We start from the raw sequence: 115,343 nt of genomic DNA on the forward strand, positions 1-115,343 counted from the left end.
TGCACATTTAGTTAACAACCTGCATTACCGAGCGGAATGCGATGAATTTATCTCCCCATTTATCGAAAGATTTTTGACGCATTATAGAAGCATGATTTTCGATATAGTTATTGTACAACGATTTGCTTTCTGCATGATATTGTATGGCATAAGTTGGCCCTTCAGAAGTATCTACTTCAAGTAGCTGTAAAATAACAGCATGTGTAAAACAACCCGTAGCAATAACTTGGGGAATATGCTCTTCTTTGATCCACTTAAGCCATGACTGATGAATAGATTCGTGTACTTTGATGGTAACGTTGTAAATGATCATTGTAATAAGGAATAAGAAATGTAAAATAAGAAATAAGAAAGTGTACTGTGCTTATTTCTTTAGTTCCAGAAAAATCGGACAATGATCGCTGTGCTTTACATCAGGAAAAATATCGGCATCTTTCAATTGCTTTTTTAACGGTTCGGTTACTGTAATATAATCGATACGCCAGCCTTTGTTATTCAATCTTACCGAAGGAAAACGCTGACTCCACCAGCTATAGCGATGAGGCTCTGGATGAAACTCCCTGAAAGTATCTATCCAGCCGCTTGATAAAAATTTAGTCAGCCAGTTTCTTTCCTCCGGCAAAAAACCCGAAGAATTTTTATTTCCCTTAGGATCATGTATGTCTATTTCATTGTGAGCAATATTATAATCACCCACCAGTATCATTTTAGGAAATTTCTTTTTTTGTTTATTCAGATAAGCATGAAACTCATCTAACCACACGTACTTAAAGGCTTGTCTTTCGTCACCGCTTGTACCTGATGGAAAGTAGGCATTGATCAATCTTATGTCTCCAAAATCTGCTTGTATCACTCTTCCCTCGCTATCACTCGATTCTATACCACAACCGTATTCAATATTATCGGGTTTGATCTTAGAAAAAATAGCCACGCCGCTATAGCCTTTTTTTTGTGCACTAAACCAGTGATGATGAAATCCTAGTTCATCTAACTGTTTAAAATCCACATCATCTCTAGTTGCTTTAGTTTCCTGCAAACAAATAATATCTGCCGGATTTGTTTTCAGCCAATCTATAAAACCTTTCTTAAAAGCAGCTCTTATGCCGTTTACATTATAGGAGATGATACGCATAAAATAAATTTAGTTTTTTACTTTACTTCCAACAGGGAAATTTACGCCTAAGCTAAGGATCATTTCGTAAGTTCCAAAAGCATGTTTGGCTGTTCCTTCAAATATTTTCAAATCAGCATAACGGGCATAATCCGCTTTGTTCGAAAATTCCAGATATACATAATCAAAGAATGTAGTTCTTAGGGCTGCTTCTACGCCTGTATTCCAGCCGCCGATTTGAAAATGCGGCGTGTTGGTATTTCCAAAAAATGAATTTTCTACATGAGGTATTACCGGACCTATTCCCACTTTACCTAATGCATCTACTTTAAATGTTCCGGCATTGTTTTTATACAAATGCCAGCGTTTTACAATATTGAATAAAAGAAAATTAGCCCCGTTATTCAGATAATAATAATAACCGTTTGCTTTATTAAAATCTATCAGACTATCAACCGGAGCATTATTCAATGTTCCTTTTATTCTTACTCGTTGATCAGCAAAAATGAATTTAGTATGATCAAAGTTTATTTCAACTGCCAGGTCTTTTTTTTTGTTGAGGAAAAGTCCTAAACGATAGTTGTATTGAGGTATGGTAAGCTCTTTTTTAAAGATCCCGCCATCTTCATTCCACCCAGGATGATCTTTGCCGATAACATCAACAAAAGTGTATTTATTTCCTAATGAAGGTTGATCAATCTTTACTTTGCTTTTTGTATACCACTCTTTATTATAACCCCAGGAAAAATAAAACTCTTTTTTTCGTTCTTTCTTTTTCTTTTGTGCATAAAGAGAGCAAGTAAAAAATGAAAAACTAAAAATGAAAAGAGATTTAAAAAGAGTTGCTTGTATGTTCATTGAAAAAATATTATTCGTCTAACGGAAAGAAATTAATTCTACATCAAAAATAAGTGTGCTGTTTGGTCCGATGACTGAGCTCACTTGCCTTTCTCCATAACCCAAGTGTGGCGGAATAAAGAACCGCCATTTACTTCCTTGCGGCATAAGTTGCAGCCCTTCAACCCAACCTTTGATTACCGCATTCAAAGGGAAACTTGCTGGGGTGCCTCTTTGCACAGAGCTATCGAAAATAGTTCCGTTAATAACCGTACCATGATAATGGCAGGTAACTGTATGATGTAAAGATGGCTTTTCGCCGTCTCCCATTTTTAAAATTTCATATTGCAAACCACTTGGTAAACTTACTACATTTTCTTTTTTTGCATTTTCTGCAAGGAATTGTTCTCCTGCTAATAAATTAGCTGCTGCTTTTTCATCTCTCATTGCTTTTAGTTTTTCTGCTGCTGACATTTGTTGTAAGTTTAAGAGGTTAAAGGCGTTTAAAAGGTTTAACGTTTAATGGTTTACAACTTTTTCAACCTCTTAAACTTATTTGACCTCTTAAACTACTCCAAAATCGGCCTCAACCATCTTGTTGCGTCTTCAATGCTCATACCTTTTCTTTTGGCATAATCATTCAACTGATCTTCACTTATTTTACCGACACCAAAATATTTACTTTCCGGATTAGCAAAATACCATCCAGATACAGATGATGCAGGATACATTGCCAAAGATTCTGTCAATTCAATACCCGTGGCTTCTTTACCACCTAACAAACTGAATAATTTATATTTTTCGGTATGGTCAGGACAAGCAGGATAGCCAGGTGCCGGACGAATGCCTAAATATTCTTCTCTGATCAATTGTTCATTGGTAAGATGCTCATCTGTAGCATAACCCCAATACTCTTGCCTTGTTTTTTTATGCAATACTTCAGCAAATGCCTCTGCCAACCTATCGGCCAACGCTTGCAAAATAATTTTATTATAATCATCATGAGCCGCTTCAAATCTTTTGATATGCGGTTCAATGCCTTCTATTGTTACTGCAAAAGCTCCGATATGATCTTGATAGTTCATCTCTGCAGGAGCAATAAAATCTGCCAATGATAAATTAGGTTGTCCGTCTGCCTTTTTAATTTGCTGACGAAGGAATTCCAGTTTTACCACTTCTTTATCAGCCAAAACATCTACAGAATCAGGAGCTACCTTATTAGCGGGCCAGAAACCAATTGCTCCTCTTGCATTCAACCATTTCTCAGCTATGATCTGTGTCAATAATTTTTGAGCGTCATTGTATAAATTAGTAGCAGCTTCACCAATCACTTTGTCCGTTAGTATTGCAGGAAACTTGCCATGCATTTCCCATGCAATGAAGAACGGTTGCCAATCAATATATTCAGCTATTTCGGCAAGGTCATAGTTGTTAAATGTTTTTGTTCCGGTAAATGTTGGAGCAACCGGCTTGAAATTATTCCAGTTAATTGCTGCCGGATTTTTTTGTGCTTCGGCAAAGGTCAAAAATGCTTTGGTCGATTTTTTATTACCAAAATCAACTGCCAATTTTTCGTATTCATTTTTAATACTATTTAAAAAATCAGGCTTTTGTTCTTTACTTAACAAACTACCGGCCACGGTTACACTACGACTGGCGTCTAATACATGCACTACCCCTTCATCGTATTGCGGAGCAATTTTAACAGCGGTATGCATACGGCTTGTTGTAGCTCCTCCAATCAACAAAGGTAATTTCATCCCTCTACGTTTCATTTCATGTGCCACATGCACCATTTCATCCAATGAAGGTGTGATCAATCCGCTTAAGCCAATAATATCAACATTTTCTTTGATCGCCGTTTCTAAAATTTTGTCGGTTGGCACCATTACACCAAGGTCAATGATATCATATCCATTACAACCTAATACCACACCCACAATATTTTTGCCGATATCATGTACATCACCTTTCACGGTGGCCAATAATATTTTGGCAGCACCTGCAGCTTCTTCATTTGTTGTACCTGCAGCCAAATGCGCTTGTTTTCTATCTTCTTTTTCCTGTTCGATATAAGGCGTAAGCACAGCAACTGCTTTTTTCATTACCCTTGCACTTTTCACCACCTGCGGCAAGAACATTTTTCCTGCACCAAACAGATCTCCTACCACATTCATCCCATCCATCAACGGACCTTCAATTACATCCAACGGTTTAGGATATTTTTGTCTTGCTTCTTCTGTGTCTGCATCAATATATTCTGTGATTCCGTTTACCAACGAATGCGATAAACGTTTTTCTACAGTTTCTAAACGCCAGCTTTCGTCTTTTACTGTTTCTTTTCCTTTTGCTTTTACCGTATCGGCGAAAGCAATTAATTTTTCTGTTGCTTCGTTGTTATCATTGTTTCTATTCAATAAAACATCTTCACAAAGATTCCTTAATGTAGGTTCGATCTCATCGTAGACCACCAGCTGGCCTGCATTAACAATACCCATGTCCATACCGGCTTTGATAGCATGATATAAGAACACACTGTGTATTGCTTCTCTTACATGATCATTTCCTCTGAAAGAAAAAGACACATTACTTACGCCCCCACTTACTTTAGTAAGCGGCATTAATCTTTTTATTTCCCTGGTGGCTTCTATAAAATCTACTGCATAATTATTATGCTCTTCGATACCTGTTGCTACTGCAAAAATATTCGGGTCAAAAATGATGTCTTCAGGATCGTACCCCACTTGTTCAGTTAGTATCTTGTATGCTCGGTGACAAATTTCAATTTTGCGATCTTTTGTATCTGCCTGCCCTACTTCATCAAAAGCCATTACAATTACCGATGCTCCGTAACTTTTACAAATGAATGCCTGCTCAATGAATTTTTCTTCGCCTTCTTTCATGGAGATAGAATTCACGATACATTTTCCCTGTACGCACTTCAACCCGGCTTCTATGATCTGAAATTTAGAAGAGTCGATCATGATCGGCACTTTAGCAATATCAGGTTCGGCCTGTACTAAGTTTAGAAAGGTGGTCATTGCTTCTACGCCTTCCAACATAGCGTCATCCATATTGATATCGATGACCTGTGCGCCACTTTCTACTTGTTGTCTTGCAACAGACAAAGCTTCTTCATACTGACCATCTCTGATCAGGCGTGCAAATTTTTTACTTCCTGTAACATTGGTACGTTCACCAACGTTCACAAAATTTGTTTCCGGACGAACGACCAATGGCTCTAATCCGCTCAGGCGTAAAAAAGGTTTTATATGTGTTTGTTCACTCATGTTCTATTTATTATTTAACCACAAAGGAAACTAAGGTTACACAAGGTTCACAAAGTGCCGTTTATGATTCGTTTTACTCCATCTTTGAATAATACAGAATTAAAATTTATTAAAAGACCAAGCTTACAGCCCGATAATTTCAAATAAGTAAGCAACTGTGCGATATGAATATCGTTTAATGTTTCTACAGATTTTATTTCTACTATTAATTTGTTTTCTAATATCAAATCTATTCTATAACCAATATCTAATTTTACTTCTTCGTAAACCAATGGCAACCCTTTTTGTTTCTCAGTATAAACACCAGTTTTCTTGAGTTCGTGAAACAAACATTCTTCGTAAGCACTTTCCAATAGTCCCGGTCCTAAATTTCTATGAACTTTTAACCCACATTCAAATACAATCTTTGACAATTCATTCTCTGTCATAAATCCTTGTGTTCTTCGTGCTAAACTTTGTGTTCTTTGTGGTTAAAGTGCTTCCTCCAACACAGGCCTTTGCCTTGGTTGAAACTTCGCTACTTCGTCTGCAATATGTTTGATATGATCCGGTGTTGTACCGCAACAACCGCCTACAATATTTAACCAGCCATTGGCAGCCCACTCTTCAATAATATGTGCTGTTTGATGCGGTTGTTCATCGTATTCACCAAATGCATTTGGTAAGCCTGCATTTGGATAAGCTGATGTATAACAACTTGCTATTTGTGATAGCTCTTCAATATGCGGACGCATTTCACTTGCACCCAATGCACAGTTCAAGCCAACACTTAATGGATTGGCATGTGACACAGAAATGTAGAATGCTTCTAATGTTTGTCCGCTTAATGTACGACCGCTAGCATCAGTGATGGTGCCACTGATCATGATCGGTAGTTCAGGCATATTATTTTTTCTGAAGAAATTCTTTGCCGCATAAATAGCCGCCTTTGCATTGAGTGTATCAAAAATAGTTTCGATCAGTAATACATCTACGCCACCTTCTACTAATCCTTTTATTTGTTCAGTATACGCTTCTGCTACTTCATCAAATGTTACCGCTCTGAAACCGGGATTGTTTACATCAGGTGATAAACTTAATGTTTTGTTTAGAGGACCGATGGCACCTGCAACAAATCTTGGTTTGGCAGGATTCTTTGCAGTGTATTCATCGGCAGCTATTCTTGCACATTTTGCAGAAGCTACATTCATTTCATAGGCTACATTTTGCATATCATAATCTGCCTGAGCAATAACTGTGCTGCTGAAAGTATTTGTCTCAATAATATCTGCACCGGCTTCTAAATATTCTTTGTGTATGCCTATGATGATTTCGGGTTGAGTGATACTCAACAGATCATTGTTGCCTTTTACATCAGTATGCCAGTCTTTGAATTTTTCGCCGCGATAATCTGCTTCGGTTAGTTTATGACGCTGTATCATAGTACCCATTGCGCCATCAATGATCAAAATTCTTTTTTGTAACTCGTCTTTAATGTTTGCCATTTTACCCTCCTTTATTTTACCATTAATGCAGTAAACATTAACTGGTATTTGTTGAATAGAATTAATGCGGTACAAGAGTGCGACGCCAATGAAGTATCATAGCAGCACAACTGCTTGGTTCAAAAAAATAAAAACTTATAAACGATGGAGACTTGCTAAAGATAGAAGTGTTGTCGTTTATTAGTTCTGATACAGGCTGAACAATAAACAAATCCGCCCTGAATGCGGCTGCAAAGTTACTAATAAGTAGATTGTTTACAAAAATATACTACCAGTGGTTTTTGGCCTTTTTGACGTTGAAAACTCGGGAAATATTGAAGCCAAAGAGAATATCGCCATTGTCCCACTTACCTGTAGTTTCGCCAATGAAGGCTTTTTCTGTCATGCCTCTGGAGTTGGTAAAATGTAGCTGAAACACATGACCACCGGTTTCTATGTCTACCCCCAAAGAAAGAACGTTAGTAGATAACGACGCTTGTGTTTCGGGCAGTTGATAATAATATTCGGCATTTATGCTTACTCTACGGGATATCTTGTGGCGGCCACCGATGCCCATTGCAAAGTTGTTTCTTTTAGTATATGGCAAAGAAACGTTGGGTACTTTATCTCTATAAATATGTGTTGGCATTAATTGCAATGAAAACGCTTCTGAAAACTTTCGGCCGATAATTAGCTGATTGGTAACACTCAGCCTGTCGGAAAAACTTGGCTTAGGGGTTGTTGGAGGATCTGTTTTAAGTGTATTGATTGCAAAAACGGGGACATAGGATAATGTGATGGGCATATTTATTTTGCCTGTTGACTGTCGCAGTAATTTTATTTTAAAGAAAACATCATACACTTTTTGAAAAGTACTTCGGCCAAAACCTGCCATAATATTTTTTGTGATGCCATAATCGAATCCCCAACGCATAGACGCTTCATCTAAACCGAACATGTTGTAAATACCACTGTTGAGCTGACCAAAACGATGATTGATCCTTAGATCCAGCACACCCGGTGCTGTATTTTCGGTTGATTGTCCTGTTACTAAACGTGTTGTTTTAAAGGTTCCGGTGGTATAAATGATCTCGTCTTTTTTTGTTTCGTTCTCAAGTTGACTCATTACATCAGTTGTATCCTGAGCAAAAGTTTTTGCTGTTGTAATAAATACAACAAGCAACAGCAGCGTTAGTTTTTTTGGCATGGCTTTACATTTTATTCGGATAGCTGCATGAAACAGTTATCTCTATTTTTTCGGCTATGTTTGATGTCATCAATTTTGGAATTTTTATCTTATGGTCTTTTAAAGCTACCGTAAATTTTGAAGTGGCGGATATTTTCCCTCCTTTTATGGTGATGGTTCCCTCTGTAGAAAAATTTTTCTTTGTAACACCATGCATGGTAAGGTCTCCGCTAACTGTAGCTTTATAGGTGCCATCTTTGGCAAAATCTATTTGAGACAGATTAGTGATCGTTCCTTTGAATGTAGCTTTCGGATACTTGCTACTTTCCATGTAATCTTCATTGAAATGCTCTTCCATGGTAGCTTTTGGAAAATGAAACCCGTTGACAAGTACAGAAAACTGCAGATCGCCGGTTTGCGTATCAATAACGCTCAATACCTGATTATTATCTGCTTTAATATCTTCTAGTTTAGCTTTAGACAAAAAGGATATTGAACCGTTTTTGGTAAAATATTTTTGCGAATAAACGTTTACGTTAGTTATTGCAAATACGAGAAAAGAAAGAATAATTTTTTTCATCTTTTTATTTTGCGATATAACATCTAACCAGCAATACATCTCCGGGTATACCCATTTCTGCATCTCCATTATACCCATCACATATCCCTTTTATAGCAACAGTTGTGCCTGTTTTTATATTGACTTCTTTCTGTTCAAATGTACAGTTGATAGAAACCCCGGGGGTGCTTGTTTTGATAAGAATTACCGTTTGAAATTGCTCATTGGCAAATGTATTAGCAACCTCACCTCTTACTTCTACTACTTTTGAGATATATTTTATTCTCGCCTGAGCAGAATCTTTTATAAATTCATTGAGCAGATCATCGGGAGAAACTTTTATTGTATTGGCATCTTCTACATTCTTGTGTGGTTTGTTCCACATTACAATGCCTATCAATGCAACAACTGCTACTAACAGAAAAGCCAGTAATAATATTTTGTTGGTATTACTCATACTATAAAGTTAATCAGCTTTGGGTAGTAATGTAGTTTTCTATAGCAATTCTATTGCTGATACTTTTGGCCAAAGTCATCTCATCAGCATACTCTAACTCGCCACCAAAGGCTATTCCACGAGCTATAGTGGTTATTTTGACGGGTATGTTTTTTAACTTCTTGTTAATATAATAAATGGTGGTATCTCCTTGAATATTGGGATTTAAAGCAAAAATGATCTCTTCTATCTTTTCCTTTTCTATTCGATGAATTAAAGAGTCGATATTTAATTGCTCTGGCCCGATGCCATCCAATGGAGAAATGATACCGCCTAATACATGATAGATGCCATTAAACTGCTGAGTGCTTTCTATGGCTATCACATCTCTGATATTTTCTACCACACAAAGTAATGTTTGTTTTCTGGAATGATTGCTACAGATATTGCACAAAATAGTATCGGAAATATTATGGCAGCGGGTGCAGAATTTTATTTCTTGTCTTAATAATTTTATTGAATCGCTGAACTGCGATACATCATGAGCATCTTGTTTAATTAAATGCAACACTAAACGCAAAGCTGTTTTTTTGCCAATACCCGGAAGCTTTGCAAATTCATTGACCGCATTTTCTAAAAGTGTTGACGAAAAGACCATAGGCGAAGTTAATTGATAATTACAATTGTATATCCCGTTCGTTATCCCAATTGGCTCGAATGGATAATTTTTTATCGAGCGTTATTACTTTTTCGGGCTGTAGTTTTTTTGAATAATTGCCCGGGGTCCATTTCCCATCATTATTGGCATCGTACAATATTCTTAATTCATATTCTCCCGGCGGGAAAAATTTGTCGCTCCATTGAGTATTTTCAATTGCGATACTTTTTCTTACTTCGTTACCAACACAGAATTGCAATACTGCATGATCGTTTTTAACAATATTGGTGAAACGAAGCGTTAATGTACCGTAATCAATTTCATCATATGTTTTAAAACGAAGGGTGTCTGATTTTGATAGCTGATTACCAGCTGAATCGGTTACTGCATCTTTTGCTACAATCAATCTGTAATCTGCCGACGGAATCCATTTTGTTTTAATAGAAAGGTTTTTCTGAATACTGTCGGGGAGGATCTTATAATTCAATTGCTTATAATTAGTATCGGTCAAAATTATTTTCTGAAAATCGATCGTTTTCAAGGGTTTTGAAAATTCGAGGTTAAGATCCGTCAGGAGATCCTGTCTGTTTGCAGATAAAGCGGTTGTATATTTTAGCTTTTTATCTGTTGTTGTAGTTGCCGGTTTAGTTGTTTTCTGATCTGATTCTTCAGCATAAGCATACAGTGTAGGCGTATTTTTTTCTGAAGGAATATTTACAGATTCATTTAAAAATGCAAATTGTTCAATTGAAGAATTATATGTTTTACCACCATCTCCATCTTTCAATGCATATACTTTGTATACTCCGGCAGCTAGGTTTTTGAAAACAAATTCGCCTTCGCTGTTCAACCTTGTAATGTAATCCGGCTTTGTTTTTTGTACGGCTGAATCATCGAGCGATTTGTAAAGCGTTACTAAAATGGTGCTATCAACTTTTCCTGTTTCTGCAACAATTACTTTTCCTGAAAGTTGCAAGGAGTCAATTGTATTTCCTGTAGAAAACACATAAGTAAAATCCTTTAGCGGATTACCTTCATTGATATCTTTAATGGTATTGCCAAAATTAATGGCGTAGGTGGTATTGGGTTGTAACGTATCTTTTATTTTGATCGTTACGGTTTTTAATTTTGAATCAATATCTGGATTTAGTTTTGGATAAGGCGATATCAAAACATTACTCAACACATCTTTCACTTCTACATATTCGTTAAAAGTGAGAACGATCTTATTGCTACTCACATTTACACTATTCTGTTCAGGATATGCTCTTACCAATACGGGAGGAATCGTGTCTTTGGCTCCGCCTGTGGGGGCTCCCGTTTGAGCACAGCCCGTTTCCAGAACAATGATTGCAAAAAGGCAAAAAATGAAAAATGAAAAATGAAAAATAGATTTAATAAAACTCATTCCGCTGTGCTTAATATGCAAACTTAAGATGTTATTCGATGATTTCCTCTTCTTCCAGATCGTGTAATGCTATGGCTAGCTTGTTATCTTTTACAAAATTACACCAATGGCACTCTTCTTTACCGCAACCAGTATAAAAATCACGGTTTTGTATTTTAGCCCAAACATCCGTTAATTGTTGCTTTACTGTTTCAATATCCTGAGGATTAATGACGATCTTTTCTTTGCGATATTCTTTCTTTTTATCCGGCTCTACAAAATCAAATTCCGTACTGATGACTTTCCAGTCTTTTTGACCGTAATTATCAATTAATATTTTATAGAAAACTGCTTGTCTCCAATAATCACCTCCGTTTGGATCTTTTTCGTTGGGTGCTTTTAATTTAGCCAATGCTTTATCAATGTCACCGCTTTTATAATCTACCACATTTACATTTTTACCATCAAACTCAAGCTTATCTAACTTACCTTTCAATGGTACTCCATTTACAACAACACCTCTTATGTTTCTTTCTACAGCAACAACCTTATTCCAAGTATTAACATATTTATTGTAGTAATTTCTTAATACTTCGTCGCCGTATTCCATTCTTCTGTCGAATGCTTCTTTGGTAAAATTTTCTCTGTGACGATTCATATACCAATTAAAATCAGCGATCATTGCTTCAACGGGAGCAAACCTATCTTCTTTGCCATCTTGCATTTTTTTAAACAACTGCTCTACTCCGTAATGTATGGCACTACCAAAAACCAATGATTCACTTTTACCTGCCGGAATACGTATCAGATTTTTATAGTAGAACCCAAGTGGACAATCAAGATAACTATTCAACGCTGTTACGTTCATCACAAATTTGCTTAGAAGATTAGTGATAAAATCTTCTTCAGCCTGTTCTATCTCCGGAGCCTGTGCAGTAAAATTCAATAATTCGAATTCAACAATTTGTTCATTTGGCAAAACTATTTTTTCAATCGGTATTGCATGTTGCTCTAAAATTTCTGCTATGAACATAGATGGCTCCAATTCTTTGCCGTCATTTTTATATTTAGCATAAGAGATAGACAAATTGGTTTCCGCTCTTGTCAATGCCACATAAAATAATCTACGCAATTCTTCTTCATCGCTTGAATTGGGTTGAGAAGAGAACATTGTATCTGGAAATTTGTAGCCGCCACCCGGCTTACGCTTCTTCTCCCAACTGGCGGCATTACATCCGGCAAAGAAAACATGATCGAACTCTAAGCCTTTAGAACCGTGTGCTGTCAGGAGGTTAACACCTTTATCATTACCAGCCACTTGAACTAATGGTAACGCTATACCTTCCTTTCTCATCAGGTCCATGATAGCAATTAATCCTGAAAGATCTAATGAAGGATTTCTTGACGTCTCTTCTTTAATAAAATTAAATAGCGCTGTAAGTAATTGCATCAATTCAATCTTTTCATTGCTTTTCATTATGTATGACAGTACGCCGGCATATTGAATGATATTTTCGAATAGTTGCTGCAATGTTACATTCGACACATCTGCAATTAATTTTTCTAATAGTGCACTAACATTTTTTAGCCGTTGGTTTAAACCTGCATCAAACAGATCTTTAGGGGCATTATTTGATTTATCAAATAATAATTTCCTTATTGATGTTAACTCTCCATTATATTTTTTCTGATTCACTTCTACCGTAAGTTTTGCAATGTCTATCGGTGGAATGCTGTAAAAATCATAATGCAATATCTCGAACAACATTTCATCTCCGCCATAAGGGATATCATGCTCTGCATTCAAATAAGAAAGCAGACTGATGATCTTTTTTATAAAAGGGTGATCTAAAATATTAATACTTCGCTTGCTATAAACAGGAATCCCTTTTAACCTGAAATACTTTGCCAGCTCTTCGCCATATTTATTTTCTTTATAGATAACAGCAATCTGTCCGGGAGGAATTTCCTGTTTCAATAAACCTTCTACATTAAATGTGATTGCGGCCATCTCATCTCTTACAGAATTGTATTCGCAAATAAGCGGCAAATGTTTTAACTCATTTATTTTTGTATTAGCTGCAACTAGATCTTTGGTGAGTCCATCTATTTTTCTGATCAACCTTTCTTCATTTCGGTTGATGACAGATTTAGAAACATCTAAAATAGGTTGCGTACTTCTGTAATTATTTGTGAGTACAACCGTTATCAGGTCTTTAGTATATGCATTGGCAAACTCAAGCATATTTTCCACGTTAGCCCCCTGAAAACGATAGATGCTCTGATCGTCATCTCCTACCACAAATACATTAGGCTTATCCCAATAATTAATCAACAATTGCACCAATTTATTCTGTGTGCCGCTTGTATCCTGGTATTCATCTACCAATATGTATTGAAATTTTTCCTGGTAATTAGCCAACACAATTTTATTTTCTTCAAACACACGTATTACCCAATTGATCATATCATCAAAATCATATCGATTGCGTTTACGCATCAACGATTGATAATTTTCAAACTCGTTCACCGCAGCTCTCAACTTTTCCATTTTTTCTTTTTCCTCTTCTATTTTGTCTGTCCGCACATCTCCCTTCTTAAATTCCTTTACAGCTCGTTTAGCAACATATTCATCTCTGTTGGGTAAGTCAGCTATATACTCATCTATTTTTTGATTGATATACTCAGGTGTCCACCCTTCTCTTTTCATGGAAGAAAATAAACTCTTCAAATTATTTACTTCAAAATAAACATCGCCTCTGTATCTTTTTAATAAATGGTTTTTCGGAAAATTATCGATGAGTGTTTTAAATAATTCAATACTTTCTAATTCTGATATTGCATCTAATGTGTTTTTTTCAAAAAGTGATAAATTATCCTGTATCACATCATTACAAAAAGCATGAAAAGTATAAATGTTTACTTTGTATGCATCGGCTCCAATGAATTGTACTAAACGTTTACGCATTGCAATTGTACCTGCGTCTGTATAAGTAAGGCAAAGAATATTTTCCGGTAATGCATCCGTATCTAATAAAATTTTGCCGATACGTGCCGCTAAAATTTGTGTTTTACCTGTACCCGGGCCGGCAATTACCATTACAGGGCCTTCGATGGTATCAACGGCTTTGCGTTGCTGAGGATTAAGCTTTTCATACTCCTGAGTAAATTTATTTTGCAAAATATCTTTGTAGCTGTGCATACATCAAAGTTAATTGTTCAATATTCATAGTAAATGAATAAGTTAAATTATTTTACAACAAATGACACTGTATTTTGTTAAGTGTTCATAAAACTTATGAGCAAAGTATATTCCATCAAAACAATTCAAAAAATCCCCATCTCTTTAGATGCAGCCTGGGACTTTTTCAGCAGCCCTGATAATTTGCAAAAAATTACACCTAATGATCTTGGGTTTAAAATAATTTCCAAACATCATGGAAATAAAATGTATGCCGGGCAGATCATTGAATATAAAGTGAGTCCTATTTTAAGTATCCCGATTTATTGGATGACAGAGATAACGCATGTGGAGGATAAAAAATATTTCATTGATGAGCAAAGATTTGGCCCATACAGTTTATGGCACCATCAACATCATTTTAAAGAAATAGCAGGAGGGGTTGAGATGACAGATATTGTACACTACAAACTACCATTATGGTTTTTGGGAGATGTTGCAAATGCGATACTGGTAAAAAATCAACTCAAAAAAATATTTGACCACCGCTTTAAAAAGGTAGAAGAATTGTTTGGAACAATGTAGTTATCCCGGCATTCTGCTGATATATTTTTCCATCTGTTTTATCTGATCAGCAATTTGCGGTGTAGTTGGTTTTAGTGCTTTAGCCTTTCTGTAATAATCTTTTCCGGCTCTGAATTCTCTTTTGTTGATCATAATAGAAGATAACTGTAAATAAGCTGCCGCTTCATTTTCTTTATCAGGCAAGCCGCTTCTTATAGCACCACGGATATAACTTTCTGCCTGTTTCATATCTCCCTTCTGAATAGCCAGCATTCCAAGTTGTAATTTATTGGCACCCTCTGCTTGTTTCATTTGAGCACCTAATAAACTACTATTCCCCATCAACTCCTGACTTTTTTTAAGATTGGTTTCGGCCCCTTCGAAATTTTGAGCAGCCATATCCAGATTTCCTTTGATAGTATAATACACCGAACGAATTGGTTTGATCAATAGACCCGGAAACCAAATAGAATCCAATACTTTTTTTGATCCTTCAAGATCGCCTTCTTCCATATAGGATTGTATCAAACGCATCGGGCCAAAAATAAAATGACCAACTATTAATATTACTGCAAGAAGATATAATACAAATGACGGCCAAAAAGTTGACTGCACATTAACAAAAATAGCTAATGCCAACAGTACAATTCCTATCCACAAACGATACTTAATAAGGATGTTCAACCACTTCATACTCTTTATTTTTTGGAGTGCAAAGATAGGTACTTCAATTTACGATTTCAGCATTACGATTTACCATTTTTATAGATTGTAAACCTGTCAGAATTGGAAACTAAATCCCAGATAGCTATTTTTGCACCTTGAATTAGAAATCAGGTTGGAACAATATTTTACACATGCTTGTTTTTCATTCCTTATTTCCATCAGGCCCTGTAGTTCAATGGATAGAATAGAAGTTTCCTAAACTTTAGATCCAAGTTCGATTCTTGGCGGGGCTACCATCTTCTAAAACCCTTATCCAAAAGGGTTTTCTTATTAAAAACTCAAAGAAAGCCTTCTTTATATATATTATTGTTGCATTCTTTAATGAATGTTTGTACTTTGATTGGCCTATCTCCAATGCTTCTGATATAAACTATCCTGCCTTACATTTTTATCATTTACCATTAAACTATTTATTATGAAAAAAACATTCATTACGGCAGTGCTATTTTTTATGACTACTGCTACTTTTTCACAGTCCATTAAAAAGAACGGTACTGTCTTTATTAAACACCCGTACATAAAAACTGTAGAAAAAGCCATGCAGGCTTATTTGAAAAAAGATGACGCCGCAAACTTGAAAATTTATGCGGATACCGCCAAATACTGGTATTCTGCAATGAATAACGAAAAACCAATGGGAATAAAAGAAGCCATAAAAATGTGGGATACCGATTTTGACTATTACGATAGCATTAAACTTAAACCTGTTGGTTATCCCGACTATTTGGAATACGTACAGGGCAATGTTAAAATAGTACAATCATGGTGGGAATGGTCGGGAATATCTAAGAAAACTGGAGAAACATTAATTATAAATTTTGTGCAGTTTGACTGGTTTAATAAGGCCGGAAAGATCACTTTTGAAGCTATTTATGGCGATTTTTCAAAAATGGTTAAAGAATAAATCAAATATAAATAAATAGGCAATGATATACAATTTTACACCAAATAATTTGGTTATTTAAAATATTGAGCATATCTTTACACTACAAAAGCAAAAGATATGTTACCTGAATTTAAAAGCATCTTCGATTTACTTAAAGCATTTCCAACTGAACAATCATGTATTGACCACTTGGAAAGATTAAGTTGGAATGGTAATCCAGTAAGCCCGTTTGATGCTGTTTCAAAGGTATATAAATGTGCTGGAAATAAATACAAATGTAAAAACACAGGGAAGTATTTTAATGTACGTACAGGTACAATCTTCGATAACACTAAGATACCACTACAAAAATGGTTCTTAGCTTTATACGTTTTCAGTTCCCACAAAAAAGGAATTTCATCCCACCAATTAGCAAAAGATATTTCAGTAACTCAAAAGAGTGCATGGTTTTTATTGCACCGTTTATGCTATGCCTTTGACCATCCTAATTTCAAAAATACATTAGGCAATATTGATGTAGTAGAAATTGACGAAACTTTTATGGGTGGGGAAAGCAAAAATAAACACAGCAGTAAGAAAGTTAAAAATGAACGTGGTGGCACAATGCACACACAGCAACCAGTTTTAGGAATGAGAGAAAGAAACGGATTTGTAATTGCACAAGTAGTTCCAAATCGTAATAAAGAAACGTTGCTACCTATTATCTTTGATAACGTTGAACAAGATAGTAAAGTGTGTACTGATGAATATACAGCCTACAATGATTTAAAACATATCTACACTCATAACAAAGTTAATCATGGAGCAAAAGAGTATGTGAACGCTATGGCACACACTAACGGGATCGAAAATTTTTGGTCACATTTAAAGAGAGGGTTGGACGGTATTTATCATTGGTGCAGTAAAGAGCATTTACAATCTTACGTTGATGAATTTACTTTAAGATTTAATACAAGAGATTACAACACACAAGGAAGATTTGATTTAATTTTATCAGCAATTTCAAATAAACGCTTAACCTATCAAGAGTTAATAAAATGAGCAAAATAAAAGTTACGGACATAGATATTACTATCATAAAAGAAGGTGGGCACGATTATATCTCTTTGACCGATATGATGAAAGCTAAGGATGGAGATTTCTTTATTACTGACTGGTTAAGAAATAGAAATACACTTGATTTTTTAGCAGTTTGGGAACAAATGCATAATTCTGATTTTAATTACGGCGAATTCGCCATAATTAGAGAACAATCTGGAGTTAACTTCTTCAAAATCAGTGTAAAAGAGTGGAATGAAAGGACTAATGCGAAGGGTGTAATAGCTAAAACTGGAAGATATGGGGGTACATATGCACATCAAGATATAGCTTTTGAATTTGGCACATGGATTAGCCCAATATTTAAACTATATCTTATAAAAGAATTTCAAAGATTAAAGGAGCAAGAGGCGAAATTGATAAATAACGAATGGGATTATAGAAGGTTCTTGAGTAAAGTAAATTACAGAATTCATACGGATGCAATAAAGGACAATATTATACCTCAATATACAAGTATAAACAAGGAAGAAGAAGGGTATATATACGCAAATGAAGCGGAAATGTTAAATGTTGCAGTATTTGGCATTACTTCTAAAAAATGGAAACAAGAAAACCCAGATAAAGTATTGAAAGGACTGAATATAAGGGATATTGCAAATATCCCTCAATTAACTGTATTAGCTAATATAGAGAGTTACAACGCAATATTATTAAAAGAAGGATTACCTAGTAAGGAAAGATTAAATAAATTAAAAAATGAGGCATTATCACAATTAAAATCACTATCAGAATATAATTATCCCTATTCAATTGAAAGTCCGCAAATGATAAAATTTGAACAAACAAATAGTTTTGATAGTAAATTAAGGGGACTTTTAGCCGTACCTCCTCCCAAAAAAGATAAAAACTAAAATGGAAGATGTTCCTTAATTGGCTCTTTAGGTGTAAATTTTAAAGCCTTAGTACCTTCTACATCTATTTCAGTAACTGTAAATGTGATATTCCCTTCTTCATAGATAAACTTGAGGGATTCAAAGAAGCCTTTTGCATTTACTGAATGATATTTACCGGCTTTTTGTATTTTGTAGCCATTTGGATCATTTGAAGGAGAAAGTATTCCATATATTGCTGCTCCCTTTCTTTCATCAGGATTAATAGCTAAAACCATACTTTTTTCAACGCTTATTTTGAACTCGTTTGCGGTTTCAATAGTAAAGCCAATTTTACCAGTTCTATGAACTGATGCTTTATATATTGGCTCTTGTTTGGCTGGGGCTATAATTTGCAATTTCATGGGACAAAAGTAATGATATTTTAAATTAGTTTAAATCTCATTATCCACATTTCTATGAAACTTTAATAATTTTGTTTAAAACATTATTTATTTGTCTTTTGCGTGTGTCATTTTTATCCCTATATTTACAAAGCAATAGCCGTTCTTTTCAGAACGGCTATGTATAACTTCAATTTGGCGGGGCTGGTGCAATCTTAGGGAGTTAGACGTCAATAAATCTCCCGAAATCTTTGAAAGTGCCAGTCCTTAGCCTTCTTGATTAGATGGTCAGGTGTCAGATACCTGACCATATTTATTTGTAGTACAATATACAAATTTAAAGCACATTTTTATTTTAATTCAAATTTTTATTTTGAATTGAAATATTATTTTTCAATACTTTGGCAGTCATTTTATTACTTTAATGTGATGGTGTAAACACATATATCATTGCCAATAAATAATAATTTGTTGGTCCGGAATAAATACCCGGACCCTTTTTTTATCAACATATAAACAGATTGACCCGAAATATGATCAAAAGTGTTGATATATATGGGTTTCCCTCAATAAAAAACGTATAAATACGTTATCTTTATTGTTAGAGATAAGTGTTACATATCCCCTAAGACTGATATTTTGGTATTTAGGCTCCATTTTTCCTGAAAAAAAATCATTTTTTAGCCATTTTTAATGCAATTAAAATAATGAGAAGAATTATTCTGACTTCGTTTATTTTTTTAGTGACCGCTTGTGGTTATACCGTAAAGGCACAGGTGATTGAGCAAAAAAACAACCTTGTAAAAAAGGAAGAACAAAAAGAAGCTAAAGCCGGCACTTACCAGTTTATTTACTATCCATCAAAGCTGAAATATTTTTTCACAAATGAAACTTTAAAGGAAATAGAAAGAAAAAGAGAAGAAAAGAAGGACGTTTACATATGGCTCACGCCAACCGTGCAGGTAAAAATATTATCAAAAGAATATATCGAATCTCCCGAATTTATACCTCTTCCTGAAAAGAAGTATGTTGATGAATGAGCGATATAGAAAATCGATAATAACTTTTAAAAGTTGAAATGAATAAACTTTACTTACTCATACTTGGCTTACTATTCAGTTTGGCATTGTTTGCCCAACCGGCAAATGACGAATGTAGTTTTGCTACTACAATTACTCCAAACGGAAGTTGTAATGCAGGTACAACTGTAGGTGCTAATGATAGCTGGTCGGGAACAGTAGGCTGTCAAAGTGGTAATAACCATAGAGATGTATGGTATACATTCGTCTCCACGGGAACTACACTTACTGCAAATATTACAGCCGGCACATTAACAGGAAATATTGAGTTTATTCTTGTTTCAGGCGATTGCGTTTCAGGATTTACGTTAGCCGGTTCTGTTTGTGGAGCCTCCCCAATGTCCACCACAATTTATGGGTTAGATCCCGGAGTTACCTATTACTATACTATTTCTTCCTCTACAAACTCACAAGGAACATTTACAAGTTGTATCACTACAACAACACCTCCTCCTTCCCCGGGACAAGATTGTTCCAATGCGGCAATTTTATGTAATGCCGATCCGTTTTCCCAAGCAGCATCCAATGCCGGATTTGGTGCACAGGAAGTTACAACAGCTAATTCATGTTGGGGAATTGGTGGAGAACGTCAATCAAAGTGGTTTAAGTTTACTGCAGGATGCTCAGGCACCCTTGAGTTCAATATTACCCCTATAAATTCTTCAGATGATTACGACTGGTCGCTTTGGAATATTACAGGTAATCCAACAGGTTGTACAACAAAAGGAACTTCTATTGCTTGTAACTGGAGCGGTTGTTCAGGTTCAACCGGTATAAGTTCTTGCCCCAGCAGTGAACCCGGTCGGCAAAACTGTGGCTCAGCTACCGGTGGAGACCCTTGTGGATCGGGAAGTAAACCAAGGGCATGGGGTAACTGGTCATCACCGGGAGGCGGAGCATCTAGCTGCCAAAGCAATACAGTAAACATTGTTGCCGGTAACACCTATGCATTGCTGGTAGATAATTTTGTTGCTTCAAACAGTGGATTTAGTTTAACATTTGGCGGGGCTTGTGGCGGAGGTACTGCAACCATTGGACCCAATGCAGATTTTACTTATGCTGCTGCAACATGTGGCTCATATAATTTTACCAAAACCTGTCAAACATCTAACTCAACATTTCTTTGGCAATTTGGAGACGGCACTACTTCTACATCACAAAACCCATCGCATACATATACCGCATCGGCTGTTTATACAATAACCTTACAGGTTACTGATGCGTTGGGTTGTATTGCTACTTTTTCTGAAACAGTAAATATTACCGCTACTGCAGAGCCACTTGTTACATCACCCGTTAATTACTGTCAAAACGATGTTGCATCAACCCTTACTGCTACAGGCTCCAATTTACTATGGTATACAGCGCCAACAGGGGGAACAGGCAGTTCTACAGCGCCGACTCCATCTACAGCAACTGCAGGTACAATAAGTTATTATGTTACACAAACTATATTGGGATGTGAAAGTCCAAGAGCCAAGATCGATATTGTTGTTGCCGCTGCTTCTACTAGTAATACATCATTAAGCATATGTCCTTCGGCATTACCTTATACATGGAATAGCTTAACATTCAATGCAGCAGGTTCGCAAACAGCTCATTTTACCAATAGTGTCGGATGCGACTCTGCCGCTACTCTAACACTAACGGTAAAGGCTAACACAACAAGCAATACCTCTTTAAGTGTTTGTTCTTCGGCTTTGCCTTATACGTGGAACGGATTAACATTCAATGCAGCAGGTTCACAAACAGCTCATCTTACTAATGCTGCAGGATGTGACTCGGCGGCAACATTAACACTTTCAGTAGGCTCCGCTACTACCAGCAGTACCTCATTAAGCATATGTCCTTCGGCACTACCATATTCTTGGAACGGACTAACATTCAATGCAGCTGGTTCGCAAACGGCTCATATTACCAATAGTAGTGGGTGTGATTCGGCAGCTACGTTAACACTAACGATTAAGGCTAACACCACAAGTAGCAATACACTGAGTATATGCCCGGCTTCATTACCATATTCATGGAATGGATTAACATTTAATGCAGCAGGAACTCAAACGGCACATCTTACTAATGCTGCAGGATGCGACTCAGCTGCCACGTTAACACTTACGGTTAAAGCCAACTCAACAAGCAGTACTTCACTAAGTATATGCCCTTCGGCATTACCGTATATATGGAATGGATTAACGTTTAGTGCAGCTGGTTCACAAACGGCTCATTTTACTAATAGTGTCGGATGCGACTCCGCCGCAACATTAACACTAACAGTCAAGGCTAATACAACAAGCAGTTTTTCATTAAGTATTTGTCCATCTGCATTACCGTATTCATGGAATGGATTAACGTTTAATGCAGCCGGTACACAAACAGCACATCTTACAAATGCTGCAGGGTGCGATTCTGCAGCAACATTAACACTGACTGTAAAAGCAAATACAACAAGTAATTCTTCATTAAGTATTTGTCCATCCGCATTACCATATGTCTGGAACGGATTAACGTTTAATGCAGCCGGAACACAAACAGCACATCTCACAAATGCAGCAGGATGCGATTCGGCGGCTACGTTAACACTTACTATAAAAGCTAATACAACAAGCAGTACATCATTAAGTATATGCCCTTCGGCGTTACCGTATTCATGGAATGGATTAACGTTTAATGTTGCCGGCACTCAAACAGCACATCTTCCTAATAGTGCAGGATGTGATTCGGCGGCTACTTTAACACTGACTGTTAAAGCGAATTCAACAAGCAGTTCTTCATTAAGTATATGTCCTTCGGCGTTACCGTATTCATGGAATGGATTGACATTTAATGCAGCCGGTACACAAACAGCACATCTTACTAATTCGGCAGGTTGTGATTCAGCTGCAACATTAACACTTACTGTAAAGGCAAATACAACGAGCAGTACTGCACTAAGTATTTGCCCGGCTGCATTACCATATACCTGGAACGGATTAACGTTTAATGCTGCAGGTTCGCAGACTGCACATCTTACAAATGCAGCCGGATGCGACTCTGCCGCAACGCTAACATTAACGGTTAAGGCAAATACGACAAGCAATACTTCATTAAGTATTTGCCCGGCTGCATTACCATATATATGGAATGGATTGACATTTAACGGTGCAGGATCGCAAACTGCTCATTTCACCAACAGTGTAGGATGTGATTCGGCGGCTACGTTAACATTAACAGTAAAAGCAAATACAACAAGCAGTACAGCATTAAGCATCTGCCCTTCGGCTTTGCCTTATACCTGGAATGGATTAACATTCAACGCAGCAGGTTCGCAAACAGCGCATCTTACAAATGCTGCAGGGTGCGATTCGGCAGCCACACTAACGTTAACGGTTAAATCTAATACAACAAGCAACACTTCATTAAGCATCTGCCCATCGGCATTACCGTATACATGGAATGGATTGACATTTAACGCTGCAGGATCTCAAACAGCTCATCTTACAAATGCTGCCGGGTGCGACTCTGCTGCCACACTAACGTTAACGGTTAAATCAAATACAACAAGTAACACTTCATTAAGCATTTGCCCATCGGCATTACCGTATACATGGAATGGATTGACATTTAACGCTGCAGGATCTCAAACAGCTCATCTTACAAATGCTGCAGGGTGCGACTCTGCTGCCACACTAACGTTAACGGTTAAATCGAATTCAACAAGTAGTACTACATTAAGCATTTGTCCATCTGCTCTTCCTTATACATGGAATGGATTAACTTTTAATGCAGCAGGTACACAAACAGCGCACTTTACCAATAGCGTTGGATGCGACTCCGCTGCTACATTAACACTAACGATTAAAGCGAATTCAACAAGCAACTCATCATTAAGCATTTGCCCATCTGCACTTCCATATATCTGGAATGGATTGACTTTTAATACAGCAGGCTCACAAACAGCTCACTTTACCAATAGTGTTGGATGCGACTCCGCTGCAACATTAACACTAACAATTAAGGCCAACACAACAAGCAATACTTCGTTAAGTGTTTGCCCTTCTTCAATACCATACGTTTGGAACGGATTAACGTTTAATGCAGCAGGTACTCAAACAGCACATCTGACAAATAGTGCAGGTTGCGATTCGGCAGCAACGTTAACATTGTCAGTAGGTTCCAATATCACGAATAATATTTCATTAAGTGTTTGCCCAAGTGATATGCCTTACACATGGAATGGATTGACATTTAGTGTTGCCGGGGCTCAAACAGCGCATTTTACAAATAGTGGGGGGTGCGACTCAGCAGTAACATTAACTTTAACTGTAAAGGCAAATACCACCAGTAATACTTTGTTAAGCATTTGTCCTTCTGCGTTACCTTTTTCATGGAATGGATTGACATTTAATGCAGCAGGTACTCAAACGGCGCATCTTACAAACAGTGCAGGATGTGACTCTGCCGCTACTTTAACATTAACTATAAAAGCAACTACTTCAAGCAATAGCACATTGAGTGTTTGTCCAGCCGATTTACCATACAGTTGGAATGGATTAACATTTAATACTGCAGGAACTCAAACGGCACATCTTACTAATGCGGCAGGGTGTGATTCGGCAGCAACATTATCACTTACTGTAAAAGCGAATACAACGAGTAATAGCACATTGAGCATTTGTCCTATTGATCTGCCATATACATGGAATGGATTAACTTTTAATACAGCAGGTTCGCAAACAGCACATCTTCCTAATAGTGCAGGATGTGATTCGGCGGCTACGTTAACACTAACTGTAAAAGCAAATACTTCAAGCAATGCTTCATTAAGTGTTTGTCCGAGTGATTTGCCATACACTTGGAATGGATTAACGTTTAATACTGCAGGAACTCAAACGGCACATCTTACAAATGCAGCAGGATGTGATTCGGCGGCTACTTTAACGCTTACTGTAAAAGCTAATACCACAAGCAATACAACGCTGAGTCTTTGTCCGGCCGATCTACCTTATTCATGGAATGGGCTAACATTTAATGCAGCAGGTACACAAACAGCACATCTCACAAATGCAGCAGGATGTGATTCGGCGGCTACGTTAACACTTACTGTAAAAGCAAATACTACAAGCAGTACTTCGTTAAGCGTATGCCCGGTTGATCTACCGTATACATGGAATGGACTAACATTTAATGCAGCAGGTACACAAACAGCACATCTCACAAATGCAGCAGGATGTGATTCGGCGGCTACGTTAACACTTACTGTAAAAGCAAATACTACAAGCAATGCTTCATTAAGTATTTGTCCAAATGATTTACCATACACATGGAACGGATTAATTTTCAATAACGCTGGTACACAAACGGCGCATTTCACAAATGCAGCAGGATGTGATTCGGCGGCTACGTTAACACTTACTGTAAAAGCAAATACTACAAGCAGTACTTCGTTAAGCGTATGCCCGGTTGATCTACCGTATACATGGAATGGACTAATATTTAATGCCGCAGGTACACAAACAGCACATCTCACAAATGCAGCAGGATGCGATTCGGCGGCTACTTTAACACTTACTGTAAAAGCAAATACTATAAGCAATGCTTCATTAAGTATTTGTCCAAGTGATTTACCATACACATGGAATGGATTGACATTTAATGCAGCAGGTTCACAAACAGCGCACTTCACAAATGCAGCAGGGTGTGACTCTGCCGCAACATTAACACTGACTGTAAAAACCAACACCACTAGCAGTTCGTCATTAAGCGTATGCCCATCTGCATTGCCTTATACCTGGAATGGATTAACTTTTAATACTGCAGGGACTCAAACAGCACATCTTACTAATACTGCAGGTTGCGATTCGGCGGCAACATTAACGCTAACAGTTAAAACAGATTTTACAAGCAATACAACTTTAAGTATTTGTCCGAGTGACTTGCCATATACCTGGAATGGATTAACGTTTAATAGTGCAGGAACGCAAACTGCTCATCTTACCAATAGTGTTGGGTGCGACTCGGCGGCGACGCTAATACTAACGGTTAAGGCTAATACAACAAGTAATAACACACTAAGTATTTGTCCGGCTGATCTACCTTATTCATGGAATGGATTAACATTTAATGCAGCAGGTACACAAACAGCACATCTCACAAATGCAGCAGGATGCGATTCGGCTGCAACACTAACGCTTACCGTAAAAGTTAATACAACAAGCAATACAACACTAAGTATTTGTCCAAGTGATTTACCATACACATGGAACGGATTAATTTTCAATAACGCCGGTACACAAACAGCGCATCTACCTAATAGTGCAGGTTGTGATTCGGCTGCAACGCTAACGCTTACTGTAAAAGCTAATACTACAAGCAATGCAACGCTAAGTATTTGTCCAAGTGATTTACCATATACATGGAATGGATTAACATTTAATGCAGCAGGTACACAAACAGCACATCTCACAAATGCAGCAGGATGCGATTCGGCGGCTACGTTAACACTTACTATAAAAGCTAATACTACAAGCAATGCTTCATTAAGTATTTGTCCTAGTGATTTACCATACACATGGAACGGATTAATTTTCAATAACGCCGGTACACAAACAGCGCATCTACCTAATAGTTCAGGTTGTGATTCGGCAGCTACACTTACTGTAATTGTAAAAGCTAACACAACAAGTAATAACAGTATTAGCATTTGCCCATCGGCATTACCATATACATGGAATGGATTGACATTTAATGCAGCTGGCACACAAACTGCTCTGCTCACAAATGCAGCAGGATGCGATTCGGCAGCTACATTAACAGTAATTATAAAAGCTAACACAATAAGTAATAATAATATTAGCATTTGTCCATCGGCATTACCATATACATGGAATGGATTGATATTTAATGCAGCCGGTACGCAAACAGCACACCTCACCAATAGTGCAGGGTGCGACTCTGCTGCAACACTAACGCTTACTGTAAAAGCTAATACTACAAGCAATGCAACACTAAGTATTTGTACAAGTGATTTACCATATACATGGAATGGATTAACTTTTAATACTGCAGGGACTCAAACAGCGCACCTTACAAATGCTGCCGGGTGTGATTCAGCAGCTACTTTGACGCTGATAGTTAAAGCAAATTCTTCAAGCAATAATGTATTAAGCATTTGCCCATCGGCTTTACCATATACATGGAATGGATTAATATTTAATGCTGCCGGTACACAAACAGCGCATCTTACAAATGCTGCCGGATGTGATTCAGCAGCTACTTTGACGCTGATAGTTAAGGCAAATTCTTCAAGCAATAACACATTAAGTATTTGCCCATCGGCATTACCATATATTTGGAATGGATTAACTTTTAATACTGCAGGGACTCAAACAGCGCATTTTACAAATGTAGCAGGATGTGATTCAACAGCCACACTAACACTTACAGTTAAAGCTGCTTCTTCAAGTAACAATACAGTAAGCATTTGCCTTTCTGCATTACCTTATACATGGAATGGATTAACATTCAATGCAGCCGGTACGCAAACAGCACAGCTTATCAATAGTGCAGGGTGTGACTCCGCAGCTACACTAACAGTAACGGTTAAATCAAATTCTTCAAGTAACAATACAGTAAGCATTTGCCCATCAGCATTGCCATATACTTGGAACGGATTAACATTCAATGCAGCTGGAACACAAAGTGTTCATTTTACAAACAGTGTGGGTTGTGATTCAATTGCCTCTCTAACATTAATTGTAAAAGCTAATTCTTCAAGTAATAACACATTAAGTATTTGCCCATCGGCATTGCCATATACATGGAATGGATTAACATTCAATGCAGCTGGCACGCAAACAGCACACCTTACCAACAGTGCAGGGTGTGACTCTGCAGCAACACTAACACTTATTGTAAAACAAAATTCTTCCAGTAATACGACTGTAAACATTTGTCCTTCTGCATTACCATATTCATGGAACGGATTAACATTCAACGCAGCCGGAACACAAACAGTACATTTTATCAATAACGCAGGATGTGACTCCACTGCCACCTTAACGGTAATAGTAAAAGCAAATTCTTCAAGTAACAATACATTGAGCATTTGTCCTTCCGCATTACCTTATACATGGAATGGATTAACATTCAATGCAGCAGGAACTCAAACAGCACAGCTTACCAATAGTGCAGGGTGTGACTCTGCAGCTACATTAACACTAACGGTTAAGAATACTTCATCAAGTACAACGACTGTTAACAGATGTACATCTGCATTACCATTTATCTGGAATGGATCAACATATACTTCTGCAGGTACTTACATTAAACATTTGACCAATGCTGCCGGATGTGATTCTGTAGCTACATTGGTATTAACAGTAACAACACAAAAAGTTCCGGTATTTAATGCAGTAGCACCAATTTGTAAAGATGCTCAATTAAATGCATTACCTGTAATATCTGTCAATGGCATTACAGGAACCTGGAGTCCGTCTATTGATAACACTAAAACAACCACCTATACTTTTACTCCTGCTGCATCCGAATGTGCAACAACTACTTCGTTAACGATCACAGTTATACCAATACCGGAAATAAATCCAGCTACAGTAAGTATTTGTAACGGTGGTACAGCCACTATACAATTGACAAGTAATATTCCTGCAACATTTACCTGGGCTGCTTCAGACAATCCGGCTACAATAGGAGAAACGCTTTCTCAACAGACAACCGGCATCATAACAAATAGCATTACTAATACATCCAATGTTGTACAAACAGTATTATATAATGTTATTGCAAGTAGTTCAGTAACAGATTGTCCTTCAGGAAGCCAAACTGTAACGATCAAGGTAAATCCAAAAGTACCTGCATTTGCCGGTAAAGACACCAATGCTGTAATTGGCAAACCATTACAACTAACAGCAACTGGCGGTGTTAGTTACCAATGGAACCCCGGCGGTTTACTAAACAACTCTTCAATTTCTAATCCGATTGCTACTTTATCAGGAGATACCAGGTTTGTAGTGAAAGTAACCGATAATTTAGGTTGTGTAGCATTTGATACTATTCTCGTTAAAGCTTATCAGGAATCTACATTCTATGTGCCTACAGCATTCTCACCCAATGGCGATGGGTTAAACGATGTATTTAGACCAATACCTGTTGGCATTGTAACTTTCGAATGGTTTAGGGTTTACAACAGATGGGGTGAATTGGTATTTGAGAGCAATGAGTGGATGAAAGGCTGGGATGGCATTTACAAAGGTGAGAAACAACCTGAAGGTACATTTGTATGGCAGGTGAAAGGAAAAAATATAAACGGCAAAGAAATTTATCTTAAAGGGCCGGTCGTTCTTGTAAGATAATTTATGTACGATTTGGGATGTACAATTTACGATGTTATTAAATTCAATACATCTTCTGAACCAGACAATCTTTATTAAATTGTTACTATTAATGCAGGATTGTAAGTTTATTCGGAGAATTAATTTTTAACGAAGCATTTGGATTTACAGTTACACTTCTAACTGAAGTATTAGAACTTAAAATTGGTGTACCGATATTTATTATTACATCTGTATTAGCATCTGGTAAAATACCACATCCCCAATTGGCAGGAGTTTCCCACGCATTGCTAACTGTACCCAGCCAGTAACCCTTGAACTGCAGCATATTTTCATTACTATAAGTAATGTTTGAATTATTTGTGATCTCACATCTATACAAATAACCGTACATAGATGTAGGTGCATTTATAAGCTTAAGCGTATCTGTCGTTGCACCTGCGTAAAGTGAACTATTACTTATATTCGTATATCCGCTACCGGTATTAACTTGCCATTGATAAGTATTTCCGGGGGTATTATTTGTTGCAAATTTTATACTACTGTTTGTACAATTAGCAGTATAGTTTGTTAGATCATACGCAAAGTTGTCATAACGAAATTTTCTTATCTGAAGGCTATCTAAAACTTTTGCTTCGGTACCATCGGCATAGTAATCAACTGTACCATTGTCGCATATTAAATGTATAAATAGAACACTCCCTATTTGTTCAGTAACCATTGCTTCGGGGTGGCCATCTGCATCACCGTTAGAAGATATCTGAGCCAGTTGATCTAATCCGGATAAATTAAGTTTAGTTAACTTAGAATAGCTACTAGTGGTGGTAATTGGATTCATTCCTGGATCTGTCGGCACTTTCCCATCCCATAAATAAACCGCCGGAATTCCACCGCCAGTATATAAACCTGCAACAATCAAATATAAATTAACACCTACTCTTTCAACACTTCTTATCCCTAGTCCCTCTAGATCAAACAAAATCGGCTCCGCTATAGAAGGCACTCCACTCACAGATCCATTTGCATTCATGATTGTTTCAAAATTTGTGACCGGAGCAATTATGGCATATTTTCTATTTGAACTATTAGGTGTTGTTCCTTTTACAGGTACACACGGAGCTCTAAAACCTATATAACCTGTATCTCCACCATGCGTAACCGTTAGTCCTTCTACATTAAACCCATCTAATAGTTTTGGGATTTTGCCGGAGGCAGCAGATGCTGTAAAGTTCCAGGACTTACTATCCCCCCAAGTTATTAATGCAGCCCTGAATTTTGTAGAATACCCTTTTACAGACAATGTGCTATTTGCTCCTGCACCAGTTACTTCTGTAGCAATAACTCTGTTTCTATCAGCTTTCAGATTACCACTTTTGCTGTTACCAAGAGACCCGATCCAGTAAATCCGTTTTCCTGTATTATACTTTACACTTAATGAAGATCCTTCCAAATCACATTCTTCAGATGCTCCAACAGCAGACTGTATATTTATATTATATAAATCTATCCCTGAGTTTTTTCTGTTATACAAGCGAAGTATATTGGTTTCATCATCACAAACAAACATATAGTCATCATCAATAGAAGTTGCACCTGATGCATCAGCCATATTCATCGGCCAAATTGTTTTATCAGGATGTGCAGATGCTGCAGAAACTGCATAGGTTACTTTGTATGTTGAAGAACTTCCATCTGCATTGGATGCGATAATTGATACAGTTGCATAACCAACTGCAATTGGAGTAATTTTTAAAGTATAGATACCTCCCGATTCTACAAAACTGATATTTGCGTTAGGTAAAACTGAAGTTTTATTACTGGTAACAGATATAGAGGTAGGGGTATTGGTAATCGTAAAATAAATGCCATAAAAAACAGCGGGGTCTGTCGGGTCATTCAGCGTACTGCTTACATAAGATGTTTTACCGCTGCCTGAAACTATACTCAGATATGGTTTAGATGTGCCGGGATAAACAGGCTGTGTAACGGAGGCAGATAATACAGGTTTGGCTGAAAATGCAATGGCGGATATCAGCAAAGAAGAGAAAAACAGGAAAAGATTCTTTTTCACTTAATATAAAATTTTGACTAACCTCTTACCAAAGTACCAACCTTCTCTCCGGTTACTACTCTTAATAAATTGCCGGGCTTATTCATATCAAAAACAATGATCGGCAATTCATTTTCCATACATAAAGTAAAAGCCGTCATATCCATTACTTTTAAATTTTTACTGATACAATCAGCAAATGTTATATGGCCAAACTTAGTGGCAGTTGGGTCCTTTTCAGGATCAGCTGTATAAATACCATCTACCCTTGTTCCTTTTAAAATTATATCAGCTTTTATTTCTATCGCTCTTAATGAGCCCGCCGTATCTGTAGTAAAATATGGATTTCCTGTACCGGCACCAAATATTACAACTCTACCTTTTTCTAAATGTCTCATTGCTCTTCTTCGAATATATGGCTCAGCAATTTGTTCCATTTTTATGGCGCTTTGCAAACGGGTATATACACCGGCTTTTTCCAATCCGCTTTGCACTGCCATTCCATTGATCACCGTAGCCAACATCCCCATATAATCGCCTTGTGCCCTTTCAATACCTGTTTCCGCCTCATTCATTCCTCTGTAAATATTACCTCCACCAATTACGATAGCAACCTGTACCCCTAATTCTGTAATGGATTTGATATCCTGTGCATATTGCGCAATCACATCGCTATCCAAACCAAAATTTTTATCTCCCATTAAAGATTCGCCGGAAAGTTTCAGAAGTACACGTTTATATTTAGGAAGCATGCTGGAATTGAGAATTAAGAATTAAGAATTAAGATTTCGCTGCGAAGATATAGATTTTAAACGGGTTAGATAATTTTCAATGTAAAAAAACGGTTAACACAAATTAATGTAAACAGTATTCTGTAAAATGCATTTCTTTTAGTTAAACACCATAATCTTAAATTTTTTTTAGCGAGCAGAAAATTATTATTCAACTCATAAATACCCACTATCGGGTATTTGAATTCGACACATTATCAGCTACTTTTAAATAAAACTATTTTATGAGTAATGTAACTAAATGGATGAGCTGGGAAGGTGGAGTTGATCTGGTAGCTGTTACCAGTCCTGATCTTCAAATGCCAAATGTAATTGTACATCTTGGTCGCATGGTAAACACACCTGTTGGAAATGCCCCAAGCGGAATGATCTTTTGGCAACCCGATACAAATGCAGCGCCATTGGTAATGGGTTTTGTAAGTACCAACCCAAAAGTTGGTGCCTATTTCGGACCTAATATTTTTGCAGATACTCCTTTTGAACAAGCTCCGGTACTGGATGCTCAGATTGAAATAATTACTACTGCTACATCAGCTTATTCAAAATGTGTTGTGGGTGGTTTTACTTTTGAAGTAGAAATGAGCGATCTCTCGGCTCCTTATCTTATTAACAGAACACCCTCTGCAATGCCTCCGTTTCATCAACAAGGCGTGGAAATGAGTTGTGGCAAAACAATTTTAAAAGTAAATGGAGAAGTGATCAATATTATCATTCCACCGGTGGGCATCACAGGCGGACCAGCAAGTGTTGTATCACCAAACGGAGTTTACGCCAGATAATTTTTATATGAAGAAGATATTATTCCTATTGTTAACAGCATTTATTGCAGTGAATATTCAAGCTCAGCTTAATGCTGAACAAAAAAAGATCAAACAGACCTTTTTCGATTTTCTTGCATTCTATAAAAAAAACGAAAAGAAATTCAACTCCTTCCATTTGTATAAAGGACAAGGAAAGGAATATTCACCGCCCTTTAAAATTCAATGGAAAGAGGTTGAAAAATATTTTGCGTACTTGCGTAAAAGTGTACCGTATGTTGGTGAGGCTTATATCAAAGCAGAACGAAAACATTTTAAAGATTCGGAACATTATTTTAAAGAAAATCCGGAAGAAGAAATTGCCGTAGGTTTTGATTACGATCGGTGGGCCGGTGGACAGGAGAGTATTGAATATACGTATAAATGGTACACATCTCCCAAAAACAAATACATTGTAGAGATCAATAGAGACACAGCAGTTTTAAAAATTGGCTCTGAGCTTTGGGAAGGAGCCGAAGAAAAAGACAGAGTTTGGAATTATGTGCCATTTGTAAAAGAAAAAGGCAAATGGAAAATGGCTGATAACATACTAACAATGGATACTGAGGAAGATGCGCCCCCGCTTATAGATGAAACTGTAAAATAAATTTCATGAAATATTTATTCATTTTAAGTTTGATATTAACGGTATCTTGCAATAGATCATTAAGTGAAAAGATAAAGGATGAGCTAAGTAAACATATTGAGCCAAAAGATAGTGTCATTAATAAAATGAAGATCGGAGAAACATTTGTTCTGGAAAGCAGTGAGGTAGAAGGTATAGATAGGGAGCGCTACAAAGAGTTTGATTACTGGAAAGAAATTGATACGAATTATTTCAAGTATGTTGCCAGTAAAGAATTCAGCGACCCCGAAATGGCAGGTGGCAGTTCTACAACTTTAGAAATACAAAAAGCTATTAAAGCCGGATATACAGAAGTAAAATTTTACAAACGAAAATACTATGGCAACAAAGCTATGCCCGATTCAATTAAAAGGGATACTGCAAGCATTTTATACAACACGTATAAATTTGAAATAAAGTAATTTAATATTGTTGGATGAAAAAAACATTTATAACCTGCGTCATTTGCGTGAGCAGTTTTTTTATTTGCAAAGCTCAATCTTCACTAGACTTAACTATAAATGATAAGCTAATTTATCTAGTAAATGTGGGAGGTGATGAATACGATTTTACACTAAAAATAAAATCTCTTGCCCCTGCTTTTACTTTTGCATGGCAAATGACCAATGAAGATTTTAACTATGGCCGTATAGAAGTTACACCAACTGCGATGGATACCTCTAAAAAAATGCATAACTATTTTATTAATGGCTCCAAGACATTGACTGATGCCACTTCAGTTACATTAAGTAAAGCTGCATACAAAGAAATAGTTCAAAATAAAAAAGTGAGTTTGTGGGATGGTGATAAAGAGTTTGTCTTTGAAAATTCTGATGAAACAATTTTTGCTATTGAGATCAATGGAGATTACAAAACAGTAGAAGCTTTTTATCTATCGGATGAAAACAGGAATGACATTGTAGTACTCAAAAACCCAAACTACCCCTTGATTTTACGAATGAATATTGGTTGGAGTATTAATTTAAGCACAATAATTCCTGCAGGTAAAACAACTACCGACCTATCGACGTTTATCAGCAAAGAAATTGCAGTTCCATCGTTTCTCTATGAGAAGCTAAGTAAAAGTTCAGTTGTTGCAACAAAAGATCTAACAGAAATCGGAGTTCCTGAAAAACCCAATACTTACACTGAATATTTTTCTCATATAGAAGGATTAAACGTAAAAACTCACAATGATACTGTCACGGATATTATTTACTATCCTACTCAAATTACACATAACAACCATACATATTATGGTGGAGATATTTCTATTCCACAACTTTCATCCTACATTTTCAACAGGGCAACTGCAAAGAAATTTATCAAAGCAAAATTTGTTAAAACCTCTTCGTATGATACTGATATCTATGAGGCTTCAAACGGCACCATAATGGAATTGCATTATACTGCACCCAAGAAAACAATCGATGGAATTGAGTTCGTATCAACAAATAGTAAAACACCTAAAACTAAACAAGCATTGGCCTTTATAACTTTCCGGAAAAAATAATTACTCTTATTGGAAACGAAAACAAAAAGGCTGTTCAATGAACAGCCTTTTTGCTTATTTGTACTAATTTCTTAGCCTAATGCTACTCTTTTAAAATCAATAACTTTTAAATCGGCATCAATAGATTTTAAATAATCAGATACTGATTTAGCGTTATCTTTTACAAAAGGTTGAGCCAACAAAGTATTTTCTTTGAAGAATTTATTTACTTTACCTAATGCAATTTTCTCAGCCATTTCAGCAGGTTTACCTTCGGCTTTGATTTGTTCGATAGCAATTTCTTTTTCTCTTGCAATTGTTTCTGGAGCAATAGAAGTTTCATCAACAGCTAACGGATTCATTGCTGCAATTTGCATTGCCACATCTTTACCTGCATCAGCTGCTTCTTTGTTGAAGCTAACTAAAACACCCATACGATTTGCACCATGGATATAACTTGCTACGTATTCAGCTTCTACTCTTTCAAAACGAGATACTGCAATTTTTTCTCCTATCGCTGCTAATTTATCGTTGATCAAATCGGCCACTTTTGCACCGTTGATCGATACTTCATTCAGTTCTTCGCCGGTTTTTACATTATTAGCAATTGCAGCATCAGCAATGCTTTGAGCAAATGCTACGAAATCTGCGTTTTTGCTTACAAAGTCAGTTTCGCAACTGATACAAAGAACGATACCAGCTTTATTATCTGCTGTAGTTTTAGCTAAAACCACACCTTCTTTTGCTTCTCTGTCGCTACGTTTAGCTGCTACTTTTTGTCCTTGTTTACGTAACCAGTCAATCGCTGCTTCAAAATCTCCATTGCTTTCTGTTAAAGCTTTTCTACAATCTAACATACCTGCACCGGTAGTTTGACGTAATTTATTTATATCTGCTGCTGTTATTGTTGCACTCATGATAATTAAAAATTAAAAATTAAAAATTAAGCGTCAAAAGTTTTCAGTAACCTCAAACTTCCAACTTCAAACCTCCAACTATTTTGCTGCAGGTTTTCTACCGCCGGCACCCGGACCCGGTACTCTTCTTTTTGGTTGAGAAGCTACACCTCTTCCACCACCACGCCTGTTTCTATCATCACCGGCTGCATCTTGTTTTTGTTCAAAACGAGCTGCTTTTGCTTCTGCAGTTTCTTCTGTATCTACATTGCTGTCTTCTTCATCTTTTTCTGCTTGACGCTCAGATAAACCTTCAGCGATTGCTGCAGTTAAATAGTTAACGATGATCGCAATAGATTTTGTAGCATCATCATTTGCAGGAATTGCAAATTCAACTTTATTAGGATCACAATTCGTATCAACCATACCAAAAGTGGTAATATTCAAACGTTTTGCTTCAGCTAAAGCGATGTGTTCGTGACCGATATCAACTAAGAAAATAGCGGCCGGTACACGACTGATCTGTGCGATACCACCTAATACTTTCTCCATTTTATCTTTATCACGAGTTAATGTTAATCTTTCTTTTTTAGTAAGATTATCAATACTTCCGTCGTTCAACATTTTTTCGATGCTCTGCATTTTTTTAACACTTTTACGAACTGTGTTAAAGTTGGTAAGCATACCGCCTAACCAACGTTCTGTAACGTAAGGCATGTTGATACGTTTAGCACAATCAGAAACGATTTCTTTCGCTTGCTTTTTTGTAGCTACAAACATTATTTTCTTACCGCTTTTAGCGATAGATTTTAATGCCGCTGCAGTTTCCTGCAAACCTTCTACAGTTTTATTAAGATCGATAATGTGAATACCTTTCTTTTCTGCAAAAATGTATGGCAACATTTTCGGGTTCCACTTTTTCTTTAAGTGACCAAAGTGTACGCCTGCTTCTAAAAGCTGTTGTTGTAAGGAAGTGTTATTTTCCATTGTTTATAATTGAAGTAGTTTTTAATTTAGTTTTAAGCTGCAAGCTGCAAGCTACAAGGGTGTAAGTATAATGCTTGTCCCTTGTAGCTTGTAGCTCGAAACTGTATATTAACGTTTGCTGAACTGGAAGCTTCTTCTTGCTTTTTTGCGTCCTGGTTTTTTACGTTCAACGGCACGTGGGTCTCTTTTAAGAAGACCGGCTGCTTTCAATGCCGGACGATAATCTGCGCTTACTTCGATCAAAGCACGAGCAATACCTAATTTTGCAGCTTCAGCCTGACCTTTAACACCACCACCTTGTGCATTCACAACGATGTCGTATTTATCAGCAGCTTCAACAGTTTTAAGCGGCGACTCTAATTGATTTTGAAGATATACTAATGGGAAGTAAGATTTGTAATCTTTTCCGTTAACAGTTATTTTACCGTCACCTTTACTTAAGAAAACCCTTGTTACGGCTTCTTTACGGCGACCAACTGCGTTTTTTTGCTTTTCCATCTATTTATTTAGATTTAGAATTTTTTAAATTAGAATTTGAATTCTTTTGGTTGTTGAGCTGCATGCTCGTGATTAGGGCCTGCATACACAAATAATTTTTTGTACATCTTACGACCTAATCTGTTTTTAGGCAACATCCCCTTAACTGCTCTTTCGATCAATACTTCAGGTCTGCGTTTTAAAACATCTTTAGCAACCGCTTCTTTACGTCCACCAGGGTATCCTGTAAAGTGATCGTAAATTTTTTCTTCCATTTTGTTGCCGGTTAATTTTACTTTTTCGCAATTGATTACAATTACGTAATCTCCACAATCAACGTGAGGAGTGTAATAGGCTTTGTTTTTGCCACGCAATACAGCTGCAATTTTTGAACACATACGTCCAACGGTTTGATTAGTACCATCTATTACATACCAATTGTGTGTAACGGTAGCCTCGTTTGCATGTTTGGTGGTGAAATGTAGTTTACTCATTTTTTGTTTTTTTATCTAGCCTAAGGCCAGATGATTTTATAAAATAAGAGCTTTTGCTATCCCAAAAGACTCTCCCGCCAAAACTCAGGTAAAATCACCTGTTCTTTTTTGGGAGTGCGAAGGTAGTATGATGTATATTAATTTCCTACAAAATAGCAAAGTATTTTTATCGAACCTTTGTAACAAACTGATTTTCAGTAAAAATTTTGACAGGTAATTTTCAGTGTTTGGCGCAAAAAGAAAGCGACCAATAAAAATTGGCCGCTTTCTAAACTAAAAACTATATATAACAACTATTGTTTAACCATAGTATACTGATTGGTTGCAAAATTCACAGTTACTTTATATGTTCCTGCTTCTGATGGTACCGGGAAGGTTGGATCTGCATTTTTTTGATCAAACTCACCTGCTGCTGCATCTCCGCTTAATTTACGGAATTGAGTATCCCAGTTTCCTAATTGTTGAATTAATTTGAATCCGCCGCTTCCTGTGAAAGCTACATTTAGTGTAAATACAAAATCATCTACTTTAGTGAATTTGTATTTAGCATCAAGACTACCGCTATTGTTCCAGCCGTTGATATCTCCAACAAGATATAACTCAGCCGGAGCATCTAATCTAGGTGCTTCTGTTGCTACAGCTTTGAATTTTCCAGTTTGGAAATCTACCGTAACTCTATAAGCTCCTGCCGGAGTCGGAATAGGGAAAGTAGGATCTGAATTTTCTTGTTTGAATTCTCCTGCAAAAGCGGTTCCGCCTGCAATCATTCGATATTGAGTATCCCAGTTACCTAGTTCCTGTATCAATTTATAACCTCCACCGCTAGGGAAATTAAACACCCCGGTATAAGTAGTTTCATCTGTTTTGTAGAAATAATATTTCTTATCCAGTCCTGCGCTATTGTTCCAACCGTTAACATCACCTACTATATACAAATTCGCCGGTACCGGAATTTTTGGAGGAACTCTGTAAGGGGTCATCGTTGCAGTTAACACATTAGAATGAAATTGTTCATTGTTATTTGCGTAAGATGAAGTTAGTCTTACAATCATGTTTTGCGCTACATTGAAAGGAAACCCATAAGCCAATAAAATAGCATTGATCTCTTTACCTGTAAAGTCAGCTTTTAAATTACCATATACTGTTTTTCTGATGGCGTTTTTAAAACTGCCTCCTGCTGTATCAATTTCTACTACATATTTCTGATGTGCAGAATCAGTGGCGTGTTTTGCATCAGTCCAGCTGTACGACACTACTACATTATCTGCATCTGTCGATGCCGGCGCAATAACTGCTGAAGTAGCACTCAGCGTAGGAGCAGTACCGTCGTTACTAAACGGTAGTTTATCATATTTGTCCTTATCGCATGCCGTAAAGAACAGCGCAACTGCTGCAAGCAACGAAAATATTTTAAAAGAATGTTTCATATAAAAAAGTTTATAATTGAATTAAATTAGTGAGCAACATTTACAGTTTGGTTAAAGTATATTTTCCTGTAATGAAATCAACAGATATTTTATACCATCCTGCACCAGGGCTTGGGAACTGCGGATCAGCATCTTTTTTCTCAAAGCTTCCGGATAATGCAGCTGTTCCATCCAATGCATGATATTGTGATCCCCAAACACCTTGCTCTTGGATTAATTTGTAGCCGCCTCCACCAATAAACTCTACAGTTAACTCATAGAGAGTTTCAGATACCTGAGTGAATTTTTGAGTTACATCATAAGGTGCTCCCAAAGGATTGCTCCAGTTTGAAGCAAAGGCATTTCCAGTAACCCATAATGTTCCTGCAGTAGGTAATGGTACTGCTACATCAAGATAAGGAGTAGCAGTAAACGATAGCTTATTAGAGATCATTTCCGGCTTTTTACCTTGTCCTATTCTAGCAATTACTCTTATTTCGATGTTATACGATTTGCCATAAAGTAAGCCTAGAGATTTTGTTAAAGCAAAATTCAATTTACCCTGAGTAACAATTGACCCAAGGTTTTTTGCAACAACATCTACTTCTTTGGCATTGGCAAAATCTGATCCTTCCACATCTACCTCAATGGTATAGTTTACATCTTGTGAACTGATACCGTCTGAAAATTTGTAGTTAGGATTGGTCCATGTAAGATCCAATGCCGGTTTATCTACATTTGCTTTAGCAAGGGCAATATCACTGGTTGTTGTATTGGTTGTTCCGCTCAATACCGGAGCTTCGCCACTCAACAATGTTACCTGATTGGCATCATCCTTTTTGCAGGAGAACAAAAGCACAGAACAGATACCCAGTATAAATATGTTATTAAATAATCGTTTCATATATAAATTTTTATATTGTTATTAATTGTATCCTGCGTTTTGTTTAATGTTTGCATTACCCACAACTTCTTTAGTTGGTATAGGATAAAGGTTTTTATAATCTTCAACGCCTGTACCTGCTTTTACACCACCTTTCCAAGGCCATACATAAGTTGAGCTGGTAAATTTGTCAAATCTGATCAGATCCGTTCTTCTAAACCCTTCCCAGTATAACTCTCTCGATCTTTCCTGAAGAATTGTTTCAAGATTTAGATCTGAATTGTACAACTGGCCGATATTACTTGGACCGTATCCTCCACCAAATGCTCTGTATCTTAACTTATTAAGATATTCCAACGCAGTAGCACTGCTTCCGCCTGTTCCACCACGGATAACAGCTTCTGCATAAATGAGGTATTGTTCTGCTAAACGGAATAACGGAAAATCAACATCAGAAAATTCAAGACTTTGTCCCGGAGAACCATCTCTCTTTACATTGCGGAATTTATTTACAGCAATACCATCAGTGAATTTTGTTTGGTCTTTAATTTCTTCACTTTGGCCATTGGTATAAAACTGACCTCTTTGATCTGAAGAGAACCCTGCTTTAAATAAATCATATAAAGCAGAAGTAGCTCTAATTCCACCCCAACCACCATTTACACCGCTTGCAATAGCAGGCATTGAACCACCAACTGATGCATGCGTTAAAAATGTAGTACCGCCGTAAGACTGTGTATATAATCCGTCGTGATTGATGGTAAGAATAAACTCTGTGTTACCGATATTGTTATCAGATAACATCAGATTGCGATAGTTGTCCATTAAAGCATAACCACCTTCGTCAATTACTTTTTTAGAATAAGTAATTGCGTCAGTATTTCTTTCTGTTCCTGTATAAACTTTTGCGTTTAGATAAATTCTTGCTAACAAAGACCAAACCGCTGCTTTATCTACACGACCATATTGGTTGGTACGTGGAGCTTTTAAATCTGGTTCGATTGCCATTAATTCATCTTCAATATATTCAAAAAGATCTGCTCTTGATATTTGCGGAGGAAGTGTTCCTGCCAATACAGCCTCTGAAGTAGTTTCATCAACAAAGGCAGGGTTTCCGAAAAGATCCATCAATATCCAATATTGAAATGCTCTGATGAAACGGGCTTCTTGTCTATAAGCTTTGATATTTTCCAAATCGGTCGCATTGGTAATTCCATTTGCAGCCAATTTTGCATCCGTTGATTGATTAAGAAAATTGTTCACCAATGTTATTTGGTAAAAACTTCTGTAATAAATAGGCAATAAAAATTGATTATCACCTGACCAGTTCATGTTGTGAAAATCCTGGATACCAGCATCTCCCCATGCAATAACGGCTTCATCTGTACTTAACTCCTGTGCTTTCCATAAGCAACGAGAAAAATCGGAAAACCCTTCGTCCAAACCTTGCACATCGCCATTGCCTGCAGGGCCGCTATTTCCGGTTAATGCAAAAGCTGCATATATTTTTGCGAACGAGCCTCTGTAACCCGCCACTTTTGTAAATACATCGTCAGGTTGCAGATCGTTGGTCGGTTTAATATCCAGCTTTTTTTCGCAGGATGCCATTACACCGGTTAGCAAAACGCTGAATGTAATTAGTTTTAAAATATTATTTTTCATATACTATTTTTTATACTTAGTTATTATTACGTTTATTTTAGAAATCAAGATTTACTCCCACTGTAAAAGTTCTTGGACGTGGATATATATTGTTATCAATACCTCCATTAATTTCCGGATCCAATCCGTCGTATTTAGTGATGATAAATACATTTTGTACTGCGGCATTCAATCTTAAATTAGCATTGCTTTTGAAAACTTTACCAACGTTATAACCAAAGTATATGTTATCCATTTTCACGAATGATGCGTTTTGGATAAAATAATCTGAACGACTGAATTTATCTCCTGCACCAGTGAAATTAGTTTCAAGTAAAGATGGATTTCCGTTTTGCAAATAACCTAGAGGACTGATTACTGTATTTTTGATACCAGCACCAGATTGTAATCCGTTATACATATAATTTCCGAAACTTCCTCTCATCACAAAACCTGCATTTATTTTTCCAATTGTAACGCCGGTACTTAACCCTGCAAATACATTAGCATCAGGAGCTTTGTAGTGATACAAATCTTTTTCATTAATTGTACCATCTCTGTTTCTGTCAACGTATAATCCCTCAATTGCTTTTCCATTTTCATCATATACTTGTTGAAAAGCGTAGAATGCTGCTCTGTTGTAACCAACTGAGTTGATCTGAATAGTATTAAATCCGCCTGTACTACCAAACTGGTTTCCTACGAAGTTTGGATTTTCGTTGATAGTTAGTTTAGTGATCTTGTTTTGATTGTAGGTTACGTTGAAACCAAGATCCCATGTTATTTTTTTATTGCGAACAGGTTGTGTGTTGATGGTTAATTCAACCCCTTGGTTTTCAAGTGTACCAACATTAGCCGTTACTTTATTAGTAAAGTTTCCTGCAGTTACGTCTATAGTATTAAGCAGGTCTTTTGTTTCTTTAAAATAGTAATCGATGCTACCGGTAATTCTGTTATTTAGGAAGCCGAAGTCAACACCAACATTCGTAGTTGCGGTTTGTTCCCACTTTCTATTTGCATAATATCCGCTTGGTCTGTAAATAGTATCAAATCTCGGAGACCCATCGATATTGTAGCCGAATTGATAAAGAGCTTGTCCGTTACCGATAGTATACAATGGTTCGGTATCATAGTATCCAATTCCATCCTGTTGTCCTGTGATACCATAACCAACACGAACTTTCAAGTCTGAAAAAGTTTTAGAGTTTTTAAGGAATGATTCATTTTTCGCTCTCCAGGCAAATGCAGCTGAAGGGAAAGTACCCCATCTGTTTTCCGGTCTGAATTTAGATGAGCCATCCCTACGTACACTAGCTGTCAATATATATTTTCCCAAATAGTTGTAGGTCAATCTGCTGAAATATGATATCAATCTTGCTCTTGGTCTATCTACATCAAACAATGGTGAACTAACTACAGTACCATCCAATGTTTTATCCTGGAAGCTATAGTTATAATTTAGAAATTGTTGGTAAGATGTACCTGCCATCAGATCTAAACGGGTTCCTTGTTTCCCGAAATCTTTACCATAAGCAAGATATGATTCAAGAACAGTGTTATAATTACGACCAGCATATTGCCCAATAGATCCTCCATGAAATTTGCCGTTTGGATCTTTGTATCTTCTATAACTTGTTGCGGCACTGTCTGAAGCAAAAGTACCGCCAAAGCCATGACCAACATCATAACCAAAATTGAAATTAGCACGTAGGTCAGGTAAAAAATGAAATTTATAATCTACCTGAATATTACCAATACTTCTACGAGATGTTCCGATGTTAGAATTTTGATTCAATATCCCAACCGGATTTCTTGTAGCCAAATCTCTCAATCCTTTTTCAGATGCTCCATCAAGCCATTGCCAGTATCCACCGTAACGTGCATTACCGGAGTAAACCGGTTGAGTTGGATCAAAATAAACTGCCGATCCGATAGCACCTTCATTTGCATATGAACTATGACTCAATGAGCCTTTAAAATTAAGATCAACACTCAAGTGGTTATTGAAAAATTTAGGGTTGATATTGAAAGATCCTGTATAACGTTCAAGCTTACCAGTTTTTAAAACCCCTTCCTGATTAAGATAACCAACTGAAATACGATAAGGCATTTTACCTGCAGCACCCGATACACTAAAATTATTATCAGTAGATAATGCTGTTTGATAGATCAGATCCTGCCAATCAGTGTTTGCAGTACCCAACAAAGCAATATCACTTGATTTACCATTCGCTGTTACATATGAACGCACTTGATCTCCTGTCATTACTTCCACTTTATTAGGTAAAGTATACACCCCCATTTGACTACTGAAGTTAAATACGGCCTTACCTTTTTTACCCTTTCTGGTAGTAATAATGATTACACCATTAGAAGCTCTTGATCCGTAAATAGCAGTTGCAGACGCATCTTTTAAAACACTAAAAGATTCTATATCATTCGGGTTGATCAGAGCCAATGCACTTGGTGAGCCTGATACCCCACCACCGCCATCGGCAAGAGGAACACCATCAATTACAATCAATGGGTTGTTACTTGCATTTAGAGACGCACCGCCACGAATTCGGATGGTGCTACCTGAGCCGGGGGCTCCACTATTAGATGTTACAGCAACACCGGCTACTTTACCGGCAATTAATTGTTCTGCTGTACTGTTTTGACCCTTGTTAAAGTCTTTTGCTGTTACATTCGTAATAGCACCGGTCAGATCTTTTTTCTTAACCGTACCATAACCAATGATAACCACCTCACCCAGATTTTGCACAGCTTTTGTAAGGCTAACATTGGCTTTGCCACCATTTGATTTAACCTCTTGTCTGCCGAACTCGGTTGAAGTGAAGACCAAAGTAGGATTTGCGGTAGGAGAACTTATTGTATAAGTTCCGTCGCTAGCCGTTTGCGTAGCAACATTTGTGCCCTTAACGGTTACGGTTACCCCAGAAGCCGGAGAACCATCTTTTAAATCCGATACTTTACCGGTAACAACATTTTGCGCCAAAGCCACTGTAGACAGCAACAATAACGCAAACGTTCCCGAAAAAATTCCGATAAATTTTCGCATGCTTTTTCTCATCTGCATAGTTTTTCTTTTTTAATGAATGATGAAACGATAACTACAAATGAAGGAGAGTGGTGCGGCAAGCACAGTGCGTCCATTTCATATACAAGCTTTCATCGTTTCAAAATCAAACATTATCGTTTGTAAAGTTGTTTGATTGTGATTTGTGTAAAATTTACACTAAGTAAAAGTGTAAATTTTACACAATATTAAGTATTTTTTTAAAAATTCAAAGAAATGTTAAAATTTTATTTTCTTGGGGGATGGACAACCAATCGTTCGTTTAAAATGCTCAGTATTAAGACAACTCTCAGCACAGAACCGCTGCATTATTAACAATTTACAGGCGGTGTTGTTCTGATTTATTCAATTTTCTTTTTAAAAATCTATTCCGCTCCACTTTTTCTTCTTTTTTTCGTACTTCTCATAGTTAAACTTGTACAGTTTTCCTGGTCGATGTGGCACATCCTGCTCCATTTCTCCGGTATCGATAAGAAAATCCATTGCAAAGAATTTTTTCCTGAAGTTTCTTCGGTCCATTTTAATGTCGAGAATTGCTTCGTATAAGTTTTGAAGTTCTCTTAAAGAGAATTTTTTCGGTAAAAGGCTGAATCCCAACGGATGCTCCTGCACTCTTTTTTGCAACTGATTTAAGCAGGTATCGAAAATCTCCTGATGATCAAATGCAAGATCAGTCACATTTTTAATATCATGCCAGTGTAATTCATTATCTAAAATGTTCAGCTTATGGTGCTGTACGTTTATCAACGAACAATACGCAACAGTAACTACTCTACCAACCGGATGTCGACCCACCGTACCAAATGTTTTTACTTGTTCAAGATAAAGGTCATTTAATCCGGTACGTTGTTTTAAAACCCTATATGCAGCATTACGTAAGTCTTCTGCCGGACCAACCAAATCTCCTAACAGCGACCACTTGCCTTTATAATCCGTTAAATCACTTCGAATCAATAGTACTTTCAACTTATTTTCATCAAATCCAAATATCACACAGTCTACCGACAGTGCTATACGGTTACTATTCTCAAATTCAGACTGAATGATCTGAAGGGTTTTGGTATTTTTTGCTGTTGCTTTTTTTTGCGCTAACTGTTCCATGTAATGTAAGGTGTTAAGGTTTCATGAATTTAGTGAAATTGGAAATATTTCCTTGTTTGATTTTAAGGAAATAAACCCCTCTCGACAAGCGTTGTACAAGGTCAGTCATGCTGATCTCATATTGGCCCCTGTTTATCGTTTGGCTCAAAATTACTTTTATTTTTTGTCCGTAAGAATTATACAGTAAAATAATACAGTTTCCATCTGCAGGAACAATGTATGAAATCTTGCTGTTTGGAGTTACCGGATTGGTAAGCACCGCAATTCCTAATCCATCTTTAATATTAATAATATTTGCTGCATTAGTTGTTGTAAACTGTCCTGTAGAAAAATTGCCCCCGGTTGAAGCATCACAATTACCTCTTACTCTCCAATCATAAACCGTATTGGCTGTTAAGCCAGATAAACTTGTGCTAAGCGACGTTGTACCGATTGCCGCAGTTGTCCACGTTGAGGCTGAAGCGACTTTATATTCCACTGTATACGAAGCCGCACCTGTAGTGGCCGACCAGGAAACAACGGCCGCATTATTTGTAATATTTGTTTGATTTAATCCCTGTGGTGCAGCAGGAATTACCGGCTGTGTACCAACTGTTCCTGTTGCGGCAGGAGAAATACATTCGCTGGTATTTTTCGCTGTAATGCTATAAGATGAACCGGCAACTACATTTGTAAACACGCCGCTTGTATTGGTATAATTGATTCCATCACTACTAAACACTAACCCGGTTTTATCGGATGTAACTGTTATAGTTGCTGTAGCTACAGTACAGGTAGGTTGTGTTACCTGAACTTGTGGTGCCGTTACATTAGGTACTGCATTTACCAATACTGACCTAGCGGCAGAGACGCAGGTCGAATTAATATCTTTTGCAGTAATGCTGAAAGTCGTATTAGCAGTTAACCCGGTAAATATTCCGGTTGTATTCGTATAGTTTGTTCCGTCAATTGAATAACGAATATTGGCGCCTGTGGGTGCTGTAACAGTAATAGTACCTGTTGGTGTAATACATGTAGGCGATACCGTTACTGAAGCCGTTGGCTGTGCCGGAATATTGGGTTGAACGTTTACCACACCTGTAGTTGCTGGAGAAACACAACCACCATTGATCGTTTTAGCTGTAATACTATAAGAAGAGCCAGCGGCTATATTTGAGAAAGCTCCACTTGTGTTTGTATAATCTACACCATTACTGCTGAATGTCAACCCGGTTTTATCCGATGTAATAGTAATAGCTCCCGTTGCAACAGTACAACTCGGCTGCGTTACATTCACCTGAGGTGCCGAAGGTGTAATCGGTTGTGCCGCCAATGTCCCTATAGCTGGAGAGGAAACACAGCCGCTTGCATTTTTTGCTGTGATACTATAAGAAGAACCTGCGGCTATATTTGAGAAAATTCCACTTGTGTTTGTATAATCTACACCATTACTGCTGAATGTCAACCCGGTTTTATCCGATGTAATAGTAATGCTTCCCGTTGCAACAGTACAAGTAGCCTGAGTTACATTCACCTGTGGTATAGGCGGCGCTCCGGGAATGGCAGGTACTAATAAAGCAGTTGCAATTGAGACGCAAGTTGAATTATTATCTTTCGCTGTGATATTATAAGTAGTATTATTTGTAAGGCCGGTAAAAACTCCTGTAGTATTTGTATAATTCACCCCATCAATTGAATAACGAATATTAGCTCCGATTGGTGCCGTTACAGTTATTGTACCTGTTGGTGTAACACAGGTTGGAGCGGTTGTTACAGATGCTGTTGGTTGCACAGGAACATTTGGCTGTGTGCTTATTGTTCCGGTAGATGCAACAGATACACAACCCCCATTGATCGTTTTGGCGGTAATACTATAAGCTGAGCCGGCTGCTATATTAGTAAATATGCCATTTGTATTCGTATAGTCTACTCCGTTACTACTAAAAATCAATCCTGTTTTATCAGATGTAACAGTAACGGTTGCAGTGGCAACAGTACAAGAAGGCTGAGCAACACTTAATTGTGGTGCTACTGGTGTGATCGGTTGCGTATTTATTGTTCCCGTTGCTGCTGATGATATGCAACCTCCGTTAATCGTTTTAGCAGTTATACTATATGCGGAACCGGCAGCTATATTTGTAAATATACCTGTTGTATTCGTATAATCAACACCGTTATTACTGAATACCAATCCCGTTTTGTCGGATGTAATCGTAATAGTTGCAGTAGCAACGGTACAGGTAGGCTGAGTAACATTTACCTGCGGTAAAGCCGGAGCTCCAGGAACTGCCGGAACAAGTATTGATCTTACTACAGAAACACATGCTGAGCTGATATCTTTTGCGGTGATATTATATGTAGTATTAGCTGTGAGACCCGTAAACACTCCACTTGTATTCGTATAGGTCGTTCCATCAATTGAGTAACGAATATTTGCCCCCACCGGTGCTGTCACGGTAATGGTTCCAGTTGGTGCAACACAGGATGGCACAGTTGTTACGGATGCAGTTGGTTGCACCGGCGCTGCAATGATGCTTACTGTTAATGGCACTCGCTGACTTTCGCTGCATCCTCCGGCAGTTTGTGTTACATAATAAATTGCATTACCTGCATTGGTTGTTTGCGGAATAAGAGTTGCCACTCCTGTACCTCCGGTTTGTCCTGTGTACCATAATAACCCTGTGCCCGTTGCCGTTAGTGCAGACGCAGTTGAGTTCTGACAATATGATATCGGCGTAGTAACTGTAGGGTTAGCAGAAGTGCACGGCGGCACAGAAACATAAATATGATATTCTCCAGGTTGTAATGTAATACCCTGAGATGTGTTTGTGAGGTTGAATGTAGCATCTGTTGCTCCGTTAATACCGCTACCGGTACCATTACTTATAAGATTATACCAGCTGCCTGTTTTTTGAAAAACTATTGTTCTGGTTTGTTGCACCACATCGAAATTCGCCACTACAACAACTTGAGTGCTGTTGATATTAGGATCCCCGATCTTAATAGACTTATAGTAACCATTGTTATCATACAAACTAAAAGTGAAATTAGTATTGCCGTTGCCAAATACAGTGGGATTCGCTAATCTGAATTTGATCATCTTCGACCAAGCATCAAATAAATGCTTACGATTGGCATCATTCAGATAGTCCCATCTTGGCGGCTTATTTGAAACATTGGATCCGTTGTAAAATATAGAATAATCATATCCCATTTCTCCAAACTGCCAGATCATTTTCGGTCCCGGAACCGTAAAGAAAACAGCACCTGCTGCTTCCATTCTCGACAATGCGGTTGGTAAGTCTTTTACATTATATGAGCCGAAGGTATGGCCTTGGTTTTTTGCACTAAACATTTGTCTTTCCTCATCATGACTTTCCATATAACCTATGCCCAACGGAGCACTATAGTTCAATTCAGAACTGTTATAAAAAATCCTTGAAAGATTAGATGTGTTTGTCCCATTTGCATGATTTGCCGGACCGGCAATAGCTCCTCCATAAGATGAAGCCGGACTTGCAGCCAGCGCATCTTTGTTAATCCCATTCATATTTACCCATGGGATCATGCCTTTAGTTACATAAGCCTGTTCTTCTACTACACTTCCTAAAAACTCAAGAATAAAATATGGCGTATATCCTTTTCCGTTAACATGATTTTTATATCCTTCGATATAACCAACCCTGCTGGCATCATACGAGTTTTCAGTACCTGAGTTTTGGGTAAACCCTTTTACAAGATCGAACCTGAACCCATCTATTTTATACTCACTGCACAAGAATTCAAGGTTTCTTTTTACAAAATATTGAGTAGCGGCAGAGCTGTGATTAAAATCATTGAATACACTGAATTGATGTGGAGCCGTCGGATTAAACCATGGGCTATTCGTTGCCGGTCTGTTATTAACTGCATCCCAGTAAAGTTTTCCATGTGGTGTATTGTATGCATCTTCCTGATTATACACCACATCCAGTATTACAGCGATACCGTTCTTATGTAAAGTATCGATCAGCTCTTTTAATTTATTTTTTGATCCATAAGCTTTATCGGGAGCAAAATAAAACATTGGATTGTAGCCCCAACTTTGGTTTCCGCTGAATTCTTGCACAGGCATCAACTCAATTGCATTAATACCCAGGCGTTTAAAATAACCGATAGAATCAATAACTGATTGAAAATTTCCTACACTATCGTAACCTGTTCCCGGAGGATTCAATTTCACAAAATCTCTGATCAGCAATTCATATACGATTAATTGTTTTGCATCCGGCTTTTGAAAATTAGCTACATTCCAGTTGTACTGTGGCTCACATATTTGTAATACACTAACAATACCATTAACCCCAGATGAAGCTTTTGAAGGATAAGATTTAAGATTAGGATAACTGTTCGGATTAATATGAGAATCATTCCAAGGGTCAAGTATTTTTTCACTGTAAGGATCTGCTACGTAAATAGCATTATCAACAAGATATTGATACGCATATTCGGTAGCTGAAGACAGCCCGTGAATGGTTAACCAAAAATAATTCCCATCCTTATACATTTGATATTGAGCTTTGGGCGCCCAATCGCTACCCGGAAAATCACCGATCACCATACAACTTGTTTTATTAGGAGCGTATAAAACCAAGGTCACCGAATCTGTACAATCATAATAATTTATTCCTTCAACTGCTGTTGCCGGTTTAGTAGCGTTTACTGTTGGTATCGATTTAAAAAAGTTAATTGTATCGTATGCCACACCATTTAAGGACGCCACTATTTGATTATTTCCTGCAACAACAGTTGTGTTGCCACTTACGGTAGTTCCTGTATTGGTTGCAAATACGGTTCCATTTAAAGCAAGCGTTAATGTACCGCTTACTGATGCAACGGCAGAAACAGGTAAGGTTGCCCCAATAGCAGGAGGGGTTGACTCTAAAGTTCTGTTGAAAGTTGGCTGTGATATAGGATCGGTAATACGAATATTATTTACCGATGAATAAAGCGGAATGTACATATCCGACCCATCTGTATTCGCTTGTTTTTTATCTCCGGGTCCGTTTCTGAAAAGCACAGCAATTTTTTGAATTGTTTCACCTACAGGAACGCCAAAAAAAGCTCTTGGATTGGTAATTGTAAAACTCCATTTATTTGTTCCTGCAGCAGTAGCGGCCGGTGCCGTTGTTGTTCCCCAAACACAACTTGCCGGAACATATTTCCAGGGAGTAGCTCCATTACTCAAATTGGTCAACACACCAATATGCATATATACTCCGGTTGTAACGCCTTGCAGGCCTTGATTTCCTTTAGTTGCGTCAATAGTTATGGTTATAGTAGATGTTTCGGTTGGAAACTGAGGAGACCAGGTAAGGAGTTGTGAAAAACTGTTCGTTACAGCAAATAAAACAACACACAGAAGCATATATTTCTTCATGGCAAAAGCAATTTAATGTGTAAAATACACACATTGGCTGAGATTGCAAAAGATTATTGTGTATTTTTTGGGACAGTGATGTTTTTTAACAAAATGCCGTTTAAAATATCTATCCGGCTAACTTTGCAGACACTACTTTTATGTATACAATAGAACAAACAAAGAACTTACAAAGTCTGACAACATCTGCACTTAGTAATGCTGAAGGCATTGGCATTGAAGCTTTAAGGAATATTCTGAGATTTCATGAGTATAGATATTATATATTAAACGATCCACTGATAAGCGATTTTGAATACGACAGTTTATATAAGCAATTGGAGAAAATTGAAAAGGAGGCTCCTCAATTAATTACAACCGATAGCCCTACACAAAGGGTTGGAAGTAGTTTGAACAATGCTTTTACAACTGTGCAGCACCTTGTACCGATGCTGAGTTTAGAAAACAGCTACAATGCAGAGGATCTGTTGGACTGGGATAGAAAAGCAAAAGAATTATCCGGGTTAGATGTTGTTGAATATTGTGTTGAACCAAAATTCGACGGAGCAAGCATTTCTCTTATATACGAAAACGATCTGCTAAGCAGAGCAGCCACAAGAGGCGATGGTGTCGAAGGAGAAGAAATCACCAATAATACCAAACAGATCAGATCAGTTCCGCTGTCTGCAAAATTTTCTGAATTTGGTATTGATCAAATAGAAATTCGAGGAGAGGTTTTGATCAACAAAAACAATTTTAAAAAATACAATGATCAGTTGGCCGAACAAAACCTACCTCCACTGGCAAACCCTCGTAATGCTGCATCTGGCTCTTTAAGAATGAAAGATCCAAAAGATGTTGGCAGAAGAAACTTAGAGGCATTTTTGTATCATGTGAGTTATTCGACAACGGGCAACGAACATCGGACGACAGAAAAGCAGCAACCTACTACACATTATGGCATGCTTGAAATGCTTTGGCAGCTTGGATTTCGTAGCCCGGTCAAAGAAATGAAAGTGGTAAAAGGTATTGAAGGTATCATACAATATGTACAAGACTTTGAGGCAAAAAGAGACGATCTTCCATATGAGATAGATGGCATGGTGATAAAGGTAAATGACCTTGCATTACAGGATAAATTGGGTATGACAACCCATCATCCCCGTTGGGCTATTGCATATAAATTCAAAGCAAGGCAGGCAACCAGTAAATTATTAAAAGTAGAGTTTCAGGTTGGTCGTACCGGTAGTATTACTCCGGTAGCTAAGATCGAACCAGTACCGATCGGGGGTGTAACTGTTTCATCTATTTCTCTTTTTAATGAAGATGTGGTAAGAGAAAAAGATCTTCGAATAGGAGATACCGTTTTAGTTGAACGGGCCGGTGATGTGATCCCTTATATTGTAAAACCATTAGCCGAATTACGTACGGGTGATGAGGAAGAAATTATCTTCCCCAAAAAATGTCCTGTATGCAATGATGAATTGTATAAACCTGAAGACGAAGCGGTATGGAGATGCATCAATATCAACTGCGAAGCACAGGTAGTGGAACGAATCATTCATTTTGTAAGTAAAGATGCGATGGACATTAAAAGCTTTGGTGAAGCCAATGTCCGAAAATTCTATGAACTCGGCTTACTAAAGGATATCCCAGGTATATACCAGTTAGACTTTGAATCGATCAGTCAACTTGAAGGCTTTGGAAAAAAATCCATTGATAATCTTAAACAGGCTATAGAAAACTCAAAGAGCCAACCTTTACATCGTCTAATATTTGCCCTAGGAATTCGTTATGTAGGCGAAACGACTGCCAAAACACTAGCACATGCAGTTAGCAACTTAAATGATCTGGCAACTTTTACGGAAGAACAATTATTACAGTTAGATGATGTCGGTAAAAAAGTAGCCGGAAGTATCCTGCTTTTCTTCAAGAACGAGGACAATATTAAAATGCTTGAAAAGTTGCAGGGGCTTAACATTTCATTGAATAACGACAAAAAGCAGGTATCCTTATCCGATGCTTTTGGAGGTAAAAGTTTTTTGTTCACGGGTACATTAACACAGTTCAAACGTAGCGATGCTGAGTCCCTTGTAGAAGCTAACGGAGGCAATATTGTAAGTGGTGTAAGCAGCAAACTCAATTACCTTGTTGTAGGTGCCGATGCAGGGAGTAAATTGGAAAAAGCTAAAAAAATACCTAGTATATCTGTCATAAATGAGGAAGATTTTTTAAAAATGCTACCTAAATAGCAAAAAAAGTTTCTATATTTATAGCCGAACCTTATCAATACAGAACATTTTTAGCATAAACCTTGTTTGTTAGTCATATAAATTCAACCAAAATCATACAACAATGATTAAAAAAATTGCCGGAGAAACATGGAAGCAATTAACTTTCAGTGGCCATAAAAATCTTCGAAAAAAATACGCTATCTCTTCATTAGGCAGAGCGGCTAGTTATTCAGACAAAGTAACTGAAGATGGAAAAATATTAAATGGTTCTTTAACCTCAGGTTACAGAACACTCAACCTTCATGTTGGTGATGGTAACGGCACTATCTATGTGCACAGAGAGGTTGCAAAATTATTTTGTAAGAAACCTTCTCCAAAACATAAATATGTAATTCATATCAACCATAAAAAAGCTGATAACAATTATAAGAATTTGAAATGGGCTACTTTGGAAGAAGTGAGCAGCCATCAACAAAAAAGTCCTTCTAAAATTGCGTATAAAAAAGTACAGGCAAGTAAGACAAAGGGCCTGAAACTCACTGCTACACAGGTTAAAACCATTAAGGACACCATCAATAATCCAAAAAGAAAGCTTACTTACAAGCAATTGGCAGCAAAGTACGGTGTTAGCGAAATGACATTGTACAGAATTAAGAGCGGCGAAAATTGGAGTAAGGTAAAATAATAAACTTTAAGTAATAAATTTTTAAGTTAAGGAGTCGTTGAACACGATTCCTTTTTTTATTTTTTAATTTTGAAAGATGATACAGACATCCACAATAAAATTTTTGAAAGATCTAAAAAAGAATAACAACAAACCATGGTTTGATAATAACAGAAAAATATACGAAACTGCTAAGACAGATTTTGTTTTGTTTGTAGATGAGCTGATCAATGGCATGACAAAATTCGACCCCTCTCTTTCAGAGCTTATTGCCAAGAATTGTGTTTTTCGTATAAACAGAGACGCTAGGTTCAGTAAAGACAAAAGTCCTTACAAAACAAACATGGGAGCTTCCATCAATAAAGGTGGAAAAAAGGTAAGTGATGCCGGATATTACTTTCATTTGGAACCCGGACAAAGTTTTATTGCAGGCGGATGCTATATGCCGGAGCCGGAAGATTTGAACAATATCAGGCAAGAAATAGATTATAACTATGACGAATGGAAGAAAATAGTCAACGATAAAACATTCAAAAAATACTTTACGAACGGAATCGAATCCCCGGACAAGTTGGTTCGTCCACCAAAAGGCTATGAAGAAAGTAATCCTGCTATTGAATTTATAAAGATGAAGGGTTTTATAGTGAGTTGCCCGATTTCGGATACAGCATTAACAGACCCGAAAAGTTTTAAAGCGATCATCAAAACATTTGAAGCTATAAAACCACTGGTTGATTTTATCAATAGGGCAATTGAATAAACTAAGAGCCTTTCTTCAATGCCTCATCAGCATTGGCGTACACTTTCTTTTTTTTACGCTCGTACCACCATTTAGGTACGGTTTTTTTCATTAGTGTATCAATTCCTCTCATACCAAATAAATTCCATACGCCATTTAATTTGCCACCCAGGCTACTTTGCATGGCACGTAAACTCATTGCAAAGCCACTCTGAATATACTCCATATGATGCCAGTAACCGGCAGGCATAAATAATGTATCACCATGCTCCAGAATTACTTCATATCCCTTTGCCAGTTTGGTTGCAGGAAAATTAGTATAATCAAATTTTTCGTAATAGTTCGTATAATCCGCTACACTCAACACTTCCCAAGGTTTGCGATAGAGCTTATGTTGCTCTTCAAAAGGAAACAACAACACTCTTTTTTTACCCATGAATTGGGTGTGAAAGATATGACTCATGTCAATATCAAAATGCATATGTGTAATAGATCCTTCGCCTCCTACAAATAACATCGGATATTTTTTCACAAATCCTTTTGCATAAGCATCGGGCCATGCAAAATCTTTTACCAATTGAGGCGCATGCTGAAAAATATTAAATAAGAATATTCTAAGGCCAAGCGGACCTTGTTTTACCTGTTTTAAATAATCGCCGAATTTCATGTAATCATCTGCTGTATTAATAGGCGTATAAGCATCACTTTTGATGTTATTATAAACACCTACTTCTTTATCACCAACAATATCAATGAAATAGTCCCAATTCCACTTATTATAACCCGGCCATTGTTTAGCCATTCCGGTAATTACCAGAGGTTTCATTGTATCGTAATAGTTTTTCTTGAAGTCTTCGGGGCTGATGTTTTCAACCTTATCTACAGCTTGTAATTGCATAGCAAAATATTAATTGGCAAAATTAGCAATTTATTTTTTCATGGAGCAATTTCAAATGACTGCATAACAGTATATTTGCTGTCCAAAACAAATAAACATGGATTATAACAAATTAGTTTCAGTAACAGGCTTAAGTGGATTGTTTGAATTATTATCCTCTAAGGCTGATGGAGGTATTGTTCGTTCTTTGGAAGATAAGAGTACCAAATTTGTAAGCACAAGAGTTCATAGTTTTTCTCATTTAGAAAGCATAGAGATCTTTACAACCGGAGAAAATGTAAATCTTGTTGAAATATTTACTGCTGTAAAAAACAGTTCAGAAAAACTACCGGACGCCGGTGATGCAAAAGCGGTAAAAGCTTATTTCGAAAAAGTGTATCCGTCAATGGACTTTACTCGTGTGTACAACAGCGACATGAAGAAGATCATTAAATGGTATCAGCAATTAGTAGCTAATAATATTGAGATAAAATTATCAGAGCATGTTGAAGAAGAAACAACAGTTCCTGAAGTTACTACTGCAAAAGCTAAGCCTGCAGCAAGCCCTAAAGCGGCTACTGCAAAAGCAGCCCCACCAAAAAAGATCAATTCGCCACGTAAAATGGCATAATCAATTAAAAACGAAAAATGAAAAGTGAAAAACAATCTCAATGGTGAGGCATTTTTCACTTTTCATTTTTAATTTTTCATTATTACTATGTTCTCCGCAGATATAAAGAAAACTCCCCGTCATTTTGTTCCTAAAAATTTTGTTGTAACTGATTGGCAACACCTGGAACCTTTTTTTCAAGATCTTCTTGTCCGTAACATTGATACCATGGCGAATTTAGAGCAATGGTTGAAAGATCAAAGTGAACTGGAAGCTGTTATCAATGAAGATGCCTGCTGGCGTCAGATCAAGATGACCTGCGATACAGAGAACAAAGCACTGGAAGAAGCGTTTACTTATTTCTGCATGGAGATCCAGCCGAAGATCGAACCATTTGCAGATGCACTAAACAAAAAGCTGATCAACCATACCTACTCTAAAGAGTTGAACAAAGAAAAGTATTTTACTTATCTGCGCAGCATTAAAAAGAATATTGAATTATTTCAGGAAGAAAACATCCCGTTACAAGCAGAGCTTGCCGTAATGCAGCAACAGTTTGGTGTTATTTCGGGCAAGATGACCGTGACTGTTAACGGAAACGAATATACGCTGCAACAAGCAACCAAGTTTTTGGAAAGTCATGACAGAAAATTAAGAGAAGAGGTTTATAGAAAGATAAACGAAAGAAGGTTATTGGATAAAGAAGCGTTGAATGAGTTGTATAACAACCTTATTCAAAAACGCAATCAAATAGCCATCAATGCAGGGTTTGCAAATTATGGTGAATATCGTTTTAAAGAATTAGGAAGATTTGATTACACCAAACAAGACTGTATTAATTTTCATGAAGCAGTAAAAAAATATGTGCTTCCATTAGTAAATCTTATCTATAAAAAAAGAAAAGAAAAATTAGGATTAGATACTTTACGTCCATGGGATATTGAAGCACAACCTGAAGGCACTGAGCCTTTGCATCCGTTTAAAACAAGTGATGAACTAATCAATAAATCCATTGAATGCTTCTCCAAGCTTCGTCCGTTCTTTGGCGAATGTTTAAAAAAGATGCAGGAGCTAAAACACCTTGACTTGGAAAGCAGGAAGGGTAAGGCTCCGGGAGGATATAACTGTCCGCTGGCAGAAAGCGGTGCTCCGTTCATTTTCATGAATGCTGCCGGACAAATGCATGATGTAACCACCATGGTGCATGAAGGTGGTCATGCAATACATTCATTCCTTGCTCATCATTTAGAACTAAACGGTTTTAAAGAATACCCAATGGAAATTGCTGAAGTAGCCAGCATGTCTATGGAATTATTCAGCATGGAACACTGGGAAACTTTCTTTGATAATGCCGAAGATCTGAAAAGAGCAAAGGAACATCAATTGGAAAGAGTGATCACTATTTTCCCATGGATAGCTGTGATCGATAAATTTCAACATTGGGTATACGAAAACCCAGCTCATACTATTGAAGAAAGAACTGCTGTATGGACATCTATCATCAATGAATTTAAAGACGATGTGATCGACTACAGTGGTTTAGATGAATACCGCAGCAATGCATGGCAACGTCAGTTACATTTATTTGAAGTGCCGTTTTATTATATAGAATACGGTATTGCTCAATTAGGTGCAATTGGCATGTGGATGCAATTCAAACAAAACAAAGAAAAGGCAATGGACAATTATTGCAATGCACTTTCTTTAGGTGGCACCAGAACTTTACCTGAGTTATATAAAACTGCAGGATTAGAATTTGATTTCAGTCCGGAAAAAATTAAAGTGTTGATGGAGTTTGTAGAAGGAGAGTTAATAAAAATTAGTTAGTAATTAGCTTATTTTTACACTCTAAACATTTCCATTTGAGTGCTTCTGTATTTTTAATAACGCCGCCTTTTACTCAATTGAATACGCCGTATCCTGCAACGGCTTATTTGAAAGGCTTTTTGAATACAAAGAACATATCTGCATTTCAGGCAGACCTTGGCATAGAAGTTACCCTCGCTTTATTTTGTAAAAATGGCTTGCAAAAACTATTCGCATCAATAGATACGACTAAAGAACTATCCCTCAATGCAAAACGCATCATCGCTTTAAAAGATGATTATATCAATACCATTGATGCCATTATACATTTTCTACAAGGAAAGAACCCTGAACTCTCTTCGTTAATTTGTAAAAGAAATTTTTTACCTGAAGCAAGTCGGTTTGCACAAACAGATGATCTGGTGTGGGCATTTGGCAATATGGGTATACAGGATAAGGCAAAACATTTAGCTACACTTTATTTAGAAGACCTATCAGACCTCATCAAAGAATGCATTGATGAACATTTTGGCTTCAGTAGATATGCAGAAAAACTTGGACGCAGTGCAAATAGTTTTGATGAATTATATGCAGAGCTACAAAAAGAATACACTTATCTCGATAACATACTCATCGATATTTTACAAAATAAAATGGAAACGGTGCAACCAAAGCTGGTTTGTATCTCGGTTCCTTTTCCCGGTAATTTATATACTTCCTTGAGATGTGGTCAATGGATTAGAGAATATTACCCCGACGTAAAAGTCTGTATGGGTGGTGGTTTTGCTAATACCGAACTACGTTCTTTAACAGATAAAAGGGTTTTTGAGTTTTATGATTTTATTACGCTGGATGATGGAGAAGCGCCAATAGAAAATTTATTCTATCATATAGAAGGTGAAAAAAATATCGATGAACTAAAACGAACATTCACTTTAGTTGATGGAGAAGTAAAATATATTAATAATACTGCTTGCACAGATTATAAACAAGGCCAGGTAGGAACACCTGATTACAGTGACTTTTTGTTGGACCAATATATTTCCGCCATAGAGGTAGTTAACCCAATGCACAGCCTATGGAGCGACGGCAGATGGAACAAACTAACGATGGCGCATGGTTGCTATTGGGGGAAATGTACTTTTTGTGATATCAGTTTAGATTATATAAAATTGTATGAGCCCATCACAGCAGAATTACTCTGCAACCGAATGGAAGAGATCATTGCTCAAACAGGACAAAATGGTTTTCACTTTGTAGATGAAGCAGCACCGCCTGCACTTATGAGAGCATTGTCTCTAGAAATCATCAAAAGAAAATTAGTGGTAAGCTGGTGGGCCAATGTTCGTTTTGAAAAAAGTTTTACCCGTGATCTATGCTTGTTATTGAAAGAAGCCGGTTGTATAGCAGTGTCAGGTGGGCTGGAAGTAGCCTCTGACAGATTATTGAAATTGATAGATAAGGGAATTACTGTTGCACAGGTTGCAAAAGTAAATAAACATTTTACCGAAGCAGGCATAATGGTTCATGCATATTTGATGTACGGCTTCCCTACACAAACAGCGCAGGAAACTATCGATTCGTTAGAAATGGTGAGACAATTATTTGAGGCAGGTGTATTACAATCTGCTTTCTGGCATTTATTTACCATGACAGCACATAGCCCTGTTGGATTGAACCCTGAAAAATATAAAGTACAAAAAGTATCAGAGCTCGTAGGAAGTTTTGCTAATAATGACATTGAACATATTGACCCAACTGGTGCCAATCATGAAAGTTTTGGTTTTGGGTTAAAAAAATCTTTGCTCAATTATATGCATGGTGCTTGTTTCGATACACCATTACGTGAATGGTTTGAATTTAAAACCCCTAAAACAAGCATAGCTCCTGATCATATCGCTAAACTTTTATCAGAAGAAGAATATCTTTCAACAAAACCTAATACAAAAGTTGTTTGGCTGGGCAACAAACCAACGGTTGAAATTTTTACTAAAGCTAAAAAAGGAAATCAATGGGAAATGTGTTCTTTATCTTTTGAAACAAAAAAAGAAACATTAGAGATTAAAGTAGATAAAGAAGAAGGGCTTTGGTTGACAGCTATGTTGGAAAAATTATCTGTTGATAATATTAAAACTTATACGCTGCAGGAAGTAAAAGAAGAATATGAAACAGCTGGCCTGATTGATTTTGAATTATTTTGGGACAATAAGCCGGTAAATACGTTGTATAAAGCAGGTTTACTACAACTATAGTTATTTACAATCCGCACAAATACCATTCACCACCATTTCAGCATGACTTGGTTTAAACCCTTTAGGCAATTTTACCTGCGGAACGATCACATCTTCCAGACATATTGTTTTATTGCATTGCTCACAAACAAAATGAACATGATTGTCATGATGATGACCTGCTTCGCAATTGTCTTTACACAAAGCGTATAAGATAGAATTGTCTGTGGTAGGGATATGATGAATAATACCTTTATCAACAAAAGTTTGCAGGGTACGATATACCGTTACTCTGTCGAAGGTCTCGCCGGTAAATTTTTCAATGTCAGCATGCTCCAAAGCACCGTCGCTCTTTAAAAAAAGTTCCAGTATTTTCTTTCGTCCGTCTGTAACACTGAGATTATTTCTCTTTAATATATCGAGTACCATTTTATTATTTTTTCAATATAAAATTACAAAATTGAATCGCATCTGCATTGTTTCACTTAGATCTGTACAATCTCAGTTCCCATTAAAACCCTTTCAAGCTTCTGGTGGGTGTTTTTTCAGCCAGCAAACCCTTAATGTCTTTCAATAATTTTCCAATTTCATCATCCTGCAATCCATCGTAGATCCCCCTTACTCTCGATTGTTTATCTACTAAAGCAAAAAATTGAGTATGAAGAAAATCGGTGCCGACATTTTGTGCCGAATCAGGTTTATTGTTGTCTATCAGATAACCATGTCTGGCCAGTTTGTATAAAGCTTCCTTGTTACCGGTTAAAAATTGCCAGTTGGTAGAAGTTATATTCTTTCCCATACTACTATCGTACTGTACAATATATTTTGAGTTTCCTACTTTATTCAGTACTCCGTTAAGCATCTTTATTTGATAGGTCTTTAATACAGACACGCTATCCGTTTCCGGCATACAGGTATGCGACAATACCATAAAATCCTTTTCATTTTTATACGCATCAAATACCCTACGCATATTTCCATTCATTCTTGGGCAAATACCCGTGCAAGTGGTAAAAAAGTAATCAACCACATATACTTTTCCTTCAACATCTCTTTCAGTGATTGTTTTGCCATCTTGATTGGTAAAGGAAAATACAGGAATATTGCTGTTGATCACCGGCAGGTTAGACTGAGAAAAATCGTTGGTTGCAAAAACGAAAACAAAATAACCTGTCAGTAACAGTCCAAAAAAAACGATATACGGAACCCACTTCTTTTTCATTCAACTACTTTTTTTGCAAAGGTACTTAGCTATAAATATCTTTTATCAAATTTTAAAAAATTGAAAATAAACTTTGCAACATTATTGCAAATATTGTACCTTTGTCATTCTTCAAAATGGCACTAAAATTAAATTGGGATGCATTAGGCATTGGTACTTCTGTAGCTTGCGCTATACACTGTGCAGTGTTACCCATTATGGCAACAAGCTTGCCGGTGTTTGGCGTTAATATTATACATAATGCTGTTTTTGAATGGGGTATGATCGCCATGGCATTTGCGATTGGAAGTTATTCTTTGTATCACGGGCACATAAAACACCACCGATCTTTTTTACCAATTGCAATTTTTACGATCGGTTTTTTGTTTTTGATACTTAAACAATTTCTGCCGACCATTGAGGTTCCGCTATTAATCATTGCGGTGCTTATGATCATTAGTGCTCATTACTACAATTACAGGCTTTGTCACCGGAGCAAATGCAGTTCCCCACATCACAGCCACTAATCTTATTTTATAAATTATTAACTTGTTGTAAAATAAATTACAATGAGAAAAGTACTTTTCCTTTCCATTTGCTTCTTTTTGATCACACAGAACTCGTCTGCACAATCAAAAGATGAAACAACTATCAGAAATATTTTAAAAGAACAATCTGCCGAATGGAACAAGGGCAACCTTGAAACTTTTATGCAGGGCTACTGGAAAAGCGATTCAGTTATGTTCATTGGAAATAACGGTATTACATACGGTTGGCAAAATACACTTGATGACTATAAAAAGGGATATCCCGATACAGCTGCAATGGGCAAATTGAATTTTGATATTCTTGAAGTAAAAAGATTGTCTGTTCTATACTTTTTTGTTGTTGGAAAATGGCACCTCACCAGAAGTATTGGAGATGTTGGCGGCGTTTTTACTTTATTATTTAAGAAAGTAAAAAACAAATGGGTTATCGTAGCAGACCATAGCAGTTAAAAAATAGTGGTGAATTTTAGAAAACCAAATGAAGCAATTGTATTTCGTAAGAGGCATTGTAGCTATTTGCTCATTCTATCCTTCCATTTCTTTCTGAAATAAAGTATCAATAATGTGAGACTGATTAAAAACCAGCTGTAAAAAACATAATTCCCAACGGATGGTTTATCATTAAAAAAAGCAAATTGAAAATAAATCCCGATAGTCATATTGATCAATAGCCAGAGCATTCCCATCGAAAGCGAGTGAATAATTCGCAGCAAAAAATCTTTTACTTCCGGCTCCATTCCCATAACAATTATTTTAAAAGTAATTTTCTAAACGCTATTTCACTACCATTGAATACATTAAAATCTACATAAGCATCAATACCATTTACATGACCTGATTCGTTGTGTTGCCAGAACATCCAGTCTCGGCCAATCCTGGGTTTATCCTTTATCAAATAATGAGCAACCCATAAGGGGTAATCATCAAACTTTCCGGCAAGATAGCTTTCGTAAAAACTAACATTAGTGTAAATGATCGGCTTTACTTTATAAGCAGCTTCCATCATCATCAAAAAATCGTTTACGCTTTGCTGTAAGTTAATAATGCTTGTTCCGTTGATCTGTTCAATATCAAGCACAGGGGGAAGATCCCCTTTCTCCAAAGTAACTTTTTTTATAAAGTTTGCTGCCTGTTCTTTTCCGCTTTTGCTCGGATTGAAAAAATGATATGCCCCACGAATAACTCCGTTTTCTTTAGATAGAGACCAATTCCTTCTAAAACGATGATCCACACTTTCGGTTCCTTCAGTAGCTTTTATAAAACAAAAATCAATATTAATGTTTTTAATCTTCATAGCCTTTACCTCAGTCCAATCTATTGCAGATTGATATTTACTTACATCAATTCCGTGCACTCGGTAATTTTGAGGAATATCAATTCCAAAACCCGGATAACGAACAAAAACAGGTTTATTATAGAGATAATAAGCCGCTCCGGTTACAGCACTCAGCAACAACCAAAAACCAACCAGCCATTTTGCAGCTATAACTTTGCGTAACATCCCCATATTTTAAAGTAAAAGTACCCTTCTTGGCATATTTTTTGCTCAAAAAGGCAATATTTTTTACAAAGCAGACGTTAGTGTAAAATATTGATTTTTAAACGATTGTGATTAAACCTTGTTTTTATTAAATGAAAAATAGAGCATTAATGACCAATATCCGAAAATCTATTCTTAAAGTTTTGTTAGGGTTATCTGTATTTGCATCGGTAAATGCCTATGCAGGCGCCTTAGGCGATACTACAAAAAAGGTACTTATAGCCGGCCTAGAAAAAAAGGTCGATCCTGTTTATATAACAAAACCCGCTAATATTGTTTTCCCTGACATTTTAAAAGGAAACGAGGAAGAAGCTATCAGCTATATAGAAAAATTCAGCACAAATAGACGTGATTATATTATCCGCATGTACAACAAAGGCAAAAAATTAATGCCTAAAGCCGCTGCTGTGCTAAAAAAACACAATGTACCACAGGAGTTTAAAGTATTGCTGGCAATTGAATCGGCTTTCAACGGAGAAGCAATCTCAAGTGCCGGAGCCGTAGGTTTTTGGCAAATTATGGATGCAGTGGCGAACGAGTACGGAATGAAATATGTAAAACAATTAAGCAGTGAAGAAAAAAAGAAATTGATCAAAGAAAATCCAAAAGCTGCTGATAGTATTTTTAAAGCAATGAAAAAACTGAAGGATGACAGAAAAAATTTCAATAAGTCAACAGCTGCAGCAGCAAGATATTTAAGAGATAGAGTTAAAAATTTAGGTACTAACTGGCTACTGGTTGTAGCAAGTTACAATTGTGGTATTGGCAATGTTTGGAATGCAATGAAACAAAGCGGTAAATCAAACCCTACTTTCTGGGACATAAAAAAATATCTTCCCGAAGAAACAAGAAACTACGTAATGAATTTTATAGCAATGAATGTTATCTTTCATAACTACGAAAAATTCACTAAAAAGACCCTCACATTTGCTCCAGAGAAAATCATGGTAGACAATTTTGAACACAACATGATGTCGGAAATAGACAACTAATATTCTTCCGTGTATCGATGTATTTAAGTATTTTTATTCTAATATGAAGGGACAAAAAATACTAATTGGCCTCGGAATTTTAATAGGTGCCGGATATATATTGCTGCTTGTTTTAAAGACCAGCGGTATTTTTTTTTGGTACAGAAACCCAACAACCGCTAATGAACCGGCAATAAAACAAGAAAAACTAATTTTTGCCTCTAACCTGAAAGAACCGTCCAGAGCTGATTTCATCGTTTTCAAAAACCGTTACTCAGATTCTATTGAAGTTGGTGGCGATATTGAAAAAATAAAAATAAAAAGTTATTTAAGCAGATTATGTGCCCTCCCGGGTGATATTATTGAAATGAAAAATGGTGTGTTATTTGTGAATGGACAAAATTTTGATCAGTCGCTCATATTAAAAGCATACTATCGAACAACAGTGGATGAACTCAATAAGTCTGACTATAATTTCGAACAACTGGAAGATAATACCAATACGGATTCTACCAAGACCATACGCATCAATCTCGATACCAAGGAAATGCTTACCTTGAAAAAACAGATCAAGCTTGAAAGGATAATTAAGTCAGATACTTCCAGTGCCTTTCAATGGCTATCACCAAAGACAAACTATACATCTGATAATTTTGGCCCTATAAAAATCCCCAACAACTGCTATTTCGTTTTAGGAGATAATAGACACCAATCCGCAGATTCGAGATTTATTGGTTTTATTGAAAAAAAGGATTGCACAGGTGTAGTTATAAATCAGTAATTTTTATTGCTTATAAACTACCTTTGTGCTATGCCGCAAGTGAATTGGAATGATACAAGAAATTTATTAAGCAAGATAACCGTACGAAGATTCTGGAATGGCATAAAAGTGCTTAGCAGTTTTTATGTTTCCCGAATATTGAATAAGCCGATACAATGGGGTTACCCCGTTTCCATTTCCTTTGAACCAACAACCAGCTGTAATCTTCGTTGCCCTGAATGCCCCAGCGGATTAAGAGCTTTTACACGACCTACAGGCATGCTGCAAAAAGATTTTTTCAGCAAAACAATCGATGAAATTCACAAAGAACTTTTATATCTTATTTTTTATTTTCAGGGAGAGCCTTTTTTAAATCCTTCTTTTCTCGAAATGGTGAAATATGCTTCGGCAAAAGGCATCTATACTGCTACCAGTACCAATGCTCATTATTTAACCGATGAAGTTGCAAAAAAAACAGTTGAAAGCGGATTGGATAGATTGATCATCTCTATTGACGGTACTACTCAAGATGTTTATCAACAATATCGTGTAGGCGGAAATGTTAGTAAAGTAATTGAAGGAGCTAAAAATATTGTTAAGTGGAAAAAAGAGTTGAATAGCAAAACCCCATTCGTGTTTTTTCAATTTTTAGTAGTAAAACCAAATGAACATCAGATAGAAGATATTAAAAAACTGGCTAAAGAAGTAGGGGTTGATGAGGTACGATTTAAAACCGCACAGGTATACGACTATGAAACCGACCCCAATAAGCTGATACCTACCATCGATAAATTCAGCAGGTACAAAAAAAATGCAGATGGCACTTATACTGCAAAGAATAAACTGGCCAACAGGTGCTGGAAATTACAACATGCAAATGTTATTACTTGGGACGGATTAGTAGTGCCCTGTTGTTTTGACAAAGATGCCCTGCATCAATTGGGGAATTTAAAAAACCAATCTTTTAAAGAGATCTGGCATAACGATAATTACAAACAATTCAGATCGGAACTAAAGAAAAGCCGTAAGAACATTGATATTTGCGCTAATTGTAGTGAAGGTGTTTCTGTCTGGAAAGATGATTAACTTTATTTATGTCTGCTACAGTATTTAACAATCGACTACGACAAATTTTACTTTTACTCGTAATTGTATTACTTGCTATACTCTTATTAAAACAACTATACATTTTTCTGCCCGGTTTTTTGGGTGCCATAACATTGTATATTTTACTAAGAGAAAATTATTTTCATCTTACCATAATAAAGAAATGGAATAAAGGATTAACGGCCTTACTTTTCATTCTTGCATCACTTGTGCTCATTGCAGTACCTGTTTATTTTGCAATACAAATGGTAACGCATAAAGTTTCTACCCTTTTGAATAACCCCACGGCTATTATTGAAAATGCCAAAATTGTAGGCCATAAAATTGAGTCACTTATTGGCATTCCAATATTAACTGATGAAAATCTGATGACCTTTCAAAAAAAGGCCACTACTATAGTGCCAACCATATTGAACAGTTCGGCCAACATTCTCAGCAATTTTGCCATCATGTTCTTTCTGCTTTATTTTTTATTGAGTAATGGAAGAGATGTAGAAAAATTTCTTGATCGTTTTATCCCGTTAAAAGAAGAAAATATTGATCTCTTAAGCAACGAAACCAAAACAATGATCAAAGCCAATGCTATAGGCATTCCTATTCTTGCCATTTTGCAGGGCATTGTTGCAACAATCGGTTACTGGATCTTTGGTGTGTCAGATTTTATGTTGTGGGGATTTTTAACAGGCGTTTGTTCTATGATACCTGTTGTTGGCACTGCCATTATCTGGGTGCCGCTGACCGCTTACTTTTTTGCGATCGATCGTACTTCATCCGGTATCGGATTATTGATCTATTCGTTAGTACTCATTACAAATATTGATTATGTAGCAAGACTTACTATTCTTAAAAAACTCATTAATGTACATCCATTAATAACTATTTTTGGGGTAATAGTAGGCATCGGCTTATTTGGTTTTTGGGGAGTTATTTTCGGCCCTTTACTTATCAGTTATTTTATTATCTTAATAAAAATTTACATAAACGAATTTGGTGTGGCGAAAGATGCACCAATTACATAACTCTACTTTACCAATATGAGCATTGAAAAAGATATTAACCAAAGCAAATTCAGAAGCGAATATCAAAAAGCTGTCATTAACTTAATTTATACTTATAACTGGTTAGCGAATCAACACAAACCTTTTTTTGAAAAAGAAGGATTGACCATGCAACAGTTCAACATTCTGCGAATTTTAAGAGGTAGTAAAGAACCGCTTTCAACTTTACAGATAAGAGAAAGAATGTTAGATAAAATGAGTGATACCAGTCGTATTGTTGACAGACTGCTCATTAAAGGCCTAGTTAAAAAAGTAGTATGTAAAACAGATAAACGTTTGGTAGATGTAACCATTACCGAAAATGGTAGAAAGATATTAGCGAAGCTGGACAAGCAAGAAGAAAAAATGGACAGTATTGTAAGCTCACTTACCGAGGCAGAGGCAAAACAATTAAGTAAGTTGTTAGATAAATTAAGAAAGTCGGAATAATTACACCAAATACTTCAGCGATTAACACTATGGGGAAAAACACTACACCCCGGTTAAAAGAAATTTTTGATACTTTGTATATCATTTGAAGCTTAATAAAACTTAGCAAAAAATAATATGAAGTACTATACCCTGCTCTCTTTCTTTTTACTACCGCTAACCATATCTGCTCAAATTGTAAAAATTAAAAAGCAAGATGTATTTGTAAACGACTCTCCTTATTGTAAGATCATCGGAAAAACAGGCATCAGTGCAGCTTTCAGTAGTGAACATGAATTTACCATTGCATCACTTGAAGGAAAAGAGCTAATCAATGTAAAAAGAGCAACTGATAAATATCTGAACGTTACGTTTTTGAATGATGGCAGTAAAATGAAAATTAAAAAAGCTATTACTTCTTTATCAGGACAAAAAGATTTTATCAAAAAAATGTATAATGCCAATTTGCTGGAAGAAGGAGAGATCAATAACACCAACCGTGAATTCTTTCTTGAAAAAATAGAAGACAAAGAGCAATACAATGAAGTAGTACAGGCAAATGCCAATGGCAGTTATAATGTAGTAGAAAGAAGCCTTACCGAACCAATTGAGGTATATGAAAATAGTATCGATCAGGATAATGTTACCATTGCCACTTTTGTTACTGCCGATGAGATCAGTGACGGAGTACAAACAATGGTTATCACATTCTACCTCCCAAACGGAACAAAAGCAGCTAAACTTGAAGTAGAAACTGAAAAAGCTGCAAAAAACAATCTGTTGACTTTTAAGGATAACGTACTAGTTAGTTTAACCGAACTAAGCGGAGATATGGGCTCCGATAAATTTAAGAATGTTAAAGCCACAGCACTTTGGCTTATTAAAAGAGGCTATCTATAAATCTTTGTAAAATAATTGATATAGCCCGGTAATATCCGGGCTTTTTAATTTCATACAAATACATTTTATCTACCTTTGCCATTCAAAATTTATCATTCATAATAATTAAGGTATGCCGGGTTTAGAATTTTTTGGAAATGAAGAACGCAAAGAAGTAAATGACGTTTTAGAAACAGGTATTTTAATGCGTTATGGTTTTGACGGACCACGTAAAGGGATCTGGAAAGCAAAAGAAATGGAAGCCGCCATCTGCAAAACATTTGGCAGTAAACATGCTCATTTATTGAGTAGTGGAACAGCTGCTCTAACGACTGCAATGGCAGCATTGGGCATTGGTTATGGCGATGAAATTATTTTACCTTCTTTCACGTTTGTGGCAAGCTTTGAAGCAGTGATCAGTGTTGGTGCTATTCCTGTTTTTGTTGATGTGGATGATACACTTACATTAGACCCTGCGGCTGTACGCAAAGCCATTACACCAAAAACAAAATGCATCATGCCTGTGCACATGTGCGGTAGCATGGCAGACCTTGATGCGTTGCAGGCAATTTGTAAAGAACACAATTTATTGTTGCTGGAAGATGCTTGTCAGAGTATCGGCGGCTCTTATAAAGGGAAAAAATTAGGCACCATTGGTGATGCAGGTACTTTTAGTTTTGATTTTGTAAAAACAATTACTTGTGCCGAAGGTGGTGTAGTAATGACCAATAACGCTGACGTACACACGAAATGTGATGGTTATACCGATCATGGGCACGACCATTTAGGTGTTGACCGTGGCGCCGATTTGCATCCTTTTGTTGGCTACAATTTCCGTATCAGCGAATTGCATGCGGCGGTTGGCTTGGCACAGATACAAAAACTCGATACCTTCTTATCTATCCAAAATAAAAATCATACTGCGTTAAAAAATATTTTATCTACTGTTCCTGAAATTAGTTTCCGAAGAATCCCCGATGAAGCAGGTGACAGCAAAACTTTCTTAAGCTGGTTTTTACCAACCGCAGAAATCACACAGGCAGTGGTTGCTGAATTAAAAGCACAGGGCATACTAGCAGGTAATTTTTATTGGTTCGATAATAACTGGCACTATGTTCGCAAATGGGACCATCTTAAAAACAGCATTACACTCAATGCTTTAAGCCCTGAACATAAGGCTGCGGTGATACATCATGCGAATAAAGATTTTGCACCAAGCGATGCAATTATGAGCCGTTGTATCTCTACTGCTATTGGTTTACTTTGGACGGAAGAGCAAGTGAAGACGAAGGGTGAGCAGATTGTAGCGATTGTGAGAAAGGTGATTACTTCTGTTTAAAGCTTTCGATTAATTTTCATATATGAAATACGTTCTAAGAGAACACAATAAAATTGAAATTGGAAATAATTTACTCCAATTCCCAAATGAAACAAGGATAGGTAAAGTTGAGCTTTTTAAAAATTCTATTTGTTTTAATACAACACCCGTCGAAAAGGATTTAGATTGGAGCAAAATAGAAACACATCAAATATGGAAAGAACGCTGTTTAAACAATCCTAGTGAACTTTTCTGTTATGGATTTTCAGGGAAATTAGAATGGCAGTTTCAATATAATAATATTGTTGGTTTTGGTAAAATTACATCTGACCTACAAAAGGAAGAAAATATAGGGAAAGAACTTCTTGAAGTTTATGCAGGAGATTTTCGATATGTATTAGATGTTAGCTCTGGGGAAATTTTAGGTGAATCTTATCACAAATAATATAAGACACTTCAATGTAGCCCAATAACGGTATACCGTACAAGTGAGTGATCCTTCGTTCCTCAGGATAAACTCCACGATGATGACCAAAGCAAAAATGCTTGTCTCAAAAAATTACAACACCTGCACAATCAAAAATTTCAAATAATGTGTATTCTCCCATCCCCTAATAATAGGATGATCGGCAGACTGAGCATTAAACACTACTTGACGAATTTTTCGTTTAGCATCTTTTGCAGCGGCGGCAATAATATCTAAAAACAGTTCGGGCTGTACTAAGTTGGTACAACTTGATGTTACCAAAAACCCTCCGGGCTTTACGAGTTTCATGCCACGTAAATTAATTTCTTTGTAACCGGCTTTTGCTTTGTCTATATTACCTCTGCTTTTGGTAAATGATGGCGGATCCAACATCACTACATCCCATCGCTTTTCTTCTTTACTCCATGCTTTCAAAACATCGAATGCATTTACGCATTCAAATTTGCAAATATTTTCCAAGCCATTTAATGCAGCATTTTTATTGCACATATCAATAGCACCTTGAGAAATATCCAATCCCAAAACCGACTTAGCTCCATAATACGCTGCACTCACTTCAAAAGAACCCGTATAGGTAAACACTCCCAACACATCCGCTCCTTTTACAATATGCTGTATAGCTTTTCTATTATCCTGTTGATCTAAAAAGTAGCCGGTCTTTTGTCCATTAGCAATATCAACATTGAATTTGATACCATTTTCATTGATGATGATATTGGTATCAAATGGCTCAGATAAAAATCCTTTCCGCTGTTCCAATCCTTCCAACTCTCTTACAGGAACATCATTACGTTCGTAAATTCCTTTGGGAGAAAAAATTTCATTCAATGCTTTTACAATGGATGGTTTCCAAACATCAATACCCAATGCCAGTGTTTGTATCACAAAATAATCGTTGAATTTATCAATGATCAATTGTGGTATATCATCGGCTTCGCCGAAAATCAATCGGCAGTTTTCTGAGTAGCCTATTTTTTGTCGGTACTCCCATGCTTCTTTTATTTTATTATGAAAGAAAGCGTCGTCAATATTTACATCTTTATCTCTTGTAAGTAATCGTACAGATATTTGCGATTTAGGGTTATAATAGCCCTTTCCGATAAAGTTCTTATCAAAGGTCAACACATTTACAATCTCTCCGGGTTGCGGAGAGGCATCTCTTTCTTTACCGGTATTTACTTCGTTTGAAAATATCCAGGGATGCCCGTTCTCAATTCTTCTACTGATATTTTTATTTAAAACAATGCTCTTCATGTGGCAAAGGTAATGTTTCAGAAGGCAGCAAGTCAAAAGCCCAAGCTTCAAGAAAGAAGCTTGTAATTAGTTACCTTGTCCCTTGCGGCTTGTAACTTGAGGCTGATAAATCTCTATGAAACTAATTGTACCTGAACTTCCCCTCCAATCTGTCACAACTTTCAACAGAGCCTAATCTAAATTTTAGTGAAATTTTTGTCGCTTTTTCAATTTTGATCTCTTGTTTGCAGAAAAATCCAAGATTTGTATAATAAAAGTCGGCCGGGATTACATTTACTCTTTTTGAAGTGCCAACAATTGAAGTTTGTGGTGAAAGCCTTACTGATGCTATATCATAGCTATAATTAGCCAATAATATCTTCCCGGAAATATGCGTTAATTCCTGAGCAAAGGTCGCATTTGCCACAAAAACCATGCAAAAAATTAAAATTTTAGTTTTTTTTAGCATTTTCCGGAGTCATTGTATGTAAATTTACGACATTATTGGAGTCAGAGATTGCAGAACAAATCTTAAAACGATGCAATCTACCTTTAAAACACCCGGAACTATGGCTTTAAGTCAGGGACTATATCAAAAACAGTTACAAAAACTCTCCCCTCAGCAAATTCAATTGATGAAATTGCTGCAGGTACCTACTGCATTATTGGAAGAAAGGATAAAAGAAGAGCTGGAAGAAAACCCTGCACTTGAAACCGGTGAGGAAGAAGAAGCTGAAGAATTTGAGAACGAAGAGTTTGAAACTACTGAAGATGATTTCGAGCCGGATGGTAGTGAAAATGAGTACGACAATATCGATATCAGCGATTATGTACAGGAAGGCGATGACGATATTGCCGACTATCGCATGAAAGACGAAAACTATCCCGAGGCTGATGACGGCAAGACCATTCCCCACAAAATAGAAACCGGGTTTAATGAATTGATGCTGGAGCAATTGGGTATGCTTAATCTTGATGAGCATAAACATAAGATCGCAGAACAGATCATTGGCAACCTGGATGATGATGGTTATTTACGCAGAGAGATCAGCGCTATTGTAGATGATCTTGCTTTCAGACAAAACATACAAACCACCGAAGAAGAAATTGCCGAACTGGTGGTAGAGATACAACAATTTGAACCCGCCGGAGTTGCTGCAAGAAACTTACAGGAATGTTTATTGCTTCAATTAGAAAGAAGAACAGAAGGCGGCAAACCGGTAGAATTGGCTATTAAAATACTGGAAAAATATTTTGATGAGTTTACCAAGAAGCACTACGAAAAAATTCAGCGTGGATTAGGTATAACCGATGAACAACTGAAAGAAGTCATCAATCAGATCATTAAATTAAATCCGAAACCTGCAGGCAATATTGGCGAAGGCAATAGAAATGAAGGATATGTAATTCCCGATTTTTTTATCGTTAATAATGTAGGAAAATTAGAGCTTACCTTAAATAGTCGGAATGCTCCGGATCTTCGTATCAGCGAGGGTTACAGAGATATGCTGAAAGATTACGACAGAGGCAGTAAGAAAGATAAACGTCAAAAAGAAGCAGTACTTTTCATCAAACAAAAAATTGATTCGGCTAAGTGGTTCATCGATGCAATTAAACAAAGACAACATACTTTGTTGAGCACAATGAATGCGATCATGAATTATCAGTACAACTTTTTTCTTACAGGCGACGAAACTGAATTAAGACCGATGATCTTAAAAGATATTGCTGAAAAAACAGAACTGGATATAAGCACCGTGAGCCGTGTTGCCAATAGCAAATTTGTACAAACTGAATTTGGCACATACAGACTAAAATTCTTTTTTAGTGAGAGTTTACAAACCGACAGTGGAGAAGAGGTAAGTACAAGAGAGGTAAAAAGAATTTTGAGTGATCTGATCGAAGGAGAAAGTAAAAAGCATCCTTTGAGTGATGAAAGATTGACTGAATTATTACAAGAAAAAGGATATAATATTGCAAGAAGAACTGTTGCCAAATACAGAGAACAACTAAATATACCTGTGGCAAGATTAAGAAAAGAATTATGATGATGGACGATAGATTACAGTCAACAGACAATAGAGAAATGGCGACGGATGACGGACAACGGACGACGGATGGTGCTACTATAGTCAGCGATCAGTGGTCAGTGGTGGTAAAAGTCTTCGCTCACTTTTTCTCTTACATCTTCCATCCGTTATTCATTCCCTTGTATATATACTGGTTCCTTGCGTATGTACACCCTACCTATTTTTCGGGATTCAGCGATATGCTAAAGACAAGAGTTGGATTTTCTCTCTTATTAAACGCCGTGTTGTTTCCGGCAATTACAGTTCTGTTGCTTAAAGGATTAGGGTTTATCGAATCCATCTTTTTACGTACGCAAAAAGACCGGATCATTCCATACATCGCATCAATGACCTATTTCTTTTGGACTCAATATATGCTGAGGGAACAAAACTTTGTTCCGAGAATACTTGTTGCTTTTATGTTCGGAGCCTTTATTGCTTCCGCAATGGCATTGATAGCTAATATTTACTATAAAATAAGTATGCATGCCATTGGTGTTGGCGGTGCCATTGGTTTGTGTCTTGTTATCATGCAACAAAACACAATGATGATAACCTTTCCACTAAGTATTGCACTATTGGTTGCTGGTATTGTTTGCACTTCAAGACTAATCATCAGCGATCATTCTCAAAAAGAGATCTACACCGGATTATTCGTCGGATTAATTTGCCAGTTTATAGGAGCTGCAATTAATTTGTAAGTTTTTTTTCATACCTTAACAGTTACTAACCGATTGCCTGCCCGTTAGATAACTTTTAATATTTTATTCATGCATTTATCACCGAGAGAAACGGAAAAGCTACTGCTTTTTTTAGCAGGCGAACTGGCAGAAAAAAGAAAGGCAAGAGGTTTAAAATTAAATTACCCCGAGGCAATAGCTCTCATTAGCAGTCATTTATTGGAAGCGGCTCGAGATGGAAAATCTGTTGCAGAACTCATGCAATATGGCGCTACCATTCTTACCAGAAATGATGTAATGGAAGGCATTCCCGAAATGATCCATGACGTACAGATAGAAGCCACTTTTCCGGATGGAACAAAGTTGGTAACAGTACACAACCCTATAAGATAACTTGAATAACGAATGCTGATACAAAATGTAAGCAATCGTAAATCGTACATCATAAATCGTAAATCGTATGGTTCCCGGCGAATACATCCTTGCAAAAAAAAATATCGAATGTAATGTTGGTAGAAAAACAGTAAAGCTATCCGTTGTAAACACAGGCGACAGGCCCGTACAGGTTGGCTCTCACTTTCATTTTTTTGAAGTGAATAAACAAATGGCACTCAACAGAGAGAAAGCCTATGGTATGCGTTTAAATATTGCCGCAGGCACTGCCGTTCGTTTTGAACCCGGAGAAGAAAAAGAAGTTGAACTGGTAGAATTTGGCGGAGATAAAAAAGTTTTTGGTTTTAATAATTTGGTTGATGGAAGTATTGATAACGCAAATATCAAAACAGCAATTGACAGATCGATAAAAGCAAATTTCAAAAACAATATTTAGCACCTAAACTATGGAGTATGAAATACAATAAAACCATTGCTTGCCTTGCAATAAATCTCTGTTTTGTTTTCAATGTATCTGCACAAAAGCAAAGTGGGATAACAGCCATTCGTGAAGTAGATCTGAAAAAAGATCTGTATGAACTTTCGTCTGACCATTTTAAAGGCAGAGAAGCAGGTACATTGGATGAATTGAAATCAGCTATGTGGTTGGCCGATAAAGCTAAAGCAGCAGGAATGCAACCCGCCGGAGACGATGGAACGTTTTTTCAGTTCTTCTCATTGATCAGAAGAAGAGTTTTACCAAGTAGCAGTGTTAAGATCGGCGATCGTTCTTTTAAATTGTGGGATGAGGCTTTGATAACATTGATCGCTCCTGCAAGTGTATCGGCACCGGTTGTTTTTATTGGTTCGGAATCTAATAGTAATCTGGATGGAATCGACATTAAAGGAAAAGCAGTAGCAATTGAGGTATCGAAAGATGATATAGATTTGGATATATCTCTGCCCCATAGAAGATATCTGGGATATGTTTCTGCAAAATATGCCGTACGGCTACTCGAAAAAGGTGCTGCTGCTATTATTTTCATTGCAGATGATATTGGTGAAGACAGTTGGGCTGAAAATCTTCCTTACTTAACAAGAGGACTATATGATGTAGAGGGCGGACCTAACGCTACTGTACAACCGAGAACTCCGTATATCTGGTTACATAAAAAAGAACTGGAGTTTATTAAGAAATCCGGATTAACCTTATCCGCTAACATTGGTGTAGAAAGTTTTGAATATCCATCTGTAAACGTAGTTGGTAAAATTCTAGGAACAGATCCTAAACTAAAAAAAGAATATGTATTATTCAGCGGACATATAGATCATGATGGTATCAGGATGGCCGAGGGGCAAGACTCTATCTATAACGGAGCAGACGACAATGGAAGTATGTGTGTGGCCATGCTTGCCGTTGCAAGAGCATTCAAGAAACAACCATCAAAACGTAGTACCCTCTTTGTTTTTCACGGATCGGAAGAACGTGGGTTATTAGGTTCAAAATGGTATTCATTGAGACCAACTGTATCCAAAGAATCTATCGTAGCAGTGTTGAATGGAGATATGATCGGTAGAAACAATCCCGATAGTTCGGCTTTGCTTGGATCACAAAAACCACATCTTAACTCAAAAGCACTGGTAAAAATGGCAATGGATGCAAATACAGAAGGCCCCAATTTTAAATTAGATACACTTTGGGACAAGCCCGAACATCCTGAAGTATTTTATTTCAGAAGCGATCATTTACCTTATGCAAGAGAAGGTATTCCATCTATATTTTATACCACAATGTTACACGGTGAATATCATACACCTATGGACGAAGCATCGCATATAGACTATAAGAAATTAACTAAAATGACACAGTGGATATACAGAACAGGTTGGAAAGTTGCCAATGCGCCTGTTAAACCTGCATTGGAAGCTGATTTCAATTTAGAACGATGATTTGCCGAATGAATAATTTTTTAATTCAAAAAATTTAATTAACAGAATGAGTTTATCGATCAACCGTATCAAATATGCAAACATGTATGGCCCAACAACCGGCGATAAGGTTCGCTTGGGTGATACAGAGTTAATTATAGAAATAGAAAAAGATCATACCGTTTATGGCGATGAAGCTAAATTCGGCGGCGGCAAAACTATTCGTGATGGTATGGCTCAATCGGCAACGGCTACACGAAAAGAAGGTGTGCTCGATTTTGTTATTACCAGTGTAATGATCATCGACCATTGGGGTATTGTAAAAGCCGATATTGGTATCAAAGACGGAAAAATTGTTGGCATCGGTAAAGCCGGCAATCCGGATACAATGGATGGCATCACCCCGAACATGATCATCGGTGCCAGTACAGAAGTGCACGGTGGTGCAGGTTTGATAGCAACAGCCGGAGGTATTGATACACATATCCATTTTATTTGTCCGCAACAAATAGACCATGCATTATTTAGTGGTATTACAACAATGATCGGTGGTGGTACCGGGCCGGCAGATGGCACCAACGCTACCACAGTTACTCCCGGTGCATGGAATATTCAAAAGATGTTAGAAGCTGCGGAAGCCTTTCCAATGAACCTTGGTTTTTTTGGAAAAGGCAACTGTGCAAGTTTAGAACCACTTGAAGAACAAATTGAAGCAGGCGCTCTGGGATTAAAAATTCATGAAGACTGGGGTAGTACAACTGCTGTTATTGATGCATCGTTAAAAATTGCAGATAAGCATGATATACAAATCGCCATACACACCGATACGTTAAACGAAGGTGGTTTTTTAGAAGATACTATCAGCGCCATTAACGGAAGAGTGATACATACTTTCCATACAGAAGGTGCTGGTGGCGGACATGCTCCCGATATTATTAAAGCGGCCATGTACCCAAATGTATTACCATCATCCACCAATCCAACAAGGCCATTCACAGTAAATACGATTGATGAACATTTAGATATGCTGATGGTTTGTCATCATCTAGATAAAAATGTTCCTGAAGACATTTCTTTTGCCGACAGTCGTATTCGTCCTGAAACCATTGCTGCAGAAGATATTTTACATGATATGGGTGTTTTTAGTATGATGAGTTCTGATTCACAGGCAATGGGCAGAGTATCTGAAGTAATTACACGTACCTGGCAAACCGCTCATAAAATGAAAGTACAACGAGGAAGCTTACCCGAAGATGCAGGAAAAGAAAATGATAATTTCAGAGCAAAAAGATATGTAGCAAAATATACCATCAACCCTGCTATCTCTCATGGCATTTCGGAATATGTTGGTTCAATTGAAAGTGGCAAAATTGCCGATCTGGTTTTATGGAAGCCGGCCATGTTTGGTGTAAAGCCCGAACTCATTATTAAAGGCGGAATGATCATCGCCGGAAGAATGGGAGACCCCAATGCTTCTATTCCAACGCCGCAACCGGTTGTGTACAGACATATGTTTGGCGCCTACGGAAAAGCTTTGCATAAAACCTGTGCAACATTTGTGTCAAAATTATCTTTAGAAAAAAATATTGTGCAAGAATATGAGTTACAGAAGATGGTTCTACCCGTAAAAAACTGTCGCAACATTTCCAAAAAAGACCTGATACATAATGATGCTACCCCACAAATAGATGTGAATCCTGAGAATTATGAAGTAAAAGTTGATGGCGAAGTGATCACTTGTGAACCAATGAAAGTGTTGCCATTGGCGCAACGTTATTTTTTATTTTAGAAATATGATCATCAAAGAAAAAATTGGCAACCTCAATTCATTTACAATAAATAATCAAAAAATTGATCATTTGCAATTGGAATGGTTTGAAACGAACAAAAGGATATTGCATAAAAAAACGCAGACGGGTATTGAACTTGTATTAAAATTTCTACAGGAAAATCAACAACTAACCCAAGGAGATATTCTTTATCAAGACGAATCAACAATTATTGTGGTTGATATAAAAGGATGTGACGTACTTGTCATTAAGCCAAACACAATGTTTGAAATGGCGAGTATTTGTTACGAGATCGGCAACAAACATTTACCCTTGTTTTATGAAAATGATGAATTATTAATCCCCTTCGAACAACCAATCTATAAATTATTGACAGCACAAGGCTATAATGTACAAGTAGATAAAAGAAAATTATTACAACCATTAAAAACAACTGTGTTGCCCCATGGCAGCAGCGAAACTTTGTTTTCTAAAATATTGAAACTGACCACAACCAATGAATAATGCTTTACTCAGTTTATTGCATCTAACAGATCCTACATTACCTATCGGCGGATTTTCTCATTCTGCCGGACTGGAAACATATGTACAAAATGGTATTATAAAAAATGGTGCTACTGCTAAAGAATTCATTACAGAAATGCTTACAAGAAATCTGCAATACACAGATGCAGCTGTTGTTTCATTAGCTTATGACGCTGCTGTAGCCAATGATATAGAAAAAATATTAGAGTTAGACGTTGAATGTACCGCAGTAAAACTTCCTTTAGAAATGAGACAGGCAAGTAACAAGCTGGGTATTCGATTAATGAAAATATTTCAACCAATTTATAAAAGCGCTATTGCTGATCAATACAAAGAGGCAATGCAAACACAAAGTGCTATGGGTCATTATTGTATTGTATTTGGCATTTATGCTCAAGCATTAGGCATCAGCAAAGAAGATGCATTGCATGGCTTTTATTATAATGCTGCTGTGGGTTTTGTTACAAACAGTGTAAAGCTTATTCCGCTTGGTCAACAAGATGGGCAACAGATATTATTTTCATTGCAATCATTGATACAAGATCTTGTGAAGAACACATTAGAGCCCGATAAAAATTTGATTGGGTTGTGTTGTACGGGCTTTGATATCAGAAGTATGCAACATGAGAAATTGTATTCAAGACTTTATATGAGTTAAGAGTTATGAATTAAGAATTATGAGTTGTTAGAAATTAAAACGGTGAATATTGATATACTGCACAAGAGTGCGACGCAACGATGATGCCATGAAAAACAATTGTTGATATCAAAAAGAATTGCCATGGCATTCATGCCATCGATAAAAAATTATGGAAAGAAATTATATAAAAATTGGTGTAGCCGGACCGGTTGGTTCCGGAAAAACAGCATTGATAGAAAGGCTATCAAGAGCAATGGCTAAAGATTACAGCATTGGTGTGATCACAAATGATATTTATACAAAAGAAGATGCAGAGTTTTTAACAAAAAACAGTTTGTTGCCTGCTGAAAGGATCATTGGTGTTGAAACAGGTGGTTGCCCTCATACAGCTATCCGTGAAGATGCCAGTATGAATCTGGAAGCGGTGGAAGAAATGGCCAATCGTTTTTCTGATGTTCAAATTATTTTTATTGAAAGTGGCGGCGATAATTTATCAGCAACCTTTAGTCCAGACTTAGCAGACCTTACCATTTTTGTAATTGATGTTGCGGAAGGAGATAAGATACCACGTAAAGGTGGGCCAGGGATTACAAGAAGCGACTTGTTAGTTATTAATAAAATCGATCTGGCTCCTTATGTAAATGCTGACCTTGGTGTGATGGAAAGAGATGCCCGTAAAATGCGTAGCGGTTCTCCATTTGTATTTACCAATTTAATGAGCCTGGAAGGTTTGGATATTGTGATCGGTTGGATAAAAAAGTATGCATTGCTGGAAGAAGTAAACGAACCAAAACTTTGGAGATAATTTGAAAGCAGATCTGGATATACAAGCTGTTTCACGAAATGGCATTAGTCATTTAGGTAGATGTTATTTTTCACCACCCTTTAAAGTGATGAACATAACTGAAGATAAAACTCAAGCACAATTACATTTAATGTTGATGAGTTCATCTCCCGGAATATTAGATGGCGATGAATACAATTTAAAAATTTCTGTTGAAGAAAATGCTTCGTTACAATTGTTTACACAATCGTATCAACGATTGTTCAATATGAAACAAGGAGCAATACAAAAAACAGATATTCATCTTGCAGACAATGCTGCTTTTTGTTTTTTACCGCACCCGGCTGTACCACAGAAACAGTCTAATTTTACATCGATAAACAAAATTTATTTATCTAACAACAACAGCTTAATTTTTGGAGAAATTCTTACCTGCGGAAGAAAATTAAACGGTGAAATTTTTCGATTTTCTAAATATCATAGTCTTACGGAAATATATCTCAACAATAAATTAGTTGTGAAAGAAAATCTGTTGATCGAACCATCAACAATTAATATCAATGCTATAGGGCAATTAGAAGGGCATACGCATCAGGGAAGTTTGATCGTCATAAATAATGATCTTGATCTGAATGCAATGAATGATTTTATTACTCATCATTTATCTCAGCAAAAGGATATTGAGTTTGGTGTTTCTGCTTTATCTATTAAAGGGTTGATCGTAAGGATCATGGGACAAAAAGCCGAACAGCTACATGATTGTTTAAAATATATTGCAAGCTATATTTCTTCATACAAAATATTAGCCAATGCAATCTGAAATGGGAATATTGATCATCACGGCTATATCCGTTGCCTGTTTACACACCGTAACAGGACCAGATCATTATCTTCCTTTCGTAGCTTTATCAAAATCTAGAAATTGGAGTTTAACTAAAACAATCGGCTGGACGATCATTTGTGGTTGCGGACATATCTGGAGTTCTGTGTTACTAGGTTTGGGGGGTGCGGCAATTGGTTGGAGTTTGTCAAAAATAAATTTTCTGGAAGGTGTAAGAGGCGGCATAGCAGGTTGGGTCATGCTAACATTTGGATTCTTCTACGGTATCTGGGGTTTGTACAGAGCCTATAAAAATAATCCGCACAAACATTTTGATTTGGAAGATGGAGGGGATATTTATGTATATGAACATCGTCATGGTGAAGCAATAACTCCAAGTGAAAGACATAAAGTAACGCCTTGGGTAATGTTTATAATTTTTTTACTTGGCCCTTGTGAACCCATGATACCTTTACTTTATTTTCCCGCTGCACAAAATAGCTGGTGGGGAATGTTATTGTTGATTGCAGTTTATACTTTCTTTACTTTAGTAACTATGCTCACAATGGTACTGTTAGGTTACTTTGGAATTGCGTTTGTAAAAACCGAAAAAATAGAACGGTATGTTCATGCAATTGGTGGATTAACTATTTTTATTTGTGGAGCAGGGATGGTGTTTATGGGTTGGTAATTATTTGTATGTTATTTAGTAATTCTTAAGAGAACTATTTCTTGGGTACAATTCCTTATGCCGAATACATATTGTTCTTTTTCTCCATTCTTATCTAAATCGTATTCAAAAAAAGTGGCGTTGATTATGTTCTGTATGTTTATTTCTCCGTTATCAAAAAAGAACTTGACATTATTAAAATCTGCATCGTAACAAGACTGTCCGATATATTTAATCAATCCTTCTCCTTCACCAAAATTAAATTGCACTTTCCTTTTTTCTCCATAATAGCTTTTTGTGTCAATTCTTCCGGCTGTATCAGAAATATTAAAATCTGATTTATAAAATTTTATTTCCCTTGGTGTTATTAGTAAACGCTTTGCAAATAGTAACCCATTTCTAAATTCCTGAATAGGCTCACACATCATGCACTCAGTATCAAAGTTTACCCCACTATCCTTAGGTCCTTTCAAAAAATCATCGATACCATTAAATAATACATCAATTTTTCTATTGGTGGTATTAACAATGTTGGTATCCTTAATATCAAGTTTATATTTGAAAGTTAAAATACTGTCTTTCAAAATAACATTTGGTTCAATGCCTTCTGTATAGAATTTTCTGTCACCTTTCTTTTTGCTAACGCAAGATGCAAGAGAAACCATAAGCAGTAAATAAATAAATTGCCTTCTCATTTGATCAATAGTTTATGAAACTTCTCAACCTCTGCTTTCTCCGTTGCAGCAATCGCTTCATTATTATCGAACTTAGTTTTTAAAAACAATACCCTTTTATGCTGCGGATATTTTTCTAAAATATCTGTTAGCAGTTTTTCTAATACTGTATCTTTTGTAAAAATCGGTGCCGTGATTTTTGCCGGAGCTCTTTCTTTGGTAGGCTTCTTTAAAATGATTGCTTCCAGCGTAGCCATTTTACCCGGGGGAATGGTCGGCACTTTTAGTGCTTTATGTTGCAAACCCTCTAATTGCTTTTTGCTTAAGCCGCCTCTTTCCTGATATTGGAATAATAAACTACTTACAAAGGTTGATGTGGGGTTGGCTTCCAGTGTAGCTTTCAAGATGTCCATCACTATATCTACATCGGGATTAATTCTGGCCATTGAAATGTTTTAGAAGAAATGATCAGGAAACGGCTTTAACGGTTTTACCTATTAATTTTCCTTTATTATAAAGCTGCATGATATAATTACCTTTCTGTGCATTATCTGTATCTAATGTAAAATTAAGTCGCTTGGTTTCACCCTTCGAATAATCGAATTTGATCTTACGGGAATAAACTTTTTTACCTTCATTGGTATCGAATATGCCGGACTCCCAGGCATTCTTTAGAACCCTTCCATCTGGTTGTAATACCACAACCATTAACTCTGCATTATTAAGATTAGTATTGGTTTTTACTGCAAATGACCCTGTGATTTTTTCTGTAGCATCAGCATCAGAAACCTCAACATTATTTCCGTTGTTTGCTGATAAACGTAACTCAGATGCTGCAAAAATTACATCCCCGCCGGTTTTTTCTACCGGAGTTCTGTTGATATTATCTGCTGTTTGTTTGTTATTTGAATTCGCTGTGTATTGAGCAAGTAATGAATTTAATCTTTTGTTTTCATTTTCAATATCTGTGTTTCTGTTACTCAACTCATCTACTTTCAATTGCAGTTCATCTATTTTTTGTTTTGCAAGATTAAGATCTGCAATAGAAGCATTGCCTTTCAAAAGCAGGGCAATTTCGTTTCTTAACTTAAAATAGTCAGTAAGCTTCGAATCTAAATTAACACTTGAAGAGTCTGACTGCAATAAAATTGAATCTGTCGAATTATCGATCTGAAACTTTGCAACTGTAGCTGAGTAAACTTTTTGTAATGAATCCTTAGAGTAATTTACTTTCGTACTATTTTTCTTTCCGGAAAGAAGAGCCAATTCTTTTTCTTCCTGCGACTTTGTATAAAAATTGTATCCTAAAAAACACAGCATTATAAACGAAGCAAGCAGCAACACTATTGATATGGTGAGTAACGGATAAAATTTAGTATCCTTCATATTGTTTGCTTATTATTTACCGATGATATTCTCATCAACGTATGCCGAGATCCAACCAACTTGTCCGTTTTTAACCAAATAGAATTGTTTCTTTTCATAAATGCCCTCAAACTGTCTCATGATCTTTAACAATAACCCCGTACCGGCTAACAATGCCTTTTGATCAAACACATTGTTAATTTTTTTGATTTCTGCGCCAATCAAATTTTTATCGAGTGCTTTATCGGTTATTTTTTTAACAATGGCATCTGATGTGAAGTCTGAATAATTCTTGGCCAGCTTTTCACTGAACTTTTGTACTTCATCGTATGTAACCGGCACAACAGAATTTTCGATCATTTCCGGATACAATAAATTTGCCACAGACCAGGCAATACCACCGCTGAATGCAATATTATCACTCATGCTATAAGCGCCGCTAACATTAATAGCATAAGTAATTTCTGAATTGGGTGTGCCGGAAAGCACACGAAATAATTGCTTGTTATAATTGCTCATGCTCAAATCTTGATCACATCTTTTCTCTGTTGCATTGGCAATACTTTTTGTTCCCCATGTTAATTGAAACAGTTTCATTTCATCGGTATTACCATTGGGGAAATAACCACCTTTTGTATTTCCACTTCCGATATCAACTAAAAAGGTTGTGTACCGTTTAGATTCAGGAACAATGCCAAGGTGAGATAATCTTGCTTCATCGACCACATCAATCACTTCAACTTTTCTTTTAGGATCGGCAATATTTATTTTAAAAGAATCAATCAATGCATTTATACGATCCGTTTTATTTTCTTTTTCTGCCTGAATTTTCACCCCGCTACTTACAACCGTAAAAATTCTGTCGGATGGTATCTCATTTTTTTTATTGGCAACATTGTAGAGTTCGGTAAGTCCTTTTAAAGTTGCATCAAAGGTGCTTTGTGAAAAAGAAATAAAATCGGTATTTACTGAGGTGTCTTTCAGTAAATTATATTCGCCATTGGTAACAGATTTGTTATTGATCTCTATAAGGCTCATTTTGATACCTTTTGAACCCACTTCTATCCCGGCATAAACGGTCGACTTTTTAAACTTTAGTTTCAGGCTTGTTTGAGCATAACTATTCATTACACTTAACAGCATGATTGACAAGTAAAAACGTTTCAACAAATTACGCAGCACCATAGGTTTAATTTAGCAATAAAATTACTAAATAACCTTCGGTGTAATGGAGGTTATGCACTACTGTGTAAAAAATGTGTTAAACGGGAAAACCGAATCAGACGTCGAAGCTTCTTACATCTACATGGTTCAGCAAAAATTGATTAATGGCGTCGTAATTTCTATCAGGCGATCCTATTCGATAAATGTAGATAGCATCACTATCTTCCTTGATCACTTTCATACACCTGAATGTCATATCATGTTCAATAAAAAATTGTTCTATCTGATATTTAAAATTTGGAGGAATGGATACTGTGTGAATACGATAATCTTTTACCCGATGCAATCTGTTAATAAACCTTTGTACCGGTTCCAAAACAAACAAAGCGATCAAAACCATACCCGCCACCACAATTGTAAGAGGATAATTGTGATACCCTATTGCCATACCGAGAGCCGCAGTGATCCATATCAAAGCTGCAGTAGTAAGTCCGTTTACAGAAATGCCTTCTTTAAAAATTACACCTGCGCCAATAAAACCAATGCCTGTTACAATATTACTTGCGATCCTGTCCGGACTATTATCACCACTTTCCTTCGATAAAATTGTATAAAGGCATGAGCCTACACAAATCAATATCATTGTTCTGAACCCGGCCGGCTTACTTCTGAATTCTCTTTCGAGTCCGATAACTGCACCAATTACAAATGCGAAAGATACCTGTGCAGCCTCTTCAAAATAAATTGTAATATCCATTGTAGAAAGGTTTAGCAGTTATAGCACAAAAACTTGTTGCTTACTGCATAGTTTAGTAGGTTTAGACAACTACTATTATTTATTGTCTTGCTAAAACGATCGGTGTTTTAAAAGATTTTTTCTTCCCCTGCAAATTAAATACTTCTGTATAAATAACATAAATACCTACAGCCAGTTGCTGACCTTTATCGCCTAAGCCATCCCACCTAAAAAATCCCGTCATTCCTAAAAGTGCATTTTTTTGCAAGTAACGTACAGGCCTACCTGCTGCATCAAAAATGGTGATATTACCTACATAGCCCGGCGTAGGGAAACTATAATTCACCGTAGCAACGTCATCTCTTCCATCATTATCCGGCGAAAACACTGCAGGGCTGATAGACACCTCTCCTTGTACTAGCTGGTCGGCTCCATTTTGAGAATTTTTATAAGTTGGTGTACCAAAGCCCGGATAAAGGCTCTTTGCAGCAGAATGCCAATTTCTTTCCTGTTCACTTTGAACTAAGGAGGTATCATTGTAATTAATTCTTTCAAGCGAAACATTTTCACGATTGTCTATCAGTTTAAAATGCCATTTTTCTGTGTAGCGGATCTCATCAATAATATTTGTATCAATATCGCAGATGATCACAAAACCTTTATCATCACTGTAAGACGGCATACTTGAAAGTGTTATAAAAGCAGCAGCGTTTTTTACATCGAAATCTCTTTGCACTACTGCAGGATCTTCCGTAACAACAATAAACTCGCCGGGTTGTATCAATCTACCTGTAGAACTGATCTTAACCAATGTGCCTACTTTACCCGTAGTACTGCTGCGATTAGTGATATACACTTTACCAAGATCTATCACTTTATTACTGCGATTATAAATTTCTACATAATCAACACCCGGAGGTTCTGCATTAATAGATGGTAGGGGATTAAATAAAATTTCGTTTACAACTAGGTCGAACCTAGCCGCCGGCGACGGTAAAAATATGTTTGCCGTATTATTGGCTCCAATCGCATTTCCTAAACAATCCGTTATCGCAGAAGCTGCAGTTATCGTGTATGCCACGCCGGTAGATAAAGCTGTTCCTAAAGTGATATTCACTGCATCAAATAAAGGACCAACGCCAACAGCAGAGGCAACAGTAATACCTCCCGTTATACTATAATTTGCAATAGTAGCAGCTTTCAGGCTATCCAAAGTTTCATCATAATACAAGGTGATGTGTGTTGGATCGGTAACAGAAACACTTAAAAGTTTGGGGCCTGTTGCATCCGGCGTACCGCCATCTGCAGAATTTATAGCGCCGGGAGTTCCTCCTTTAATATCCGTACTTGCTTTCCAGTTTGAAATACCGGAACAAGGACTTTTTGTATTGATCATTTCAATTGTCCATCCGCCATCTTCTTTTGCTGCATCATGATACCAGGCTAAACTATAATTAACTGCATGCATCACTTCACCAAGTTCGTTAACCAATGTCAATAATTCTCCGGTATTTGTTAACCCCGGAAAACTGGTGGGAGATAATGTTGCCCCATATGTAGCTAGATCCGGAGCCGCCGTACTTGAACAAAGAATTACATATGCTCCCGGATTCAGTGTATATGTAGGGAATGCACCGCTGATTCCGGTGCCATCTTTAATTTTCCAACCTGTTATCGTGATCGCTTTGGTCGTAGTATTTTTTAATTCGATCCATTCTCTTGCAGGAAGCCCTACAACAGGCGACTCGTCAGCCATGATCTCATCGATCACAACATCATACTGTTTAGGAATGTATGGAGCAAAATAAGTGAATGCGCTTGTTCCGTTGCTGATCGCATTGCCGGAAATATCTTTTACGCCATTTACTGTTAACTGATTGGCAACTGCATCTGCAAAACTACCGGTAAAGGTTAGGTGCACTAAGGCGGAATTACTACCATCCAAAACAGCGGTGGCCGGTGCACCAATACTATTGTTTACAGAATAGTTTCCAATTGTATTGGCCGTTGTTGCATCTAAAGGCTCATTGAACAAAACATCTAAAGCTGTTGAAGATAAAACTGTTGAAGACTGAATAACTGGAGCAGTAACATCAGGCGCATAAGTTTGAACATTTATATCATCAAAAAAATGTCTTTGGAAAAAAGACGCAGTACTTTGTTTTACAAAAAAGCCAAATGAATTGGATGTTGGATAGGCTGCATCTGTAACAGATCCCTCTACTGTATAGTTTGTTCCTCCTGTAAGGTCTCTAGATAATATCCATTGATTTGAAGCGTCACGAATTACTTTGATCCGTATTGTGTTGCTGCTTGTATTTGTTGTTGCATCAACTCCATCAATAATTTTTGTACTAGTTGCTCCGTCTTTTCTATATAAACTAATTTCATCGGCCGTATTACCAATTCTCACAAAAAAACCATTGGTTGCTGTTGCAGAAAGATCTGTTGCCGATGCTATTAAGAATACATCAACATAATTGGTAGAAGATGTATTGAAAGTAAGTTTGGTATAAAACTCCCATTGTGCCGTAGTAGCCAATATGCTGGGAGTACTTAAATAGAAAGAACTGCTTGCTGTAGTGTTATTGCTTTGTAGCTGTCCCGCTGTTACTACCCAATCTGCAGCGTTACCTGTAACCCATGCAGGATTTGTGGTAATATCTCCATCAGTAAAATTTTCTGTAAACTGAGCAAATGTACACATTGCAGATATTGCAAAAACAGGCACTAAAAGAAGCAATTTTTTCATCATAACAGTAAAACTTAGTCTTTAAAGATAAATGTTTTATCGCATAGCTATAGAGTTTTATCTATGAATAATTTTTCTTGATTTTTTGGCTGATAATAGATTTGTTCCTACTTTTGCGGCATGAAATTGAATTACAAACACACAACCACTACGAAGAAACGTTCTGCTCAGCAGGAGGGTTAATAGTGTTTTGTTTGTTTCCACAATATTCACAGCCTTCCAGTAAAACGGAAGGCTTTATTTTTATGCCCCCATCCCCTAAAGGGGAGTAAAGGCAAGATAATTTAAAGACGTAATTTTTTAATCACAATAAACAAAAACTCAAAAAAATGAAAGTAGCTGTAGTAGGGGCCACCGGCCTGGTTGGCAGCAAAATGTTGCAAGTATTAGCCGAAAGAAATTTTCCGGTTACGGAATTGATCCCGGTTGCGTCTGAAAAATCAATTGGTAAACAAGTTGAATTCAAGGGAAAGAAATACACGATCGTTGGTTATAAAGATGCAATTGCAGCTAAACCGGCTGTTGCTATATTTTCTGCCGGAGGTGGTACGTCTCTTGCAATTGCTCCTGAATTTGCAGCAGCTGGCATTACAGTAATTGACAACTCAAGCGCATGGCGTATGGACCCTACTAAAAAATTAGTAGTGCCAGAAGTGAATGCTGATGTGTTGACGGCTGATGATAAGATCATCGCCAATCCGAACTGTTCTACTATTCAAATGGTATTGGTGTTGAAACCATTACATGAAAAATATAAAATCAAAAGGGTAGTAGTATCTACTTACCAAAGTGTTACCGGCACCGGCGTTAAAGCAGTTGACCAATTATTCAACGAAAGAAAAGGTGTTAAAGGTGAAATGGCTTATAAATATCAAATTGATTTAAACGTTATTCCTCAGATAGATGTATTCACTGATAATGGTTACACTAAAGAGGAAATGAAAATGATCAAAGAAACCAACAAGATCATTGGTGACGATAGCATTAAAGTAACAGCAACGACTGTACGTATACCGGTAATTGGCGGACACAGCGAAAGTTTGAACATTGAGTTTGAAAATGATTTTGATGTTGAAGAAGTAAAAGCTTTATTGGCTGCTGCTCCAGGTTTAGTGTTACAAGATGACATTGCAAATGCCATTTATCCAATGCCATTAACTGCTCATGAAAAAGATGAAACCTTCGTGGGTCGTATTCGTCGTGATGAATCGCAAGCGAATACGCTTAACTGTTGGGTGGTAAGCGATAACTTACGTAAAGGTGCTGCTACCAATGCGGTACAAATTGCGGAGTATTTGAATGAGAAAGGATTATTGTAAAACACCCCCTCCGCCCCCTAAAGGGGGAACTGAGGATGGAGGAGTATAGAGTTAATTATTTCGAAAATTAAAAAGGGATACAAGATTTGTATCCCTTTTTTTATAATTAAGATTTTTATTTTCTTTTAGTTCGAGGCAATTTCTTTCTCACAAAAGTTTCTGAAAAAGTAAACCTTTTAGTTGTTTCGTCCTTAGTGTCTAAGTTGTAAACCCTAATACTTAAATCACCTTCAACTTGCCACTTATTTTCAATAAGCCTACACTCAATATTTCCTTCAGCAAACTTACCAATTTCAATAATATTCCATCCTTGTCTAACAATGTAAAAGAATGGAATATCTATACTATCACTTTTAGAAACTTTAAAACTATAATTAGTTACCCCTTCCGGGATTTTCCAATTTGCAGTTATAGAAATTTGATCATCATAAATATTAGCAGTACAATCGTATAGTTTACGAATTAGAAAAACAATATTTCTACCCGTATCAATTGTCTCTCTATTAGATTGAGAAATTGCGGCTTTATTGAAAAACTGATATTCTGCTGTATTTAAACAATTGTATTGTTCCGATTGCCCGAGTAAACTGTTACAACATGCAATAGAAATTAACATAAAATAGAATTTCACTTTCATTTTTTTCTGCCTTTTGTACATATATTAACTTACTATAATAAGATGTATTTAATAGTCTTATGGTTGCACAAGTGATAAATAAACTTCTAACCAAAATAATAAAAGTTCAATAATGGGACTCCGTACAAGTGAGTGACACAACGATGATGCCATGAAAAACAAATGCCGGTAACCAAATAAAAAAGCTCCGTATCTAACGGAGCTTTATATTCGAAGATTTAAATTAACGAGTTCTTAGTTCCCCCTTTAGGGAGCGGAGGGGGTGATTAGTTAATTTCCCAAGTCTCATTTCCTCTCAACAATTTATCCAAATCACCTTTACCTTTTTTAGCAATTACATCTTCAATTTGAAGTGCCATAACATCTTCGTAGCAAGGTCTGTCTGTTTCGTAGAAAACACCGAACGGACGAGGTAAATGACCAACATTGGCAGGATTGTCGAACATACGGGTAAGGATCTGAGCTTTGTAAAAATCTCTTTCGTCGTGCACCCAAAGGTCTTCAATGCTTGCATCTTTACCTATTTCAACAACTACCGGACGGAAGCCATCTAATTTAATTCCTTTGTTTTGTGTAGCACCAAAGATCAATGGCTTGCCTTGTTCAAGAAATAAAACTTCTTCTGCTTTGGTTCCTTTTTCTGTGAAAATTTCAAAAGCTCCATCGTTGAAGATGTTACAGTTTTGATAGATCTCTAAGAAAGAAGTTCCTTTATGTGCATGCGCTCTTAGCAACATTGCTTGTAAATGTTTAGGATCTCTGTCCATACTTCTTGCAACAAAAGTTCCATCGGCACCCATTGCTAATGCAGCAGGGTTGAATGGATGATCGATACTTCCGTAAGGCGTACTTTTTGTTACTTTATTTTCTTCTGAAGTTGGAGAATATTGTCCTTTTGTAAGACCATATATCTGGTTGTTGAATATCAACAAATTCACATCAAAATTTCTACGCAATAAATGGATGGTATGATTACCACCGATACTCATGCTATCTCCATCACCTGAAACGATCCAAACACTTAAGTCAGGACGAGCGGCTTTTAAACCACTTGCTACCGCCGTTGCTCTACCATGGATGCTATGCATACCATACGTATTCATATAATAAGGGAAACGGCTGCTACAACCGATACCTGAAATGATCGCAATGTTTTCTTTAGGAATACCAAGGGTTGGCATTACTTTTTGTACTTGTGCTAAAATGGAATAGTCGCCACAACCAGGGCACCAACGTACCTCTTGATCGGTTGCAAAATCTTTCGCTGTTAAGGCTGCTTTTACCGGAGCTTCCGGCGCTAATGTTGCTGTTGCACTCATATGGCTTATTGTTAGAGATGCAAAGTTACGTCAGAATTGAATATTTTGACAATTTTAGAGGGTCTATTATGCTGTATTTATGTGTTAAAACTTATGCAAACGTTGCCATTTAGAACACGGATGACACGGATTGAATGGATTAACACGGATCAAATCTGTAAATATCCATTGAATCCGCGTCATCCGTGTTCTATTATTTAGCGGCTTCATTTAAAAAATCTTTGATCCCTAATACAATCTTATCAACCATCTGTTGTTGAAAACCATCGTCTAGGATTTTTGCTTCCTCATCGGGGTTGCTGAGGAATAGTGTTTCAATTAAGGCATTGGGGTATTCTATCGGACTATTCAGCATGAAATTGAAAGAGCCTGTATTGCCATATTCTTTCAATCCTAATTCCAACATTCGTTTATAAATATCCAGACTTAAATTTTTAAACCCTATATATCTGTAATACGTACTTGTGCCTCCGGTTTTTAAAGGATCTTCCGATGAGTTCAGATGAATGCTTAATAAAAGGTCGGGTAAACTATCCCTATAAAAAAGTATCCTTTCTTTATTATCAAAAAATTGTTCTTTGGTTCTTGTCATGATCACTTTAGCTCCTTCTTTCTGCAAAGCCTTTTGCAATTTTAATGAGATGTCTAATGTGATCTCTTTTTCATAAGTCCCAGTTGCGCCAACAGCTCCTGCATTTGTTCCACCATGGCCGGCATCAACTGCGATCGTTAAATTTTTCAATGATAAATTTTCAGGCTGCCATTTTACTTTTATCATTAGGTTGTTGCCGTCATAATAAATTTGATGTCCCCAATGTTGCTGATGTTTTAATTCTATGGTCACTCTGAAAACATCATCTTCTATTTGTTCGTAGTCGATATTTTTAATTTCTTTAGCCGTTTGTAATTGTGTTATCCAGTTGGTATTATTGGTTGCTCCAAAAATATCTACTACAATTTTAGAAGGATTAATTAATTGAAAAGATTGATATGGCAGTTTTGCAAAGAGTGGTATTTTCACATAATCATATCCGTTAGTTCCATACACATTCCACTTTGCAGTTAATGATTCCGGAGTAAATGTTCCTTTGGGCAATAAGGTTACTAACTCATCGGGAATATAGGCTGTTCGTGTTTTAGACAATTGTACTTTATAATGTGAGCCTACTTTTCCTACAATATTCAAAAGGATATTACTATCAAGATAACCCACTTTTGCACCGCCAAGCCTATCATCTCCCAAACCATATTCCAAATGTGCCAGTCTTCCTTTTGTGATGGCAATGGTAGAGGCCAGAGGAGACAACATCGAGAATTTATAAGTTGTAGTTTCTGTAATTGTATTTCCTGCAGAGTCGATAATAGTGATCGGAATTTTTGTATTAGAAAAATTATCCGTCGCTTTCACAATATATTCTCCCTGATAAATACCCGGCATTGTTTTAGAAGGCATTTCATATAGAATACAGCCCTGTGCTGTTTTTACAACGCATTTTGTCAATGCCTTCACTTTAAATTTGATCACATCGCCGGGCACCACAACCATATCTCCCTCAGGAAAAGTTTGAATGCTTTCAATGTCCAACGTCTTTACAGGCTCTGCAGGTTTGGGTAATGTATAAGTGTAATTTATTTTTTTTGATGCTGACTTGCCTGCATTCTCAGCAGTGATGGTAAAACTTGTGTCACCGGGTTTAATATTTATCTCATGTACAAAAGCCCCTGTACTGTAAACTTTCACAGGCTTACTGTTTATTGTAAGATTACATTGCTTGCAAGTATTGCCAATGATAAATTGCTTAGATGTGATTGCTTTATTGTTTGTATTGTAAGGTTGAATTAAATTGACTACAGGTGCAGTTTGAGAAAATACTTTTATTGAGATCAGTAAAATCAGTAAGAAAAAGGTTCTTTTCATAGGATAAAGATAAAACAAAAGCCACCGTGATGTACGGTGGCTTTTTGTCGATTTGTTTTTATTATTACTTTCCTATAAAAACTTGTTTACTATTCCATTTCAAACCATCAAATATTTGTAAAACATAAACCCCCGATGGAATATTATTTACATTAATTGTAATTGGCCTTGTATCTGCTGAAATTTTTTGTGACCGATATACTCTTCCCAAATTATCAATAACTTTTATCGCTTTTACATCTTGGATATTGACACCAATATTAATTGCAGTATTTGATAATTTACCCTTTAAAAAGATTTTATCATTATTAATTACAGCAACCGGTCTTTGTCCCGGAGGATTACCTCCTGTACAACTTCTTTTAAGTGTCGGCCCTGTAACAGTCATTGTTCCGCAAGGAGTAATTGCTTCTACTTTAAAAGTATGATTTGTAGTGCCACAACTTGGTAAAGTTAAAGGGTAACCAATGGTATCGGTAGTAGTTAGTTTAAGCACATTATTAATGTACCATTTATAACTGGTAGCAGCGGGTACTTTTTTAACTTTAGCTCTAAAAGTTAAATTATTAGTTGAACTACCGGGAGAATTTGGATCAAATACTATTGATTCTATAGGGAAATAGAATGCACCTGTTCCTACTATAATATTTTTTGTAATTGGAGTCGGCACTTGCCCACATGAATTTGCAATAGTAGCAGATAACGTTACTATTCCATTGATAATTTTTGTAAGTGTAACAGAGTTGCCTGATGGACTTAGGCTTACAATTCCTGATGGATTTACACTCCATGTTATAGTAGTACCAACTGGAGCATTGATTGTAAATGTTTCTGATGGTGTACAGAAAGAAGGTACACCACTAATACTTAAATTACTTTCTATTGCTTTTGAAACAGCTTTGCATGCATTTAGTCGTCCATATCCAAAGTCATTATCAAAACCAGATGCCCCCATATCAGTTGCTGTATTTCTTAAAATATTTGCCACTTCATTTTCATTTAAAGCTGAGTTAGCAGAAAGAATTAGCGCTGCTACACCTGCTACCTGTGGACAAGCAGCAGATGTTCCTCCAAATGTGTTTGTATAGTTCCCAGACGTATATCCATTGTTTCCCATTCTATCAGTAGCTGCAACATCTCCCCAATTATTTACATCTCCAGTAGGAGTTACTAAATCTAAAGATGCGCCTCCGCAACTATAATTCCACAATGTTCCAGATTTATCGACTCCACCAACACTAATAACACCATTTACATTTCCAGGAAATCTAGCTGTTCTATCATAGGCATTACCAGAAGCAAATACAACAATACTACCTTTTCCACCTCTTCCATTAATTCTTGCATTTTGTATTGCGTTAGCTATTACATCAAAATATGCAGAGGGATCTCCAAATCCCCAAGAGTTACTTAATACATCAGCTTGACCCTGATTCCAAGCCCAATTAATTGCAGCCGCAAGGTCATTTTGCGTTTCACCGCCGTAGAAAATGTTTACAGGAACAATTTTAACCAATGGGGCTATTCCTGAAATACCAATATTATTATCTTTTGTTGCAGCGACAATACCTGCACAAGCTTGACCATGAGCACTTCCTCCTCCAACCGGTTTACCATTGCCATTAGGATCCCTTGGTGTATATCCAGCCAATACTCTTCCTGTCATATCTTCGTGTTCTTCAACTCCTTGATCTATCACTGCTACTTTAATATTACTGTTCCCTTGTGTCATAGCCCATGCTCCTTCAACATTTATATCCATTCCTGCAACACCCCCATTTTGACCAGTATTTTTTAAGTAATATTGACTAGTAAACAATGGATCGTTTGTGTATTTTTCTATTGGAGTCCAAAAATTAGGATGGCACCAATAGGAATTTCCAGATTCATAAAATTGATTCGCCAAATCAAAAATCTGTTCGTTATTTATACCTGTAGCGATTTTATAAAAAGTATCAATAATATTATTGGGGGCTGCAATAGTTGTAGCAAATGATGGAGTAATGCCGTTTTTTGATTTATACAAAATTTCATTTGTTGGGATTATTGGCATTAAACTACCCATATACATGGCATACCACACAAATCTTGTTTGAGAATTGTTCTTCAAAGCATCTATAGCAGCAGCTCCTAAAGATGTATTCTTTAGCTGAAGCTTTATAACACCAAAATCTGTTTGGATTTGATAATTATTAAAATAGCTCCCATAAACAGGTTGCACCACGTTTGTAAAATATGAATTTATTTCTGTGTTAGGAACAACTAAAATATAATTTCTGTCTTCATTTAAATATATTTTCTTGTTATCGGAATAGTAAAAATTTTGTGCATAAGAAGTATACGCAAATAGCAAAAAAATAAACACATAAACAGTTTTTTTCATATTATTAATTTTTAAGAATTACTGTGGCTTTATATCATAAATAGATTTTTGAATAAGTGGGAGTATAAGCCCATTACATACCATTTCCTCTCCGGCAGAAATATTTTTTCTTATTTTAAACAAAACTTTAGTGTTTGGTAATTTATATGCAGGGGGCAGTGATGCAGTTATTAGTGAATCTTTAATGCCATTTGCATTTTGATATTTTACTATATACGGAAACCCTTTTGGAGTAGTACATTCATTAATTCCTCGTACAACCTCTCCTTGATATTCAATATCTTCTTTTCTACAGCCAATTATACATAGAACTGTAACAATAAATACCGCTAAGTACTTTTTCATTTTAATAGTTTTAAATATTTGTGATAAGGTTAAGTGTTATATGTAAATAACACCATTGTATATAGTTAAGATGCAAATATTTGAAAAAGGTTGCAAACAAATAAAAATAATTTTTAAACAAAAAAAGCCACCGCTCTACGCAGTGGCTTCTCAAATCAACCAACACAAAAAATTCTTATAAATGATACTTGCCTTCTGCAATTAACTTATCTGCAATTCTTCTTCTTGCGTCTTTCGCATTGTATGGTGCCGCTTTTGTAAAACGTTTCAATCCTAATAGCATCATTCGTTGTTCATCCCCGCTTGCAAAAGCATTAATGGCTTCTTTCCCTGCTTTGTTGACGTTGTCCAATGCATCATTCAAATAGCAATGCAACATATCATTCTGTATTGTTACCGCAGCTTCACCTTGTTTGTCAGTTAATTTCATCACTCTTAACAAAGTACTTTCTGCAACAAATGTTTCATTCGCCATATCTGCAATGTTCATTAGTATTTCCTGTTCGTCAGAAAGCTTCATCATTAGTTTTTGAACTGCCGCGCCGGCAACCATTAAAATTGCTTTTTTCATATTAGCAATAGTTTTCTTTTCAGCAGCAAAAGGCGTTTCATCATCATTGCCAAATTCAGGAATACTCATTAGTTCTTTTGATACAGCCATTGCCGGTCCCATCAGATCAAGCTTTCCTTTCATGGCTCTTTTCAATATCATGTCAACTGTCAACAAACGGTTGATCTCATTCGTTCCTTCAAAAATTCTGTTGATGCGACTATCCCTGTATGCTCTCGTGATCATATACTCATCACTGAAACCATTACCGCCATGTACTTGTACGCCTTCATCCACTACATAATCCAATGTTTCGCTACCCACTACTTTCAAGATAGCACATTCAACGGCGTATTCCTCCGCTGCCCCTAACAATGCTTCGTTAAAAGGTTTGCCTGCATTCTGCAATTCAATTTCTTTATCATCGATCCATTTGCTGGTACGATACAAAGCAGATTCAGAAGTAAAAATTTTTATCGCCGCTTCCGCTAGTTTATATTTTATAGCCCCGAAGTTTGCAATCGCTGTTTTAAATTGTTCTCTTGTTTTTGCGTACTCGATGGTATCTGTCAATGCCATTTTTGAAGCTCCTGTTGTAGCAGCACATAATTTCAACCTACCAATATTTAAAATATTAAAAGCGATGATATGTCCTTTACCAATTTCTCCCAATAAATTTTCTACCGGAACTTTACAATCCTGAAAATACAATTGCACTGTCGATGAACCTTTGATTCCCATTTTATGTTCTTCCGGACCTTGTGTAAATCCTTCCATACCACGTTCAACAATGAAACAGCTGAATTTATCACCATCGATCTTTGCAAAAACTGTATAGATATCTGCAAAACCACCATTGGTGATCCAACATTTTTGTCCGTTCAGAATATAATGTTTCCCATCTGCCGATAATACCGCAGAGGTTTTTGCACTCAATGCATCGCTGCCACTATTCGGCTCCGTTAGTCCATAAGATCCTTTCCATTCTCCGGTAGCCAATTTTGGAATATATTTTTTCTTTTGTTCTTCAGTACCAAAATATAATATGGGCAAAGTGCCGATACCGGTGTGTGCAGCAATCGCAACACTAAAAGAAAAACCGCCACCCAATCCTTCATTCACTAAGGTTGCTGTGATAAAATCTTTTCCCAGTCCGCCAAACTCTTCGGGAACGGCCGTTCCGAGCAATCCCTGTTCACCCGCTTTGTCCATCAATGCAGGCATCAGCCCTGGTTCCAGTTTATCTATTCTATCTACTATTGGTAAAACCTCACTCTGCAAAAACTGTATGCACATTTCTTTTACCATTACCTGTTCCTCGTTAAAATCTTCGGGAGTAAAAGTATCGTAAGCATTGCTTTCTTTGATTAACCATTCGCCACCTTTAAGTGGTATAGTGGTTGATGATGTTGTATTCATATGGAATCGTTTTTTTTGTGTTAAGAATAGACCATAGTCCATGGACTATGGTCTATGGTCTATTAGCTATTTCAAATTATCGTATACTTTTTGAAGCACTTCTTTTGCAATCTCTATCTGTCCATGTGTAACACCTTCCAATGCTTCATTCAAGGTTTGTGTAGCAACATCTATTGTTTGCTCCTGTAAAACCTCTGCTTCTTTTGTTAAATAGATCAGGTTAATTCTTCTGTCATCTTTTGAAGCAACCCTTTTTACCAGTTTCAATTTTTCCAGGTTATCTACCAACCTTGTAATACTTGGTTTATCCCTGAAAGTTGCGTCGCATAATTGCTGCTGGCTCATTCCATCTTCCTTCCATAAATGGTACAACACACTCCACTGCTCAATGGTGATGTCAATATTCGCTTGTTTAAAATTTTTCTGCAGTCTTCTAGCAATCGCAGTACTGGCTTTACCTGTTATAAAGCTGTACAGTTCTCCTTTCTTAAATTGGTTGTTTGGCATATAGTTGTTTAGGCAACTATATAAAGTTACAAATAAGTTTGAACTCCCAAAATTTATTTTTTGCTTCCGGCTATAGTTTTTCATGGCGACATTGTTGCGTCGCACACTTGTACCGCATACCTTTGGGCAACAATGACTTGGATCATTATTATTATCGTTGTACATCTGCTGATCATTTACGGAGCCCTTCTTGTTTACTACAGACAAGGGTGGTTAGGTATTCCTGTGGTCAGTGGTCTGTCGTCTGTGGCTCAAACCAAAATTACTGTGATCATTCCGGCAAGGAATGAAGAGGCTAATATCAAAGTTTGTCTTGACTCAATCACAGCTCAATCTTACCCTAAAGAATTATTTGAAATAATTGTGGTGGATGATTTTTCAGCAGATAATACCGCAGCGATCGTATCACAATATCCAAACGTACAATTGATCTCATTGAAAGACTTTGTTGCTGATAAAATAAATTCTTATAAAAAGAAAGCAATTGAAATAGCCATTCAACATAGCAAAGGAGAATTAATTGTAACAACCGATGCAGATTGCGTTGTTCCAAAAAATTGGTTACAAACCATTGCTTCATTTTATGAAAAAGAAAAACCGGCTTTTATTGCAATGCCGGTTTTAATAAGTAGTGGAGGTAAATTCATAGAAATTTTTCAGGCATTGGATTTTATGACATTGCAAGGAATTACCGGAGCATCGGTGAATAAAAAATTTCACAGCATGTGTAATGGTGCAAATCTTGCATATACCAAACAAGTATTTTACGAAGTAGACGGATTTAAAGGCATTGATAATATTGCCAGCGGCGATGATATGTTATTGATGCATAAAATATTTGAACGTTATCCTGATAAAATAAAATTTTTAAAATCGCAGGATGTAATCGTAAAAACAAATCCCGTACAATCTGTTAAAGAATTTTTTAACCAACGGATTCGCTGGGCCAGCAAAGCAGATAAATACAATGACAAGAGAATATTACCAGTATTGATATTGGTATATTTTTTAAATGTGATGATGTTGATACTGCCGTTTATACTTTTATTTGATGATCCATCTTTCTTAATGATTGAAGTATGTATTTTGCTATTCGTTCTTAAAATATTGATAGAAGTATTTTTCCTCTATCCTGTTGCAACATTTTTTTGTAGTAAAAAATTATTGCGTAGGTTTCCCATTGCACAACCTTTTCATATAGCATATACTGTCATTGCAGGGTGGCTGGGCAAATTCGGATCTTACAAATGGAAAGATAGACAAGTAAAATAAAGTGAAGTTTTTTATCTTACACTATGCAACAGCAAACCTATTTAAATCAGATCTGGCAACGACTAAAAAAAAACATGTCGGCTATGTTCGGATTGATCATTCTTGCTATTGCATTTTTGGTTGCGGTATTTGGTTATTTGATTGCCCCGGATAGCAGTCCTAATGCAGATTTACAGACGGTTGAGATTCAGGCAAAGAAACCCGGTTACTCTCAACTCTTTTTGAAAACACCGGATCAAAAAGAAATTCCGATAAAAGATTATCAGATAAAAAACGATTCTTTAATTGTAAATAAGTTCATTGATGATGATACATCTGTAGTTCAATATTATTCAATCAATCAAGTTACCAATAATCATCCGGAAAAAATAAAAGAACATGTCTTTACAAAAAAATATTGGTTAGGTACCGATAAATTCGGCAGAGATATTTTAAGCAGATTAATTATCGGCACAAGGGTTAGTCTGGCCGTGGGCTTAATTGCTGTTGTTATATCGCTTACTATCGGTATTATTTTAGGAACATTTGCCGGATACTACCGTAAATGGGTAGATGCAGTTATTATGTGGTTGATCAATGTTGTGTGGAGTATTCCTACATTATTACTGGTATTTGCCATTACACTGGCATTGGGTAAAGGTTTCTGGCAAATATTTATTGCAGTAGGGTTAACCATGTGGGTAAATGTAGCCCGTTTGGTACGTGGGCAAATAATGGCCATTAAAGAATTAGAATATGTACAAGCCGCTAAGGCATTGGGTTTCACAGATCTTAGAATCATTGTAAAACATTTGCTGCCAAATATTATCGGGCCAATATTAGTGATAGCTGCAAGCAATTTTGCAACTGCTATCATTATCGAAGCCGGATTAAGTTTTTTAGGAATCGGCGTTCAACCACCACAACCTAGCTGGGGACTAATGATAAAAGAGAATTATAATTTCATCATCACACATAATCCTATGCTTGCACTGATACCTGGACTTGCGATCATCCTTTTAGTACTAGCTATTAATTTATTGGGAAATGGGTTGAGGGATGCAACGGATGTAAGGAGTACGACGACGATTTAATTTAACTGAAAATTATATGAGCTACAAGCCACAAAGGACAAGTCAATTAATTTCTTGGAACCTACAATTTGTCGTTATAGAAATGAAGCCGTTAACCACGTGCTTGTCCCTTGCGTCTTGTAGCTTGTGGCTCTATGCCTTATAACATCAACTCTCTTCTTCCTTCGCTACCTGCACATTTCTGTTAAATCCTTCCTCTAAAGAAATCAACGTTTCTGTTCTTTCAATGCCTTTTATTTTTTGTAGCTCATCGTGTAGTACATGTCTTAATTGTGAAATGTCTTTACAAACAATTTCAATGAACATACTGTAATTACCGGTTGTATAATTCAACCTTACTATTTCGGGTATCTTTTTTAATTCTTCTGCAACATTATCGTACAAACTACTTTTTTCAAGATAGACCCCTACAAAAGCTGTAATATCATATCCAATTTTTTTTACATCTACATCTAATTTTGTACCTTTAACGATACCATATTCCTGTAGTTTTTTAATACGCACATGAATGGTACCTCCGCTGACAAATAGTTTCTTACCAAGGTCAGCATAAGAGATCTCTGCAGTTTCCATCATCTCCTGAATGATCTGCAGATCTAGTTTGTCAAGATTTAATTTTGACGCCATAAAAATAATTTATATTCGTAAATTTTAAACAATATACTATTTTTTTTGAATAATATCTATATTTTTAAAATATTTTATGAAATATTACTAATATATTGGCATTTTGTTTAGATTTGCATAATCAATCCTGAAAGCAATCAGGGAAAGATCTTAAAAATTGTGGGGTGATGAAATTTTTGGCAGACATGCCCTCTTGTCTCGGGGGTGAGGATAACAGGATAAATATAGCATAGAGCCGGGAGCAATCCCGACCAGGGTCGACCACTGAACTTTGTGCTACAACTAACTGCCTCGTGGAGGTTCGATCCCTCCCCCTACAGCTTTAGCCTTCGTTGAAAAACGGAGGCTTTTTTATTTTGAGATATTCATTATCGGCAGCGACCCTCTTGTCTCGGGGGTGAAGATCACAGGATAAATATAGCATAGAGCCGGGAGCAATCCCGACCAGGGTCGACCACTGAACTTTGTGCTACAACTAACTGCTTTTCGTGTCCCGATAATTATCGGGACCCCTACAGCTTTAGCCTTCGTTGAAAAACGGAGGCTTTTTTATTTTGAGATATTCATTATCGGCAGCGACCCTCTTGTCTCGGGGGTGAAGATCACAGGATAAATATAGCATAGAGCCGGGAGCAATCCCGACCAGGGTCGACCACTGAACTTTGTGCTACAACTAACTGCTTTTCGTGTCCCGATAATTATCGGGACCCCTACAGCTTTAGCCTTCGTTGAAAAACGGAGGCTTTTTTATTTGGGGATATTCATTATCGGCAGTGCCCCTCTTGTCTCGGGGGTGAGGATCACAGGATAAATATAGCATAGAGCCGGGAGCAATCCCGACCAGGGTCGACCACTGAACTTTGTGCTACAACTAACTGCTTTTCGTGTCCCGATAATTATCGGGACCCCTACAGCTTTAGCCTTCGTTGAAAAACGGAGGCTTTTTTATTTTATAATATCTTTGCCGCCCAATGGGTCAAAAAAAACTTTTTCGTTTCGCAGCAATTAAAAATTTCTCTAATGTGCATGAGTATCCTGAAGGTATGCAAGGGAAATGGAATGCATTTTTTAAAAATGATCATCCGCTTGTTTTAGAACTGGCTTGTGGCAGAGGTGAGTATACCGTCGGGTTATCAAAATTAGATCCCGAGAAAAATTTTATTGGTGTAGATATTAAAGGAAACCGGATATACATTGGTGCTAAAAAATGTTTGGATGAAAAAATAAATAACGCAGCTTTTCTGCGTACACAAATTGAAATGCTGCCTGATTATTTTTCTTCAAATGAAGTAAATGAAATATGGATCACATTTCCTGATCCGCAGCTAAGAACTTCTCGAGCAAAAAAACGATTGACACATCCAAGATTTTTGCGTCTTTATCAACAAGTACTTTCTAAAGAAGGGTGTATTCATTTAAAAACCGATTCCCCCGATCTGTATAAGTTTACCAAAACTGTGATCGATCTTTATAAATTGAATTTGATTGAAGATTGCGATGATGTACGTTCAAAAAGCGATCGGGAAGACCTGAAAATAAAAACACATTATGAAAGCCTGGATATAGCCCAAAGTAACCGAATCTTCTATTTAAAATTTCAATTGCCGGAACATATAGCCGATATGGATGAACAACTACAATCTATGATCAAAGAGACTGAGTTTTCTGAAGAAGAAAGATTTTCTGCCGAAGACAACCTTATAGTGTTTACAGAAGATTATCTTTTAGCCCGTGGATACTGTTGTGGTAATGGCTGTAGAAACTGTCCTTACGATTATAAAAATGTTCCCGAGCCAAAACGAACTAAGTTGTTATCTTTAAGGTAGCATGAAAAAAGAAATTTCAAAACCGGTTAAAGAATACTCCTTTTTTGAAGATGTGTATGATGTGGTAAGACAAATTCCTAAAGGAAGGGCTACATCATACGGTGCTATTGCAACTTATCTCGGTACCAAATTATCTGCTCGTATGGTTGGATGGGCTATGAATGCAGCCGGCTCTGCAAAACCTAAAGTACCTGCACATAGGGTTGTAAATAGAAACGGTATGCTTACGGGTAAACATCATTTTGCAACGCCAACATTGATGGAAGAACTATTAAAGAAAGAAAAGATCGTTGTTAAAGATGAGAAGATCGTCGACTTTGAAAAAATATTTTGGGACCCGTCAAAAGAATTGAATCTTTAATTATGGATAAAAATAAGCTACAAGGAAAAATAACATTTATCCATCACGATAAAGATTATGCTACGATAGAATATACCGTAAATGATAAAATAAAATCAATTAACGGAAACATCAGTGAGCAAACTCAACAAAAATTAAAAGCCGGTGGGATTATAAAAAAGATCCATCACTTTCTTATTGGCGATGAAGTGAGTTTTATTATTGTGCCTACACCGAGAGGTGATAAAATGATGGCAGACAATATTCAATTTCTTTTCAATAATGCTTTAGATGCTTTATTAAACAAAGCAGTTATTGAAAACCGGTTTGTTGGTTACCTTAAAAAAGTCGATGATAATTATTTTGTAAAAGAAACCGGTAGTTATATTCCTTTCCCATTACTATTGTCTCCATGGGAAATTCCTCCTAACGATGCTGCGTTAAACGAACCTGTATTTTTTAAATTAGACAATCCCGATAAAGGAGCTAAAGCAACTGCTTCGCTTTTCAAAAGCACTTATATTCCTGAATATATGAGAGCGTTGAAACTTTTTAAGAACAAAGAAGCAATAAAGGCTACTGTTTATAAAGTAACCCATCATGGCGTTTTCATTAATCTTGTCGGTGAGAAAATTCAGGCAAAAATTCCCGTAACGGCAAAAGAGGGAAATGTAAAAGTCGGAGATATAATTAATGTGATCATTACTTATCTCGGGCATTCAAAAATTGTAGTGGAAAAAGTGTAGCCTATAAATAATAAGGGCTTATCATCAAATAAATAATCACCCCGGTTACCGCAACATAAAACCAGATAGGCCATGTAATTCTGGTTAGTTTTTTATGTTTGTCATATTCTCCTATTAGTGCTCTGTAGGCAGTAAATAAAATAAACGGAAGAATAATGGCCGCCAAAGGAATATGTGTAGCAAGTAAAATATAGTAAATTATTTTAGTGACTCCTTCGCCGCCAAATTTTGTTTCACCTGCCAGTAAATGATGCCCGATATATGAAACCAAAAAGAGTACAGACAAAACGATTGCCGTAAGCATGATCCTTTTATGCAATAAAAAATTCTTTTGCTTCACCGCAATAATTCCTGCGATCAATAAGAATGTAACAATGGAATTAATAATGGCGTTAGCTTGTGCAAATACATGTGGGTTGAATCCAAGATCTATATCTAATTTAATTCTTGATAACGCTGCAACCACTAGAAACACCACCACAGAAACTATCCAAATAATAGTTTTTGCTTTCTTATCATTTTTTACCATCGATTGCTCCAACATAGTTTAGGCTTTACGTCTTATAGACTCTTTTATAACAATTTTGCTGCCTGAAAGTTCCTGTTATACTAACTTCTTCCGAACAGTTCTTTTAAAAAATCACTAAAACTTCTTTTCTTATTTTTTTCCAGCATCAGCAAGGGAATGTCTCTTACCAGTTTTGCCTGTTCTACCGAATCAAATCCGTTATACCACCCCCTTACAACCCTGTTTCTATCTAAGAGAAAAAATTTCTCCGTATGAATAAAGGCTGTATCTATTTCAGTATCAGCAACACTTGCCTTTAATTCGTTAAAAGCAAAATCATATATCTCTTTTTTATTGCCCGTAACAAACCACCAGCTGTCGTGGTTAGACGTATATTTATTAGCAAATTTCCGAAGTTGAGGCACCGAATCGTGTTCAGGATCAACACTTACCGAGATAAACTGTACAATACTGTCTTTGCCATTCCCAAATGAATTTTGTAACCGTTGCATACTTCTTGCTAAACCCGGACAAATAGATGGGCACCTGCTGAAGAAAAAATCGATCACCAATATTTTTCCCTTTAAGGAATCGAGATCAACTCTTTCTCCAAGCTGATTGGTGAAGACCATGTTTTTTACAGTATGCCAAATTGTATCCGTAGCAATTTTACCATTGTCGTTGGTGGTTGCTACACTATCATAAAAATATCTTCGGGGCATGTGCACAGCAGCTTCGCTGTAATACTTTACAAGATAATATCCTGTAAACGGTAATACCATTGCCAATAAAACTCCTAAAATTGCTCTTTTGTTCATACTATAACTTTCGGTAGAAGCATAAGATTTTTCCGTTGCATCTATCCATAAAAAAACCACTGCAAAGTTGCAGTGGTTTTTCCATAATAATTATTTTAATCCGACATATTTTTAATGATGTTCGGCAGCTTCTTTTGCCGGAACTGCATGTTGCTCTGTTTTAACCTCAATTCTGTTATATCTGTTACGCAAAGTTTTCCAACTATTACCATCCCATAAAAATGCTGCAATGAACCAGATGAATAATGTTAATGGAACAATGATGGTCATAATGAAATTTCTGATCTCATCTCCCAAGTGCATAAACACAGAAACGATATAATAAGCTTTTGCTAATGTAAGAACGCCGATCACAATCTTTGTTCCCAACACCATAGCAGGAGATATTTTACCATGTTGCAGGTATAAAAAATACCCCAAGCCTAACTCAATAATGGTTAGAGCAGATAACACCCAAAATGTTTTCCAGATATGCTTGGTATTACTTGCATGCTCAGGATGAATTGTTATCTCATTAGATAAATCGTGTGGTGAAGAAGACATAATTATTTTTTTATACTTTACTTATTTAAACAATTTTTTTATACCAGATAAAAGCACAAGAATACAAACACCCATACCAGATCTACAAAGTGCCAGTAAAGACCTGCTTTTTCTATCATTTCATAGTGACCACGTTGATCAAAATGCCCCATTTTAGTTTTGATATACATTACTAAATTAATGATAACACCGCTGAATACGTGAAATCCGTGGAAACCTGTAATACCAAAGAAGTAACCGCCAAAAGCGATTGGGCCCGGCGTGGTAACGTGTTGGCCTGCAGCAACACCTAACTTCGCTAACTCTTCGTGTGACGCGGCAACTCCCCATGGATTATGTGTAACCGTAGTTCCCCAATGTTCAATTTGCCCGTTAACCAAAACAGCATGGTCTCCTGTGATCATATGCGTCCATTCCCAAGCCTGACAACCCAAGAAAGCCAATCCTCCTAAGATGGTCCACAACATATATTTTTCAACTCCTTTCTTATTCATTTTGTGCCCTTCATGTACTGCCAATACCATTGTTACAGAACTGGCTATCAAAATAAAGGTCATCAAACTTACAAATGCCAGCGGCAGGTTTGCATGACCTGCTAAAGGAAATGCATTAAATACCTGATTAGGATCTGCCCAATGGTTTACACTAAATCTGATAGTACCATAGCTAATAAGAAATGCACCAAATGTAAATGCATCACTCATTAAAAAATACCACATCATTACCTTACCATAGCTGACATTGAAGGGGCTTTTACCACCGCTCCACCATTTTGTTCCTTGTTGTGCTACTGCTGACATATTAAGTTCTAAGTTTTAAGTTCTAAGTTCTAAGTTTATTAAATAGTAAGAGTCTACTTACTACTTAACACTTATTCCTTACTACTACTTTATCATTATTAAAAAGATCAATAAATAAATCCATAAGAAATCTACAAAATGCCAGTAAGTGCTCATCACTTCTACCGGTACACTATCGTAGTTTCTTTGTTTGCGGCTGAATGCTTTTAAGAATAAAACCAATAAAGCAATTGCCCCGCCAACTACGTGCAAACCATGCAACCCTATAATTACATACAAAAAGGAAAACGATACATTTTTTGTAAGCGTAAACCCATTTTCCCATAATTGATTGAATCCAATTATTTGCAACAATATAAAAAGAACTCCCAAAACCAAAGTACTAACGATCAACGATCTGTACTTTATCATTTCTCTCAACTTAAAAGCTTTTAAGGCCATCCAAAGTGTAACACTGCTTGCAATGATTACTGCTGTTGAATACCAAAAAATTACAGGCAATTCAAAAGTTGTCCAATTAGCCTGACTTTTTTTTACGATGTAAGCACTGGTTAAACCAGCAAACATCATAACTATACTTGCAATGCCTACCCACATGGTAAACTTATGCGGATGTATTTTTTTTCTTTGTTCCATTGCCACCACAGTATTCATTCAAATGTTTTTTATTAAACCAACTTCATATTTTCATGGCATCATCGTTGTGTCACTCACTTGTACATTTCCAGCGTTATTCAACTTCTAGTTTAACGTTTTAAACCGTAAAACCTCAAACGATCATGCTCTTCCTACAAAAAGTGCCAACAATACGATCATCAAATAAAAATAAGAACTGAACATTACTTTCTTTGCGCTGCCAACATCCATCTTCTTAAACAATTGCACACTCACATAAACCATCCATAAGTTACAAAGTAACAATACAACCATGCTTATAATACCTCTTGTTCCAAGATTGGTTATGCCTACAAAGTATGGCAACAAACCAACCGGTATCATCAACGCACTGTAAATGATCGTTTGCAATGCAGTGAATTTTGTTGGTCCTTCATCACTCGGTAACAGTTTGAATCCAGCTTTGGTATAATCCTGATGCGCCAACCAGGCAATTGCCCAAAAATGTGGAAACTGCCATAAGAACTGAATTGCAAACAACACCCAACCACCAATATCATATGTTCCTGTTGCAGCTACCCAACCTATTAAGCAGGGTAATGCTCCCGGAATAGCACCAACCAAAACCGAAACCGAGTTCACTTTTTTTAACGGCGTATAAATAAAGCCATATAAAAATAAACTGAATAGCCCCAGTAAAGCACTTGCTACATTAAACCAATACCATAAGATAAATACACCAATGGCACCTGCAATGATCGCAAACGCTGTTGCTTCGGCGGCACTCATTCTACCACTTGCAACCGGACGATTGGCAGTGCGTTTCATCAATGCATCGGACTTTTTTTCCAACACCTGATTGATCGCATTTGCTGAACCGGTGATCAACATTCCACCCACAAAAAGTAAAAGAACTGATATTATTTTATTGCGACTATAATGATCTTCATTCGGCGCAATTAAAAAACTTACTACGGTGCTAAACACAACCATAAAACTCAAAGTGAATTTGATCAATAGAAAATAATCTTTCACTTTACTTGCCAATCCAAACGAAGCCGAATTGGTTATGGTTGTTTTATCATCCTGCATTTTATTTGACAATGTGCAAATATGCAAATGTGCAAATGTGCAAATATTTAAATCGTACGTTTATTTTTCTACTCCAATCAGCAATTTGCACATTTGCACATTTGCTAATCGGCACATTAACTAATGATGACTTTCATTCTCACCGATCGGCTCTGTTTGCGGAATAAATTCTCTTCCGTCTTTTCCGTAATCATATGCTCCACGGTGTACTTCAGGAATTTCTCCAACCCAGTTACCATGACCGGGACGAATTGGCGTGGTCCATTCCAAAGTATTTGCGCCCCATGGGTTTTGATCTTTAACTTTTCTTCCTTTAAAAATGCTGTAGAAGAAATTGAATACAAATAATAATTGAGTAGCAAATACAATTCCGGCTACAAAGCTGATAAATTCATTTAAGCCACCAAACATTTTAAATGATTCCCAAATGCTGTAATCATAATAACGGCGAGGCATACCAGCTAAGCCTTCGTAGTGCATTGGCCAGAAGATCAGGTAAGCGCCGATGATGGTTACCCAAAAGTGAATGTATCCTAAAGTATTGTTCAGGTATCTGCCATACATTTTAGGGAACCAGTGATACACCCCGGCAAACATTCCGAAGAATGAAGCCACACCCATTACAATATGGAAGTGAGCAATTACAAAATACGTGTCGTGTAAGTGAATATCCAATGCAGAGTTACCAAGGAAAATACCTGTTAAACCACCACTGATGAATAAACTTACAAATCCGATAGCGAACAACATAGCGGGTGTAAATCTGATATTTGCACGCCACAATGTAGTTAGCCAGTTAAATACTTTAATGGCCGAAGGAACAGCGATCAACAAAGTAAGTAATACGAAGAACGCTCCGAGGAACGGATTCAATCCGGTTACAAACATATGGTGAGCCCAAACAAGGAATGCAAGAATTGCAATGGCGAACATTGAACCAACCATGGCCATATAACCAAAGATCGGCTTACGGCTGTTCACCGAAAGTATCTCAGAACTCATACCCATTGCAGGCAATAAGATGATATATACCTCAGGGTGACCAAGGAACCAGAATAAGTGCTGGAATAGAATTGCGCTACCACCTTCGTTTGGTAATATTTTTCCGTTGATCACAATATCACTCAGGTAGAAACTTGTACCAAGGTTTCTATCAAACAATAATAAGATAGCTCCTGATAATAATACAGGGAAAGAAAGTACGCCTAAAACAGCAGTGAAGAATAATGCCCAAACAGTCAATGGCATTCTTGTCATGCTCATTCCTTTTGTACGCATGTTCAGGATAGTAGTAATATAGTTAAGACCACCTAATAGTGAACTTACAATAAACATTGCCATACTCACCAACCAAAGATCCATACCAATTTTAGATCCGCTTGACGCATCTCCCAATGCACTTAACGGAGGATAGATCGTCCAACCACCACTTGCAGGACCAGTTTGTACAAACAGAGAAGACATCATAATGATTGAAGCCAAGAAGAAGAACCAATAGCTCAACATATTCAATAATGGAGATGCCATATCTCTTGCGCCAACCTGTAATGGAATTAAGAAGTTAGCGAAAGTTCCGCTCAAGCCTGCAGTTAATACAAAGAATACAAGGATGGTACCATGCATGGTAACCAACGCATAATAAAATTCAGGGTCGATCTTACCACCTTTTGCCCAATGACCAAGAATATCTTCCAACCATGGGAAAGTAGTTTCAGGATACCCTAATTGTAAACGGAACAATACCGAGAACAAACCACCAATGATTGCCCAGATCATCCCTGTAATAAGGAACTGCTTAGCGATCATTTTGTGATCCTGACTAAATACATATTTAGTGATAAAGGTTTCGTGGTGATGATGCTCGTGATGTGCATCGTGTGCTCCATGAACATCTGCTCCGTGTAATGCTGCTGTGTGACTCATTTTTCTAAAAAATTATTTTCTATAACCTAAATAATATTAATGCTTTGCAGGTAACGCTGCTGCAACTTTTACTGTATCCGGTGCTGCTGCGGCTTTTATATTTTCCGGATTTTTGTCGGGAAATACAGTGTAGTACTCCGGCTTTTGTGTAGCCAACCATTTTTTGTAATCAGCTTCATCTTCTACAACGATCATTCCTCTCATTGAATAGTGACCTTTACCGCACATCTGATCGCAACTGATCTCATATACAAAGTTTGGATTTCCTGAACGCACTTTCATTTCTTCTGTTGTATATAAAGGTGTAAACCATAAAGTTGTTGGTATACCGGGAACCGCATCCATTTTTAATCTGAAATGAGATAAACCCACATCATGAATTACATCCTGAGCATTGATAACAAATTTTACAGGTTTTCCTTTTGGAAGGTGCATTGTTCCGGCAACATGGATATCATCCAAACTTGCTTTATCATCGAAGTCGATACCAAGGCTGTTTGCACCTTTTGTTTTTTTGAAATCTTTTTTTCCAAGAATACCATCAGCTCCCGGATAACGGAATTCCCAACCAAACTGATGACCTGTTACTTCAACTACAGTAAGCTCTTCACCTTTTTTAAGTTGTGGTTCGCCGGTCATTTTAAACCAATATTTCAAACCAAATACAACTAATACTGTAAGGAAGATAGCCGGAACTGTTGTCCATAATAATTCCAGTTTATTGTTGTGTGGAAAATAAAATGCTTTTCTATCGTCGCTCTCCTGATATTTAAAAGAGAACCAGAATAATAATACCTGAGTAATTACAAATACAACACCGGTAACTCCTAACGTGATGTATAACATTAAATCAATTTTCTGTCCGTGCTCTGAAGCAGCGCCCTGAGGGAATAATGTTTTGTTGTAGAACATATCATTACACCACCAACAGCCGATCAAACCAAGGACCAAAAATGAAATCAATAAGAAGGCATTGATCTTATTATTTTGTTTACGGGATTTATCTTCTCCTTTTAAAACACTTACGTATTCGCTAGCCTTCGCAATCTGAAAAATGATCACGAATATCATTACTACTATCGCTACCAACAAAATCGATTTCATATTATTTATTATTTACCCCCAACCCCTGAAGGGGCTTTTGGCACCCTAAACAGGCAAGGAATTTTAAGTTTAATATCCTTTTATTATTTACAATATTTCAATTACGCTTTCCCCAGTTTCCCCTTTTGGGGACGGGAGGGGCATTCTTCTTATGTATGATGTATCATACTTTCTTTTAAGAACGGATGGTTCTTCGCTGTTAGCGGATGCTTGGTCAAATAAGCTCCAACTCTCCACATGATAATTCCGATAAACAATGCTGCTACACCAATATCAAACAAACTGAAATGAGCATCTCCTTTTAATGTGCCTGGCATTACCATTTGCCAAAAATCTATCCAGTGACCGAAAATGATCAATACAGCCATTACTGTTAGTAAGGTCCAGTTTCTTTTTGCACCACGTTTCATCAATATCAATAACGGTGCAATAAAGTTTAATATTAAGTTCAGGAAGAATATTCCACGGAATGGACCTTGTACTCTTATTTTAAAGTAACCTGTTTCTTCAGGAATATTTGCATACCATATCAACATATATTGAGAGAACCATAGGTAAGTCCAGAATACAGAGAATGCAAACATGAATTTACCAACGTCGTGTAAATGCTCTTCAGTTACATATTCTAATTGTCCTTTGTTTTTTAAGAACACAACAAATATTGCTATTAAAGACATTCCCGATACAAATGAACTTGCAAAAGTGTACCAACTGTACATGGTACTGTACCAGTGAGCATCGATACTCATCAACCAAAGCCAAGGAATAGTTGATCCTACTGTTAAACCAAAGAATACGATGAATAGTGATGAGTATAAAAAGTTTTTATCGATCCATTTTTTACCGGTCTCATAATCCATTGGACCATTTTTATCGCTGTTTAAACTTAATTGACGCATTTTGTTACCAAGGAACCACCAAAGGAAAATTGTAATACCACTCCAGATACTGAAAAATTTAGGGCTTAAGAAACTGCTTTTACCTTTTAAGATGGGATCATGTTCAACAGCAGCTTTATCAACCCAGTGATAAATATCATGATGGCCTCCAAAAACAATTGCCATCAATATTGCAAAAGTGATGATACCTAAAACAGGTACAACGCTAGAAATAGCTTCGGGCACCCTGCGTAAAGCTACCTGCCAGCCACCCATTGCCAAAGTAGTTACACCAATAAAGAACATGCTTGCATTTACCACCAATAACCAAAACACACTGTTTTGTAAAAGCACCGACCAAAAACGAGTGCTTTCAAGGTGCTCTCCATTATGTCCAACTTCCCATGGGTGAAATTTGAATACTCCATATAATACTGCAATTACCCCCGCGGCAATAAGTCCTATTGTCCACTTTTTATAGCTGCCCGGTAATTCGAAATTGTTCGTTGTGGTCGTCATCTAAATATTATTTTGAATGAATGCTCTTAAATTTTATCCTTTTTTCGTTTTCACTGTATCTGCAACTGCTTTTGTTGCTGTTCCTGCCGGTGCTGCTGCTGCTTTTGGCTGAAGGGTTCTTATATATTGAACCAGCTGCCAACGTTGCTTCCTGTCTAATTGAGATGCATAGCTTCCCATGTTATTTAATCCGTAATAAATTGAATGATACATTGTACCATCTGCCATTTGAATGTATTTATCGATGGTAAGATTTGCTACGGCTCCGATTTTACCTGAAGTAGATAGAGGGCCACTTGCTTTTGCATCCACACCATGACAAATTGCACAGTTAATATTGAATAATCTTGCTGCTTCTACACTATCTGCTCCAACTAAAGGAGTAGTAAGCGGATTTTTTATAGATGCACTCATTGCATAACCAACAGAATCATTCGGAAGTGTATAAGCTGCTAATTCACCAACCGCAATGGTTCCGTTTACCGGCATACGGTTATAAAATATTTTATGTCCTGCTTGTGTAGGATCATTAGTGAATTTCAATGAGTCAAGCAAAGCATAACTTTCTACCGCACGACTGTAAGCCATATCGGGCATATAAATTTTCCCCGGCTGGCGTTTACTATCGCAACTCATTTGTGTTGCAACAATTACGCTGAATAATGCGGCAGTTAAATATGTGATTCGTTTCATTATTAAATATCAATTATCAATTATCAATTTTATTAGTACCCTTTCTCGTCGTCTCTGTATAATTTTTGCTCTCTATCGTATCTGCCGATCCACCAGCCCGTTTCTGCATGTTGAACATTGATCTCTTTTGCACCTGCATTTTGTAAAAACGCTTGTACTTCTGCATCATTTGTTTTATCGGTACATTCAATAGCCATTACAAAAAGATCGTCGGTAGCTCTTGGGTGAAATACATGTTTTTTTACAAACGGCGATAATTGGCACAGGTAGCAAAAAGTGAGCACCATACCTACTGCAGCAAATAATACTGTTAACTCAAATGTAATAGGTATCCATGCCGGTAAAGCAAAGTGTGGTTTACCGCCAATATTCAAAGGCCAGTCTTTTGTCAATATCCAACTAATGCAACTCAATGCAGTTGTTGTACCTGTGATTGCATAAACAAAACCTGCAGTATGCAAACTTGTTTCTCTTAATCCCATTGCATGGTCTAACCCGTGAACAGGAAATGGTGTGTACACATCATGAATTTTGTATCCGGCCTTGCGTACATTTTTCACCGCAGGGAACAATACTTGTTCATCATCGAAACAACCAACCACAAATTTTTTAATTCCTCCAGCCATTTTTAATTATTAATTATAAATTATCAATTATTAATTCTAGTGATGAGCATGCCCAACTTCTTCGATATAGAATTTCTCCGCATCCGCTTTTTCTATATCGGTCATTTTTTTCTTATAGCTTTCTCCTGTTGTTTTCAATACACTCTTAATTTCAGCAACAGCAATTACAGGGAAGTATTTAGCAAATAAGAAGAAACATGTAA

102 protein-coding genes and 1 tRNA gene (1 of these 103 running past the window's edge) are annotated in these 115,343 nt (G+C 36.8%); 44 read left to right on the forward strand and 59 right to left on the reverse strand.

Annotation, left to right across the window (positions count from 1 at the left end):
- Positions 1-7: 7 nt before the first annotated feature.
- The 13 genes from ACQ33O_RS02525 to ACQ33O_RS02585 all read right to left on the reverse strand — a co-directional run bounded on the left by ACQ33O_RS02525 (position 8) and on the right by ACQ33O_RS02585 (position 14,129).
- The gene (locus ACQ33O_RS02525) at positions 8-313 is read right to left on the reverse strand and encodes a DUF4286 family protein (RefSeq protein WP_430993980.1); all 306 of its coding nucleotides are present in this window, start codon (positions 311-313) and stop codon (positions 8-10) included.
- A 51-nt stretch (positions 314-364) separates the two neighbouring features.
- Positions 365-1,132: an exodeoxyribonuclease III gene (locus ACQ33O_RS02530; protein ID WP_430993981.1), complete on the reverse strand. Its 768-nt coding sequence runs from the start codon at positions 1,130-1,132 to the stop codon at positions 365-367.
- Between the two features lie 9 nt (positions 1,133-1,141).
- Entirely contained in the window at positions 1,142-1,969 is an 828-nt protein-coding gene (locus tag ACQ33O_RS02535; RefSeq protein ID WP_430993982.1) for a hypothetical protein, read from the reverse strand.
- Positions 1,970-1,987: 18 nt separating this feature from the next.
- Entirely contained in the window at positions 1,988-2,422 is a 435-nt protein-coding gene (locus ACQ33O_RS02540; protein ID WP_430993983.1) for an FKBP-type peptidyl-prolyl cis-trans isomerase, read from the reverse strand.
- Positions 2,423-2,517: 95 nt separating this feature from the next.
- Positions 2,518-5,238, reverse strand: coding sequence for a methionine synthase (gene metH, locus ACQ33O_RS02545; RefSeq protein ID WP_430993984.1), 2,721 nt, complete (start codon positions 5,236-5,238; stop codon positions 2,518-2,520).
- A 47-nt stretch (positions 5,239-5,285) separates the two neighbouring features.
- Positions 5,286-5,666 carry a GxxExxY protein gene (locus ACQ33O_RS02550; RefSeq protein WP_430993985.1) on the reverse strand — a complete coding sequence of 127 codons (381 nt, stop codon included), beginning with the start codon at positions 5,664-5,666 and terminating at the stop codon, positions 5,286-5,288.
- A 42-nt stretch (positions 5,667-5,708) separates the two neighbouring features.
- Positions 5,709-6,722 carry a homocysteine S-methyltransferase family protein gene (locus tag ACQ33O_RS02555; protein ID WP_430993986.1) on the reverse strand — a complete coding sequence of 338 codons (1,014 nt, stop codon included), beginning with the start codon at positions 6,720-6,722 and terminating at the stop codon, positions 5,709-5,711.
- Between the two features lie 268 nt (positions 6,723-6,990).
- Positions 6,991-7,908 (reverse strand): DUF5777 family beta-barrel protein, encoded by a 918-nt coding sequence (locus tag ACQ33O_RS02560; RefSeq protein ID WP_430993987.1) that lies wholly within the window; start codon positions 7,906-7,908, stop codon positions 6,991-6,993.
- 4 nt (positions 7,909-7,912) lie between these two features.
- Complete coding sequence (locus tag ACQ33O_RS02565; RefSeq protein ID WP_430993988.1) at positions 7,913-8,467, reverse strand: YceI family protein; 555 nt, start codon at positions 8,465-8,467, stop codon at positions 7,913-7,915.
- Positions 8,468-8,471: 4 nt separating this feature from the next.
- Positions 8,472-8,903, reverse strand: coding sequence for an OB-fold protein (locus ACQ33O_RS02570; protein WP_430993989.1), 432 nt, complete (start codon positions 8,901-8,903; stop codon positions 8,472-8,474).
- Between the two features lie 13 nt (positions 8,904-8,916).
- Positions 8,917-9,540 (reverse strand): recombination mediator RecR, encoded by a 624-nt coding sequence (gene recR / locus ACQ33O_RS02575; protein WP_430993990.1) that lies wholly within the window; start codon positions 9,538-9,540, stop codon positions 8,917-8,919.
- A 19-nt stretch (positions 9,541-9,559) separates the two neighbouring features.
- Positions 9,560-10,948: an Ig-like domain-containing protein gene (locus ACQ33O_RS02580; protein WP_430993991.1), complete on the reverse strand. Its 1,389-nt coding sequence runs from the start codon at positions 10,946-10,948 to the stop codon at positions 9,560-9,562.
- Between the two features lie 31 nt (positions 10,949-10,979).
- On the reverse strand, positions 10,980-14,129 hold the full coding sequence (locus tag ACQ33O_RS02585) for an ATP-dependent DNA helicase (protein WP_430993992.1): 3,150 nt from the start codon (positions 14,127-14,129) through the stop codon (positions 10,980-10,982).
- A 96-nt stretch (positions 14,130-14,225) separates the two neighbouring features.
- On the opposite strand from ACQ33O_RS02585, the gene ACQ33O_RS02590 reads away from it, so the two are divergent.
- Positions 14,226-14,693, forward strand: coding sequence for an SRPBCC family protein (locus ACQ33O_RS02590; RefSeq protein WP_430993993.1), 468 nt, complete (start codon positions 14,226-14,228; stop codon positions 14,691-14,693).
- Here the strand turns inward: ACQ33O_RS02590 and ACQ33O_RS02595 are convergent, their stop codons facing one another.
- A complete protein-coding gene (locus tag ACQ33O_RS02595; protein WP_430993994.1) occupies positions 14,694-15,365 on the reverse strand; it encodes a tetratricopeptide repeat protein in 672 nt (223 codons plus the stop codon).
- 194 nt (positions 15,366-15,559) lie between these two features.
- Here ACQ33O_RS02595 and ACQ33O_RS02600 point away from each other — a divergent pair.
- From ACQ33O_RS02600 to ACQ33O_RS02615, 4 genes are all read left to right on the forward strand, one after another.
- Positions 15,560-15,634: transfer RNA gene (locus ACQ33O_RS02600), tRNA-Arg, on the forward strand.
- A 179-nt stretch (positions 15,635-15,813) separates the two neighbouring features.
- Positions 15,814-16,302: a hypothetical protein gene (locus ACQ33O_RS02605; protein ID WP_430993995.1), complete on the forward strand. Its 489-nt coding sequence runs from the start codon at positions 15,814-15,816 to the stop codon at positions 16,300-16,302.
- 99 nt (positions 16,303-16,401) lie between these two features.
- A complete protein-coding gene (locus ACQ33O_RS02610; RefSeq protein WP_430993996.1) occupies positions 16,402-17,325 on the forward strand; it encodes an IS1595 family transposase in 924 nt (307 codons plus the stop codon).
- Positions 17,322-18,236 (forward strand): KilA-N domain-containing protein, encoded by a 915-nt coding sequence (locus ACQ33O_RS02615; RefSeq protein WP_430993997.1) that lies wholly within the window; start codon positions 17,322-17,324, stop codon positions 18,234-18,236. The genes ACQ33O_RS02610 and ACQ33O_RS02615 overlap by 4 nt, the downstream gene beginning before the upstream one ends.
- On the opposite strand, the gene ACQ33O_RS02620 is transcribed toward ACQ33O_RS02615, so the two are convergent.
- On the reverse strand, positions 18,233-18,619 hold the full coding sequence (locus tag ACQ33O_RS02620; protein ID WP_430993998.1) for a hypothetical protein: 387 nt from the start codon (positions 18,617-18,619) through the stop codon (positions 18,233-18,235). The genes ACQ33O_RS02615 and ACQ33O_RS02620 overlap by 4 nt on opposite strands.
- Before the next feature lie 686 nt (positions 18,620-19,305).
- Between ACQ33O_RS02620 and ACQ33O_RS02625 the strand changes: the two genes are divergently transcribed.
- Complete coding sequence (locus tag ACQ33O_RS02625; RefSeq protein ID WP_430993999.1) at positions 19,306-19,638, forward strand: hypothetical protein; 333 nt, start codon at positions 19,306-19,308, stop codon at positions 19,636-19,638.
- 38 nt (positions 19,639-19,676) lie between these two features.
- A complete protein-coding gene (locus ACQ33O_RS02630; protein ID WP_430994000.1) occupies positions 19,677-29,024 on the forward strand; it encodes a PKD-like domain-containing protein in 9,348 nt (3,115 codons plus the stop codon).
- A gap of 88 nt (positions 29,025-29,112) precedes the next feature.
- Here the strand turns inward: ACQ33O_RS02630 and ACQ33O_RS02635 are convergent, their stop codons facing one another.
- Positions 29,113-31,074 (reverse strand): hypothetical protein, encoded by a 1,962-nt coding sequence (locus ACQ33O_RS02635; RefSeq protein WP_430994001.1) that lies wholly within the window; start codon positions 31,072-31,074, stop codon positions 29,113-29,115.
- Between the two features lie 17 nt (positions 31,075-31,091).
- Positions 31,092-31,805 (reverse strand): UMP kinase, encoded by a 714-nt coding sequence (pyrH, locus tag ACQ33O_RS02640; RefSeq protein ID WP_430994002.1) that lies wholly within the window; start codon positions 31,803-31,805, stop codon positions 31,092-31,094.
- 263 nt (positions 31,806-32,068) lie between these two features.
- On the opposite strand from pyrH, the gene ACQ33O_RS02645 reads away from it, so the two are divergent.
- The 4 genes from ACQ33O_RS02645 to ACQ33O_RS02660 are packed head-to-tail and all read left to right on the forward strand — an operon-like array spanning position 32,069 to position 34,779.
- Positions 32,069-32,623, forward strand: coding sequence for a hypothetical protein (locus ACQ33O_RS02645; RefSeq protein ID WP_430994003.1), 555 nt, complete (start codon positions 32,069-32,071; stop codon positions 32,621-32,623).
- A gap of 7 nt (positions 32,624-32,630) precedes the next feature.
- Positions 32,631-33,248: a hypothetical protein gene (locus ACQ33O_RS02650; RefSeq protein WP_430994004.1), complete on the forward strand. Its 618-nt coding sequence runs from the start codon at positions 32,631-32,633 to the stop codon at positions 33,246-33,248.
- Between the two features lie 5 nt (positions 33,249-33,253).
- Complete coding sequence (locus ACQ33O_RS02655; RefSeq protein ID WP_430994005.1) at positions 33,254-33,688, forward strand: hypothetical protein; 435 nt, start codon at positions 33,254-33,256, stop codon at positions 33,686-33,688.
- Between the two features lie 14 nt (positions 33,689-33,702).
- Complete coding sequence (locus ACQ33O_RS02660) at positions 33,703-34,779, forward strand: hypothetical protein (protein WP_430994006.1); 1,077 nt, start codon at positions 33,703-33,705, stop codon at positions 34,777-34,779.
- Between the two features lie 71 nt (positions 34,780-34,850).
- On the opposite strand, the gene tsf is transcribed toward ACQ33O_RS02660, so the two are convergent.
- The 10 genes from tsf to ACQ33O_RS02710 form a co-directional block, all read right to left on the reverse strand.
- On the reverse strand, positions 34,851-35,675 hold the full coding sequence (gene tsf, locus ACQ33O_RS02665) for a translation elongation factor Ts (RefSeq protein ID WP_430994007.1): 825 nt from the start codon (positions 35,673-35,675) through the stop codon (positions 34,851-34,853).
- A gap of 78 nt (positions 35,676-35,753) precedes the next feature.
- Positions 35,754-36,641 (reverse strand): 30S ribosomal protein S2, encoded by an 888-nt coding sequence (rpsB, locus tag ACQ33O_RS02670; protein WP_430994008.1) that lies wholly within the window; start codon positions 36,639-36,641, stop codon positions 35,754-35,756.
- Between the two features lie 108 nt (positions 36,642-36,749).
- Positions 36,750-37,139 carry a 30S ribosomal protein S9 gene (rpsI, locus tag ACQ33O_RS02675; RefSeq protein ID WP_430994009.1) on the reverse strand — a complete coding sequence of 130 codons (390 nt, stop codon included), beginning with the start codon at positions 37,137-37,139 and terminating at the stop codon, positions 36,750-36,752.
- Between the two features lie 29 nt (positions 37,140-37,168).
- Complete coding sequence (rplM, locus tag ACQ33O_RS02680) at positions 37,169-37,612, reverse strand: 50S ribosomal protein L13 (protein WP_430994010.1); 444 nt, start codon at positions 37,610-37,612, stop codon at positions 37,169-37,171.
- Between the two features lie 293 nt (positions 37,613-37,905).
- Positions 37,906-39,039, reverse strand: coding sequence for a SusE domain-containing protein (locus tag ACQ33O_RS02685; RefSeq protein ID WP_430994011.1), 1,134 nt, complete (start codon positions 39,037-39,039; stop codon positions 37,906-37,908).
- Between the two features lie 40 nt (positions 39,040-39,079).
- On the reverse strand, positions 39,080-39,922 hold the full coding sequence (locus ACQ33O_RS02690; protein ID WP_430994012.1) for a SusE domain-containing protein: 843 nt from the start codon (positions 39,920-39,922) through the stop codon (positions 39,080-39,082).
- Positions 39,923-39,943: 21 nt separating this feature from the next.
- The gene (locus ACQ33O_RS02695; protein ID WP_430994013.1) at positions 39,944-41,563 is read right to left on the reverse strand and encodes a RagB/SusD family nutrient uptake outer membrane protein; all 1,620 of its coding nucleotides are present in this window, start codon (positions 41,561-41,563) and stop codon (positions 39,944-39,946) included.
- A 37-nt stretch (positions 41,564-41,600) separates the two neighbouring features.
- Complete coding sequence (locus ACQ33O_RS02700) at positions 41,601-44,615, reverse strand: SusC/RagA family TonB-linked outer membrane protein (protein ID WP_430994014.1); 3,015 nt, start codon at positions 44,613-44,615, stop codon at positions 41,601-41,603.
- A gap of 363 nt (positions 44,616-44,978) precedes the next feature.
- Positions 44,979-45,722 (reverse strand): NUDIX hydrolase, encoded by a 744-nt coding sequence (locus tag ACQ33O_RS02705; RefSeq protein ID WP_430994015.1) that lies wholly within the window; start codon positions 45,720-45,722, stop codon positions 44,979-44,981.
- Between the two features lie 13 nt (positions 45,723-45,735).
- The gene (locus ACQ33O_RS02710) at positions 45,736-51,120 is read right to left on the reverse strand and encodes an alpha-amylase family glycosyl hydrolase (protein ID WP_430994016.1); all 5,385 of its coding nucleotides are present in this window, start codon (positions 51,118-51,120) and stop codon (positions 45,736-45,738) included.
- Between the two features lie 140 nt (positions 51,121-51,260).
- Here ACQ33O_RS02710 and ligA point away from each other — a divergent pair, with 140 nt between their 5' ends.
- From ligA to ACQ33O_RS02725, 3 genes are all read left to right on the forward strand, one after another.
- Positions 51,261-53,351, forward strand: a complete 2,091-nt coding sequence (ligA, locus tag ACQ33O_RS02715) for an NAD-dependent DNA ligase LigA (RefSeq protein WP_430994017.1) — start codon at positions 51,261-51,263, stop codon at positions 53,349-53,351.
- 103 nt (positions 53,352-53,454) lie between these two features.
- Entirely contained in the window at positions 53,455-54,018 is a 564-nt protein-coding gene (locus ACQ33O_RS02720) for an NUMOD4 domain-containing protein (RefSeq protein WP_430994018.1), read from the forward strand.
- Positions 54,019-54,094: 76 nt separating this feature from the next.
- On the forward strand, positions 54,095-54,757 hold the full coding sequence (locus ACQ33O_RS02725) for a DUF2461 domain-containing protein (protein ID WP_430994019.1): 663 nt from the start codon (positions 54,095-54,097) through the stop codon (positions 54,755-54,757).
- Between the two features lies 1 nt (position 54,758).
- Here the strand turns inward: ACQ33O_RS02725 and ACQ33O_RS02730 are convergent, their stop codons facing one another.
- Entirely contained in the window at positions 54,759-55,634 is an 876-nt protein-coding gene (locus tag ACQ33O_RS02730; protein WP_430994020.1) for a cupin-like domain-containing protein, read from the reverse strand.
- Positions 55,635-55,731: 97 nt separating this feature from the next.
- Between ACQ33O_RS02730 and ACQ33O_RS02735 the strand changes: the two genes are divergently transcribed.
- From ACQ33O_RS02735 to ACQ33O_RS02745, 3 genes are all read left to right on the forward strand, one after another.
- Entirely contained in the window at positions 55,732-56,244 is a 513-nt protein-coding gene (locus ACQ33O_RS02735; RefSeq protein WP_430994021.1) for a DUF5606 family protein, read from the forward strand.
- Positions 56,245-56,331: 87 nt separating this feature from the next.
- On the forward strand, positions 56,332-58,050 hold the full coding sequence (locus ACQ33O_RS02740; protein WP_430994022.1) for a M3 family oligoendopeptidase: 1,719 nt from the start codon (positions 56,332-56,334) through the stop codon (positions 58,048-58,050).
- A gap of 35 nt (positions 58,051-58,085) precedes the next feature.
- Positions 58,086-60,281 carry a B12-binding domain-containing radical SAM protein gene (locus tag ACQ33O_RS02745; protein WP_430994023.1) on the forward strand — a complete coding sequence of 732 codons (2,196 nt, stop codon included), beginning with the start codon at positions 58,086-58,088 and terminating at the stop codon, positions 60,279-60,281.
- Here the strand turns inward: ACQ33O_RS02745 and ACQ33O_RS02750 are convergent, their stop codons facing one another.
- Together ACQ33O_RS02750 and ACQ33O_RS02755 are read right to left on the reverse strand one after the other, a co-directional pair.
- A complete protein-coding gene (locus ACQ33O_RS02750) occupies positions 60,282-60,689 on the reverse strand; it encodes a Fur family transcriptional regulator (RefSeq protein WP_430994024.1) in 408 nt (135 codons plus the stop codon).
- 82 nt (positions 60,690-60,771) lie between these two features.
- On the reverse strand, positions 60,772-61,482 hold the full coding sequence (locus tag ACQ33O_RS02755; protein ID WP_430994025.1) for an SCO family protein: 711 nt from the start codon (positions 61,480-61,482) through the stop codon (positions 60,772-60,774).
- A 116-nt stretch (positions 61,483-61,598) separates the two neighbouring features.
- Here ACQ33O_RS02755 and ACQ33O_RS02760 point away from each other — a divergent pair, with 116 nt between their 5' ends.
- Positions 61,599-61,988 carry a MerC domain-containing protein gene (locus tag ACQ33O_RS02760; protein ID WP_430994026.1) on the forward strand — a complete coding sequence of 130 codons (390 nt, stop codon included), beginning with the start codon at positions 61,599-61,601 and terminating at the stop codon, positions 61,986-61,988.
- Positions 61,989-62,030: 42 nt separating this feature from the next.
- The gene (locus ACQ33O_RS02765; protein WP_430994027.1) at positions 62,031-62,459 is read left to right on the forward strand and encodes a YybH family protein; all 429 of its coding nucleotides are present in this window, start codon (positions 62,031-62,033) and stop codon (positions 62,457-62,459) included.
- A 298-nt stretch (positions 62,460-62,757) separates the two neighbouring features.
- Here the strand turns inward: ACQ33O_RS02765 and ACQ33O_RS02770 are convergent, their stop codons facing one another.
- Complete coding sequence (locus ACQ33O_RS02770) at positions 62,758-63,510, reverse strand: glycoside hydrolase family 25 protein (RefSeq protein WP_430994028.1); 753 nt, start codon at positions 63,508-63,510, stop codon at positions 62,758-62,760.
- 131 nt (positions 63,511-63,641) lie between these two features.
- Between ACQ33O_RS02770 and ACQ33O_RS02775 the strand changes: the two genes are divergently transcribed.
- The 8 genes from ACQ33O_RS02775 (at position 63,642) to ACQ33O_RS02810 (ending at position 70,495) form a co-directional block, all read left to right on the forward strand.
- A complete protein-coding gene (locus tag ACQ33O_RS02775) occupies positions 63,642-64,541 on the forward strand; it encodes a lytic transglycosylase domain-containing protein (RefSeq protein ID WP_430994029.1) in 900 nt (299 codons plus the stop codon).
- A 43-nt stretch (positions 64,542-64,584) separates the two neighbouring features.
- Positions 64,585-65,301, forward strand: coding sequence for a signal peptidase I (lepB, locus tag ACQ33O_RS02780; RefSeq protein ID WP_430994030.1), 717 nt, complete (start codon positions 64,585-64,587; stop codon positions 65,299-65,301).
- 30 nt (positions 65,302-65,331) lie between these two features.
- The gene (locus ACQ33O_RS02785) at positions 65,332-66,366 is read left to right on the forward strand and encodes a radical SAM/SPASM domain-containing protein (protein ID WP_430994031.1); all 1,035 of its coding nucleotides are present in this window, start codon (positions 65,332-65,334) and stop codon (positions 66,364-66,366) included.
- 8 nt (positions 66,367-66,374) lie between these two features.
- On the forward strand, positions 66,375-67,406 hold the full coding sequence (locus ACQ33O_RS02790) for an AI-2E family transporter (protein ID WP_430994032.1): 1,032 nt from the start codon (positions 66,375-66,377) through the stop codon (positions 67,404-67,406).
- A 15-nt stretch (positions 67,407-67,421) separates the two neighbouring features.
- Positions 67,422-67,874, forward strand: a complete 453-nt coding sequence (locus tag ACQ33O_RS02795) for a MarR family winged helix-turn-helix transcriptional regulator (RefSeq protein WP_430994033.1) — start codon at positions 67,422-67,424, stop codon at positions 67,872-67,874.
- Between the two features lie 117 nt (positions 67,875-67,991).
- The gene (locus tag ACQ33O_RS02800) at positions 67,992-68,753 is read left to right on the forward strand and encodes a hypothetical protein (RefSeq protein ID WP_430994034.1); all 762 of its coding nucleotides are present in this window, start codon (positions 67,992-67,994) and stop codon (positions 68,751-68,753) included.
- 112 nt (positions 68,754-68,865) lie between these two features.
- A complete protein-coding gene (locus tag ACQ33O_RS02805) occupies positions 68,866-70,071 on the forward strand; it encodes a DegT/DnrJ/EryC1/StrS family aminotransferase (RefSeq protein WP_430994035.1) in 1,206 nt (401 codons plus the stop codon).
- 22 nt (positions 70,072-70,093) lie between these two features.
- A complete protein-coding gene (locus ACQ33O_RS02810; RefSeq protein WP_430994036.1) occupies positions 70,094-70,495 on the forward strand; it encodes a hypothetical protein in 402 nt (133 codons plus the stop codon).
- A 114-nt stretch (positions 70,496-70,609) separates the two neighbouring features.
- On the opposite strand, the gene ACQ33O_RS02815 is transcribed toward ACQ33O_RS02810, so the two are convergent.
- Positions 70,610-71,791 (reverse strand): class I SAM-dependent rRNA methyltransferase, encoded by a 1,182-nt coding sequence (locus ACQ33O_RS02815; RefSeq protein ID WP_430994037.1) that lies wholly within the window; start codon positions 71,789-71,791, stop codon positions 70,610-70,612.
- A 121-nt stretch (positions 71,792-71,912) separates the two neighbouring features.
- Positions 71,913-72,206, reverse strand: coding sequence for a hypothetical protein (locus ACQ33O_RS02820; protein ID WP_430994038.1), 294 nt, complete (start codon positions 72,204-72,206; stop codon positions 71,913-71,915).
- A gap of 199 nt (positions 72,207-72,405) precedes the next feature.
- Here ACQ33O_RS02820 and rpoN point away from each other — a divergent pair, with 199 nt between their 5' ends.
- From rpoN to ACQ33O_RS02875, 11 genes are all read left to right on the forward strand, one after another.
- Entirely contained in the window at positions 72,406-73,818 is a 1,413-nt protein-coding gene (gene rpoN, locus ACQ33O_RS02825) for an RNA polymerase factor sigma-54 (RefSeq protein WP_430996150.1), read from the forward strand.
- Positions 73,815-74,540: a hypothetical protein gene (locus ACQ33O_RS02830; RefSeq protein ID WP_430994039.1), complete on the forward strand. Its 726-nt coding sequence runs from the start codon at positions 73,815-73,817 to the stop codon at positions 74,538-74,540. The genes rpoN and ACQ33O_RS02830 overlap by 4 nt, the downstream gene beginning before the upstream one ends.
- 69 nt (positions 74,541-74,609) lie before the next feature.
- On the forward strand, positions 74,610-74,912 hold the full coding sequence (ureA, locus tag ACQ33O_RS02835; RefSeq protein WP_430994040.1) for an urease subunit gamma: 303 nt from the start codon (positions 74,610-74,612) through the stop codon (positions 74,910-74,912).
- A gap of 67 nt (positions 74,913-74,979) precedes the next feature.
- On the forward strand, positions 74,980-75,348 hold the full coding sequence (gene ureB, locus ACQ33O_RS02840; RefSeq protein WP_430994041.1) for an urease subunit beta: 369 nt from the start codon (positions 74,980-74,982) through the stop codon (positions 75,346-75,348).
- 17 nt (positions 75,349-75,365) lie between these two features.
- Entirely contained in the window at positions 75,366-76,841 is a 1,476-nt protein-coding gene (locus ACQ33O_RS02845; protein ID WP_430994042.1) for a M28 family peptidase, read from the forward strand.
- 46 nt (positions 76,842-76,887) lie between these two features.
- Positions 76,888-78,609: an urease subunit alpha gene (gene ureC / locus ACQ33O_RS02850; RefSeq protein ID WP_430994043.1), complete on the forward strand. Its 1,722-nt coding sequence runs from the start codon at positions 76,888-76,890 to the stop codon at positions 78,607-78,609.
- A 4-nt stretch (positions 78,610-78,613) separates the two neighbouring features.
- The gene (ureE, locus tag ACQ33O_RS02855; RefSeq protein WP_430994044.1) at positions 78,614-79,114 is read left to right on the forward strand and encodes an urease accessory protein UreE; all 501 of its coding nucleotides are present in this window, start codon (positions 78,614-78,616) and stop codon (positions 79,112-79,114) included.
- Complete coding sequence (locus ACQ33O_RS02860) at positions 79,107-79,793, forward strand: urease accessory protein UreF (protein ID WP_430994045.1); 687 nt, start codon at positions 79,107-79,109, stop codon at positions 79,791-79,793. The genes ureE and ACQ33O_RS02860 overlap by 8 nt, the downstream gene beginning before the upstream one ends.
- A 151-nt stretch (positions 79,794-79,944) precedes the next feature.
- On the forward strand, positions 79,945-80,580 hold the full coding sequence (gene ureG / locus ACQ33O_RS02865; RefSeq protein WP_430994046.1) for an urease accessory protein UreG: 636 nt from the start codon (positions 79,945-79,947) through the stop codon (positions 80,578-80,580).
- Position 80,581: 1 nt separating this feature from the next.
- Entirely contained in the window at positions 80,582-81,379 is a 798-nt protein-coding gene (locus ACQ33O_RS02870) for an urease accessory protein UreD (RefSeq protein ID WP_430994047.1), read from the forward strand.
- A complete protein-coding gene (locus ACQ33O_RS02875; protein WP_430994048.1) occupies positions 81,369-82,070 on the forward strand; it encodes a sulfite exporter TauE/SafE family protein in 702 nt (233 codons plus the stop codon). Before ACQ33O_RS02870 ends, ACQ33O_RS02875 begins: the two co-directional genes overlap by 11 nt.
- Positions 82,071-82,081: 11 nt before the next feature.
- On the opposite strand, the gene ACQ33O_RS02880 is transcribed toward ACQ33O_RS02875, so the two are convergent.
- The 6 genes from ACQ33O_RS02880 to ACQ33O_RS02905 form a co-directional block, all read right to left on the reverse strand.
- On the reverse strand, positions 82,082-82,744 hold the full coding sequence (locus ACQ33O_RS02880) for a hypothetical protein (RefSeq protein ID WP_430994049.1): 663 nt from the start codon (positions 82,742-82,744) through the stop codon (positions 82,082-82,084).
- Complete coding sequence (locus tag ACQ33O_RS02885) at positions 82,741-83,169, reverse strand: hypothetical protein (RefSeq protein ID WP_430994050.1); 429 nt, start codon at positions 83,167-83,169, stop codon at positions 82,741-82,743. The genes ACQ33O_RS02880 and ACQ33O_RS02885 overlap by 4 nt, the downstream gene beginning before the upstream one ends.
- Before the next feature lie 22 nt (positions 83,170-83,191).
- The gene (locus ACQ33O_RS02890) at positions 83,192-84,109 is read right to left on the reverse strand and encodes a hypothetical protein (RefSeq protein ID WP_430994051.1); all 918 of its coding nucleotides are present in this window, start codon (positions 84,107-84,109) and stop codon (positions 83,192-83,194) included.
- A gap of 12 nt (positions 84,110-84,121) precedes the next feature.
- Positions 84,122-85,273 (reverse strand): hypothetical protein, encoded by a 1,152-nt coding sequence (locus tag ACQ33O_RS02895; protein ID WP_430994052.1) that lies wholly within the window; start codon positions 85,271-85,273, stop codon positions 84,122-84,124.
- 94 nt (positions 85,274-85,367) lie between these two features.
- Entirely contained in the window at positions 85,368-86,009 is a 642-nt protein-coding gene (locus ACQ33O_RS02900; RefSeq protein ID WP_430994053.1) for an MgtC/SapB family protein, read from the reverse strand.
- A gap of 79 nt (positions 86,010-86,088) precedes the next feature.
- A complete protein-coding gene (locus tag ACQ33O_RS02905; RefSeq protein WP_430994054.1) occupies positions 86,089-88,743 on the reverse strand; it encodes a lamin tail domain-containing protein in 2,655 nt (884 codons plus the stop codon).
- 326 nt (positions 88,744-89,069) lie between these two features.
- Here ACQ33O_RS02905 and ACQ33O_RS02910 point away from each other — a divergent pair, with 326 nt between their 5' ends.
- Positions 89,070-90,059, forward strand: coding sequence for an aspartate-semialdehyde dehydrogenase (locus ACQ33O_RS02910; RefSeq protein ID WP_430994055.1), 990 nt, complete (start codon positions 89,070-89,072; stop codon positions 90,057-90,059).
- Positions 90,060-90,174: 115 nt separating this feature from the next.
- On the opposite strand, the gene ACQ33O_RS02915 is transcribed toward ACQ33O_RS02910, so the two are convergent.
- The 7 genes from ACQ33O_RS02915 to ACQ33O_RS02945 all read right to left on the reverse strand — a co-directional run bounded on the left by ACQ33O_RS02915 (position 90,175) and on the right by ACQ33O_RS02945 (position 99,137).
- Positions 90,175-90,696 (reverse strand): hypothetical protein, encoded by a 522-nt coding sequence (locus ACQ33O_RS02915; protein ID WP_430994056.1) that lies wholly within the window; start codon positions 90,694-90,696, stop codon positions 90,175-90,177.
- A gap of 266 nt (positions 90,697-90,962) precedes the next feature.
- Positions 90,963-92,015: a 2-oxoacid:ferredoxin oxidoreductase subunit beta gene (locus tag ACQ33O_RS02920; protein WP_430994057.1), complete on the reverse strand. Its 1,053-nt coding sequence runs from the start codon at positions 92,013-92,015 to the stop codon at positions 90,963-90,965.
- 193 nt (positions 92,016-92,208) lie between these two features.
- Positions 92,209-93,933, reverse strand: coding sequence for an N-acetylmuramoyl-L-alanine amidase (locus ACQ33O_RS02925; protein ID WP_430994058.1), 1,725 nt, complete (start codon positions 93,931-93,933; stop codon positions 92,209-92,211).
- A 64-nt stretch (positions 93,934-93,997) separates the two neighbouring features.
- The gene (locus ACQ33O_RS02930; RefSeq protein WP_430994059.1) at positions 93,998-96,316 is read right to left on the reverse strand and encodes a S8 family peptidase; all 2,319 of its coding nucleotides are present in this window, start codon (positions 96,314-96,316) and stop codon (positions 93,998-94,000) included.
- 18 nt (positions 96,317-96,334) lie between these two features.
- On the reverse strand, positions 96,335-96,661 hold the full coding sequence (locus ACQ33O_RS02935; protein ID WP_430994060.1) for a hypothetical protein: 327 nt from the start codon (positions 96,659-96,661) through the stop codon (positions 96,335-96,337).
- Positions 96,662-96,836: 175 nt separating this feature from the next.
- On the reverse strand, positions 96,837-98,630 hold the full coding sequence (locus tag ACQ33O_RS02940) for an acyl-CoA dehydrogenase family protein (RefSeq protein ID WP_430994061.1): 1,794 nt from the start codon (positions 98,628-98,630) through the stop codon (positions 96,837-96,839).
- 66 nt (positions 98,631-98,696) lie between these two features.
- Positions 98,697-99,137, reverse strand: a complete 441-nt coding sequence (locus ACQ33O_RS02945) for a MarR family winged helix-turn-helix transcriptional regulator (RefSeq protein ID WP_430994062.1) — start codon at positions 99,135-99,137, stop codon at positions 98,697-98,699.
- A gap of 60 nt (positions 99,138-99,197) precedes the next feature.
- Here ACQ33O_RS02945 and ACQ33O_RS02950 point away from each other — a divergent pair, with 60 nt between their 5' ends.
- Together ACQ33O_RS02950 and ACQ33O_RS02955 are read left to right on the forward strand one after the other, a co-directional pair.
- On the forward strand, positions 99,198-100,409 hold the full coding sequence (locus tag ACQ33O_RS02950) for a glycosyltransferase (protein ID WP_430994063.1): 1,212 nt from the start codon (positions 99,198-99,200) through the stop codon (positions 100,407-100,409).
- Positions 100,410-100,432: 23 nt separating this feature from the next.
- Entirely contained in the window at positions 100,433-101,482 is a 1,050-nt protein-coding gene (locus ACQ33O_RS02955) for an ABC transporter permease subunit (protein WP_430994064.1), read from the forward strand.
- A gap of 147 nt (positions 101,483-101,629) precedes the next feature.
- Here the strand turns inward: ACQ33O_RS02955 and ACQ33O_RS02960 are convergent, their stop codons facing one another.
- Positions 101,630-102,109, reverse strand: a complete 480-nt coding sequence (locus tag ACQ33O_RS02960; protein ID WP_430994065.1) for an Lrp/AsnC ligand binding domain-containing protein — start codon at positions 102,107-102,109, stop codon at positions 101,630-101,632.
- 971 nt (positions 102,110-103,080) lie between these two features.
- Between ACQ33O_RS02960 and trmB the strand changes: the two genes are divergently transcribed.
- From trmB to ACQ33O_RS02975, 3 genes are read left to right on the forward strand one after another with little or no spacing between them, the layout of a single operon-like run.
- Positions 103,081-103,935, forward strand: coding sequence for a tRNA (guanosine(46)-N7)-methyltransferase TrmB (gene trmB / locus ACQ33O_RS02965; RefSeq protein WP_430994066.1), 855 nt, complete (start codon positions 103,081-103,083; stop codon positions 103,933-103,935).
- Between the two features lies 1 nt (position 103,936).
- Positions 103,937-104,296, forward strand: coding sequence for an MGMT family protein (locus ACQ33O_RS02970; protein WP_430994067.1), 360 nt, complete (start codon positions 103,937-103,939; stop codon positions 104,294-104,296).
- A 2-nt stretch (positions 104,297-104,298) separates the two neighbouring features.
- Positions 104,299-105,021: a hypothetical protein gene (locus ACQ33O_RS02975; protein WP_430994068.1), complete on the forward strand. Its 723-nt coding sequence runs from the start codon at positions 104,299-104,301 to the stop codon at positions 105,019-105,021.
- A gap of 1 nt (position 105,022) precedes the next feature.
- On the opposite strand, the gene ACQ33O_RS02980 is transcribed toward ACQ33O_RS02975, so the two are convergent.
- From ACQ33O_RS02980 to nrfD, 12 genes are all read right to left on the reverse strand, one after another.
- A complete protein-coding gene (locus tag ACQ33O_RS02980; RefSeq protein WP_430994069.1) occupies positions 105,023-105,565 on the reverse strand; it encodes a DUF420 domain-containing protein in 543 nt (180 codons plus the stop codon).
- A 65-nt stretch (positions 105,566-105,630) separates the two neighbouring features.
- Complete coding sequence (locus ACQ33O_RS02985; protein WP_430994070.1) at positions 105,631-106,347, reverse strand: SCO family protein; 717 nt, start codon at positions 106,345-106,347, stop codon at positions 105,631-105,633.
- Between the two features lie 111 nt (positions 106,348-106,458).
- Positions 106,459-106,890 carry a cytochrome C oxidase subunit IV family protein gene (locus ACQ33O_RS02990; RefSeq protein WP_430994071.1) on the reverse strand — a complete coding sequence of 144 codons (432 nt, stop codon included), beginning with the start codon at positions 106,888-106,890 and terminating at the stop codon, positions 106,459-106,461.
- Between the two features lie 38 nt (positions 106,891-106,928).
- The gene (locus ACQ33O_RS02995) at positions 106,929-107,690 is read right to left on the reverse strand and encodes a cytochrome c oxidase subunit 3 (RefSeq protein ID WP_430994072.1); all 762 of its coding nucleotides are present in this window, start codon (positions 107,688-107,690) and stop codon (positions 106,929-106,931) included.
- An 84-nt stretch (positions 107,691-107,774) separates the two neighbouring features.
- Entirely contained in the window at positions 107,775-108,326 is a 552-nt protein-coding gene (locus ACQ33O_RS03000) for a cytochrome c oxidase subunit 3 (protein ID WP_430994073.1), read from the reverse strand.
- A 141-nt stretch (positions 108,327-108,467) separates the two neighbouring features.
- Positions 108,468-109,409 (reverse strand): heme o synthase, encoded by a 942-nt coding sequence (gene cyoE, locus ACQ33O_RS03005; protein WP_430994074.1) that lies wholly within the window; start codon positions 109,407-109,409, stop codon positions 108,468-108,470.
- 108 nt (positions 109,410-109,517) lie between these two features.
- Complete coding sequence (locus ACQ33O_RS03010; protein WP_430994075.1) at positions 109,518-111,320, reverse strand: cytochrome c oxidase subunit I; 1,803 nt, start codon at positions 111,318-111,320, stop codon at positions 109,518-109,520.
- Between the two features lie 36 nt (positions 111,321-111,356).
- Positions 111,357-112,424, reverse strand: coding sequence for a cytochrome c oxidase subunit II (locus ACQ33O_RS03015; protein WP_430994076.1), 1,068 nt, complete (start codon positions 112,422-112,424; stop codon positions 111,357-111,359).
- Between the two features lie 149 nt (positions 112,425-112,573).
- Positions 112,574-113,821 (reverse strand): quinol:cytochrome C oxidoreductase, encoded by a 1,248-nt coding sequence (locus tag ACQ33O_RS03020; protein WP_430994077.1) that lies wholly within the window; start codon positions 113,819-113,821, stop codon positions 112,574-112,576.
- Positions 113,822-113,854: 33 nt separating this feature from the next.
- On the reverse strand, positions 113,855-114,514 hold the full coding sequence (locus tag ACQ33O_RS03025) for a c-type cytochrome (RefSeq protein WP_430994078.1): 660 nt from the start codon (positions 114,512-114,514) through the stop codon (positions 113,855-113,857).
- Between the two features lie 32 nt (positions 114,515-114,546).
- Positions 114,547-115,140, reverse strand: coding sequence for a DUF3341 domain-containing protein (locus ACQ33O_RS03030; protein ID WP_430994079.1), 594 nt, complete (start codon positions 115,138-115,140; stop codon positions 114,547-114,549).
- Between the two features lie 36 nt (positions 115,141-115,176).
- Positions 115,177-115,343 carry the 3' portion of an NrfD/PsrC family molybdoenzyme membrane anchor subunit gene (gene nrfD / locus ACQ33O_RS03035; RefSeq protein ID WP_430994080.1) on the reverse strand. Its footprint extends 1,288 nt past the window's final position, so only the last 167 of its 1,455 coding nucleotides appear in the window; the start codon falls outside the window, past its right edge; the stop codon is at positions 115,177-115,179.

Origin of the sequence: Ferruginibacter sp. SUN002, from assembly GCF_050611725.1 — a bacterium.
In the GTDB taxonomy this organism is placed as follows: Bacteria; Bacteroidota; Bacteroidia; order Chitinophagales; family Chitinophagaceae; genus Ferruginibacter.

What these genes read in the sequence shown, in the direction of transcription:
- ACQ33O_RS02620 (WP_430993998.1), bottom strand. Translation starts at nt 18,619, where the DNA reads ATGAAATTGCAAATTATAGCCCCAGCCAAACAAGAGCCAATATATAAA.
- ACQ33O_RS02790 (WP_430994032.1), top strand. Translation starts at nt 66,375, where the DNA reads ATGTCTGCTACAGTATTTAACAATCGACTACGACAAATTTTACTTTTA.
- ACQ33O_RS02845 (WP_430994042.1), top strand. Translation starts at nt 75,366, where the DNA reads ATGAAATACAATAAAACCATTGCTTGCCTTGCAATAAATCTCTGTTTT.
- ACQ33O_RS02735 (WP_430994021.1), top strand. Translation starts at nt 55,732, where the DNA reads ATGGATTATAACAAATTAGTTTCAGTAACAGGCTTAAGTGGATTGTTT.
- ACQ33O_RS02625 (WP_430993999.1), top strand. Translation starts at nt 19,306, where the DNA reads ATGAGAAGAATTATTCTGACTTCGTTTATTTTTTTAGTGACCGCTTGT.
- ureA (WP_430994040.1), top strand. Translation starts at nt 74,610, where the DNA reads ATGCATTTATCACCGAGAGAAACGGAAAAGCTACTGCTTTTTTTAGCA.
- ACQ33O_RS02805 (WP_430994035.1), top strand. Translation starts at nt 68,866, where the DNA reads ATGCCGGGTTTAGAATTTTTTGGAAATGAAGAACGCAAAGAAGTAAAT.
- ACQ33O_RS03000 (WP_430994073.1), bottom strand. Translation starts at nt 108,326, where the DNA reads ATGGAACAAAGAAAAAAAATACATCCGCATAAGTTTACCATGTGGGTA.
- ACQ33O_RS02985 (WP_430994070.1), bottom strand. Translation starts at nt 106,347, where the DNA reads ATGAACAAAAGAGCAATTTTAGGAGTTTTATTGGCAATGGTATTACCG.
- ACQ33O_RS02770 (WP_430994028.1), bottom strand. Translation starts at nt 63,510, where the DNA reads ATGTTACGCAAAGTTATAGCTGCAAAATGGCTGGTTGGTTTTTGGTTG.
- ACQ33O_RS02590 (WP_430993993.1), top strand. Translation starts at nt 14,226, where the DNA reads ATGAGCAAAGTATATTCCATCAAAACAATTCAAAAAATCCCCATCTCT.
- ACQ33O_RS03030 (WP_430994079.1), bottom strand. Translation starts at nt 115,140, where the DNA reads ATGGCTGGAGGAATTAAAAAATTTGTGGTTGGTTGTTTCGATGATGAA.
- ACQ33O_RS02830 (WP_430994039.1), top strand. Translation starts at nt 73,815, where the DNA reads ATGATGATGGACGATAGATTACAGTCAACAGACAATAGAGAAATGGCG.
- ACQ33O_RS02955 (WP_430994064.1), top strand. Translation starts at nt 100,433, where the DNA reads ATGCAACAGCAAACCTATTTAAATCAGATCTGGCAACGACTAAAAAAA.
- ACQ33O_RS02875 (WP_430994048.1), top strand. Translation starts at nt 81,369, where the DNA reads ATGCAATCTGAAATGGGAATATTGATCATCACGGCTATATCCGTTGCC.
- ACQ33O_RS02570 (WP_430993989.1), bottom strand. Translation starts at nt 8,903, where the DNA reads ATGAGTAATACCAACAAAATATTATTACTGGCTTTTCTGTTAGTAGCA.
- ACQ33O_RS02975 (WP_430994068.1), top strand. Translation starts at nt 104,299, where the DNA reads ATGGATAAAAATAAGCTACAAGGAAAAATAACATTTATCCATCACGAT.
- rpoN (WP_430996150.1), top strand. Translation starts at nt 72,406, where the DNA reads ATGAAATTGCTGCAGGTACCTACTGCATTATTGGAAGAAAGGATAAAA.
- ACQ33O_RS02860 (WP_430994045.1), top strand. Translation starts at nt 79,107, where the DNA reads ATGAATAATGCTTTACTCAGTTTATTGCATCTAACAGATCCTACATTA.
- recR (WP_430993990.1), bottom strand. Translation starts at nt 9,540, where the DNA reads ATGGTCTTTTCGTCAACACTTTTAGAAAATGCGGTCAATGAATTTGCA.
- ACQ33O_RS02585 (WP_430993992.1), bottom strand. Translation starts at nt 14,129, where the DNA reads ATGCACAGCTACAAAGATATTTTGCAAAATAAATTTACTCAGGAGTAT.
- ACQ33O_RS02540 (WP_430993983.1), bottom strand. Translation starts at nt 2,422, where the DNA reads ATGTCAGCAGCAGAAAAACTAAAAGCAATGAGAGATGAAAAAGCAGCA.
- ACQ33O_RS02990 (WP_430994071.1), bottom strand. Translation starts at nt 106,890, where the DNA reads ATGTCTTCTTCACCACACGATTTATCTAATGAGATAACAATTCATCCT.
- ACQ33O_RS02785 (WP_430994031.1), top strand. Translation starts at nt 65,332, where the DNA reads ATGCCGCAAGTGAATTGGAATGATACAAGAAATTTATTAAGCAAGATA.
- ACQ33O_RS03010 (WP_430994075.1), bottom strand. Translation starts at nt 111,320, where the DNA reads ATGAGTCACACAGCAGCATTACACGGAGCAGATGTTCATGGAGCACAC.
- ACQ33O_RS02555 (WP_430993986.1), bottom strand. Translation starts at nt 6,722, where the DNA reads ATGGCAAACATTAAAGACGAGTTACAAAAAAGAATTTTGATCATTGAT.
- lepB (WP_430994030.1), top strand. Translation starts at nt 64,585, where the DNA reads ATGAAGGGACAAAAAATACTAATTGGCCTCGGAATTTTAATAGGTGCC.
- ACQ33O_RS02705 (WP_430994015.1), bottom strand. Translation starts at nt 45,722, where the DNA reads ATGGAACAGTTAGCGCAAAAAAAAGCAACAGCAAAAAATACCAAAACC.
- ACQ33O_RS02690 (WP_430994012.1), bottom strand. Translation starts at nt 39,922, where the DNA reads ATGAAACGATTATTTAATAACATATTTATACTGGGTATCTGTTCTGTG.
- ACQ33O_RS02775 (WP_430994029.1), top strand. Translation starts at nt 63,642, where the DNA reads ATGAAAAATAGAGCATTAATGACCAATATCCGAAAATCTATTCTTAAA.
- ACQ33O_RS02755 (WP_430994025.1), bottom strand. Translation starts at nt 61,482, where the DNA reads ATGAAAAAGAAGTGGGTTCCGTATATCGTTTTTTTTGGACTGTTACTG.
- ACQ33O_RS02655 (WP_430994005.1), top strand. Translation starts at nt 33,254, where the DNA reads ATGAAATATTTATTCATTTTAAGTTTGATATTAACGGTATCTTGCAAT.
- tsf (WP_430994007.1), bottom strand. Translation starts at nt 35,675, where the DNA reads ATGAGTGCAACAATAACAGCAGCAGATATAAATAAATTACGTCAAACT.
- ACQ33O_RS02550 (WP_430993985.1), bottom strand. Translation starts at nt 5,666, where the DNA reads ATGACAGAGAATGAATTGTCAAAGATTGTATTTGAATGTGGGTTAAAA.
- trmB (WP_430994066.1), top strand. Translation starts at nt 103,081, where the DNA reads ATGGGTCAAAAAAAACTTTTTCGTTTCGCAGCAATTAAAAATTTCTCT.
- ACQ33O_RS02795 (WP_430994033.1), top strand. Translation starts at nt 67,422, where the DNA reads ATGAGCATTGAAAAAGATATTAACCAAAGCAAATTCAGAAGCGAATAT.
- ACQ33O_RS02720 (WP_430994018.1), top strand. Translation starts at nt 53,455, where the DNA reads ATGATTAAAAAAATTGCCGGAGAAACATGGAAGCAATTAACTTTCAGT.
- ACQ33O_RS03015 (WP_430994076.1), bottom strand. Translation starts at nt 112,424, where the DNA reads ATGAAATCGATTTTGTTGGTAGCGATAGTAGTAATGATATTCGTGATC.
- ACQ33O_RS02560 (WP_430993987.1), bottom strand. Translation starts at nt 7,908, where the DNA reads ATGCCAAAAAAACTAACGCTGCTGTTGCTTGTTGTATTTATTACAACA.
- ACQ33O_RS02725 (WP_430994019.1), top strand. Translation starts at nt 54,095, where the DNA reads ATGATACAGACATCCACAATAAAATTTTTGAAAGATCTAAAAAAGAAT.
- ACQ33O_RS03020 (WP_430994077.1), bottom strand. Translation starts at nt 113,821, where the DNA reads ATGACGACCACAACGAACAATTTCGAATTACCGGGCAGCTATAAAAAG.
- ACQ33O_RS02820 (WP_430994038.1), bottom strand. Translation starts at nt 72,206, where the DNA reads ATGGTTTTTGTGGCAAATGCGACCTTTGCTCAGGAATTAACGCATATT.
- ureG (WP_430994046.1), top strand. Translation starts at nt 79,945, where the DNA reads ATGGAAAGAAATTATATAAAAATTGGTGTAGCCGGACCGGTTGGTTCC.
- metH (WP_430993984.1), bottom strand. Translation starts at nt 5,238, where the DNA reads ATGAGTGAACAAACACATATAAAACCTTTTTTACGCCTGAGCGGATTA.
- ACQ33O_RS02890 (WP_430994051.1), bottom strand. Translation starts at nt 84,109, where the DNA reads ATGAAGGATACTAAATTTTATCCGTTACTCACCATATCAATAGTGTTG.
- ACQ33O_RS02610 (WP_430993996.1), top strand. Translation starts at nt 16,402, where the DNA reads ATGTTACCTGAATTTAAAAGCATCTTCGATTTACTTAAAGCATTTCCA.
- ACQ33O_RS02730 (WP_430994020.1), bottom strand. Translation starts at nt 55,634, where the DNA reads ATGCAATTACAAGCTGTAGATAAGGTTGAAAACATCAGCCCCGAAGAC.
- ACQ33O_RS02605 (WP_430993995.1), top strand. Translation starts at nt 15,814, where the DNA reads ATGAAAAAAACATTCATTACGGCAGTGCTATTTTTTATGACTACTGCT.
- ACQ33O_RS02920 (WP_430994057.1), bottom strand. Translation starts at nt 92,015, where the DNA reads ATGAGTGCAACAGCAACATTAGCGCCGGAAGCTCCGGTAAAAGCAGCC.
- ACQ33O_RS02905 (WP_430994054.1), bottom strand. Translation starts at nt 88,743, where the DNA reads ATGATGAAAAAATTGCTTCTTTTAGTGCCTGTTTTTGCAATATCTGCA.
- ACQ33O_RS03025 (WP_430994078.1), bottom strand. Translation starts at nt 114,514, where the DNA reads ATGAAACGAATCACATATTTAACTGCCGCATTATTCAGCGTAATTGTT.
- ACQ33O_RS02710 (WP_430994016.1), bottom strand. Translation starts at nt 51,120, where the DNA reads ATGAAGAAATATATGCTTCTGTGTGTTGTTTTATTTGCTGTAACGAAC.
- rpsI (WP_430994009.1), bottom strand. Translation starts at nt 37,139, where the DNA reads ATGGAAAAGCAAAAAAACGCAGTTGGTCGCCGTAAAGAAGCCGTAACA.
- ACQ33O_RS02765 (WP_430994027.1), top strand. Translation starts at nt 62,031, where the DNA reads ATGAGAAAAGTACTTTTCCTTTCCATTTGCTTCTTTTTGATCACACAG.
- ACQ33O_RS02810 (WP_430994036.1), top strand. Translation starts at nt 70,094, where the DNA reads ATGAAATACGTTCTAAGAGAACACAATAAAATTGAAATTGGAAATAAT.
- ACQ33O_RS02525 (WP_430993980.1), bottom strand. Translation starts at nt 313, where the DNA reads ATGATCATTTACAACGTTACCATCAAAGTACACGAATCTATTCATCAG.
- ACQ33O_RS02530 (WP_430993981.1), bottom strand. Translation starts at nt 1,132, where the DNA reads ATGCGTATCATCTCCTATAATGTAAACGGCATAAGAGCTGCTTTTAAG.
- ACQ33O_RS02595 (WP_430993994.1), bottom strand. Translation starts at nt 15,365, where the DNA reads ATGAAGTGGTTGAACATCCTTATTAAGTATCGTTTGTGGATAGGAATT.
- ACQ33O_RS02695 (WP_430994013.1), bottom strand. Translation starts at nt 41,563, where the DNA reads ATGAAAAATAATATTTTAAAACTAATTACATTCAGCGTTTTGCTAACC.
- ACQ33O_RS02915 (WP_430994056.1), bottom strand. Translation starts at nt 90,696, where the DNA reads ATGAAAGTGAAATTCTATTTTATGTTAATTTCTATTGCATGTTGTAAC.
- ACQ33O_RS02815 (WP_430994037.1), bottom strand. Translation starts at nt 71,791, where the DNA reads ATGAAGAGCATTGTTTTAAATAAAAATATCAGTAGAAGAATTGAGAAC.
- ACQ33O_RS02580 (WP_430993991.1), bottom strand. Translation starts at nt 10,948, where the DNA reads ATGAGTTTTATTAAATCTATTTTTCATTTTTCATTTTTCATTTTTTGC.
- ACQ33O_RS02565 (WP_430993988.1), bottom strand. Translation starts at nt 8,467, where the DNA reads ATGAAAAAAATTATTCTTTCTTTTCTCGTATTTGCAATAACTAACGTA.
- ureC (WP_430994043.1), top strand. Translation starts at nt 76,888, where the DNA reads ATGAGTTTATCGATCAACCGTATCAAATATGCAAACATGTATGGCCCA.
- pyrH (WP_430994002.1), bottom strand. Translation starts at nt 31,805, where the DNA reads ATGCTTCCTAAATATAAACGTGTACTTCTGAAACTTTCCGGCGAATCT.
- ACQ33O_RS02945 (WP_430994062.1), bottom strand. Translation starts at nt 99,137, where the DNA reads ATGCCAAACAACCAATTTAAGAAAGGAGAACTGTACAGCTTTATAACA.
- ACQ33O_RS02740 (WP_430994022.1), top strand. Translation starts at nt 56,332, where the DNA reads ATGTTCTCCGCAGATATAAAGAAAACTCCCCGTCATTTTGTTCCTAAA.
- ACQ33O_RS02995 (WP_430994072.1), bottom strand. Translation starts at nt 107,690, where the DNA reads ATGTCAGCAGTAGCACAACAAGGAACAAAATGGTGGAGCGGTGGTAAA.
- ACQ33O_RS02750 (WP_430994024.1), bottom strand. Translation starts at nt 60,689, where the DNA reads ATGGTACTCGATATATTAAAGAGAAATAATCTCAGTGTTACAGACGGA.
- ACQ33O_RS02630 (WP_430994000.1), top strand. Translation starts at nt 19,677, where the DNA reads ATGAATAAACTTTACTTACTCATACTTGGCTTACTATTCAGTTTGGCA.
- ACQ33O_RS02650 (WP_430994004.1), top strand. Translation starts at nt 32,631, where the DNA reads ATGAAGAAGATATTATTCCTATTGTTAACAGCATTTATTGCAGTGAAT.
- ACQ33O_RS02935 (WP_430994060.1), bottom strand. Translation starts at nt 96,661, where the DNA reads ATGAAAAAGTACTTAGCGGTATTTATTGTTACAGTTCTATGTATAATT.
- ACQ33O_RS02930 (WP_430994059.1), bottom strand. Translation starts at nt 96,316, where the DNA reads ATGAAAAAAACTGTTTATGTGTTTATTTTTTTGCTATTTGCGTATACT.
- ureB (WP_430994041.1), top strand. Translation starts at nt 74,980, where the DNA reads ATGGTTCCCGGCGAATACATCCTTGCAAAAAAAAATATCGAATGTAAT.
- ACQ33O_RS02895 (WP_430994052.1), bottom strand. Translation starts at nt 85,273, where the DNA reads ATGGTGCTGCGTAATTTGTTGAAACGTTTTTACTTGTCAATCATGCTG.
- ACQ33O_RS02880 (WP_430994049.1), bottom strand. Translation starts at nt 82,744, where the DNA reads ATGAGAAGGCAATTTATTTATTTACTGCTTATGGTTTCTCTTGCATCT.
- ACQ33O_RS02760 (WP_430994026.1), top strand. Translation starts at nt 61,599, where the DNA reads ATGGCACTAAAATTAAATTGGGATGCATTAGGCATTGGTACTTCTGTA.
- ACQ33O_RS02925 (WP_430994058.1), bottom strand. Translation starts at nt 93,933, where the DNA reads ATGAAAAGAACCTTTTTCTTACTGATTTTACTGATCTCAATAAAAGTA.
- ACQ33O_RS02980 (WP_430994069.1), bottom strand. Translation starts at nt 105,565, where the DNA reads ATGTTGGAGCAATCGATGGTAAAAAATGATAAGAAAGCAAAAACTATT.
- ACQ33O_RS02800 (WP_430994034.1), top strand. Translation starts at nt 67,992, where the DNA reads ATGAAGTACTATACCCTGCTCTCTTTCTTTTTACTACCGCTAACCATA.
- ureE (WP_430994044.1), top strand. Translation starts at nt 78,614, where the DNA reads ATGATCATCAAAGAAAAAATTGGCAACCTCAATTCATTTACAATAAAT.
- rpsB (WP_430994008.1), bottom strand. Translation starts at nt 36,641, where the DNA reads ATGGAAAATAACACTTCCTTACAACAACAGCTTTTAGAAGCAGGCGTA.
- rplM (WP_430994010.1), bottom strand. Translation starts at nt 37,612, where the DNA reads ATGAGTAAACTACATTTCACCACCAAACATGCAAACGAGGCTACCGTT.
- ACQ33O_RS02685 (WP_430994011.1), bottom strand. Translation starts at nt 39,039, where the DNA reads ATGAAACATTCTTTTAAAATATTTTCGTTGCTTGCAGCAGTTGCGCTG.
- ACQ33O_RS02900 (WP_430994053.1), bottom strand. Translation starts at nt 86,009, where the DNA reads ATGGATATTACAATTTATTTTGAAGAGGCTGCACAGGTATCTTTCGCA.
- ACQ33O_RS02615 (WP_430993997.1), top strand. Translation starts at nt 17,322, where the DNA reads ATGAGCAAAATAAAAGTTACGGACATAGATATTACTATCATAAAAGAA.
- ACQ33O_RS02960 (WP_430994065.1), bottom strand. Translation starts at nt 102,109, where the DNA reads ATGGCGTCAAAATTAAATCTTGACAAACTAGATCTGCAGATCATTCAG.
- ACQ33O_RS02700 (WP_430994014.1), bottom strand. Translation starts at nt 44,615, where the DNA reads ATGAGAAAAAGCATGCGAAAATTTATCGGAATTTTTTCGGGAACGTTT.
- ACQ33O_RS02885 (WP_430994050.1), bottom strand. Translation starts at nt 83,169, where the DNA reads ATGGCCAGAATTAATCCCGATGTAGATATAGTGATGGACATCTTGAAA.
- ligA (WP_430994017.1), top strand. Translation starts at nt 51,261, where the DNA reads ATGTATACAATAGAACAAACAAAGAACTTACAAAGTCTGACAACATCT.
- ACQ33O_RS02970 (WP_430994067.1), top strand. Translation starts at nt 103,937, where the DNA reads ATGAAAAAAGAAATTTCAAAACCGGTTAAAGAATACTCCTTTTTTGAA.
- ACQ33O_RS02910 (WP_430994055.1), top strand. Translation starts at nt 89,070, where the DNA reads ATGAAAGTAGCTGTAGTAGGGGCCACCGGCCTGGTTGGCAGCAAAATG.
- ACQ33O_RS02660 (WP_430994006.1), top strand. Translation starts at nt 33,703, where the DNA reads ATGAAAAAAACATTTATAACCTGCGTCATTTGCGTGAGCAGTTTTTTT.
- ACQ33O_RS02940 (WP_430994061.1), bottom strand. Translation starts at nt 98,630, where the DNA reads ATGAATACAACATCATCAACCACTATACCACTTAAAGGTGGCGAATGG.
- ACQ33O_RS02535 (WP_430993982.1), bottom strand. Translation starts at nt 1,969, where the DNA reads ATGAACATACAAGCAACTCTTTTTAAATCTCTTTTCATTTTTAGTTTT.
- ACQ33O_RS02645 (WP_430994003.1), top strand. Translation starts at nt 32,069, where the DNA reads ATGAGTAATGTAACTAAATGGATGAGCTGGGAAGGTGGAGTTGATCTG.